Origin of the sequence: Hymenobacter metallicola, assembly GCF_004745645.1 — a bacterium.
In the GTDB taxonomy this organism is placed as follows: domain Bacteria; phylum Bacteroidota; class Bacteroidia; order Cytophagales; family Hymenobacteraceae; genus Hymenobacter; species Hymenobacter metallicola.
On sequence record NZ_SRMB01000008.1, the window covers coordinates 1 to 97350 of the forward strand.

The following is a 97350-nucleotide window of genomic DNA, read 5'->3' on the forward strand; positions in this document are numbered from 1 at the left end:
CGATTTTAGCTTGCCCGAACACATTGCTGCCGGCGAAATGCACCCCTTGCGCAACCCCGCCAGCTGGGAAGAACGGCTGGCCGAATTTCCTTAGCGTTGTTTTCCGTTCCTACTCTAGTGGAACCCCGAGTACGAGTCACCAGCTGCTGCGCAGGACGCCGTATGCCAAACAGGATGAAGTACAAGTAGCTGGAACGTATACCAAAAGAAGAGAACAAAGAGGTAAAAGAGCACAGAATCGGAGCAGCTTAAATAAGCACAAATTGGTATAAAAAGGCCCCTTCCAGATATGGTTTTGTACTAATTTATACTTTTTAGAACAGCCCATTATAACTTCTTCCTCTATATACCAATCACCTTTCCTGAGCCTACCCGTCAGGGGGCGGTGAGAGGGGCTTGGGAAAGGCCTTTTTAGTCGCTCCAAGCCATTTTCCGGTAGGTGCTGAAACCCCAAAAGCATTTGAATGCCGGGTCTGGCAGAGGCCTGCTTTGGGCCTGTAGCGGGGCCTGCGGCGTCAGATGCCGTCACCGGATAATACAAGTCCCGCCGCGACCTGCGGTATACTCCCCTCCCCTGCCCTACGGCCCGGTGGCTGCCGGCTTACTTAAGAACCGGATACAGGCCCGGAAACTCCGTTTTGAGCAGGTTCACGGTGGCTCCACCCAGGTTATCGAAGACCTTGTTGCCGGCCTCAAAGTCGCGCAGCAGCGGGTGGGTGGCTTTCATCAGGCGGGCAATTTTGACTTCGTCATCGCCCACAAAATCGAGCACGTGCTGAATCTGGGCGGCCGTGATGCGCAGCTTCTGCAGCCGGGTGACGATGCGCTGCTGCAGCGTGGGCAGCTCGGCCTGCAGGGGCAGGGCCATCTGCTGCTCCGCGCCCGCGCGGGCGGCCCGGGGGGCTTTGCGCGCGGCGGCCACGGGCGCATCCTGCTCCCCATCCAGCTGGGCCAGGGGCTTGGGAATCACGAAGCGGACGCTCTTGACCTTTTTGCCCTCCTTGATGGGCTCGTAGGACACGACCCAGCCCAGGGAGTGCAGCTCGCGCAGGGCCGGTTCGAGCACGTAGCGCTTAAAGTCGTAAAACAGGGTGTAGGTCACGTCGTTGTCGTCGCCGAGCACCTGCTTGCGCAGCATGTCGAAGTCGACTTCCCACAGGCCTACGTCGTCCCAGGACTTGAGCAGCCAGTAAAGCCGGTGGGCATGGGCGGACTTGAGCGTGAGCAGGGTCTCAATCTCGACGTGGGTGTACTGCTCGGCCAGCTGCAGCAGAAACGGCTTGATCTCGGGGGCAAAGTTGCCGGTCAGGTACCCCGTGCCCTCGTTCAGGTCGATGTAGCTGATGATGGAGTAGGCCGTGAAGCGCTTCTTGTTGCCGTTCTGCGACTCGATGCTGACGACCTTGGACATAAGGCTCTTGCAGGCATCCCGAATGGTCTCGTAGACGCTGCCGCCCTTCTTCTGGGTCATGACCCGGCTCAGGGGAATGGAAATGCCGGGCAGCTCGGTCTGGTCCTGGTGAATGCAGCCCAGGGCCAGGGCGAAGATGCGGGCCTCCACATGGGTGAGCTTCAGCGGGGCCCGCACCAGGGCATTGGCCTGGTAGGCCCGGGGGTAGAGCGCGGGAACGACAGCAGCAGGCAGCATAGGCTACGGGGTCAGGCAAAGGGGACAAGGAACGAATATAGCCGCATCAGCGTGAAAACCTACGGCCTTCACGCAAAAGAATTCTCAGGGTGCCATTTTTCACGCAGATCGCCCGGGCAGAACCCGGTGCCGTTTTTCACGCAGGTACGGGCCCGCGGCGGGTGCTGCTTTTCACGCAGATAAGGCCCGGAGCCCACCCGGGCAGTGCCATTTTTCACGCAGATGTCCGCGGGCCTGTCCGTGCCTTCTTTCACGCAGATGGTGCCATTTTTCACGCAGGGGTGCCGTTTTTCACGCTGCAGAGTGCCATTTTTCACGCAGATGGTGCCGTTTTTCACGCTGCAGAGTGCCATTTTTCACGCAGCAGAGTGCCGTTTTTCACGCAGAAAACCCGTGCAAATAATTGACTTTCATAGCCTTACGCCTCCCTGAATATAGAATAGTAAAGAATAGCTTTAGAAGACAGAAGAAGTTCGGGCTTTTTTTGAAAAAAGAAGGTGCCCTGGTCTAGAGCTGCCCACCGGCAGCGGGCTTGGAAAAAGGCTTTTAAAGGGTTGTGCCATCAGCATTTACGGCGCGGACGAAGCGAAAGAAATATGCGGCGCGGACGATATAATCTCTCCGGGCATCTGCGTGAAAAATGGCACCGCCCGGGCAGGTCTCACCCCGGACCCTCTGCTTTTCATCTACGTGAAAAATGGCACTGTATGCTGCAGGTCATACAGCGCATACGCAGCTTTCGGCACCGGGAGGGTAGCAGCTTCGTAAGTCGCTTTCCCGACAGCTTGAAAGACTCATGCCTGCACTTCTTCCCGGCACGGTCTATCTTCCCTTGCTTTCAAGAGTCCACTCGTCCTAGCTCGCTGCATCCGCATTGAGAAGTGGGAAGTTCAGCCCTAGGCCTTCTCCGTGATCGTTTGCTACCGCAGCCATCCGAATGTACAGCAGCTGACAGGAAGTGCCGATACCGGGGAGTAGCTCACTGCCGGAGCCGCTGAGCTTCTGCCTTTACCTGGTACTACCTGGAGCACAATGGGCACCACACCCGTCAAGTCTTAGCCTTCCGTAGGCGTATCGGCCTACCGGTATGCGCTGAGCTTTGCCCTTTTACCCGGGGTGCTCACGGCCCTACTCGATTCAGCAAGTGCTGGTCTTCAATGCAGATCCGTTCCAGGCCACGGGCAAGCCGATGAACGCTACGAGGAACCTATACGCTATAGCTAGCCAGGACAAGGGCCCACCCGCCGGGTTGCGTCACGACACTTATACCTGTGTAGTTGCGCGATTCCGGGTGCTTATCTTGCCACCTTCTACTCCTACCAGATTATCTATCAGGTCCCTCTCCAAGATTCGGTTAGCCATCTACCGAATGGGGGCTTTTTGAGAGACTATATTTCCCGGGCCATGCACTTTCCCCGCTCCGGGGGATCTGCTGGCCTACCTACCCGGGGACGATTTGCGTGTTCTTGCCTGCCCGTAGAGCGGCCCTGCTACCCCCATTCGTGTATTACCGGGCTTAGCCTGGAAACGAGGCGGGCTGATGGCGGAGCTGCCCCTACGGGTGGGACCAGCCGCGGCCAAGCTGACGAAAGCGAAACGGCGGGAATTCGCTCCGTAACCGAATTTTCCCGGAGAGTGACACACTGGCGGGCGTAAACCCGTACCTGACGAGCCACCCCTTGCGGTGCTGTAGGAATCAAAATCGGGGAACATGGGAGGGGGCATTGCGCAGGATGCAGACGTCTTCCCAGCTCAATTCTCCCTCTACATAGCGCGCGTACAGTTGCCGGGCATAGCGGCTCCCGTGGCGATACAAACTGGGGTTGGCCACTTGCATCTGCTGCAAAATATAGGCCCGCTGTTGCGGCGTTTGCGCACTCGGCCCCGAGGGTTGTAGGAGTATACCATGAATACCAGGGATACAATACCGAAATAAGCCCTAGCCAAGGTCCGCATTCGGCCGCTATGCACGTAAACACGGCTGCGTAGTTGAACCACACTCGAGAAGCCTACAGCTGTATCGCCTCCCCTGTACGGGGACGTGCATCCAAGGGGCAGCAGGCCTAACAATTTCGGACGAAGGACGTCTTTGCTTCGAAATAGTATATATGGCCGGGACAAGTTAAGTGTGACCGAAGCCACGCAATGGGGTTGAAAGCCTGCCCAGGCGGCAAGAAGTGATTTTCCGATACTGATTTCGCCCTCATAGTGGCGGCTACGTCACTGGTCCCATTGCAACTAACAGAAGCAACGCTCGTCCACCCAGCGGATAGGCAGGGACTGAAAGACGCCTCTGTCAGTGAGCCCGGGCGCGATTTCCAGCCGTCAGCCGCACTCTTTTGGGGGCCGGTCCGCTGAGACATTCAAATGTCCTCGTAGGAGTAATTTGTAGGGCCCTTAGCACGCGTAGCAACAGATGAAGTGCATTGCTTTCAGGGCGCAGCGCTTGGGTCTGAAATCCATCGTGGTAGCTTACGCCGTTTGTTGTGCGATGCCCCGCTGGTTTGGGCGGCCCTGCCAGAAGGAGTAGATGTCCTTCTTCTGTCCGTCATTCCCAGCCACCCCAGTCAGCTACAGGCCACACTTGCTTTTCTCTAATACCACCCATACATGAGATTATCGCTACTCATTGCCTCTCTTTCTTTGTTATCCTCATCTGCCCTAGCTCAGAAACTCATCGGACAGGTTGTAGATAGTGCCTCGTCACAACCAATTCCGGGTGCCACCGTGCAGGTAAAACGCACGCAGGCGGGCACGCTCACGAATGCTGCGGGCACGTTCACGCTAACCAATCTGCAGCCAGGCGACACCCTGGTTTTTGCGAGCCTGGGCTACCAAGCGCAGAAAATCCAGTACACGGATCAACCCGGCCTGGCGGTGAAATTGGTGGCGGGCCTTGCCCTTAACGAGGTCGTCGTGACGGCCCTGGGCCTGGAGCGCAACGCCCAGAGCCTGGGCTACGCGGTGCAGAAGGTGGAGGGCCGCCTGGTCAGCGAGGTAAAGGCGCCCAACTTTCTCGACAATCTGGCGGGCAAAGTCGCGGGCGTTATGGTAACGGCCGGTTCAACGGGGGTGGGGGCGTCGTCGCGCATTACCATCCGGGGCGAATCGTCTTTTACCAACAACAACCCTCTGTTTGTGGTCGACGGCATTGTGATAAACAACGCCACGGTGGTCAACCGGGTCAACGACGACGCCAACGGGTTTCAGGAAATCGACTTCGGCAACGGGGCGATGGAAATCAACCCCGACGACGTGGCGTCGGTGTCGGTGCTGAAAGGGCCCAGCGCGGCGGCGCTCTACGGAACCCGGGCCTCCAATGGGGTCATCCTGATTACGACCAAAGACGGTTCGTCGGCGGGCAAGGGCATTGGCGTGAGCTTCAACAGCACCTTCTACGCCGAGCGGCCGTTTCAGCTGCCCCGCTTTCAGAACAGCTACGGGCAGGGCAACAGCGGAGCGTTCAAGTACGGCAACGGCCTGGGCGGGGGCATCAACGACAACATCTCGTACAGCTACGGCCCGAGGCTGGACGCAGGCCTGCTGATTCCGCAGTACGACAGCCCGGTGACCCTGCCCGACGGCCGGGTGGTGCGCGGCGCCGATACGGGGCTCTACAGCGGCCTGCCCATCACCCCGACGCCGTTTGTGGCGCACCCCGATAACCTGAAGGATTTTTACCGGACAGGGCGTACGGCCATCAACAACCTGGCGGTGGCGGGCGACTACGCGAAAGGCAGCTACCGCCTCTCGTTCACCGACCTCAACAGCCAGTCGATTATCCCGGGGGTGGACCTGCAGCGCAAAACGCTGGCCGCCCGGCTGCAGTTTGACCCGATCCGGCGGCTGAAGTTCAGCTCCTCGCTCAACTACATCAACAGCGGCAGCGCCAACCGCCCCGCGACCAAGTACGGTTCGGAAAACACCAACTACGCCCTGAGTGCCTGGCTGGGCCGGCAAACCGACATCAACCCCATGAAGCAGTACTGGCAGCCGGGGCTGGAGGGCATCCAGCAGTTTTCCTACAACTACACCTTCTTCGACAACCCGTATTTCACCCTCTACGAGAACCGCAATTCGTTTACCCGCGACCGGCTTATCGGCAACCTGGCCCTGACGGCCGAGCTGGCCAATAGCCTAACGCTGCTGGTGCGCAGCAGCATGGATTATTCCAACGAGAACCGCCAGTTTCGGCGGGCCTTCAGCAGCAACCGCTTCAAGAACGGCGCCTACGCCGAGAACGGCGTTTTTTTCCGGGAAATCAACACCGACTTCCTGCTGAACTACGCCCGCAGCCTGGGCCCGGTGTCGCTCGACGTGTCGGCCGGGGGCAACCGCATGGACCAGCTAGCCTCGTTCGACCAGTACCAGGCCCTGACGCTGGCGCAGCCGGGCGTGTTCAAGCTCACCAACGCCGCCTCCCCGGTAGAAGTCTACCAGCAGAGCGGCCGCAAGCGCATTAACAGCCTGTACGCCCTGGCCAAGCTGGGGTATAAAGACCTCGTGTTTGTCGACATCACCGGGCGCAACGACTGGTCGAGCGCCCTGGCGACGCCCACGTCGACGGCCAATACGTCCTTTTTCTACCCGTCGGTATCGGCCAGCTGGGTGCTGTCGAACCAGTTCCGGCTGCCCACGGTCGTGTCCTTTGCCAAAGTGCGGGCCAGCGCCGCCAACGTCGGCAACGACACCGGGCCGTACCAGACGGCGGGGGTATTTACCGCCCGCAACCCGGTGTTTTCGCAGCCGGCGTTCAGCGAGCAGAGCACCATTGCCAACACCAACCTGAAACCGGAGTCGAGCACCTCGCTGGAAGCCGGCGCGGACGTGCGCTTCCTCAACGACCGACTGGGTTTCGACCTGACCTACTACGACGCGCGCACCCGCAACCAGATTCTGTCGCTGCCCATTGCCGTTTCGACGGGCTACAGCGAGCGGGTCATCAACGGCGGGGAAGTACGCTCGCGGGGCATCGAGGCGGTGGTCAACGCCACGCCCGTGCTGACGAACCGCTTCCGCTGGAACGTGAGCCTGAACTTCAGCCGCAACCGGACCACCGTGGTGTCCTTGCCCGAAGAGGCCGGCACCCTGACGCTGGGCTACAACCGCATCTACGACAACGTGAACCAGACCGTGTGGTACCAGGTGCGGCAGGGCGACCGGATGGGCGACATGTGGGGCACAGGCTACCTGCGCAACGCGCAGGGTGAGTTCATCGTGGGCAGCAACGGGCAGTACATTGCCGACAACGCCCTCAAGAAGCTGGGCAACTACAACCCCGACTTCATGGTGGGGCTGTCCAACCAGTTCAGCTACCGGAACTGGAACGCGGGCTTCTTGCTCGACTGGCGGCAGGGCGGCATCCTGGTATCGCGCACGCTGGCCCTGGCCGGCGTGGCGGGGCAGCTGATTGAAACGGCCGATCGGCCCGACGCGGGCATCGTGGCCCCGGGCGTAGTGAATACCGGCACGGCCGATAACCCGAACTACCAGCCCAATACCCGCGCCATTCCGGCCGAAACCTACTACCGGATGTACTACGACCGCAACCACGAGGAGAATAACACCTACGATGCCTCGTACGTCAAGCTGCGGGAATTCACCATCGGCTACTCGGTGCCCGAAACGGCCTGGCTGGCCAAAAAGCTGCGGGCGCAGCGCCTGACCGTAGCCCTGATAGGCCGGAACCTGCTGGCCGTGTCGCACATCCCGCACTTCGACCCGGAACAGACCTCGTTCCAGCAAAATCAGCTGCAGACCGGCGTCGAGGACATGAGCTACCCCACCACCCGCAACGTGGGCGTGAAGCTCAGTGCGAACTTCTAAGCCCTACCACACCCGTACATGAAACGCAAATTATACAGCCTGCTGCTGCTGACCGCCCTGGCCGCCTTCCTGCCCGGCTGCACGGACAACTTCGAGGAACTCAACACGAACCCCAACGCGCCGGTCGACGTGCAACCCTCGCTGCTGCTGCGCAAAATCATCTTCGACTACGGCGAGCAGATGTCCTACGAAGGTTTCGTGGCCGGCAACCTGCTAGGGCAGTACTTCACGGCTGTCGACTTCAACCTCTTCGACCGGCACAGCCTAAGCGAGCCGCAGTACGGCGGCAACCCCTGGCCCTTCCTCTACAGCAACCTGCGCGACAACGAGATTCTGCTGCAAAAAGCCCGCTCGAATCCCGCTTTCGGGGTGTACGAAGGCCCGGCCCTGGTCCTGAAAGCTTACCTAGCCGCCGCGCTGACGGACCTGTACGGCGACGTGCCCTACAGCCAGGCGCTGCAAGGTAAAACGGGGGTAATTACGCCGGCCTACGACAGCCAGGAATCCATTTACACGGCGCCCGGCGGCATCCTCGACAACCTCGACAAGGGCATTGCCTCCATCAACAGCTACACCGGCACGACGGTACTCGACGGGGACGTGCTGTACGGGGGCAATCGTAGCAAGTGGGTGTTGTTTGCCAACTCGCTGAAAATAAAGTGCCTGATGCGCATTTCGCGCAAGGTAGACGTGCAAGCAGCCCTGCAACGCGTCGTCACCGAAGGCAACTACATTCGGGCGAATGCGGATAATGCTGCCTTCCGGTTCTCGCTGACGCAGCCCAATAACTTCCGGATGGCCACCGCCCGCGTCGGGGATTACAACCTGTTCATCATGTCCAAAACCAGCGAGGAGCTGCTCGTGGGCCTGAGCGACCCGCGGATGGCGACGTATTTCCGCCCGACGGCGGCCAATCCGGCTATCTACCGCGGCCTGCTGAACGGCCCGGATGCCTCCCGGCTCTCGATTTCGGTAGCCGATTACTCGCTGACGGGCACCATCTTCCGGGAAAACGCGGACCGGCTGTCCGCCAACTACATGACCGCGGCCGAAACCAGCTTCTGGCTGGCCGAAGCCGCCGAGCGGAACCTGCTATCCGCCTCGGCGCGCACCCTGTACGAGCAGGGCATCACCCAGTCGTTTGCCTACTGGGGCACGGCGTTGCCCGCCGGTTACCTCACCAGCAGCCGGGTGGCGTATGGGCAGAACGGCCAGAACCCCCTCGAGCAGATCCTGACGCAGAAATGGCTGCACAACCTCAACAACGGCTACGAAGGATGGACCGAGTACCGCCGGACGGGCTTCCCGCGCCTGAAACCGGTGTCGGCCAGCCTCAACAACGGGCTGATTCCCGTGCGCATGCCCTACCCCGCCACGGAAAGCGCGCTGAACGCGGTGCAATACCAGATAGCGGCCACTACCACCCAGAACAACAGCATCAACGCGCCCGTATGGTGGGCCCGCTGATACCCTCCCTATGAACACAACTCTGTTGCAGTGGGCGTTGGTGCTGGCCTCCAGCGTCACGCTGTTTTTCGTCTCGCCGCTGTCCCGCACTGCGTCCGAGTTTTTCCGAGGAGCCCGCAAAGAGCGTACGCCTAACACGGTTTTTCTGACGAGCAGCCTGGTCATCTCCTGGCTGTTTGCCAAGTCCATCACCAACGCCGCCAACCTGGGCCACAGCTTCGGGCTGGTGGGGGGCGTGGCCTACGCGGGGTACTACCTGTCGTTTCTGGTAGCCGGTTTCGTCATCGTCGCCATGCGCAACAAAGGCGGCTACCGCAGCATCCACCATTTCCTCGAATCGAAGTACGGCGCGGGGGCAGTGGTTGTGTTCACCCTGCTGATTATCATTCGGCTCTACAACGAAATCTGGTCCAATACCATCGTCATCGGCTCTTATTTTGGCGAGCAGGGCACCAGCCCTTACTACGTGGCCATTGTGGTGTTCAGCCTGCTGACGCTGGCTTACACGCTCAAGGGCGGCATGAGCAGCTCGATTATGACCGACGTGATGCAACTCTCGCTCTTTGTGGGCCTGCTTACGGTGATTCTGGGCTTCATTCTGCCGCAGTACGGGGGTAGCCTGCAGCCTTTTCTGCGCAGCGGGACATGGACCTTGGGCCAAGGCGTCGATTTGCTGCTGGTGGCCTTGGTGCAGTGTTTCAGCTACCCCTTTCACGACCCGGTGCTTACTGACCGGGGCTTCATCACCGATACGCGTACCACGCTCCGCTCCTACCTCTGGGCGGGGGCTATCGGCTCGGGCTGCATCATCTTTTTCAGCTTCGTGGGCATCTTCGCCAAGCTCAACGCCCTGGGCGGCGAAGCCCCGGTGGCCGTGGCGCGCTACTTCGGGGTGCCCATGCTGCTGCTGCTGAACCTGATCATGGTTACCTCCGCCTCGTCGACCCTGGATTCGGCCATGGCCTCGTTCTCCAAGCTCATCAGCATCGACCTGAGCAAAGCAGCCGAGCCCAGCGTATCGAGGGGCCGGTGGGCCATGGTGGTGTTGACGGTACTGGGTACCATCCCGGTATTTTTCAACCCGGCCATTCTCTCGGCCACCACCATCAGCGGCACGTTGGTGTTGGGGCTGGCCCCCGTATTTTTGTTCTGGAACGTACCCGTACCGCGCCGTGCCTTTCACCTGTCGGTAGTGGGCGGGTTGGGGCTGGGGGGCTTGCTGACGCTGTTTCCCCTGCCCGATACCCTGCACCTGGGTGATGGTAAATACGGGGCGCTGCTTAGCACGAACCTGATTACGTCGGCTTACTGTTTCGGCGTATTCGGACTCTGTACGCTTCGCCGCAAAAACCCTTCTAATGGATAACGTACTCTCCCAAGACCTCGGCACTCTGAGCGGCCGACTGCTCGTTTTTGGAGGACCCTACTCCAACCTGCAGGCCCTGGAGGCGTTCAAAAGCATTGCCGAGCAGCTGCAGATTCCCAGTGGCAACATCCTCTGCACCGGCGACATTGTGGGTTACTGCGCCCAACCCGAGGAGTCAGTGCAGCTGGTGAAAGATTGGGGAGTGCACGTCATTCAGGGCAATGTGGAGCAGAATATTATCCGGGGCGAAGACGACTGCGGCTGCAACTTTGCCGAGGGCAGCCGGTGTGACCTGTTCTCCCGCACCTGGTTTCCCTACGCGGTGCGCAACGTCTCGGCGGGCTCGGTCGCCTGGCTGCGTACTCTGCCGCTTCGGCTGTCTTTCCGCTACGCAGGCAAGGCGGTAGCCGTGTTGCACGGTGCGGCCACGGGCATTGCCGATTTTGTCTTCGCCTCTACCCCCTGGCCCGTGAAAGAAACCAGCTTTGCTGCTACCGGGGCCGAGGTGATCCTGGCCGGCCACGCCGGACTACCCTTCGCCGATGAGCGGGCCGGACTCTATTGGCTCAACGCGGGCGTAGTAGGGATGCCGGCCAATGACGGCACCCCACGGGTATGGTATCTGCTGCTCGATGACTCCGATGGCCGGTTTAGCTACACTTTTCACACCTTTACCTATGATAATGGTCAAGCGCATCAGTTGATGCGGGCTAACGGACTCCCTGAATCCTATGCCCGCACGCTCCTGACGGGCAGCTGGGATAACTGCGAAATTTTGCCAGCGGCCGAGAAGGCGTTGCAGGGCCAGCCCATCACGCTGCATGACGAAGCTAGGGAGCCAAACAGGCTCCCTACTTTACCCCCTGGCTGAGCTTTGTTATGTTCAACTAGTGTGAAGCGTTGCCGTCCCCGGTTCAGGCCGTGGTGCCGCCGCAGCTGGAGCCGCTGCCGGCCGTGCAGCCGTAGCAGTGCTGGTTGACGACAATAGCCCGCTGGCTGAGCGTGGCCGCGTCAAAGTCGCGGATGTGGCGCACGGGGCTGGCCACGTGCAGGTCCAGCATCTGGTTGAAGTCGCAGTCGTAAAGCCCCCCGTCCCAGCCCACCGAAATGGTGTTGCGGCACATCACGCCGGCCGCCGCCGTGGGGTTGAAGGCGTTAACCAGCTTTTCCATGTAGCCCGCGTAGTTGCCCGACTCGATGAGGTAGTCGAGGTAGCGGCTGACAGGAATATTGGTAATGGCAAACAGCTCGTTGAAGACAATGCCGTGGTCTTTGAGCAGCACGCGCTTAAACTGCTCCTGCAGGCCCTTTTGGCCCCCGGGCAAAAAGGCGCCGGCCGGGTTATACACCAGGTTGAGCACCAGCCCCGAGCCTTGCTGTCCGTAACCGACGGCGTTGAGCATCTTCAGGGCCCGGATGGAATCGGCGAATACCCCGTCGCCCCGCTGCCGGTCGGTTTTGTCGGCGCTGTAGAAGGGCAGGGAACTAACCACCTCCACGCCGTGGCGCTTGAAGAACTCGGGTAGGTCGTGGTACTTCTTGTTGGCCACGATGATGGTCAGGTTGCAGCGCACCAGCACCTTGCGGCCCAGCTTGCTGACTTCCTCCACAAACCAGCGGAAATCCGGGTTCATCTCGGGGGCGCCGCCGGTCAGGTCTACCGTCGAAATGTCAGTTTGGGCCAGGGCATCGAGGCAGTACTGCATGGTTTCCCGCGTCATGATTTCCTTGCGGTAACGAGGATAGAGATAACTGCTTTGGCCACTCATTCTGTTTTGTGGGGGCGGTTATACTGTGGGGCATCTACCACATAATCGACGAGGAGGCTATCGCCAACTCGCAGGGCCGGGTCTTGGGAATTGCCTTCAAACCACTTCCCCTGAAGCTGGAACCGATAGGAATAGGAGAACTGCCGCGAGACGGGGCTGTTGCCGGAGAAGTTTTTCTTATCAATTCCCACTGCTTTGATGGTGGCCGTTTTCCCGTCGAAAGCCTGGGTTATCTGGTGACCTTGCACACAGGTGCGAAGGACAGAGCCAAGCGTCAGCACGATAACGACCAAGCCAAACCAGCCCGAAAAGCCGATAGAGGTCTTGCGGGAATTCTTGTTGATTTTCGCCAAAGTCGTTTGATGTTGGGTTCGTTCAGCAAAACGGTCGTAGCTGTTGCAGAACTCGATGTGCACGGGTTAAATATTATTCCAGTAGCCAACACACGTAGAAAAGACCTATCAGCAACTGTCTGAAGTGCCAGCGGCTTGCCCGGCGACAGGCACAAATCGGTATTGGCAGCCGTGGTGTGAACAGCGGCTTGCTTGCTTGCTTGCCCGTTACGCTATAGACGGCTTTAGCAAGCACCGGTCGTGCTGGTTGGGCCTTGATAGCATGGCTAACGACGAACAGGACCACCAAAATAAACAGCTTGATTATCATCAATCCAAAGGAATTGGCACCTATGCTACGTTTGGGGTTTCACCGGCCAAAATCATCTTGCACGCGCACGATGTCGTTCTCATCGGAAGGCTGAAGGGCATTAGTGTGTTGCCAGATTTCGGCCACTACGCCCCAATCGTCAAGACCAATAAGGCGGTGCCGCTCGCCCTGCTGAAGCACGATTCGCTCACCCGGCGCGTAGGTTGTGCCAGGTGCTTCCGCGTCGGAAGCACTGGTAGCAACAGCTACAGGGCCTTTTACTACCTGCCAGATTTCGGCGCGCCGGTGGTGGTATTGCCAGGAAAGGCGCTGGTGCGGGGCCACCAGCAGAATCTTGGGGCTTAGCTTGCCAGCAATACGCAGTTCGTCTACAGAAAGCCCCCCAAAGTAGGTATCGGCAAACTGTTGGGCCTGATCTTCATCAATCACAAAAAATCCGCCCCATGGACGCGAATCGTCCCGCTGGCTGATGCGAAAGCCTTGAGCATGCAGCTGGTCGGCAATTTGCTGAAAGAGGCTTTCCGTTGGAGTAGTGAGAGTTTGCATAAAGGTTACTGCGTGTTTAAGTGGTTTAAAAATTCGTACCGCTCCCGGTGGGGCTCGGGCTCGGCTTGGGTAGGCAGGTCGAGGCGCAGGATTTGTCCGGTGGGTGAACCATTGACCGCAGGCCAGGCAGGCAAGCCCACGCCGTTGGGGCTGCCGGTTTTGATGAAATTGACGAAGTAGTCCTGCATGATTTTCGAGAGTTGATAGTCCGCCGCCGTCCAGGCGTACACCTTGTTGGTAGCCAAGTTGCCCAGCGCGTACTCAATCTCAGCAGAGTGCACCGCACCCGTGGCCAGCGGCGTCTTGGGAGCCGTGGCCGGCTGCTGAACAACCCCGCCTGCCAGACCCGCAGTAGCATTCCCCATCGCAGGCACCATTTGGGGGCGCGGGTGCGCGTAGAGGTAACGGTACACGGGCTGACCACTGGTCTGGCCGTGCAGGTCGGCCCATTTCCAGGTAGCGTAAGCCGTAAATCGGTCAGTGGCCAAATCGGTGGCGGCTTGTTCAGCATCGGCATCGGTCGTGGCAGGATACCGACGTAGGACTTCGTCAGCGTGGGGGCCGTAAAGCTTTTGCACGGCAGCGCGGAAATTTTCTCGCGTTGGTGTAGCAGAGCCCAGCAGCGAATGATAGTCTACTTCCTGAGAGTTCCAGCCCACTAATAGGGGCACGTGCGCCTGTTCACCGGCTTGGTAGGCTAACAGCGGCGCTTTCGTGAAGAAATAGCCGTCGACGGTGGGCCGGAAGCGCGGTGCCCCTGGCCTACCAGCTGCACCAAGTAGCTGCTGGGCTGGCAAGGCACGCAGCGCCTCGAGGGAAGCGGTGCCCAGCAGCGCAGCGAAAGCTACCCCAGCCTGTTCCGCCTCAACCAGCGGAATGGGGGCTCGGTCGGCGCTTAGCAGCGAACCACTTTCCCCAATAGCCTGCTGGAAGGTGTTACGGGATTTAGGCGCAGCTACTTGTGCGCTTACCGAAACCGACCCGGCCAACTCGCCGGCAATAGTAACGTGGTGCGGGTCACCGCCGAAGGCGGCAATGTTTTGTTGCACCCAGCGCAGCGCTGCCTGCTGATCGAGCAGGCCGTAATTGCCGGCAGCGTGATGCACTGATTCCTGCGTCAGGGCCGGTAGGGCCAGGAAGCCAAACGCACCCAGCCGGTAATTCACCGTGACGGTCACGATGCCTTGACGGGCCATGCTCTCGCCATCGTAGCGCGGCTCCGAGGCGTCGCCGGCGTTGAAGCCGCCACCGTAGAAGTATACCAACACGGGCCGCCGCTCCCGAGCCGATTTCGCCGGCGTCCAGACATTCAAATAGAGGCAGTCTTCGCTCATGCCTGCCGAGCGAAAATTCATATCCCCATACAACGGCAACTGCATAGCGCGGGGGCCGAAGGCTTTGGCCGAACGCACGCCGCCCCACTTCACCACCGGCTGCGGCGGCTGCCACCGCAGTTTACCCACCGGAGGGGCGGCAAAGGGCACGCCTTTGAACACGCGAATGCCGCTGGCCGCCGTGGTTCCTTCCAGTAGTCCGGCGGCCACTTGTACCTGATTGACGGGCAGCGCATTAACCACCGTCCTGGATTGAGCAGCGGCCACCCTTATTTGTAGCGCCAGCAGGAGCAAAAGCTGACAGGCTTTCATAGAAAACGAGTACATGGCATGAGGGTCGGAATGAGTAGTGGCCGTTGTAAGCTTCGGCCAGCAACCGCAAAGCGGCGGGCGAGGCCGTAGCCGGGTATTGCCCATTGATAATTCGATATTCACCCGGTAGCAGCGTGAAATAGCCATTTGAGAAATACGCTGGCAAAACCGGCTGCTGCTGGTCGTTAAGCAAGGTGAGGCGCACGGCTACGGCGGGCGTTGCACTGGCATTCACCAGCTCATAGGTGAGCGAATGTGTGGCCGCATCCTGCCGAACAAGGCGCGGTGCCAGCTGCACCGGCAACAGCATGTTGAAAGCCTGAACCCCCCCGTTGGCACAGATTTCTGCCAGTAATCAGTGGTAGAAACCACGCTGCCGGCCGCATCCGTCAGGACCAGGCGAAGCAGATACACAGCAGGTAGCGGCGTGGGCAACTGTGGGGCAAACACCGGAGTAGCCTGATTGGCCGGAGCCTGCACGGTGCGGGTTTCAGTGGCAATTTGCCGGCCGGCCACATCGTACAGCGTGTAGACTACTTTGCCATCCGTGAGCGGCCGAAGCGTGGTATTCACTACCACAGCGTGGTGGTCATCCAGGTTCCATTGCACGTGCAGGGGCTCACAGGCTTTTTGCGCGCCGAAGTAGGCTGCGTGGGTAGCGTAGTTCCAGGAATACAGCTGCCAAATCATGCTAGGCCAAGCCGGGTGACTCATCCAGAGCAGCACTCCACTGGTGTTATGCCAAAGGCGGCTGTTCCACGCCTCAAACATGGCCCGGTGGTGGTCGTAGTTCAGAAACTGCACCTTGCGGGCGAAGTCGTCCAGTTCCGTCGGGGCACCGTACAGGCGCTAGTGTCCGGGGAAGCGTGGCCTGGTCCTGCGGCCGGGCCAGGCCATAGTTAAGCTTGGGCTGCTGCCCGTGGGCGGCGGGTTGTTGCAGCAACAGGCCCGCCCCAATCCCCGCGAGCAGCCAACCCAAGCGAAGCCGGCGGCTCTCCAACGCCAGCTTACTATCGTAGAAAGAAATCGTCCATCTGTTCATGCCATTACTCACAAAGGCTGCGCTTTGCCTCCGGCCGTGATGATGAGCACCCGCTCCTGCTGCGGCCCCAGGGTGAGGGCGGGCAGGGTAACTCGTTGGTCGTTTCGCCCCAGGCCAGTCAGCTTCTGGTACTGCCGGGTGGCGGGGTCGAAGGACTGGGCAGCCAGCTTTTTGGTCCCGGCGGCAGGGAAAACGGCAGCCGTGGAAACCGGTGCGGCGGTGTTGTTAAGCAGGTACACGAAGTAGGTGTTGCCGCAGCGCAGGCCGAAGCTCTGCACCACGTCGCTGCTCACGTCGAACGGTTCAAATTCACCGTGGCCGGCGGCCAGCATCCGGGCGCTGATTTCGCGCACGCTCCGGAAGTAGGGCGTCATCTGCTGGTCGTCGAAGAGCTCCCACCACCACGTCATCGGCAGCACGGGCGTGGGGCTGAACAAGCCGTACCAGAGCCCGCGCCGGTAGTCGTAATTAAAGCCGTCCTTGTAGGCCGGGTTAGCATCTTCCCAGCGGTAGCCGAACTCGCCCACCACGTAGGGCTTGCCGAAAGTCTGGATGTAGTCTGGGTAGATGGCCGGGATTTTCTCGGTGTGCTTGTAGATGTGCTTCTGGTTAAAATCGAAGTAGGGCACCGAGTTCATGCCCACGATGTCGCGGTGCGAAATGCTGGTGGTGACGAGGTGCTGGTAGGGGTCAATGTCCTTGAGGTAGCGGCTCATCTCGGCGTGCCAGTGCGTCACGGCCGCGTGCGGAATCAGCAGGCTGTCCTGCTGGGTGTACACGGCATTATCGACCTCGTTGAAGAATTCCCAGGCGGCGATGTTGGGGCTGTAGCCCCAGCGGGCCACGATGTAGCGCAGCTTGTTCTTATACTTCTGCTGCGCGGCGGGCAGCGTAAAAAACTCGGTAGGCGTGCGGGCCGGGCCGCCGTTGGCCTGGTTGTAGGGGCTGTTGCGCCAGCCGCCTTTTTCCATCAGGTGGCCGTGCCAATCGAGGGTGAGCATGAAGTACAGGCCCAGCGAATCGGTGAGCTGCACCAACTCGTCCATGCGCTTAATGGCCCCTGGGTGGAAATAGTCGTTGGAATTGACGTAGCGCTTGGTGGAGCTGACCTTTTGCCATTCGAGCGGCAGGTTCCAGTAGCACATCCAGGTGCGGAAGAAGTTGGCTCCGTTCCTGGCCAGCGTGGGCAGCAGGTAGTCGTAGGTGAACTTCTGGTCCTCGAACGAGCGGGATTCCCAGGCCACGTTCTCCCCGATTCCGCGGAACAATTCGCCGTTGTCAAATCGAAAGGTGTACAGGTCGTTCTTGTGCAGAAAGCCCGGCTTCTTGCCCGCCACTACTGTGAAAGGGCTGGCCGCCGATTCCTCGGTGCCCGCCTTGCTGGTCAGCCGGAAAAAGCCGGTGTACGTCCCCAGCATCTGCGGGGCAAACCGCACCTTCCAGCGCGAGAGCGGCGCGGTGTTCTGCTCGCAGTAGCCGGGCACCACCACCGGCAGCCCGTTCGGCGCGGTCAGTACCAAGTCCAGGCTCACCTCTTCCTGTTTGTACGGGTTTTTGAATACCGAATTGAGCGTAATGTCCCACTCGGCCTTCTCGTACTCGCGCACCGGCGCGGTGGTCAACTTTGCCGAACTGATGATTTTTTGCGCGTAGCTCGCCGGGGCTGCCAGCCATGCCAGCATCCCAAGGAGGAGCCCTTTCCAGTTGTTCATAGCTATTGTGTAGCGGGTTAGGTATTCGTGCGCCGCTGGGTTACCTCACCCTGGCTACCACTTCGGCAGCTCATCCCGCGTCAGCACCTGCGGCGCGTTGTAAATGCGCTTGATTGCCTCAACGGAATTCTTTTCCTGCACCAGCTCGGCCCAGCTCATGAAAAACGTCCAGCGGGGCTGCGCGGCCAGGATTTCCGGCGTGGGCAGGGTGGCGCACTCGCCGATGGCCATGGGCTTCGAGCCCACGATGGGCCGGATGTAGTCGTACCACGATTTGTCGTAGCCCTGGTCGTACACGTCGAAGGCAAAAACGTCCCAGTAAGCTTCGCCGGGGTTGTACTGGGCGAAGTCGCGGCTCATGTCCTGCATGTCCCACACCCAGATGAGGTTGGTCAGGCCCTTGGTTTTCTGCAGGTAGTCGTGGGTGATTTGGTAGAGGCGGGCGGTGCCGTTCGGGCCGGGCCGGCCGCCCCACCAGAACTTGCCCTGGTTCATCTCGTGCAGGGGCCGGAACATCACCTCCACGTGCTTGTCTTTCAGATACTGCAGGTACACGGCGATGCCGTCCATGCGAGCTTTCCAAGCCTTGTTCAGCGGGGTGCCATCGGTGATGAGCTCCTGCCACTGCGCATCGGTGAGCAGCTGGTTGAGCAGGCCGGGGTCCCAGCCGCAGGGCTCGCCGGGGCCGGGCGGGCAGGCGTGCCACATGATGTTCACCACGGCGCCCTTGCGGTACTGCTTGCGCGCCTGCTTTATCATCTTCCAGCGGTTATCAATATTTTCCTGCTGAAACAGGAAGTCGCCGCTCCACAGCGCCGGGTACTTGCCGGTGGTTTTATAAATGAAATCTGTCCACTTCGTCGGCTCAGCGTTGGGCTCTTTGTTATGCTGACCGGCCAGGGTTTTGGTGCCCGAAATGCTGTTCAGAAAAGGCAGCACCTTGGTAGACTGGGCGGCGGCGCTGGTCGAGAAAAGTACCGCAGCCCCTAGGAAGTACGTAAGAAAGGAAGAAGCCATGCCAGTAAGAAAACAGGAGCGGCTCCCGAGATGCACCGGAGCCGCTCCTGGAAGATGAGGTAAGGAAAAAGCACCTATTTGCGCAGGGTATACCAGTAGGTTTTGGCACCGCCGAGCTCCTTTTTACCGCCGTCGCCATTCCAGTCGATGTCGTAAGGCTGCACGTTAAACGGCATTTTCAGCGAGCGTTTGTCGGCGCTGAATTCCAGCGCTACGGTTTTAGTCTGAGTCGTGCCAGGGTTGAAGGTGATGGTATTGTCGGCGAAGTTGCGCAGCCAAGTTCCCTGGTTGCGGGGGAGCCGGCGAAACTTATAGTTGTAGTCGGTCGTGTTGTACATGAAGTTGGCAAACTGTCCATCGGGGCCTGCCTGATGGTTATAGGTGCCGGTGAGCATTCCATCGGCTGTGACGCCAGTTACAGCGAAGGTCAAGGTATTATCCAGTTCCTTACTGGCATCGGGAATGTTGCTAGCCAACGCCTTGGTGCCATTCCAGCCCCAGCTTTCGCCTTCCCCGATGAAGTATTGAAATTGCAGATTGGTCACCGACCAGGTACCATCCAAATCCGACACGTAGTCCTTGATTTCCACCGTCCACTGCCGGGTTTCGCCCGATTGGGAGGTGACGTTGTAGGTGCGAGTCCGGTTGGTGCCCGAAAAATCGGTGGGTACGCCCGAGGCAGGGCTAACTTCAGCGTGGTATGAGGTTTCGATGCGGGGCGTTACCTTGGTCAGATCCGTATTGGGCACCACGTACACCACCACTTTACCCGTTTCAGCAGTGCGGGTAATTTCGGCTACGCCAATTTGACCCTGAGCTAGCGCGAAGCCGGTGATGGCGCGCTCATGGCTGACTATGTCCTCGAAAGGATCTTGTTGGCAGCTATTAAGGGAGCTGAGGCTGGTTAGTGCGCCCACGCTCAGGAGAAAGATTTTCTGAAATTTCATGAGAATTGGTGGGTTTTTAGGAGGGAGAAAGGCCATGCGGATCACTACCCGCGCGGCCGTCCTACAGAGGCAGGCGAAGCCACTTCTCCCCTGCCTCGTTGCAGCGATTGAATTTCTTCTGCGGAGGAAGAGCGGCTTCGCCTGTACTCAGCTGGACATTCCTGCCAAGTCATTTTCGTCCCGTTTTAGAGTAACGCATTCAGGTCAACCTCACGGGTCGGGATGGGGAAGTAGTAGGCGTCGCCGGTGATGGTTTTGCCGTACTGACGCACCAGAATTTCCTCCATCTTGTGGGTGCGGCGCAGGTCAAATAGCCGGTTGGCTTCAAAGCACAGCTCCCAGGACCGCTCTTGGATAACGGCGTCACGGAAGGCTGTAGCGCTCAGGCCCGGCGTGAGCGGTGCAATGCCCGCCCGCGAGCGGATGCGGTTGATTGCCGTGTAGCCATCGGCCGTAGGGCCACAGGCTTCGGCGTAGAGCAGCAACACGTCGGAGTAGCGCAGTACGGGCGTGTTAGCGCTGGTTTGCTCGCCTACTTGCTGGGGGTCGAGGTACTTGCGGGTGAAGGGGCGGCTGTAGTCAGTGATGCCCAATGTGCGCGTGGCGGTGCCCACTTTCACGGTGTTGGGAATAAGGTCGATTTTGCGCTTGTCGGCTGGGTCGAAGCTGTTGTAGAGCGCCCCTTCGGTGAGGAAGTGGTTGTAGCCCGATTTCACGCTGGTGCCGTCGCTGAGCGTGAATGTGGCCCCGTCGATGTAAGGTATAAACATCAGCGGCAGCTTCGAGTAGTTGCCCTCGGAGAGGCCGGTGCGGTCCACGGTCACGTCGAAGATGTGCTCGGGACCAGCCTTTTTGGTCACGTCGAAAATGTCCTTCAGGTTGGCGTCAAGACCGTAGCCGGTGGCGGTGAGGGCACTATTGGCCATGGTTTTGGCTTCGGCGTAGAGGCTGGCGGCGTCGGTCACGAAGTCGTAGCCGGGCGTGCCGGTCAGCTTGGCCGAGGCTAGGGTAGCATCTACCTTGGCCAGCAGGCCCCAGGCAGCTACGCGGTTGGCGCGGCCGTCGCGGCGGGTCAGGTCGGTGAGGGCGATGCTTTGCTTAAGGTCGCTGGTAATCAGGTTGTAGATGTCCTGAATGGACGCCTTGGCCGCGTCGGTCTGACCAAGCGAAGTGACGGGCGCGGTGCGCAGTGGTGCCGAGCCAAATAGCCGTACAATGTTGAAGTAGTGCAGCGCCCGCAGGAAATAAGCTTCGCCCACCAGCTGGTTGCGGTTGGTTTCGCTCATGTTACTGATACCGGGAACGTTGGCAATCACAGCATTGGCGCGGTTCACGCCGATGTAGGCGTAGCGCCACGTAGTAGTCAGGTCCACGTTATCGGCGCGCACAGCTAGCTTGTCGAACTCGAAGTTACCGGCCCCGGCGTCGGGCTTGAGAGTGATGTTCTCGGTGGGCAGCTCGGTGACGGTGATGAAGCCACGCGAGTAGTACTCAATCTCGGGCAGGATGGCGTAAGCGTAGATGAGCGCCGCGTTGGCATCGGCTTCGGTTTTGTAGAAGTTGCCCTGCGATACGAAGCCGTAGGGGTCTTCCTGGAGCGAGCAGCCGGCCGACAGTAACAGCGCCCCGGCCAGACCTAATTGTTGGAGAAGTTTCATGGTGGGAATGAGAATGCCGGTGATTAGATGCCAATGTTCAAGCCCAGCGAGAAGGCGCGGGGACGCGGGTACGAGCCGTACTGCTGGCCGTTGGCCGGCACCTCGGGGTCGAAGCCCTTGTGGAATTTGGTGAAGGTGTAGAGGTTGTTGCCGGAGAAGTAAATCCGCAGCGTCTCCACGTGCTTGATGAGGTTGGACTTGAAGTTGTAGCCCAGCGTCAGGTTCTGCACGCGCAGGAAAGAGCCATCGGTCACGAACCAGTCGGAGCCGTAGTAGGCGCGGTTTGAGTTCACGCTGGGAAAGTCGTTGGTGGGGTTGTCGGGCGTCCAGCGCTGGAGCTGGCGGCTGGGCGAGAACTTGCGGAAGTCAAACACGTCGTTGCCCTGCACCCCGTAGAGCTGGGCCGAGAGGTCGAAGCCCTTGGCGCGCAGCGTGGTGTTGAAGCTGTAGAGGAACTTGGGGTTGGGGTTGCCGATGATGGTGCGGTCGTTGTCGTCCACCTTGCCGTCGCCGTTCAGGTCCACGTACTTCAGCTCGCCGGGCTTGGCCATGTCGCCGGTCAGGCCGGTGGCCGCTCCCTCGGCGGTGCTCTGAATCACGCCGTTGGTTTTGTAGCCGTAGAACACGTTGATGGGCTGGCCCACGATGTAGGCGTTGAGCGGGGCGCGTAGCATTTCGATGTTGGCGCCGTTCCACACAAACTGGTCGGTACCCATGCTGATGAGCTTGTTGCGATTCACGGTCAGGTTGCCGCCCACCGTCCACTGCACCACCGGCGTGCGCAGCACTTCGGCGCTCATCCCCAGCTCGATGCCCTTGTTTTCAATCACGCCGTCGTTCACCCACACCCGGTCGTAGCCCGACGACGGCGTGATGTAGGTCTGGCGCAGCAAGTCGCGGGTGCGCTTGTAGTACACGTCCACGCTGGCCGTGAAGCGCTGGTCGAGGAAGCCCAAATCCAGGCCGGCGTCGAGCTGCGAGGTGGTTTCCCACTTCAAATCGGGGTTCGGCACGCCTTCCCAGATTTTGTTGTAGCCGTCGTAGCCGAAGGTGCCCGGCCCGAAGCCGGTCTGGAAGTCGCCGCCGGTGTAGTAGCGGGCCGAGCCCAGGCGGTCGAGTGTCTGGTAGGGGCTGATGCCTTGGTTGCCGGTCAGGCCGTAGCTCAGGCGCACTTTGGCTTCCGAGATGGTCGGAATATCTTTCATGAAGGCTTCTTCCTGCAGCTTCCAGGCCACGGCGGCCGAGGGGAAGAAGGCCCACTTGTTGTTCGCGCCGAACTTCGACGAGCCATCGGCCCGGCCGGTGAAGGTGAACAGGTAGCGTTCGAGCAGCGAGTAGTTCAGGCGGCCGATGTAGGAGTTGAGCAGCGACTTGCTTAGGCCGTTGGTAGTGTACTGCGTCTTGGCGGTGCCCAGGTTCTGATTGGCCAGCACGTCGTTGATGAAGCCGCGGCCTTCCAGGTAGGAAGTGCGCGAGTTGAACGTCTGGGTGGTGTAGCCAGCCACTGCGTTGAAGCTGTGAATACCCACCGACTTGTTGAACGTGAAGTAGTTCTCGTTCAGAATCTCGTTGCCGTTGTAGTTGTTGATGGTGCCGAAGCCGTTGTACAGGTAGCCGGTGTTGGTGATGTTACGCGGCTGGTAGTTGTCGTCCACCGCGTTGCCGAACTTGTCGCTGATTTGGGTGCGGAAATTCAGCCACTTCGTGAGGTCCCAGCTCACGTAGAGCGTGCCCAGCACGTCGAAGCCCTTGCTGGTATTGGTCACCTCCTTCTGGTAGGCAATGGGGTTGCCGAAGTCGCGTGGGCCAATCTGGAAGTAGGTCCCGTCGGGGTTGTACACCGGGAACACCGGGTTGCGGTCGGCCGAGAGGCCGCCGCCCACGCGCTGGGTGTGGGTCATAATCAGGTTCACGCCCGCGCTCAGATTATCGAACAGCTTCTGGTCGAGGTTCAGGCGGCCATTGTAGCGGTTGTACACGTTGCCGATGTTCAGCCCTTCTTCGCGGTAGTAGTTGCCCGACACCGAGAACTTGGTGCGCTCGTTGCCGCCGTTGGCCGTGAGCGTGTGGGTTTGGGAAAATGCGTTGCGGTACACCAAATCGGGCCAATAGGTGCGGTAGGGCCACTTCGGCTTGCTGGGGTCAGTGCCCTTCAGCTCGGCCACCGAGGGGTAGTAGGTGCCCAGGTAGGTCTGGCCGGTGTAGAGCAGCGGCAGGCCAGCGTTGCCGCGCGCCTCGTTGTCGATGATGGCCACGTCTACCGGGTCCGACCACACGTCGAGCTTACTGGGCAGGGTCGAAATCGTGTTCAGCGTGCTCAGCGTGATGCTGGTTTTGCCCGCTTTGCCCTTCTTGGTCGTCACCAGAATCACGCCGTTGGCCCCGCGCGAGCCGTAGATGGCCGCCGAAGAAGCATCCTTCAGCACCTCAATGCTGGCAATATCGTCGGGGTTAATCTGCTTAAGGTTGCCGGCGTCGCCCCACGGAAAGCCGTCCACCACCAGCAACGGGCTGTTCGAGCCGTTGATGGAGCTGGAGCCACGAATGCGGATAGTAGCGCCCGCGCCCGGCTCGCCGGAGGGCACAATCACCTGCACGCCGGCCACCTTGCCTTGCAGCAGCTGGTCGACCGACGAGGCGGGCGTCTTGTTCAGCTCGCTGCCTTTCAGCGTGCCCACCGAGCCGGTGAGGTCGCTCTTGGCCACCGAGCCGTAGCCCACCACCACCACTTCTTCCAGGCTCTTGCTGTCTACCTTGAGGTTGCCGTCGATGGTGGTTTTGCCGTTCACCGGCGTTTCCCAGCTCTGGTAGCCTATAAAGGAAAAAGTGAGCATCGCGTCGGGCGAGGGCACCGTGATGGAGTAGGAGCCATCGGCCTGTGAGGAAGTACCCGTGGTAGTACCCTTTACCAGCACCGTCACGCCCGGCAGACCATCGCCGGAGGCGCCGTCGCGCACCACACCGCGCACCGTCAGGGCCTGGGCCCAGCTCAGCGTCGGGGCAAGCACCGCACAGAGCCATAGCAGGAGTATTTTTTGTCTCATAAACGTGTGTTCAAAGAGTGGGTAAAAAGGTGGGAGTTTGAGCGAAGCACTCTGGCGGGCAGACGAAAAGCACGTCCCGAAAGAATGGTAGTAACACACTTGGTATAGCGCACATCCAGTGGCAGAACAGCAATCGTTTGCAGGAGCAAAAGGCCAGATTTTACGCAGTACCACTGCCCTAGCTGCTATTCTATTTGCGTACTACAAACTTAATCTACACAGCCCGTTAGCAATGATACTTTTTTAGCAAAGCATTATCCTATTCAGCACTTTATCAGGCGCACCAGGGCTTTTAGGCGATGGGTTGTCCGTTTCGGACTGCTACTTGAAACGAAATCAGCTAAGGGAAATGCACGAGCCAAATGGCCTTTTGTTTACCAGCAGACATATGTTCGTTAACCAAGCAGAGCATTTGAACTATTGAACAAGATGGTATCAGCCAACATTTTACCTATGTTGCTGCCCACTTTTACCAGTCTTACAGACGCAGCCTGGACGATATGCACGCCCTTACTGCTACCTCACGCCAGCAGCACTCTCCTACCTGAAGCTGACGGGTTAGAAGACCGGCTTTGACGGCGTAACGGAGAGTAATTGATTTTTACACCGACGGCTCACTTCCAGACAGGCGCGAGCATTGTGGTAGGGGCATTTCCAAAAGCCGACTTTGTCCTGGTCATGCATTGGCTGGTAGTCGTCATAGACGCCCCAGCGCCACTCGCCGGCTTCGAAATCCAGTAAGTGCTGTTGGGCAAATTGCCAAGCCTGGTAGGAGCGGTGTAGCATAGCGGTGTCATGCGTCTGCTCGTAGGCGTGCAGGAAGCCAACCATCGCCTCGGCGCTTACCCACCATTCGCGGTGAGTATCAATATGGGCGGTGGCTCGATTCAACTCGTGGGGCAGACTGCCATCGGGTAGCACGGCGGTAGCCGCCGCCTGGGCCAAGCGCTGGGCCGTGGCGTTTACCTGGGCCAGCAGCGCGGCATCATCTAGGGCAGCAGCGGCTTCGGGTAGCAGCCAGGCTGCCTCGATGTCATGGCCGTAGGAAACCAAGTCTGCCACCGGCGTCCAGTCGCGGGCAAAGAATAAGTGCAGGTGGCCCGTTTTTGCATCCACTATACGGGTTTCAAACACGAACAGCAGGTGGCGCAGCCGCTCGGCCAACCGTGCGTCGGGCCATCCGTGGTAGAGGTTGGCGTAAGCTTCCAGAATATGCAGGTGCGTATTCATGGTTTTGGGGGCATTCTGGTCCTTGTTGCTCAGGCGTAAGTCGTCGAGCAGCTCGCCCGTTTGCGTGAAAGCTTCGAAATAGCCGCCCAGCTCCACATCGTAGCTGTGCGCTTCGATCCACTCGAAAAGCTGCTGGCTAGCCTGCAGCGCCCGTGGCTCGCGCGTGGCATGGTAGTACTCGCTCAGCCCGTACATGGCAAAGGCCAAGGCGTACACCTGCTGGCGAGTATCACGGGGGCGCCCGTGCGCGTCCAGGAGCCAATACAGTCCACCATGCTCGGTATTCATAAAATGCGTGAGCAGATAGTCGTAGGCCCGGGTGGCGGCAGCCAGGTAATCGGGGCGCCCGGTGTGGCGATACAGGGCCGAGAACGTCCATAGGATGCGGGCATTCAGGATGCTCCCTTTGTCGGCGTTGCCATCCGGTTGACCCTGGCTGTTTATGCGGCCGATAAAGCCGCCCCGGCCTTCGTCTATGGCTTTGGTCAGCCAGAAGTTGGCAATGCGGGCCAGCTCGGTCTCCATATCCTGCTGGTAGGCTGCCAGCAGGTCCGTCAGGGGTGCAGTAGCGGGGGCACTCATGCGCCCACGCCGTTGTACGACAGCGCCTTATCAGATTGCATCTCCTGGGCAAAAGCCTGGTTGGCGTCAATCAGCGCGTTGATTTGCCGCACCGAGGCCGCGGAGGAATACTCGTCGGCGGGCGTGTGCAACACGTAATCCATCAGCTGGTCGACCGTGGATGTGGCTACGTGCATGCGCGTGTCCGACGAGGCGTAGTAGATGAAGACCGTGCCATCCTCGTCCAGGATCCAGCCGTTGCTGAAGGCCACGTTCGATACGTCGCCAACCCGCTCCTCCCCTTCTGGCGCGATGAAATAGCCCCCGGGCTTGTGCAGCAGCTTGTCTGGTTGGGTTAAGTCGGTCAGGAACAGATACAGCACGTAGCGCAGGCCGGCAGCGGTGTTGCGTACGCCGTGGGCCAGGTGCAGCCAGCCGTGGGCGGTTTTGATGGGCGCGGGCCCCTGCCCGTTTTTGGCCTCGTACACGGTGTGGTACTGCTTGCCATCGACAATCCACTCGCGGCTCACCACGGCATTTTCCATCGAATCCGTCAGGCCGAAACCGATGCCGCCGCCCGCGCCGGCTTCGATGAAGCTGTCCTGGGGCCGGGTGTAGAGGGCATATTTGCCCTGCACGAACTCGGGGTGCAACACCACGTTGCGCTGCTGGGCCGAGGGCGTTTTCAGATCCGGCAGCCGCTCCCAGGTAATCAGGTCGTGGGTGCGGGCGATGCCGCACTGCGCCACGGCCGACGACTCATCGCCGGGCCGGGCCGCAGGGTCCTTGCGCTCGGTGCAGAACAGGCCATAAATCCAGCCATCCTCATGCCGGGTCACGCGCATATCGTACACGTTCGTGTCGGGCTCCGCCGTTTCCGGCATCGTGATGGGCCGTTCCCAAAACACAAAGTTATCGACCCCGTTGGGGCTCTCGGCCACGGCGAAAAACGACTTGCGGTCAAGGCCTTCCACGCGGGCAACCAGTAGGTAGCGCCCATCGAGCTTAATAGCCCCGGCATTGAATACGGCGTTGATACCCAGGCGCTCCATCAGGTACGGATTGGTTGCCGGGTTCAGGTCGTAGCGCCAGGCGAGCGGGGCGTGCTGGGCCGTTAGGGCGGGGTATTGGTACCGGTCGTAGATACCATTGCCGAGTGCCTGTTTGGTATTAGATCGGGTAAGCAGCGCAGCATGTTGCGCCTGGAGGTCGTGCTGGCGGTGGCGAAAGTTGTTTCCCATCAGATAAGGTCAGACTAAGTAGTAGTGGCGAAAAGGTGGAAAGCGGCGCTTGGGCTACGCGCCGCCTGGGTGGCCTGCTTACAGCCCACGCTGCATTATTGCTTGATGAATTTGATGGTATGGGCCATGCCCCGGTATTGCGCCCGCAGTAGATACAAGCCGGCCGGTAAATCAGCCGTGGGCAGGGTTTGGGTAGCGCTGCGCACGGTGTAAGTACCAAGTTGCTGCCCCTGGCTGCTGAGTACCATGAGATGCGTGCCCACTGGCCAGTTGGGGCCCAGCGCTACGGTGAGGGTGCCGGCCGCCGGGTTGGGGTAGGCGTGCAGGCTGTGGGCAGCAGTGGCAGCAGTTGTAGACGTTACTAAACTACCGTAGGCTTCCAGCTCGCGGATGGAATAGCCGTAGCTGGTGCCCCGGGCCGTGCCCAGCACTTTCACGTAGCGTCCCGCCACGTTCAGATTGGGGTGGTCGTTGTGCAGGGCGGAGTTGGCGCTGACGGTCACGGCCGTGGTCCAGTTCACATTATCCGGCGACACCTGAATCTGATAATCGCGCCCGTAGGCATTTTCCCACACCACGTTGAAGCGGTTTAGGTTGTAGTTCGCTCCCAGGTCCACTACGAGCTGTTGCGGGTCGGCGTAGGCAGATGACCAGCGCGTGGTCCGGTCACCATCCACGGCCAGGCTGGCTACGTTGCCTTGCCCCTGCTCCGTGGATGATACCGTTACCGGCCGGTTCAACGCCAGGTTGCCGGCCGACGGATTGGGTAGGCCCCAGCCCGGCATCTCGTCGCGGGTTAGCACATTCGGCGCCGTGTAAAGCGCGAGCAGCTGGGCGGACGTGTTTTGCGAAAACACCAGTTCTGACCATCCCATGAAGTAGGTCCAGAGGGGCTGAGCCCGCAGAGCAGCGGGGGTAGGCAGCACGCCGGTTTCGCCGATGGCAATGGGCTTACCGGCCGCCACGCTCAACATAGCATTATACTTGGCTGGGGTCAGGCCGTCACCGTTGTAGAAGTCCAGCGAGGCCACATCGAAATAGCCGGCACCGGGACTATAGGAGTTCACGTCGCTGGGCAGCGTGGGAAAGTCCTGAATATTCCAGACCCAAATAATATTGGTCAGGCCACGCGTGCCTTGGAGGTAGTCGTGGGTAATCTGGTAGAGCTTGGCCGAGCCATTTGGCCCCGGCCGGCCGCCCCACCAGAAAACCGGTTGGTTGGTTTCGTGCAGGGGCCGAAACGCTACTTCCACGCCCCGGCTTTGCAAGTACTGGAAGTAGGGCACCAGCTCATCAAGCCAGGCTTTCCAGCGGTTGTTGAGCACGGTACCGTTGGTGGTTAAGCTGGTCCAGTCGGCGTCCGACATCGTGCTCTTGACGCCCGTGTCAAACGAGCATGGCGACACATTCTGGGCTGGGTTGCAGGCGTGCCAGGTCAGGGTGACGAACGCCCCGCGCTGCCACTGCTTTTCCGCCTCGTAAATCATCTGCCAGCGGTCGGGGTAGCTGTTGAACAGAAAGTCGCCGCCCCACAGCCCCGCGACCTTGCCCGTCACAAACTCCAGCTCGTCGGTATAGTACGTGGGCGAATTCAGCGGCTCCTTATTGTGCATACCGCCGATGGTCGAGGTACCCCGGATGGTGTAGAGGTAGTTGAGCGACCTAAAGGGCGTTTGGGCCGCGGCTGCGCCGGGCAGCAGCAAGGCTAGGCCCAATACGGGCTGCCGCAGGTGCTGCCCGCAAGCGGTCAGCAGGTTTCGGAACGAGAAGGACATCATGGGTGGGATTGGAAGAGGTGCGGCAAGCGGTAATCAAATTTCGCCGGTAGCGGATGGGGGCGGTAATGATTTTTTACCGTTGTGTGGTACTGATGTGGCACCGAAAGGCGGTCTGAAGGAGCCTACCAGCTACCGTCAGAGACGACTGTCTCCGGGCTTAATCATCCCCCAACCGCTCCCACCACGTCTTTTTCAGCACGGCTCCTACAGCCACCAGAATCACGACCGTCACAAGGAGCGGCACGTGCTGAGAGAGCAGCAAATACATCGGCAGAATCGTGAGGCAGAGCTGCGCGATGATACCCAGCACAATATTGAACATGTTGCGCCCGAAGTTGCGATTGGGCTGAAAGGCCGGGTCTTCGGCCTGCACGGCTGTCAGCACCGGGCCCCAGAAACCCCACGGCCGCACGGTTTTGTAGAAGGTGTGGAGCACTTTCGCTTCTGTAGGCGGGGCCAGGTACGTGCCCAGGACCGAGCCCGCCAACGAGATGCCGAACAGCAGCGGGAACCAGTACAGCAGGTTGCCAGCCGGAATCAGGACCCCAAAAATCATGGCGGCCACGATGCCGGTGAGCATGCCTACAGCGAAGCCTGTAGCATTGAAACGCCACCAGTGCCATTTCAGTACGTTGGAGGCCACGTAGCCCCCGTAGAGTGCCGACACGATGAACTGCAGTACCGTGTTTACGTCCTTGGCAATAAAGCCCAGGGCGACGCCCACCGCTACTACTACCACGCCCACCAGGTAGTTCATCGAGATGATGCGGCTGGTGCTGGCCTGCGGGTTAATGTACTTGAGGTAGATGTCGTTAACGACGTAGGCCTGCGCCGCATTCACCGTGCCGCTGAACGTGCCCATAAAGGCGCCGAGCAACCCGGTTAGTACTAGTCCCATCAGCCCGACCGGCAGGAAGTTATTGATGGTCAGTGGCAGAATACGCTCGAAGTCGATGGTGCCATCGGGCGCTTTTAAGTTCATCTGCTGGTAGTAGAGCAGGCCCAGCACGGTAAGGCCAATGATGAGCGAGTAGCGGATAGGCAGCAGGATGATGGATACGAAGCCGCTCATTTTGCTGGCATCCTCGGGCGAGCGGGTCGAGAGAATTTTCTGCATGTCGTAGTTCGGCGCGGGGCCCGCCAGCGAAGCAAACACGCCCTTAAAGGCCATCATCATAAAGAACACCCCGAACAGCGAGTAGCCGTCGCTGGAAATCTTGCTGTTCACTTCCGGGATGATGCGCTGCCAGTCGAGCCCCAGCCGCCAGCCGAAAAAGGGATTGAACCACCCCTCGGGCACGGCCAATTGCTTGCCCTGCAGGTTGAGGTAGGCAATGGTGGCAATGGCAAAGCAGGCCACCGTCATGATGGCGTATTTAATTAAGTCGCCGAGCACGATGCTGTGCATACCGCCCACGATGGAATAAAACATGGCAAAGAGCGTGAACACAACACCATACACGTGCGGCACATACTGCGGGGCCACGTCGAAGGGCACGTAGCCCTTCACCAATTCCCAGGGGATGAAAATCTCCATGAACTTGCCCAGCCCCACGAAACCGTAGGCCAGGAAGCCCAGGCAGCTGAGCAGCGCGAAGGCAATGACCACCTGGTGGGAGGCTCCTACGCCGGGCCCCTTCTGCCCGAAGCGGGTGGCCAGCCACTCAGCCCCGGTACTGGCGCCCGAACGGCGTAGCCAGCGCGAGAGGTACATCATCAGAAATACCTGGTTGAACACCGGCCACAGCCACGGAATCCAGATGCTTTTCATCCCATACACGAAGCACAGGCTCACCATCCACATTGTCCCGCTGATGTCGAACATATCGGAGGCGTCGCTCAGGCCTAGCTTGTACCAGGGCAGCGTGCGGCCGCCCAGCATGTAGCTATCCTTGTCGAGACTAGCCTTTTTGCGGTAATAGAGGCCGATGAACACCGTAGCCAGCAGGTAGGCCGCAATAATGAGAAGGTCGAGTAGATGAAGACGCATAAGCGCTGGATGGGAATGGCTACGGCAGCCCTAAGGCAAGGCCAAAGGCAGATAGCTGGCGGGAGAGATAAGTGCTAGCAAAAGTATTCTCGTCTTCGTTGCTTTTAGTAATGATATTTTATCGTTCTCTTGACAAAATGAAACAATAGGTTATTTCCTCTGTATCATTTTACTTCCTTTTATAGCCCTGTTGCATACTTTCGTTTTATCAAAGACTCCTAGGGCATAGATACTATCTTGTCACAAAGCTTACCTCTGCCGTCCACTCATGCAGCACACTATCATGCGGGAAATTACCCCGCTCACCCAAAACGATTGTTTTATGCTCTTCTCGCGGGTGAAGAAGGAATTCTCCTTTCCGCTGCATTGCCACGAAGAGTTTGAGTTGAACCTGATTTTGAATGCGCCTGGTGCCAAACGCATCGTGGGCGACCATGTCGAGGTAATTGAGGACCAGGAACTGGTACTTATCGGCTCAAACCTGAACCATGCTTGGTTTACGCATCAGTGCGTGAGCGAGGAAATTCAGGAGCTGACCATCCAGTTTCACAAAGACCTGCTCGACGAAAAGTTTCTGCGCCGTAATCAGCTTAGCTTTATTCAGAAGATGCTGGAAAATGCCCAGCGCGGCATCCTGTTTTCCCGCGAAGTCACCAGCCAGATTCGGGAGCGGATTCTGGGTCTGGAACACAAGGTCGGCTTCGATTCGGTGCTGGAGCTGCTTTCCATTTTGCATGACTTATCTACCTCGCGCAACATGCGCGTGCTATCTGATTCGTCCTTTACCGCCGAGCGTCCGCAGGCCAACAGCCGCCGTATCGAGAAGGTCTTCGAGTACCTGAACACCTATTACAGCCGCCCCATCACGCTGGCGGAAGTGGCTAAAATCGCCAACATGCCGGAGGTGTCGTTCAGCCGCTTTATCAAGAAGCGCACCGGCACTACCTTCATCGACAGCCTCAACGAAATTCGCCTCGGCCACGCCTCCCGCATGCTGATCGACACCACCCACAGCGTGGCCGAAATAGCCTATAAATGCGGCTTTAACAACATCTCTAACTTTAACCGCATTTTCAAAAAGCGGAAAAAGTGCACGCCCAAGGAATTTCGCCAGAGCTTCTCGGGTACGCGGCTGTTTATTTAAAGTCCGACCAGATTATACCTGGTGGGGAAACAACTATAAGGACTTGAATGGCAAGCCCGGAGGCCTAAAACCCGCGCTGTTGTTTTCCGATTTTATCCTTCTTTGATTCTATTTTATCCATCTGCTTGCCCGGCAGATTTTTCTGTTTTTCTTACCAGCACCACTTCCCGCTACCCTCCCGCTGCAACAGCTGTCAGCGAGTCAGCAACGGGGTAGTCGCTGAAATTCGGTAGCGGTTACGCTCCACTCGCAGGGCGCTGGCCCGCCGCTGCTTCGTGGCTTTTCGACAAGCCGCCGCTTTGCTTCTGAATGCTTTTCGCCCCACCCTCACCGGGGCCGAAACTCTCTGCTTTTCGCCGCCGGCTTCGCCTGGCTGAATGCTTCCGCACGTCCCCTATCCACTAAACCCCACCACCTCACCATGAAAATGACTACGCGTATTCTAGCCCTTTGCACGGGGCTGCTCTGCTCGTCGGCGGCTACGGCTCAAACCAGCTACAAGAGCCTCAACTACCTCTACGGTATCTCGGGCACCAAAACGGCCTCCGGCATGCACAACCGGGAGCCCAACTCGGCCCCAGCCACCTGGACCAATCAGATAAACGCCACGACCGGCAAATATCCCGCGCTCTGGAGCGGCGACTTTCTGTTTGCCAGCGCCGACGTAGCCAACCGCCAGACGATGATCAATGAAGCCAAAGCCCAATGGGCCTCGGGTGCGCTGATCAATATCATGTTCCATGCCTGCCCGCCCACCCAGGCCGAGCCCTGCGCCTGGGAAGGCGGGGTAAAAAGCACCCTGACCAACGCGCAGTGGACCGAACTGATCACCAATGGCACGACGCTCAACAACAACTGGAAAGCCCGCCTCGACGTCATTGCCGGCTACTTGCAGGACTTGAAAAACAACGGGGTGGAAGTCTATTTCCGGCCCCTGCACGAAATGAACCAGGGCATTTTCTGGTGGGCCGGGCGGCCCGGCCCCAATGGTACCGCCCGGCTCTTTCAGATTACGCGCGACTACCTGCGCAATACCAAGGGCCTGACGAACCTGATCTGGGTGTGGGACCTGCAGGATTTCAGCAGCCTCTCGTCGGACTTGGCCAACTACAATCCCGGCAGCAGCTACTGGGACGTACTGGCCATGGATATGTACTACAGCGACGGCCAGGGTTACACCACGGCCAAGTACAATGCCATGGTGAATGCGGCGGGCGGCAAGCCGATTGCCATTGGTGAATGCGAGGTGCTCCCGTCGCCGGCGTTGCTGACCGCTCAGCCGAAGTGGGGCTTCTTTATGGGCTGGTCAGAGCTGGTGTACAATTCCAATTCGACGGCCACTATTCAAAACACCTTCTGGGCCAGCAACGTGGTAGTCCGCGACGAGATGCCGGGCTGGAACGCGCCCAACATCGCCTACCAGCGTCCGGTCTCGGTCACGTCGGCCTACAACGGCACCAACACCGGCGCTATGGCCGTGGATGCCAATGGCACCACCCGCTGGGAAAGTGCCTACGCCAACAACCAATCCATTACCGTCGACCTGGGCGCTACTTACACTATTAACCGGGTGCGCCTGGCCTGGGAAGCGGCCTACGCCAAAGACTATCAGGTGCAGGTATCCACGAACGGCACCACCTGGACTACTATTAAGGACGTGTGGGGCAAAACTTCCGCCGCGGCCGACAACTATACCGGCCTGAATGCCAGTGCCCGCTACGTGAAGGTGTACTGCATCAACCGTGCTACCGCCTACGGCTTCTCACTGTATGAATTTGAGGTATACGGCACCGCCGCCGGGGCCCGCACTGCCCTGGCAGCTCAGCCGGATGCCCAAGCTGGCGAAGTAGCGGTGTTCCCCAATCCGGCCAACGACAACGTGACCGTGCGGCTGGCACAATACGGCGCGGGTGGCAGCCAGCTCACGCTCCGCAACGGGCAAGGAAAAGTTCTATTCAGCGTACCAGTACAGGGGGCTGAGCACACGCTGGAGTTAGCCCTCTATCCGGCCGGCATGTACCTGCTTACGCTTTCCAATGCGTCGGGCCAGGTAACGCGCAAAATCACGAAAGAGTAGCCGGCGCTGACATTCTGAGTATACACGCATGAAAAAACTTCTATTTCTCGCTCTGGGCTTGCTGCTGCTCGATAAGACGCAGGCCCAGACGGTGCGCTCCGTTCTGGCTGATTTTGGCCCGAATGACGGTACCAACGGCGCTATCACGCCCAGCCCTGACATCAATGGCAACTATTGGAATAACATCCTGAACCTGACGGGTGTGGTCGATACCTTCCGGCTGGTAGACAAGGCCAACCAGCCCACTGGCGTCAAGCTGAAGGTGGGGGCCAACTTCCAGACCAATGGCATTCTCAACGGGGGCTTGCTGGCTCCCAGCCCCGCGCTGTTGGGCGAATATGCCATTGCCACGGCCACGCAGGACTATTTCTTTCTGCAAAACGCCGCCACACTCCGCTTCAGCGGCCTCGACCGTAACAAGCGCTACGTGTTTCACCTTTTTGGCAGCCGCGAACTAGCCACCGAAGTGCGCACCACACAATACCGGTTCACGGCCAGCAATGTATCGAGCGTACGTCTGACCACCAGCGGCCCCAACGTGGGCGCCAACGGCTACGCGGGCAACAACAACACCCTGGCCCACTCCGATACTCTCACGGCCGACGCCAATGGCGTTATCAGCCTGGAAGTGAGTCGCACGGCCGGGACCTACGCTTTCCTTAACCTGCTGCGGCTCGACATCGTCACTGGCCGGAGCACGCCCACCGTCAACTACGTCTTTCAGAATCCCGGCTTCGAGCTGGGCAATCTAAATTTCTGGACGCCCATGGCCCAGGGCACCGGTGCTGCAGCCACTGTTACTACCATTACTCGGCACGCCGGCAGCTACGCAGCCCAGCTCACGGGCGGCAGCTTAGGGCTGGAGCAGCAAATCAGCTACCGCAATACAACGGGTGCTAACGCCTATAAGCTGAGCGGCTACTTCTACAACCCGAGCACCAGCGCGCTACGGGGCAGCCAGACCGCGCATCTGGAACTGCTCTACTACAACAGCGGCGGGGCACTGCTCGGCCGGTTCAATTCTGACTCCCTGGTGGCCACGTCGACTACCAACGTCTGGACGAAGTTGGAAGCCGCGGGCTCTATTCCGGCGGGCACTGCCTTCGTCAAGGGCAAGGCGGTCTGGCGCAACGCTACCGGGGCAGCGGGCAGCGTGTATTTCGACGACTTGCTGCTCGAAAACTACGTGCCGCAAAATCCGCTCAAGCTGGTGTATATGGGCTCGTCGGTGCCCTTCGGTCAGGGTGCCACCAGCAACTATGGCTACACCGCCATGTATTCGGCTCTGCTGGCGCAGCGGGCTGCGGCTGGCACCGGCCAGCCCTGGGTTACGGCCAACATCAGTGTCCCCGGCAACAACACAGTGGACGTGCTGAACCGCTTCGATGCCGATCTGCTGCCGCAGGGAAGCAAATACGTGGTATTTGCCCTTGCCTTGGGCAACGAAGGTATACTTACTGGTGGTCAACCCATTTTCAACCAGTTCCGCACCAACCTGCTCCAACTCATTCAGCGGGCGCGGGCCAACGGCTTGGTGCCGATTATCACCAACGGCTATACCCGCAACGACTATGGCCCCACCGAATATACCTTCACCCGCCAGATGAATGCCCTGATTCACGGCTGGAACGTGCCCAGCGTGAACCTGCTCGGGGCCGTGGACGACGGCGCCGGCCGTTGGGCTTCCGGGTACTGGACTGATGCGCTGCACCCCAACGACCGGGGCCATGCAGAAATGTCCCGTACCCTGGTGCCTTCGCTCTTTGATGCCCTGCATGCCAGCAAGCCCCAGCCTACCCGCCGCGTCAGCAGCGGCATTACCCTTACCACTACCGCCGTCGCGTCCGCTCAGCTTGTCCGATTGGTGCCCGAAGAAGTGGTGCATCCCTTTACTACGGCCATTCGGTTCAAGACCAGTACGACGGGCCAACTGGTTGCAATCCGCGACAGCGCGGGCTTAGCGGCTGGTACTTTGCGCGTGGGCACTGGTGGCATAGTCGTGTACCAATCAGCCAAAGGCCGCACCATCACGGGAACCGTGCCGGTAACCAATAACCGCTGGCACAAGCTGGTGCTCACGCACTATTACGCCCGTGGGGCCACCATGCTCTACGTGGATAGCGTACGTGAAGGCAGCGTGGCTGAACGCCTGCGTCCCACCCGGCTCGAAATCGGCGGCAACGCAGCCCCGGCCCGCGTGCAGTACCGCGACTGGCTGTTCTACCGCTCAGGTATGAACCAGGACGAAGTGCTGGCCTTGGCGGCCGATTCATTGCTGAAGTCAAGCCTTGAAATCTACGCGCCGCTCGACAGCCGCCGCATAGCCGCGCCCGACTCGCTTGCCAATCTGGCCCAGAGCCTAAACACGCTGGCACGAGTAGGCAGCCCGTTAGCCATTCGTGTGAGTAGCCTCACTAAGCAAGTGAACATCTACCCAACGGTTACCGCTGACAATGTGTACATCGACGCTCCCCTAGAGTTGGATAGGTCGGCTGTAATCGTGTATGATGTAACCGGTCGAGTGGTGTTGACTACACGCTTGAATCAGGGGCATTTCAGTGTGGCATCGTTGCCCGCCGGCCTGTACTTAGCAGCTTTCTCGCTTCAGGGCCAAGTCGTTTACAAACGCTTGATAAAGGCGGATTTATAAAGTAGTACTTCTAATAGTGTTGGTGATGTGCTGAAATTAAAAACGGTTTCAGCAGCCAATTGTGTGTTTATAAAAATGGTCGTTTAAGCAGGCCCTTGTGTTGCGCCGCAACTGCTCTTCCATGTCCAGTGCCGCCTTAACGCACCAGGCCTGCATCGTTTGGCCTTCGTTTTTTGCCCCGAGCCTTCCCAGCACGTATACCGGCTATGCTTCGCCGTTTTCTTCTCGACCCCGACCGCAGTGGCCTGTTCTATCTGCTGCTCTTTATCGCCCTGATCGCCGCAGCTCTCTTTGTCGATCATGCCTTTGACGCGCACTACTCCGTCATCGGCAGTGTGGCCTCCTTCCTGGGCCTGTTCACGGCCTTTCAGAGCTGGAAAGCGGCGCACGAGGCCTCACGCAATGCTGACCAGGCCCTGGCTCAGATGCAGCAGGTCACCCGCGACACCCAGGCCCTGGCCCAGTCCAACCATCTGATTGATCAACAAATCCGGCTGGCTGTCACCACCATCAGCGACGCGACCCGCGAGCTGCACAAGGGCTACCAGCCGGTGCTGGCTGAGGTGGCCGAGTTTCTGGAAAAGGCGGCCGGCAGTGAGTACTTGGCCATTATGACGGATACAGCCGCCATCGGCAAGTTTTTCCTCGGCTGCCAGCCCCACCAGCCTCACCGCGACCTGCATGCCCTCACTGACCGTATCCACGAGCTGCTGCTGGAGCGGGTGCGCGACGCTCGGGAGTTCTACTTGGCCTCCCTGGTGGCTGAAGCCCAGCCCAGCTGTTTTCCCCCGACTGGGGAGGCCAATAGTCTGTACACCCATTTTGCCTCCCCCATGTGGCAGCACCTCCGACCCGGCGAGCCCCTACCCGAGCAGGACTGGGACCGGCACCGGCGCGTGCACGGTGCCACGTTGCGCCAGGTGGAGGAAACCTTTGAGCTGTTTTCCGAGCATGCGGCGCAAAAAGCCGCCGGGCTCGGGCCGCACCTGCCCCTGTCGGTACTGCCGCTGCAGCTCTTTATCCGCGTGGATGTGGAAGCGCCCGAGCCGTTCCGCGCCCTGGTCATCTTTGTGGGACAGTATAACCTCAACCGCCTCTCGGAGGCCCGGGCCATGCACACGGCCGATCCGGAGCTGGTCCGTACCTTTCTGAGCATGTTTGAGTCAATCACCAGGCTTGATGGCCACGCCGGCTACCAGCAGCTGCGCCAACAGTGGCCCCTGTAAAAAAGGTGGCTAGTTCTTGGCAGGGGCCCTCTCCGCTGGTCTTGCGCGGCTTGCTGCTACCTAGGATCTGCGCTTGCCCGGCACTAGAGGCATCGTCGAAAACCACTTCCTCATTGAATGTTACCTTTCGTGCGGCCTTCCAGAAGCCTAGCCAACTATGTAGCTCCACTCTTATTCCACTTCCTCGGCGCCGTCGACAAGGTCCTGGGTGCGTTGGACCCGACCGTAGCGCCTGCGGGATAAAGGTAGACCCCTCCTCTAACCTAGTGGTTCAGCGAAAGGGTCAAAAAGGCAACTGAAGGTAGACGGGCAGACTAAGAGTTGCACTAGGTTAAACAGGGCATCTACAACCGATCCAAAACAGTCCCGGCACTGCATCATCCGGACCGTTCGGCTGCTCTCCTTTCAACCATGCCACCCTGGCTAGCCAACCTCGTCGGGTGGACTATTCAGGCTTGGTACGCCGCGCTGGAATCCTAGGAAGCGGCGGTACTCGTCTTTAGTCGGGTACACGAGCTGCACCATCGGCCCGACGCTGGCGTCGAGCAGCATGGTCTGAATCAGGTATCCAAAGGCTTGTAGCACGAAGCCGGCTTTTAGCTTGGGCACCAGCACGGCATTGTTGTCGGAATGGTGGATGCTGGTCAGATACTGAAATCCCAGGTCAGCAGCATGCTGGACAATAAATTTCAGAAAAGCTGAGTAGAGACCTCGGTTCTGATATTCAGGCAACACACCGGTGTTGGCCATAAAGTACTCCAGTTCACTGCGTTGAAAGCCATAGTGCCAGCCTACGGGCTCGTCTCCATCTAGCAGCAGGAAATATAGGTGCCGGGCTCCGTTCAGGTTCTGGCGCAGTTGGTCGAGGCGGGTGCTTTCCGGGACGCTGAGCAAATATGCCAGCGAGCTTCCTTCATGCTCGTGGGGAAACACGCGGGCCTGGTGAAGGGTGAATACGGCCTGCCACTGGTCGGCATCTACCTCTGCCACTGTATAGGAATCAAACAAAGAGGTTTTTAGCATGGGCGGCACCGGCGCAGGTGAGGTAAAGAGCTGAGAAGAAGCAGCAAGATAGGGGGCATCCTTCACCTAAACGGTCCGAAATTCTGACTACAGAACTTCTGCTAGATTCACTTATCTCGGTTGAGATACAGGAGTTGATCGGCGGGATACACGCGCAGCAGGGCAGTCATCCGGTCAAATACTACTTGGGCAAGCGAGTTGGAAATACCGCCGTTCTTCCCGACTATGCTCAGGTAACGGATCTTGTGCCCATGCCCGTTTGGGTGGGCACGGCTCACGCCGCTGAGTCGGTTGAGGCGGCGCAGGTTGGGCGTGCCTGTGCTGCGCACGAGCAGGATGGCCGGGAATGTTTGCATCGTGGTGGCGAGCAGGGCTATGTCGGCGCCGCCGTGGAAGCGCAGCGAATCCGGCAGCCGACACCCCTGGGTCTGCAAGTGGGTCGCCGTGACCTCTTGCAGGACGAACCCCTGTTTCGTCAAGTGAGCGGCTAAAGCCAACAGTGCCGTGCGGGCACTGTCGGCTCGGTACAGCAGCACACGGTCACTACCGGGTTGAGGGGTAGTGGTCGGGGCGGGCCAGGGTTCCGGCAACCACGCCTCCCGGCTTTGGCTCCATGCCTGGGAAGCAGACAGCATGCCAAGCACAAGCATCAGCAGACCAGTTTTTAAGCGATGCATCATCAGGGAAGCTGCGTTAGGGCGGCATCTGCGCTGTACCAGTACTCAGGGAGTACTCGCTCGAAGGAAGTTCCAGCAGAGGAAGAGCTGGCAGGTGCACGTGCACGAAGCTAACTGTTGGCAGTGGTTCACGAAAACGGTCGATCTAGCGAAACGAGGGAGTGAACTGATACGAGGCTACTATAGCCTCTCTACAACAAGACGTGTCCCGTTACAAGAACTGCTTTTTCTACCTTTGCGGCAGGGCAACGAAGATCTACCCAAAGGATCCGCTTGGTTGCTTAACCACTCCCGTGTACGATGGCCTCTACCCCGCAATTTGTCGAATTCGTTGTCGAGCAGCTCAACGCCGCCGGGCAGGTGAGCACAAAGAAAATGTTCGGGGAGTACGGTCTGTACTGGGGCGACAAGCTCTTTGCCCTGGTCTGCGACAATCGCTTATACGTGAAGCCCACCGCGGCCGGCCGCGCCTTCTGGCCCGCAGCAGTCGAGGCGGCGCCGTACCCGGGCGCCAAACCCAGCTTTCTGATCGAAGAGCAGCTAGAAGATCGGCAGTGGTTGGCCACCTTGGTTCGCCGCACGGTCGAGGACTTGCCGGAACCCAAGCCAAAGTCTCCCAAACGGCGTACCAGCCCCTAAGCAGGCGCTTGATTGACGAGAGGGGCCGACCACGCAGTAGCGTGCAAAGCCAGTGAAAAATTTGACATTCTGCCCATACGTTTGCTGTAGGCTTGTACTCATCGCTGATTCACGCATGCCTTTTGTCGATCTTGAGTACCGGGCCGTTAAACCGGCGCTGATGCTGGCCCCCTTCGTGGAAAGTTTCTGGATGCTGGTCAACCCAACGGACGTAGCAGTACCCGTTGTGCTCGTGCCCGATGGCCGCGTGGATGTGTTGTTTTGCTTTTCCGCTGAGGCCCCTTACCGCGTTCTGCTGTTGGGGCTACAGAACCGACCCGAGGACCAGGTGATTTCACCCTACTCCACGATGTTTGCCATCAGCTGCACCCTGCTGGCCGTCGAATACCTATTGCCTGCGCAAGGAGGCTCCCTGCTGCACGACGGCCGGGAATTGCCCGACGACTACTTGGGGATGAGCGCGGAGGACCTACGGAATTTTGATAGGTTCTGCGCAAACGCCTCGGCGCGCCTGACGCATGCCCTGCCGAACGCCATCGACCCGCGTAAACGCACGCTCTTTGCCCTGCTGTATGCCTCTGGGGGCAGCCGGTCAGTTCAGGCGTTGGCCGAGGCCGCCGGGTGGAGCCCCCGGGAAATTAACCGGTATTTCACCCGGCTTTTTGGCCTGTCGCTGAAAGCGTATAGTTCCATCCTGCGATTCCGAGCTACGTGGCCCCAGCTCAAAGCCGGACACCTGTACGCCGACGGGGACTTTGCCGACCAGGCGCATTTCATCCGCGAGGTGCGGAAATACACGGGCGCCGCGCCCAAGCAGGTGGCGCGGAATTATGATGACCGATTTATTCAATTTTCCACCTTGCCGGAAAAATAAGTTTGCATCGAATCAACTCATTCGATGCATTCATGGTACTTCAAAACCAACACATTGCCATTGTGGGCGGCGGCCCCGGCGGCCTGACCCTCGCCCGCTTATTACAAGTACAGGGCGCTACCGTCCACGTCTACGAACGCGACCAAAGCCGCGACGTCCGGGTCCAAGGCGCCACATTGGACCTGCACGAGGACTCGGGCTTGGCGGCACTGCGCCAGGCACAACTGCTGGACGAATTCAAGGCCCACTACCGCCCGGGCGCGGATCGGTTGCGGTTGCTGGACCAGCACGCCTCCATCGTCTACGACCAGCATGCGGAAGCCCAATCTACCACCTTCGGGGACACCCATTTCCGGCCGGAGATTGACCGGGGACCCTTGCGCACGCTCTTGCTGGACTCGCTGCGGCCCGGCACCGTGGTGTGGGACCACCGGCTGGCGGGCATCACGGCCCACGGCACCGGGTGGCGCCTCGCGTTCGAGAACGGCACCACGGCCACGGCCGACCTTGTGATTGGCGCCGACGGGGCAAACTCGATCCTGCGGCCCCTGCTTACGCCCATCCGGCCGTTCTATTCCGGCGTGACGGTCGTGGAAGGCACCGTCTATGACGCGGCCCGGAATGCGCCGCGCCTGCACGCGCTGACGCAGGGAGGCAAGCTGTTTGCCCTGGGCGCCTCCCGTTCGCTCATCACCAGCGCCAAAGGCGACGGCAGCCTCTGCTTTTACACGGGGTGCCACGCTCCCGAGGGCTGGGTGCGCGCGAGCGGCATCGACTTTTCGGACGAGCGGCAGGTGCTGGCCTGGTTCCGGCAGGAGTTTGCGGGGTGGGATGAGGTCTGGGAAGAATTGTTCACCACCGGTGCTACCCAGTTTGTGCCCCGGCCGCAGTACTGCATGCCCCTGGACCAGACCTGGGCGGCCCAGCCGAACCTGACGCTGCTCGGCGACGCGGCGCACCTGATGCCGCCCTACGCGGGCGAGGGCGTCAACATGGCCATGCTCGATGCGCTGGAATTGAGTTACTGCCTGACCGGTGGGCAGTTCAGCGAGCTGCGCGCCGCCATCGAGCATTACGAAGTCCACATGCGCCAGCGCGCTTCGCAGGCGGCCCAGGAAACGCTGGTCCAGACGGAAGCGTTGCACTCCCCCCACGCGCTGGCGCACCTGCTGAACCTGTTTGATGTGAGGCAGGAACAGGACAGATCTTGCTAGCCTCCCAAGACCGATGGCAGTTGACAAAAACGGTCATGGCTGTTGTAGAACCCTGCCCAGGGTCTGAACTGACTAGAAAGCGCGTGTTTTGAGGCACTTCTGCGCCGCAGCTGTGGCCAACGGATGTTTTTATCTCTTAAATCGGCAACATGAAAAAGCCCCTATGTATCGGCGCCCTGGCGCTGCCCGTAATCACCACCTTCCTGGCGGCTGCTCCGGTCCAGGCCCAAACCCAGCCGCTGCCAACCGGCATTCAGCGCACTGCGCTTCAGCGCCACGACCTGACCGCGCCCGGCCGGGAGACTGTGCAAACCCGCATTGACTTTGAGCCCGGCGCGGCGTTTGGGCGGCACCAGCACCCCGGCGAAGAACTCATCTACGTCCTGGAAGGCGCGCTGCAGTACCAGGTCGATGGCCAACCGCCGGTGACCCTGCACGCCGGAGAGGTGCTATTCATTCCGGCCGGTACGATGCACGCGGCCAAAAACATCGGCAAGACCAAGGCCTCGGAACTGGCCACCTACATCGTGGAGAAGGGCAAGCCCATTCTGACGCTGGCCCAAGAATAAGGCCCCTGCCGCAGCCCGGCCGAATGCCGGATCATTGCTCAGATGAGGCCCTGGCCCACGCGGCAGCCTTTCGCGTCCCGCGTGAAGCGGCTACGCGAAGCAAGCGTAGGCAAGAGATTTTAACTGCTATACCATTCCATTTTTTCCTTACAGCCTTCCTCTCATGAACCAGACCCTTCGCGAGACCCCGCAATCTGTTTGTTCTGCTACCGCTACCCAACGCCCCGCCGCCAGCTTGGGGCGGGCCGAATACATCGAAGTGGAGCCCCACGTGCGGCTGCACGTCACCGACCTGGGCGAAGGCCGTCCGGTGGTGCTTATCCACGGCTGGCCCCTGAGCGCCGCCATGTACGAGTACCAGTACGCCCACTTACTAGAGAACGGCTTCCGGGTGATTGGCATCACCCTGCGCGGCTTTGGCCACTCCGATAAACCCGGCGGCCGGTATACCTACGACGTCTTTGCCGACGACATCAAGGTGGTGCTTGAGAAGCTCCGGGTGGAAGGCGCCACTATCGGCGGCTTCTCCATGGGCGGGGCCACCGTAATACGTTACGTGGCCAAGTACGAGGGTGCCCACGTGAGCCGTATGGCCCTGTTCGGGGCCGCGGCGCCGGTGTGGACCCAACGGCCGGACTTTGGCTACGGGGTCTGGACCAAAGCCGATGTTGACGGGCTTCTAACGCTGAACTACACCGATCGTCCGCAGCTGTTTGAAAACTTCGCCCAGCTATTTCCGGCTTCGCCCACCAGCGTTTCGCCCGGGCACGGCGCCTGGCTGGGCACTATTCAGGCGCAGGCCTCCCCCTACGCCATGGGGGAATGCTTGAAAACCTTACGTGACTCCGACTTGCGCGCCGACCTCCGGCAGATCAGCTTGCCCACACTGATTTTGCACGGCAGGCTCGACAAAATCTGCTCCTATGACCTAGCGGAGCAGATGCAGGCCCTGCTACCTACGTCGCAGTTGGTGGTATTCGAGAAGAGCGGTCACGCCCTCTTCCTTGAAGAAATGGATCAATTCAACAGTGAACTAGTGACCTTCGCGACTAAGGCATCCTAGCCGTAATCTCAAGTAGCCATAAACGTTGTTATCTCAGAGAGGAGGTCATCTCCAAGAGGTGACTTCTTCTTTTTAATCCGGTTCAGTGAAACGGTCATTATGAATTAATACATACTGAAGTGCAGGTCGTTACTTCGGTGGAACGTATGCGTTTAGTGCGACAAGGAAGTCTTGCAGCGTCATCGTATACGGCTCCTGTTTTTCGTCATAGTATATGGCATCCCAGAGTTCGACTTGCCCCTCCTCAAAGCGGATAATCAACTGATACACGTTGTATTCAGTATCAAACAGGTGTTGTTTTTCTTCTTGGGCTACGGCAATCGCCCGAAGCACATGCTCTTTCATCCAGGCACTACTCACTTCTAGGTCACAGAAAGAGGGAAAAGAGGCGTAGATCATGGCTAAGGGAAATGCTGTTCACACAAACGGTCCGAATAGCGAAAGGCAGGACAACCGAGTTCAGCAAGGGGATGCCCTAAGCAGTTGAGGCAAGTGATGGCCCACATGGTCCCCCAACACCTTATGGGAAGGTAGGTGTTTATACCTTCAGCCAGCAGGTGTCAGGCTGAACAGCGTGATGCTTTCGTCGACAGTGCGTTCTTTCTGAAAATGCAATTTCTCTAAAACGCTTGTAGAACGGTGGTTTTCGGAATGGGTATAGGCCTCTATTGCTTGGAGGCCGACCTGTTGAAACCCAAAGTGGATCACAGTTGAAATCGCTTCGTGCATGAACCCTTTTCCCTGAAAGTCCGGGAGTAGCTCATACCCAATTTCTGCCTTCGAAGCGTCTTCCGACCAGTTATACAAGCAGACCGTTCCGATCACGTGGTCTGCCTCACGCAACGTAATGGCCCAATAAATGGACTCCTCGCGTTGAACGCTTTCGGTTATGGCGTGGATGAAGTTCCGGGCGTCATCAAGTGAGGTGCTGGGTCGCCTGTCCAGATACTGGTTCACGTGCTCGTTCGACCGCAGCGCCCATATTTCCTGGTCATCGCTGCCTCTGAGCTGCCTCAAGGTCAGCCGTTGGGTTTGCAAAACCGGAAACGGTGTAAACTTTGTAGTTGTCATTTTTTCTTCCTGCGAATGTGTTGGGGAGGCCGCTTTGCTGACACCCCGCGCCCACGAACGTTCCCGCACCCAAAAGCAACTAGCAGGCGAGTGGTCGGATCAGTAGCATGAGGCGGGGCTTGTGAACGGAAGGTACACCCGTTAACGCGCAATGAGGCCACAGTGACAGGACTGGAAGTTCAGGAAAAGGGTCTGAATAGCGAAAGGAGGGATAAATTAATAGTTGTTGCAACGTAAGTTTACTTGTTATCTCCCTCCCCTCTTATGTCTAAGCTTGCCCCCGCCCCCCTTCACGTACTACAAAACGCGGTGGAGGACTTGTATCGGGCGTTCGGTGGGTATCCGCTCTCCTCACTCGAGGGGTGCCCCTGCTGCGTGTCGGCGGCCGATAAGGGAAAGGTCACGCACCGCGCCCTGCGGGAGTTAACCGAGGACGACTTGGGCCGGTATGCGGGCAAGGCCATGACCACGTGGGGTACCGTCGAGGATTTCAAGCACTTTTTACCCCGGCTCTTTGAACTGACGGCGGAGTTTCGGGCCCCGTACGACGAATACCTCATCTTCGGCAAGCTGGAGTACGGCCGCTGGCGCACGTGGCCGACGGCAGAAATCGAGGCCGTCGAGCGGTACTTCCTCGCGTTGTGGGATGTTGTATTGGTCAGCGAGAGCGAAGCGTGGCAGTTCCAGGACTACTTCGTGGCCCTGGCCGGCAGCTACCCGCACTTTGACGAGTTGCTGCAGCGGTGGGAAGCCAGCACGGACCCCACGGCGTGGGTGCTGTTGGGCGATGAAGTCTGCGAACACCGTCACGCCATTTTTCAGAACAAGTACTTCAACGGCCCCTTCCTGGCATCTGTCCCGCTGAGTCAACGCTTTCGGGCGTGGGTAACGTCCCAAGCAGTCCGGGACAAACTACTTGCTGCCTTTAGCCAGTGCTCTGATGAAACCACCGCCGAGAAATTGGGCGTAGCCTATGACCTGATTGAGTACGAGCTTAAGTACCCTGGCTAACTTCAGTGAAAGGGTGATTCTAGCAAAAGCAGGGATTGTTTTTTATAGACCTTTGCCGGCCTGCTCCGCTTCACTATAGTAGATCATCTTATGCCTACTCGTTTCTGCTTACGCATACTTCTGCACCTCATTCTGATTGTCATGTGCACGAATTGTGGTCCAACCAGCAGCGAAGAACAACGGCAAGCTGCTGAGCAGTTGCATGACGATACCGTTGAAGTCACGTCATTTGACATCAAGTACGAAAATAGCCCAGCGTTGGCAAAATGGGAAGTATGGGAAGCTGGGCGGGAAATTATATGTACCCCACCTGGTTGGAAGTCTCACTTGGAAGATGATGGTGCAACGCTCGTCCTCCTTCTTGCTGATAACACTGATAGTCCGGAGCGGATCACTTTCACTCGCTTAGAGAAAGATACTTCCTCCTTGGATTACCCAGCCCTGGCTCAGCAACTGATTAATGCACCCTTTCCCGGCTTTCAACTGGCAGAAGGGGACACCGTCAAGAAGCTTATGTTTCAGCATGATTTCGCCGTTGAACGAGATGTAAACTTACGTGCGACGGGCAGGGCCTTTCACGCTTATGGCTTAGTGTATGTGAATGATCGTAACCTGTACCACTTCCGCATCATCTTAGATAAGAGACGACTAAAAGCGTATCAAGGCGACCTCATCGACGACATTGTCGGAAATCTACAGATTGATAGAAAATATCTGATGAGGAATGACAACCCCTTACAACAGGTCATCTATCTTACCGCTCACCTTAACTAAGTCAAAAACACATTGATGGCGTATTGACTGCTTGGCCATACGGCTCTTAGCGGCAATGCTTGTAGAGGATAAGACTTGTTCAGCCAAATGGTCGAATTAGTAGAAGGAGCCAGCTTTTGGCTAGAGACTAGGGCGCTGTCAGTTCGTCTCCTTCACCTACGTCAATTTCCTCTACTTGCTGAAAGACCCCGTTGAACAAGGGTAGTCCCACGAGTTGGAGGATCTGCTGTCGAATGGTGGTTGGCATGATACCTTTCGGCTGTTTCATTTTTCGATATGGTCCCGCATGGGGCAGCCAATCGTAGACCTATAGCCCCTGTTTGGCAAAGTCCTTCCACACGTCGGGTGACCCCAAATGGGGCAAAGCGATGCTGCGCGCGATATCATCATGGCGCTGAAAATGCCCCTGGGCATCAATGGGGACTGGCCCGAGGCCACTGGTTGAAAACAGAGCGATGTTGCCTTCAGCATCCCGCGCAAACCAATCAGATTCGTCGCCGGGAAAACGTTCACTGAAAGTTTGAAGGGTAGCCGGCAAGGACACTACACATTGGTTTAGCCCCAACGAATATACTACTGAGCAAACTCACTTGGCTGTTGGGCCAAACGGTGGTTCTGGTAAGAGGAGGGTAATCAACCCTTTCTACGTCAACCATAGTGCCTTTCTAACGACTTAACTCATATCCGAGAGCTGGATAAAGGCGGCATACTCCGCTAGCAGCCGACCGCTGGTAAAGGCGCGTAGCCGTACAATCGCCTTGGCCTGCGTATCGTAGAACAGCTCGACAAACACGCCCTTCTGCTGGCCGGCCAGGTAGTAGAGGTTCACCGCCTCCTGGTTTTGCCAGCGGGTGGCCAGGAAGGTAGCCGAAGCAAAGACGAGACTTACCTGGCGCTCGTAAGAAAGAAGATTAAACGTGTCAAGGGTCATAGACTACCTAACACCGAATAAACTGGTTAAATCCCAATATGTACCAGAGCAGCGCCTTTTCGTCAGCGTAGCGGGCGATGCGCTAGGCTGCCCAAGCGGCTGCATTCGCTGCATAGGCAGCGGCATGCGGCGCGTGGGTATCCCTATGCACCACGGCCGCCGCCTGACCGGCAGCGGCTTTTGCTCCTGCACGTTCACCGCTTCGGCTTCTACACCCTTGCTCACCGCAGCACTTCCTCCACCCGCGGCCGAAACAGCCGCCCGATAGGTAGCTCCTCATGGGCAATTTCGATGTGGCGGGCACTGAACGTCTGCACCTTGTCCAGGGCCACGATAAAGGAGCGGTGAATGCGCAGAAAATTGCTTTCCGATAGTTTTTCCTCCATACCGTTTACGGTTTGCTTCACCACCAGTGGCGGCCCGACTACCGTGTGGATCTTGACGTAATCTTTCAGCCCTTCAATGTAGAGGATGTCGCGCAGCATTACTTTCACCATCTTGCGGTCAATGCGGAAGTAAAGAAAGGCATCGGGGTTGGCCGCCGGAGCCGGCTCCGCGGGCGCGGCCTCGGCCAGGCTGGCTTTGGCCACGGCCTTAAGAAACCGGTCTAGGGCAATGGGCTTCAGCAGATAGTCCACCGCATCCAGCTCAAAGCCCTCGTAGGCATACTCCCGGTACGCGGTGGTGAAGATAACCTGGGGCGGGTGGCACAGGCTACGCAGAAAATCGGTGCCGAGCATTTTGGGCATTTTAATGTCGAGAAACAGCAGGTCGACGGGCCGCTGCTGCAGCACGCCGAAGGCTTGCAGGGCGTTGCCGCAGGTGGCTACCAGCTCCAGGTGATCCACCTCGCGCACGTAGGACTCAAGCACTTCCAGGGCCGGGGGCTCATCGTCGACCAATAAGCATTGTAGTTTCATGGCAGAATTCTAAAAAGTAACGGCAGCACGCTCGGACAGCAAGACGGGGGCAGGCGGCGTAGTAACGGCCTCCGCGGGCGCGCGCCGCAGGTGCACTACCACCAAGAAGGTGTCGGGCTCGGTCACCATTTTCAGTTCGTGTTGGCCGGGATAGAGGCGGGCCAGCCGCTCCCGCACGTTGCGCAGCTCGGGTTCGGCCGCGGGGTCAGGCCCGGCTTCGGGGCGGCTATGGATGACTTTGCAGGTAAGGGAATGTTTTTTGGCTACCAAGTCTATGCTTATCCAGGGGCAGTCCTGCGAGGCCGCCGTACCGTGGCGAATGGCGTTTTCCACGAACGGCAACAGGAGCAGCGGCGCAATGGTGTGGGCCGCCAGGTTACCGCTGAAGCTAAGTGAGACCTCCACCCGGGGGCCCAGCCGGAGCTGCTCCAGGGCCAGGTAGTGCTGGAGCAGCTCGGCTTCGTCGACCAGGGGCACGGCCGGCAGCTGACTTTCGTAGAGCAGGTAGCGCAGCAGCGCCGAGAAGTGCAGCACTGCTGCCGGCGAGGCCGGCGCGCGCGCCGTGGTCAGCGCGTGCAGCGTGGCCAGCGTGTTAAACAGAAAAGCGGGCTGGAGCTGGGCCTTAAGCAGCTCGAGTTCCGTGTGCAGCTTGCGCTGGAGCAGCTGCTGGCGCACGATGCGCTGCTGGTGCCAATGCCGCAGTACCTTATGGGCCACCAACATGCCGGCCACGCCCAGCAGTACCATGTAGCTCACCCGCACGTGCAGCAGGGCCTGAGGCCATTCAAGGGGCTTGAGCGGGGTACCCGGCCAGGCCAGCCCCAGCACGTAGTCCTGTACGAGATGCAGCCCGGTGACCACCAGATGGCTACCCACCAGCCACAGCAGCAACCACCCCCACGCCCGCGGCTGGCGCTGCAGCAAGCGCGGCAGCAGCCCGTACACCAGGGGGTATATACACAGCAGGCATGCCGGCAGCTGCACCAGCACCAGCCCCCACAGGTACAGGGGCATGCCGTGCACGAAGTGAGCGGGCAGCTGCACAAGGATATCGACCACTTCCACCGTTAGCCAAAACAGCACGTGCCGGGTTGTCCGGTGCTTAAGCAGCGCTTTCATGGACGGGCTGAAGCTGGGGGGACAGAGCGGGCAGCAAGGCCGGGCGCGCCTGCGCTTCCGGTAGTGGCGGGGCCGTCGCAGCGGCCTGGGGTGCCTCGGCCAGGGGCAGCAGCAGGCGGACGGTGAACGTGTCGGGGCGCGCTTCGACTTGCAGACGGTGGCGCTGCGGGTAGAGCAGCTGCAGGCGCTCGCGCACGTTGCGCAGACCGATACCCGTTGAACTGGTGGCCGTTGGGGCGTCCTCGATGTTCTTACTGTTGGTGATGCAGCAGAAAAGCGTCGTTGCCTGCCTGGCCAGCACCACGTGAACGTGCGCCTGCCCGAGCTGCTCGGCTGCCCCGTGCTTAAAGGCGTTTTCCACCAGGGGCAGCAGCAGCAGGGGAGCGACGTAGCCCGTGGGCGGCACGGCCCCAGTTTCGAAGGCGATGGTGAGCCGGTTTCCATAGCGCAGCCGCTCCAGGGCGATGAAATTGCGTAACAGCGTTATTTCGTCGGCCAGGGGCACCAGCGGGGCCCGGCTCTGGGTAAGCACGGCGTGCAGCAGGCTGGTGAGGCGCTCCACCACGGCCGGCGCCTGGTCGGACTGCTTGAGCGTGAGGGCGTAGAGGCTGTTGAGGGTATTGAAGAGAAAGTGCGGGTGAATCTGGGCCTTGAGCAGTTGCAGCTCGGCCCGGTAATTTTCCTGCGTGAGACGCAGGTTGGTCAGCTCCTCTTTCCACCAGTGGCGGTACATGCGCAGGCTCACAGCTACTCCCACCACGGCCAGCTGGCAAAAAAAGTTACCGGGGGAAAAGACCAGCTGGTACTCGCGAGGGGTATTGGGCTCGCCGGCGTGCAGGGGCACCACCATCAGGTACCGGAAGACGAAGGTAAGGCCCAGGCTTAGCCAAAACCAGCCCACCAGCCACCACCCGATGTGCAGCCGCGGCTGCTGGCGCTGCCACAGCCGGGGCAGCACTCCGTAAAGCAGCAGGTACACGTTCAGCATATGCACGGGCGTCACCAGCAGCGCATCGCGCAGTGCCAGGCGCAGCGTAGGCACCATGTGCACGCAGTAGCGCAGCATAATGGTGCACAGCATTAGATACACCACCCAGAAAAGGCCGTGCCGCAGCCAGCGCCGTGCGTCGATTACCCGGAGGAGCCGGGACAGCCCCCGATGTTCTGCCTGTGCCATGCCGCTGTGCTGGTGTAAGCCTTGGTAAATATATCAACAAATGAATGGGGTAACTCACTGAAAATACGCTTTATAGACCAATTGCCAGTCAGTGTCGACCAACAACCAGTCCGGCGGTTGGTCGACGCTCCGGCGCCGTATTGCCCGCCGCGCACGCCGCCGGGCGAATAGCCTGGCAAGGCCTCTGGGAGCAAGCAATCTTTGCGTAGTTCTTTCTTGTACCATCTCCCTTACCTGCCCTCCTGCTATGAAAACTTCCCCCCTGCTGCCCCTTGGTACCCTGTTGGTATTTCTCACTCTGGCTCCGCTAGCCCAGGCGCAAACTCAGCCCACCGGCCTCGGGTATTGGAACGTGGAAACTAATCTTACCACCCGCGACTATACGATCGTACGCTTTTACAACGACCAGGATCAACTCGTCTACGAAGAAACGCTGCTCAACGTGTACCTGGACCTGGGCCGGCGCCCTGGCCGGTGCCGCCGTATCCAAAGCCGGCTTGATCTGGCTCTCCAACAGGTGCTGCAGAATCCCGCAGCGGGCCAAAACCCCACACTGCTGGCCCAGCAGTTCAGCCCGAACAGTCGCCCACCCCGGCCGTACGCGGCCCGCTGAAACGGGAGATTGTCACCTGCTACCCTTGAAAAAAAGGTGGTTCTGGCAAAACGAGCGTCTGCTGACTGCTTTCAGGAGCTGGATCTGCTTTTGGGGGTCGGCCGACTTTTCCTGGGCAACCCTACCCAGAAGCTGATCCGGCCTAACTCTACTTCTCGACCATTCATCATGGGCGCTCGGCGTTCCGGCATGCTATCTTCCTCGTCCGCATCCATCACAGTCGTTGGCAAGACGTTCCGCACGCTCGTCATGGTGAGGCCCACGAGCCCGGGTTTGCGCGACAGACGACAGACAACGGGCAACCACGGTACCCCTCCCAATTGCTCTGGCCGGCACATAAAGACCCCGATAGAATCCTTATAGCGCGCTGAATAGTAGCGGTGGTCCCGGCAAATTCTGGCCAGGGACATCTCCTCCGGCAGCCGAAACAGCCAGGAACCGGGACGGGTAACCTCGAATAACACCTGTCCTTCCTTTTCTAACAGGGTGGGCGTCCTGGCAACCAAGGCGCTACTTTCTACCGAATGCAACCAAAGAGGCTTAGCAAATGTACATACATTGTACGTACATTTGCTTCTATGAACACGCGCCTGATCCGGGTCGGCAATTCCCAGGGGATTGTGTTACCCAAGAAGTTACTGCAGCAGTATCACCTCGCCGGTGAAGTGGACCTGCAGCCTACGCCCGAGGGCCTGCTCATCAAACCAGTCAGTAAAACCCGCCGCCAAGGCTGGGATGAGCAGTTTCAGCGCGCCCTGGCCCAGGGGCAGGCCCCGGAGGGCGAGTTGCTGGAGGGCTTCTCGGATGAAGCCTTTGAGGAAACGGAATGGCAGTGGTAGCCGTGCAGCGCTTCGAGGTGTGGCTTGTTAACCTCGACCCGACCCAGGGCAGTGAAATCAACAAGACCCGGCCTTGCGTGGTGCTCTCCCCCGACGAGATGAACCGCTACCTGCGTACGGTGACCATTGCCGCGCTGACCAGCACCCAGCGCGAGTATCCTTCCCGGGTGGACTGCTCCTTCCAGGGTAAGCAGGGGCAAGTAGCGCTCGACCATATCCGCTCCGTGGACAAAACCCGCTTGGTGCGCCGCTTAGGGATATTGCCCCAAGCCACTGCTGAGCAGGTTTGCGACCGGTTGCTGGAGATTTTCCAGTACTGATACCGGCTGTACTTCTTATGGCTGGCCTGATGCTTACCATGCCGTAGTGAGACGGGTTACGGTTTGTATCCTGAGCTCGGCATATTCCTGCAAATGCTCCGGAAGATAGGCAAAGCTATACTGCCTGTCTTCCTAAGCAGTAGCAAATGTGCCAGGACGCTCTAGGCCAGGCCCTGCTGCACCAGGCTGGTTACGGAAGCGGAGAGGGTCGGCACGCGCAGGGTATCGACCATAAACAGGTCACTGCTCGAGAAGTAGGGCTTGGGGGAGCGGGCTGGCAGGGCTTGCATGTTGCAAGCCGTAAATACGGTGGCGAAAACCCCTCCTCGTGGTCAAAGGTGGTGTTGAGGTCTGCATTGTAGTCGAATACATCCTCGACCTAGTAGCCGGTAGGGTAACGGACTTTAACTAGTGGGGCATACGAGCGAGCCCTACAGCCGAATCTCACAAAGCTAACTGGACAATATAGGGCAGGCCCGTACTCACATAGTTCAGCAACAGGAGGGTTATTTTCACCGCTTATCTAATAAGTAGAACGCCACACTTATGCAGAGCCTCTTTTCTTGTGTAAGTAAGTACCCCAGCATCCGGCGGGAGGCGTGCGGGTGGATGTGCCTACTATTGGTTAGCGGTTCCAACGCGTGGAGCCAGCGGTACCCCACAGCGCAAGTGCGGGCCACTGCTGACAGTGTGCTGCGGCAGCGATTGGGCGCGACGCTATATGCTCAAACCCGCTACGCGACAAATACATATTACCACTACCGCAATTGGTTGGGCCGGGAAAAGTCTCGGGTACTCACAGCACACCGCAATACGAAAGGGCACTTTCTGGCGGTAGATGTACGCTACACGGCGCACCTCTATGCCTTGGGTTGTCCGGCGATGGACTCAATACGGGGCACAGCTTTTGTCACGCTAGATGGGCAACTCCGCTTACGAGAAGCTCCCTATGTGGCCTTTATTCCCGATTTCATCTGGCGGCAGGAGCCCTGCGCACTGCTCACGCGGGAGCAGGCGCTGGCCATTAGCCGTAGTGCCCCCCTCAAGCCAGGGCTTGAGGACCCAACGACGTCGCTCTCCTACGACACGGCCACGAAGACATTTACTTGGTCAATACACAATTATCTCACCCGTGAATTAGATTATGCCAGGACGCCTACCGGCAAGGTTGAAGTGGTGGAAGTGGATGCCGCTACGGGCCGCATACTTCAACACGAGACTAGGTGGTATGGAACCGTGCGATAGGCGACAGGCAAGCCTTCAAGGAAAGCTTATCGTTCAGCCAAACGGTCGAAATTGTAAAAGATTTACTGGATAATGACCTGCTTGGCAATGCTGTATGTCCCAATCTGCACACGTAGCAGGTATACTCCCCCCGGCAGGCTCTGCACGTCCACACTTGTTTGGGCGCCGGGCGTAACGGTCATCTGCCGAACCGGCTGGCCCAGCACGTTATAGAGCACCGCCTGCACTTGCTTGACGCCTGCTATTGGGGGCAGCAGCAGCATAAACTGCTGACGAGTCGGGTTGGGGTACACGCTGATCTGAGCAGCCGTCAGACCACTGGCCGTAGCCGTGGGACGAGCGGGCGTGAAGCTGAGGGAGAAGCGCGAGGCCAGTGGTACGCTGCTGGTGCTATTGAACGAGTAGCTGGGCTGTAGCCTTAAGTTGATCTGCTGACCCGTCGCCGCGTCAAGTAGGTACACGTCCATCGTTGTCATGCTGCTGAGGGCCGGAGCGTTCAGCGTGTAGATGCCCGCCGTCGGGACGGCTACCACGAGGGGAACCACCATGGGTACCGTAACCGGGGGCATGCCATTGATGGCTAGGTGGGTATTTGTGGCCAGGGACGACAGGTTCAGGCCGTTGGAGTTGGGCAGCTTAACTGCGTCGTACTCGGGGTCTACGCCTTCGGTGGCGCCTTGTTCGAAGTACACATAGGTCAGATCCGGGCGGGCCGTGGTGCCGTCGCTGAGCTGCAGTTGCAACTGGGGGCGTGTGTCGGTCGTGCCCCGGCGAAACGTAGTCCCGTCCGCAATTTTCAGGCGCTGACCGTTGCGCAGCAGAAGCGAGCCAGTGGTCTGGTCCTCGGTGACGCGCACGAAGAAGCCCTGGCCTACGGCGGCTACCGAATCGGCGCCGATACCGTTGAGGTAGGCTCGGTAGGAGCCGCCATACGTGTCCGAGCTTTCAAACACGTACATAGCCCGGTCCACGTTCACCCGGTCTGAATTTTTAATACGGGCGAAAGAGAGGCCCGATGGGTAAGGGTTGCCGACCAACTGCCAGCCGGCACTGGCGGCTGTAGGGCCGCTGTTGCGGCCGAAGCTGAGCGCAATGTCACCGTTGTTAAGCGTACCGTTGAAGTCTACGAGCTGGCTGGCGCCGATGTTCACGGTGTAGCCGCGGCCCACTTCCAGAGGAGCGGTTAACGTGGTGGGCGAGAACCAGCCCTTATCGAAGTCCGATAAGTTGTTGGTTAGCGTCAGGCGACTCTGATCGTAGCCAAATACGGTGGGAAAGGGCGACTCGCTTGTGGGCGTGGCCGAGGTGTTATAGTTTGGGTTCACTACGGCCGTGAAGCCGGTAGTGGTCAGGTCGGCCACGGTGGTATTGCTCACCGGGCTGCTGAAGTGGCGGTAACCCAGGCCCGGGTTCGGGCCAGCCGTGATGGCGCGCTGCACAATAGCCGGGCCGGTTACCACCCCCGGGCTGTTTACCACGATAGCCGTACCAACGGGGCTCGAGAGCATCGTTAGCGGGTGGCCATTGGTGGCCAGGTTGCCGTTCAGGGTCAGCACCTGCTCCAACTCTACCGGGCCAGCCAGCCGGGCTCCGGCGGCGCCTATCGTTAGGTTGAAGAAGTGCGTCGTGCTGGCTCCGCCTACTGGTCCCGTCAACGTGACCAAGCTGTTGCTTCCCACAAACTGGCCGTCGTTGAGAAAGCTGCCGTTTGCGCTTAGCGTGCCCCCACTTTGCGTGACGCGGGCACCGTTGCTGATGCTCAGGCTGCGGACCATAGCCGCGCCGGTGGTGATGACGGGATAGGTACCGCTGCCTACCACGGAAACGACGGCATCAACCGATGCGCTCGGCACGCCATTGGTCCAGTTTGCTGCTGTAAACCAGTTCGTGGAGCTGGCCCCGGTCCATACCGTAGTCGTTGTGGGCTGGCGCACTAACACCTGTACCTCCGCCTGGGTAGTGCAGCTACCAAACACGGCCGTCATTACGTAGCGGGCCGAGGAGCTGGTGCCGGGAGGAGTAGCCGTTACGGTTGACCCGGTAGTGGGTTGCAGGCCGGGCCCGGTCCACGTGTAGGTCGCTCCGGCAAGGGGACTGGGTACGCTCAGCGTAACACTTTGACCGGCATCGACAATGGAGGGCGAAGCCACTGGCGCGTTGGGCGCCGGGTTGGGCGACACGGTTATGACTACTTGGCTGGTAGGCATACACTGGCTGTTGCCGTTGATGGCGGCTGTCAGGGAGAACGTGTATGCCGTGGTGCTTGTCACAACCGGCAGTACAACGTTCGGATTGCCACTCGTGCTGCTGAAGCCGGGAATAGCCGGACTCACCGTCCAGTTGTAGGTGAAGCCGGCGCCGGGATTAGTACTGTTGCCCAGGCGCACGGTAGCGCCGCTGCAACTACCTCTGTTCGGACCCGCGTCAATCTGGGTACAGGTTGGGTTGGGCATGAAGCGCTCCAACAGAAAACCCTCGGAGTTGCCCCCGGCCGCCACCATTTTGCCGTCGGGTTGCAGCAGCAGGTCACCGGCCGAAGTCGAGTACAGATCTACCCGGCCGTTAATTCCAAAAGCGAGGTCCTGCTGCCCGTTGGCCAGCAGGCGGAGCAGCTTGCCGCCGCTCAGCAGCAGCAGCTTCTCGTCGGGTTGCAGCACCATCCGGGTAGGATAGTAGCCACCCAGGTTCAGTTGACTGACGATGCCACTCGTGCCAAAGTCTGGGTCCAGGGTGCCATCGGCCAGCAGTTGGGCAACGAAGCCACCCGAAGCGCCGCCATTGGAGCCGGCAATCAGCAGCTTCCCCGTGGGCAGCGGCACCAGCACTGAGCCCATCGTGTAGTTGCTGCCAAAGCTAAAGCTTACTTCCCCGTTGGTGCCAAAGGTCGGATCGGGCTGTCCGTTCGCCAGGAAGCGGTGCAGGAGCGTGGTATAGCCAGCTACTACCCGCACCGACGAGTTGCAGAACTCCCGATGCCCGATCGTGGTAATCCGATCCAGGGCATCGACGTAGGCATCTTTGATCTGCAGGCGGGATGTGCCACCGATTATGCTGCTGGTGAAGGTCGCATCCTGGGTGCCATTCGTTTGTAGCCGCAGGATCCGCGGGGTCTGGGCAGAGCCGCCTTCGCAGCCGCCGACCCCCGAGTTATAGCCGATAACAACCAGCTTGCCCGTGCTTTGGCGCAGCACTTTCACGGTCGAGCCGCCGATGGTGCCCCCACAACTGGCAAAGGGCGTGAAGCTGGTGTCGAAAGTGCCGTCGGCCAGGTAGCGGCAGACGTACCAGTTGAACCGGCCACCGGGAAAGGAGGGGTTATTCGAGCCGATGTCCCCGGCCACCACAATCCTGCCATCAGGCTGCAGCAGGGCGGTTCGACTATAGACTTTGGTCGTGGAGCTCCAACCATTTGAGCAGCCGCTACTGGCCGGGAGTGTGTAGGTGGAAACCTTACCGCCGGTGCCGAAGCCGGGGTCGAGGGCGCCGTTGCTGCTGTAGCGGGCCAGTTCCAGCCCGTTGCTACCATTGCCGACGGCTACCAGCTTCCCGTCGGGCTGCAACAGCACCGCTTCGGCGTTGTCGTTAGGGGGGGCGCTGAAGGCAGTGGTTACGCGCCCGTTGGTGCCGAAGCCTGGGTCGTGCAGCACCGACTGCGCTTGGCTATTATAGCAGTTCCAGCAAGTGAGCAGCAAGCCGGCCAACCAATGCAAGGGTAAGGTTTTTTGCATACTAGGATTAATGCAGTTAAAGTGTCTGGCGTAAGAGCCATTTCACACTACTGCTGCTAATATAGCAATATACTTGTACTGAGTAGAACGGTAGACAGCCGGCTCGTAGCTGCACAGATCCTAGGCTATCAGTAATCCAATCAGTAGCTCTTATCGCAACCTGATGGCCAGCTAGGCGACGGGCTACTTCCACATGTACGATGTCACCCGAGGCGTAGTACTCAACGACTCGATGGTCCGGACCAAGAGGGTACGCTCCTCGTATGTCTTGCCCAACACCCACTAGGTATCGTACACGGATTCCATCTCCCTCCTGTACCGCATCAACCACCGCGCTTCCCGCTTCGGTGCTACTTAGGCTGCTACAGCGTCCGCACCTACCTGCCAGGTGAATACTGGCCCGAATAGCATCTCGCACCTCACATTTCTTCGATACGCGGGAGAAGACACGAAAGCAGTTCAGGAAAACAGTCCAAAATCTACACGAGCGTTACAATTCGTCTACCTTTCGGCTGAACTACTATTTGAATGTCTTTTATGCAGTGGGAAGCCATCACACTCGAAGCCCTCTACGATAAGATTCTGGCGGCAGAAGAACAGATGCAGGGCGAGCTATGGCGGTTCTGGCAACTGATTCAAATCTTTCCCGAAAAGTGGCAGCAAACGCCGTATGGCAAGCACGGAGGGGGCTTCTGGGTTGTGGCCGTGGTAGGCAAGAACATTATCTGGTACAACGACATCGAAGAAGGATTCAATCTTTCCTCCTACGAGCAGTACGGCTCCTTCCGCGACTATTGGTGCAACCAAGACGAGTTGGCCGAGCCGGTGCAAGCCCTGCTCACCGAAATCAAAATGGGGGGAGGTGGCTTTGGGCAAGCGGGTCCACCGCAAAACATGTACGCGTAAATCCAGTGGGATAAAAAACCTGCCGAGGAGTTCACTTGAACGGTGGTTTAGGAAAAGGAGCCTATTTTGTGGCCACTCACATCCCTTACATGAACGACCTGCGCCCTTTACTCTTACCGTTACCGCTACCACATCAAGCGGTATTTGCTGCGTTAATCTGCGTGCGCCTGCTTCCATCGGTGGAGCGCTTCGACCAGACCGAAACGAAACAAGGAGCGCTGCTCTTTCGCACGGCCATCGCCGCCCTCTGCGGGTTTGGGGCGCAGCAACCTGTCACTCCACACCAGTGGGGTGTCTTGCAGGAGAAGTTAGAACACTTCTGGCCAGATTTAGACGAAAGCGCCAACCCCTTTGCCTCTTATGCTTTTGACGCCTGTGTGGCCTTGAGTGAAGCCCTGGCGCTGGTGCAGGATGGGCAAGCAGAACATGCCCTGCAGTGTGCTATGGCGGCCCGGGACACGGTCGATATGTACGTGCAAGAGGTGACGGGTGTGGAACTGCCTCTGCAAGAAGTGGATGCCTTCGTTGCCGCCAGGCCAGAGATGCAACGCGAAGTCGCGTGGCAGCACGCCCTAGTCCAAGCGCTGGCCGCAGAACACCAGCTCACAGCCGCTGCGGTTGAGCAACTGCGTGACCACAGCGGAAATGAGCCGCTTGTAGACTTGACTGTACTATAGCCTAATTGTTCAAATAATCAGTCTAATTCGCGAAAGGGGGGCTTCTTATACAAATGCGTAGCTGGCTACATCACCCCCTTTGTGATAATGTATTGCCCCCGATAATCGTCGAAGCCAACATCATAGTTTCCAAGAAACAGGTAATACAAAGCGGTCTCCACATCCGGCGTACTAGCAACTTCTGGTTTGAGAGTCCACCGTTGTGAGCTCATCGGTCGGTATAAAGTGGCCACCCGTGCTTCCGGCGTAAGACGCGCATAGTGCAGGGCCGCCACCGTGTCAAGCGGAAACAAGTGGGCATTGGGCAGATGCAGTAGCCGGCTGCTGGCAACGGCAAGGCGCTGATTGAGCGCGTCTGCTAAAAAAGCGGGAAAGGTAGCGTACTGATAGGTATATCCGGCTTGATAAACGCGATACAGTGAGCCGACAGTCGTCCGGCAGATGCCCCTCATGTCCGTGCGCACATACAAGGGGGTAACATTGTCAACATGAACATGTACTGCCCCCGCGTTGTGGGCGAGTTTTTCAATCAGTTGCGGCGCAAAGTAGGTCGGCTCTGCAGAGCAGCAAGAGAGCGTGACCAGGAGCAGAAATAGAAGAAGCCGCATACAAAGCCAAGATAGAGGTTTGTTCCTATCTCCTTTACCTTGGCTGCCACTATCGCGAAACGTTGTTGAAAATTGCCGCAATTGACGTGCAAGGCAAGGGGCCTAAAGTTAAACGAGGGTATGTTTGTCGAGAAACTGCTTTCTTATTCATGAACGCCTATCAGCAGGCCCTGCTGGCCCACTACGCTCACCAGTGGGGAATCCAGCCGACGGCGCTGGCCACCCAGCGGCCCTCTGCTCACCCCGTGCCGGCCACGTTTCAGGTGCTGGAATTCGCGCCCACGCCTGCGCGGACGATGTGGACCTACGCCACGTGCGGCATGTCCTTGCCGAACATGCCCCAGCAGCTCGAACTGCACCTCTTTTCGTCGCAGCAAAGCCCGGAACTGGTGGACTTGCTGACGGCCGTGGCCCATTACCATCAAACAGCGCACGCCCTGGGCGTAGACCATACGGTGAATTTTGGCGTGCCTTGGCTGCCGGACTCGGCCTGTTCCTGCGGCCTAGTGTCGCTCCCCTACCTAGACGGCCCCTCGCTGGAGCAGATGCCTTACCAAGCGCAGCAAGTGCAGTGTTTGTGGCTTATTCCCATTACCCCAACCGAGCGGGACTTCAAGGTAGCCCACGGCGTAGAAGCCCTCGAAGAGCTGTTTGAGCAAACAGGCATTGATTACGTGAACCCAACCCGGCCAAGCGTGGTGTAGCTCCCATCCCTGACAGCAAGTGTTCAAAAAAACGGTCCGAACCCTTAATGTAGGGTTTAAGAGACGAAGCGTACCTTGCGTTCATTCGAAGAACGATGATTACCCATATGGATGCTACTCTGAGGAACCAGCATCGGCGGGACGACCTGCTAAGAAGAGCTATCTTTCTCCTTGGCGCTGTGTTTTTTGCCTTTTGGTTTAAAGGCGAGTACCTGCTGTTTGCGCAGCCGGTCCACGCGCCTGCTCGTATCTTGAAGGTATCTGAATACGCCGTGGACTATGCGTTCTATGATGCGTTGGCCGACCAAACGCTCACGTTTCGGCACGAGCTATCCCCGGAACAGGCGCGCCGCTTGCGCGCCCACCCCGCGCTGGACGTGGTATACGCTGCTTCTGATTCCGACATTGTGGCCGTTCCATCTCTGAAACGGCCCTTGCCGGTATGGGTGTTTGCTTCCATCCATCTCGCGTGCATTGCGGCCTTGCTTCTGAGCATCCGGGATTGGTGGCGGCTACGCAGTACCCAGTAATCAGAGACAGTTCAGCGAAACGGTGGTCTTAGTCGCCTCCAACCTCAACTTGTGGTACTTTTAAACGGTTTCTGACAGTTCCTGTTATATCATTTATACATGGGCCAATCTAAGAGGGCCGTATTGAAAAACGCGCTTTATCAAGAGCTAGAGAGCGCACTGGCTCCCTTAGGGTTTCAGTTGAATAAAGCCCTCGGTTTGCTCCGTAAGTCACCTACTGGTTTCCAAAGTGTCCGCGTCTTCGTGGAAGATTGCGGGATTGACTCCCCCTGCTTTGCAATCACCCTGCACTTTAGTATCCGAATCCACGCCGTGCAGGCCTTAACGCAACAGTACTTTCCTATTCATCCGCGATATGCGCACCAGGCTCCTACGCATACCGCGTCCTTAGGCCAAGTAGTAGGCGATCCACAGTTTCGAGTGACGATAGCCCGACAGGAAGAGATTGACCAGGTGTTTGACCAAGTTAGCCAGTATGTGAGCACCCTGGGTGTGCCCTACCTAGAGCACTACCAGCCAGTAGCTATGCTGGATCAACTTTACAACGACTCGTGGCAAGAACTAGCCGTGCAGATGAAGGCGCTACCTGTTCGAGCCATTGTGAGCATGGTACTAGCAAAACTAACGAGCAGGCCCGATTGGCAAGCGATTGCACACCGTCTCAGCCAAGAGTTCGACCACTTCGAGGCCAGTTCACGGGATGTAGGCAAACAACCATTTCAGCGCTTACTGGATGAATTATTCGACTATAGAATCCCGTCGTAAAGCCACGACTGGTCTATTGGCCGACTGGGCGTTGTGTTGCTGGGCCACCTGGTGCTACACTTTCTGAGCCAGCTGCGGGCTGGGTATGTTGAGGTGTTGGTGGGGCGTTCAGCGGAACGGTGGTTCTAGCAAAAGGAGGAGGATATCAAAGAGGTACCATACCATTTCGGGGATACCCCTTCCTGTCATACCGTTTTTGCCCCCAGGAGCGTGGCTTGCCTTGTGTGTAGTGGACTCGCGCACGGGGCAACCCATTCGCCCAAAAACGCAGCACACTTTGCAGCTCTCCTGCCTGGTATTCCTCGACTTTGGTGATGGTGCCGAAAACGTTCTGATGAAACCAGAGGCCTTCTCGTACCCCGTTGCGGTAGCCATTGAACAAGCCGTCTGGCAAGAGGGTGGCGCACTGCACAGTGAAGGCCTCCCCGTTGGAATGCTCGTTACCAAACCCAATGAAGACCACGTCGTTTCCAAGTGAGCACACCCGGCTGATAATCACCCGCCCTCGATACAGCACCGCATCTGGGCCGAGTGTCCGCCCGCCCTTTCCCCAAAACTGATTCAGCGTCAGCTGCCGGCATCCTAGTGAGTCGGCAACGCCACTGCTGCAGTGCGCCAACCGTTGCCCGGAGCAGTGGCCCGTAATTAACGTGAGTGCGAGAAAAGTTACCCCAAGTGCTGCTCTAATCATGTGGCTCAGCTAAGTAAGGTTCGTTCACAAAAATGGTCGTCCTAGTAAAAGGAGCGTTTTTTCAGTTGCGAGGCTTCTTCACCAAGAAGGAATGCGTAACTGTTTGTTGGTCGACAGTTAAGGAGTCACGGATTGTCGCATTCCACGGACTCTGGGGCTGTATAAACTTGTACTGAAATGAATTGGGTCCTGGCTGCTTCGGGTAGTAGGAGAAGTAAAAGCGTCCATCCTGACTTTGCGCTACTACTTGAAAGGTGTCTACTACCGACCAGCGGTCAACTGCCTTTCGGTCTTCTCGCAGGACGCCTACGATCATTGTCACGTTGCCCTTCAGCGGATAGCCAAAACGAACAGAGCCAGCATATTTTTCTCCCCACCAGATTGTATCCTTAGCTTCTGTGATAGGAACCGGGCTGCCAAGCGGAGATTCCCCAGGTGGACTATAGAAAATGTCGTAAATCCCGTTTCCATCCCGGTCATAGGTGGACTGCTGTTTCCTTTTCCCCAGAGAATCAAACGTTACGGCTGTGCCTGTCCGAACCCCATGGGTATACCGTTCTACCTGTTGCAGCACCCCATTTCGGTAGTAGCTCAAGGAAAGTCCATGCAGCGTATCATTCAAGAACGCAAGACTGTCTTTCAAGGCACCGCTAGGGTAATAGTACGATGTTACGCCTGTTCGCTTTCCCTCTACCCAGTGGGACGTATTATCGATAGTGCCAGTAGGGCTATACTCGATTGCCCGGCCGTGCAGACGTTTCCCTCGTAGGGTAGCTAGCACATGCAGACGCCCATCCGGATAAGTCACCTGTACACGGCGTTCCTGTTGTTTATCACGGCAACTAATACTGCCTACACCTAAGCTGAGTAGGAACACACTGGCAATACATCCTCTCCCTATTCTCATTGGATTCTTAGTATGGAGGCAACAGCTCCATCAGGGCAATACCTCTAACTCTTGCCAGAGGCAAAATAAGTCGTAAGCACTGCTCTAGTCAGTTGACTTGGCCAATATAAGGCCCGTTCATCCAAACGGTCGGAAAGCTAAAGGAGAGAATAAACTAGTTACTTTGGTCCTGGTCGCCACCTATTAAGATACCACTGCGATGTGCTTATCCTTTCTCTTGTTTCGCAATGGCATACTGGGTGGTGTCTTGCTGTGGCTGCTGGGTCAGGCGCTCAGTCCGGTGCTGTATTACCTAACTGGCTACCCTATGCTGCTGGTAATCATTGGAGTGGTAGCCTGCACTGCCCGCGCCGCCAGAAAGCACCATCTAGCCCCTACCCCAGGGCAATTAGTGCTCCTTTGCTGGGCGGCATACGTTCTTGCCCTAGTGACCAACTACCTCCTGCAAGGTGCCTTTCAACTGCTGAAAGGGACTGGTTTTACGCACGCATTCAAGGTCGCCGACTTGCTCCTGATCCTGTTGATGGGGAGCGTACCTAGCGTGCTCGTCGTTTCGAGTATGCTGCTAACCAAACGCCTTTTTAGAAAGGGGCGCCCGGTCTAGCAATGAATAACTCCGTTCAGGGAAACGGTCGTTCTAGCGAAAAGAGGCTTTGCATTAGATATCCAGATATGTGCGAAATAGCGATCAACACCAGCGTGTGTCAAGGGGAGTACGAAATTGATATTTCGGGTACCAGCGCTGAGTTTGCCGACGTCACAAAACAGTTAAAAGCTCTTTCAAGGGGGGTATTCCCTCTAAAACACCAGCCGAATACGTATCATCCCGTGGCCATGCGGCAAGTGGTCATTGAACCTGTGGGTCATTCAAATGGTGTTGTCACTGCCCAGATAGAGGGTGCCGAGTTCACACTTTCGGGGGATGCTGAAGCGTTCCGAAAATTGAGTGCGTTTCTGACAAGCCTGTCCAACTTATCGGCTGGGGAGCATTGGCATCTGGATTGGTTTGCGAACGACGACTTGCTCGCACCAGCGACCGCTCATATGGCCTTTGTCTTCTCCATCGAAGGGTGAGACTGGCAAGGTAATTTGCTGAGGAGTCCCAGGGCTTTTTGCGAGTTCACTCTAATAGTCGGAATCGTGGACCGAACCTTATCACTATGACTTACTCTGCCCATTGCTTAAGCAGATAGGTTTGTTTGCGACGCAGCCAGCGTTGAAACCAGGTGGGCGGCACGGGGTTCTCCGTCGCTTCCATGGGCCAACAGGAAACCATTTCCTGCCCCTTGTACCACACCAGGAGCACCAGTTCACCGGCCCGCAGCAACCGGATGTACTCGGCCGCGGCCGTTGCGTCGTCGCTGGGGTCGCCTTCGTGCCAGCCAAAGTGCCGGTGGTGGTCGGCAAAGTACACGGTGAGTTCGTCCTCGGCGGAAGACACGATCAATTCCCACCCGGCCGGCGCTACCTGCGTCAGTTCAAAATGGTCCTGCTCGAGGGTAACTAAAGGAGCCAAGTCCGGTAACAACGCCAACAGCACAGACAAGGCTTGCGAGGAATAGGGCGTCAGCATGGGCTAAAGATAGCTCAGCCAAACGGTAGCATTGGCCTACTGGGCGGGGTATTGCTGATGTATTGTGTTAGCTGGGCTAGCGCTTCACCTATGGTTTCATTATTCCATAAGGTTAAGGAAGGCGGCATGTTTTTTCCTTAGAAGCGGATAACTCGGAAAGCTCTCATCCACAAGCACGGTGCACATTCCATCATAAGAGGCAACGATTTCAGTGCCTTCGTGCAAGAGGAAGAAATGCACAAACTTGCTTTGCAGGTTATCGGCCTGGGCTTGCTGTACTAGAAAGTCCTTGTTTTCCTGCCTTAGTGGCACGATCCACTCCCCGTCGCGCTCCATCATTCGGGTGCCTAACAGGGACGGCAGTCCATCCCAAGAGTCACTCGTTATGTGCAACTGTGCCGCTTTGGGCGCAAGACCAATCATATCAATAAAGAATTCTCGCTGCAACTGATACTCTTCAAATTCACCAGGAAGCATAAGTAAATCAACGGTAGAGTTCACGCCAACTAGTCATTGGCTGAGGTGGTTCAGCTATGTTTGCAACAAGCGTCTTGACCAGAAAATAGCGGTTGACTTCATGGTGTCCCACCCACTCACTAAGCACCCACCAGCGCGCATTGATTAGCCCTTTTACTGTCACTACCTGACCCGGCTGGTAGACCAGCGGCGTACCCAGAGCAGTATCGGCTAAGCTGGTATAAGCCGGGAGCGGCAACACCAGCCGGTAGCGTTGTGCATGGCCCAGGAGCTCATATTGGGCTGCTGCTGCTAGCGGCACCACACAAACCCAACCGACCAGCAGGCATTTCATCAGCTGCGTGACCATTTCTAGGGAAATTAAGTAGAAAGCAAGTTACTCCCACTGCACGGCTTAAAGGTGTTCAGGTTGGGTAGCATGAAGGAGTGCAGCGAAACGGTCCAATTAATTGCCTCACCATTAGCATGCTTGCCGGTCAAAAATTGAAGTAGAGGTACTTATTCGTGCGCAGAGCGATATCGGCCAAGCGGAGCACATCGTGAGTAAGCTCCTGCACCCGGCCGGGCTCTACGCCCTGGGCGTAATGCGTTAGCCGGTGCTGAATACGTGCTAACCTATCGCGCTCAATCACCCAGTCATCTTCTCCCCAGTGCAGCATGCTGTCGTTTTCCTCGTTAACGATGGTGAGCACCTGGCTGTGGGAATCTAGCAGATAGACCTCTTCTTGGGTCAACGTCACGACGTTGGGGTGATCAAAATGAGTTACGGCCCAGTCCACGACAGTCGCGTGCTCCAGCACGCGTTCATCGAGGTGTTCAGCAGGTACGAAAATGAATAAGGGTCGTTCCATGAGCAGCAGCTACGGTTATTCACAAACAAGGCGGGGGCAAAACTAAGGATGAGTCCTAACCAAAGTCCAGGGAAACGGTCAATTTAGCATAACGAGCGTAATTTCTGCCTCTGGTTTCACTACTTGCCTTTCCCCTGAACCTACTTACGGTACTCCTTTTCTTAGCCGGGCTACTAGCTACCCTGGCCCAATCTCCTCCAGCCAAGGTGACACTGTTGCGAGTGGAGGGGTCAGCTTTTGGCGAAGAAGAGGTTTTCACGATCACAGCGGATTCGGTGCTGGTTGACAAAGTATTTCTTCTGGAAGGTGGTGGCCAACGGAGGCATTATAGCCGGGCACTAACGCCCCAATAACACGACGACCTACTTTCCTCTTTTAATAACATCTACCTGTCCCGGCTCAAGTCTACCTATGAAAGGCGCGGGGCACAATCCCATATGATGTCGTATGCCCTTTTCATTCACAAAGGGGAAGCCGTTAAACACGTGTCGATCTACGGTTACAAGCTTGCTCCCTTTTATGTCTTCAGCCAGAAACTGAATCGATTACTACCGCATGCTTTCCAACTTGACTCCTATAACGGAAGCTACTTCAATGATTAATCCGGGGTTCAGGAAAAGGGTCGGAAAGATAAACTAGGCATTAATCTTTCAGCAATTGCGCTTAATTAGTGGCCATGAGCAGTAAAATAGACTTGACGGAGTGGTCATTGTCGGAAGAGGATCTGGTGTTGCAGGAAAATATTGCTCAGGTGCGAATTCACCTAGCATACCCCGGTCATCGGCCTTACCTACACCTGGCCCCCGCCGAGCGTCGCCAAGCCATTTCTGCCCACTACCGGCAGGACTATCGGCAGCTCCGTTCTTTACTCAACGGCCACACCTATCAGCGCATCGGGTCGAGCGTGCGGCCCACCGGCGTGGTCCTGCAGCTGCCCTTGAATCAGCTCCCCGCTTTACTGGGCCAATCAGTCGTTGAGAGCGTGTCAGTCGACGCCATCGAGGGTCTCAAAGCCCGAGAGCTTGCGCCGGAACCCTCTTTCTGGTGCCTGCTGGCGCGATTCGCTATCCAGATTGAACACGAAACGAGCGGGCTGCAGAAATATGAAATGCGCCATCTACTGGTGCGGGCCTTCACGCTGGCGGAAGCAGAAGCGAAACTGGTTCGCTCCTTTGCCCGCTACGAAGAGCCCTACTTGAACAGTGCCGGTTACTTGGTCCGTTGGCACTTCGAAGCATTTGTGGACAGCTATCAACTGGACGTAAGTGCAGCAGATACTTTTTTGAGCGAAGAGGGCGTGGAGGTATTTTCCAGCCTGCATCAGCGGCGCTTACAGCCGGCTATGGAATGGCACCCAGACACCCCGTCTGAAGATAGCAAAAGGTACTAAAATGGTTCAGAAAAAGGGTCGTTCGGAAAAAGGAGCGATTTACTGTTTGTCCTCTACTACCCGAAAAGTATGTTCAAGAGGATAGCAATTGGTCCAAATGGTGTCACTCCCTCGACGGGCCCATTCCTCGCAGATTTGTCCCTGTACGACATGCACGCCGGGAGTGGGACGACGGATAAGATAGCGGGTACGGGCTACGCGGCCCGGCATACTGTCTAGGCCAATGGGAACGGGCCGCAACGACACTGTCACCACGTTCGAGTGGCGATTTCCCAATCGAATTTCAAAGGTGTAATCCTCCCCGGCCCGTACGCGCGTGGTGTCACTAAGGACCAGTGGGCGGGTATAGCGCGTGTCGACATGCCCTTGAGGAGTATACACAGCATAGTCAATTTTACGTCCCTGCTTGTCATACACGATGCCTTGGTAGAGCTTACCGTTGGGATAGTAATAATAGGCTGTGTCCACGCGACGTGTACCTCGCATGGTGACTTCATATTCTAATTTGCCAGTGGGATAATACTCCTTCCGCGCCCCGTCAACTTTACCGTCTTTGTACGTTTGGGTGTGGGAGAGCACACCGGATGAGTCATACCATCGGACTACGCCATTGATATGATGGTGGCGAAAAGGGAGTACACGTTGTACCTTTCCGTTTCGAAAGTAAGACGTTACGTCTCCATCATACACCCCTTCAGCATCCAGTAGTGCCCGCCTTTCGACTTCTCCTGTGGGGTAGTAGGTAACCTCTTGCTGAGGGCTACATGCTGCTATGCCGAACATACAGAGATATGGCAAAGATCGGACAGGGAGCATGGGGCGAGGGTACGCAGACGGGAGCATAGCAGGTAAAGGTACTTATGCAGGGATAGAGTGTCCGATGAATGTTAGTTCACGCAAACGGTCGTTCTAGCGAAAGGAGCGTTTGAAACTTATAGCGCTATTCTGATGAGTCCCTCGACCATCTGCATAGTAACGCCTTCACTTTGCAGTTGCTGATAAATAGCGGGGGTATGGTCAATGTGCTTGGGCGCTACTAGACGTCCAATATGCCATATTTCTACGGGGTCGAGTTCGATCCATTCAATCTCCCGCTTGGGGACAGGCCCATAAGTAGAGGCCTCGATATACCCAGGAACAGGCAGGGTAAACCACCGGGACCAGGCTGAAGGCGTATGCTGGTCTCGTAGCTTGGCCCGCGTGGCAATGGGAAAGGTGGCGGTCAGCTTATCAATTACTTCTTCGACTTGCATACTATTTCAACCCCGAGGTGCCGTTGTTGTAGACAACCTGCAGCGGTGCCTGAAAGATACCTCGTCTGGTTCACCCAAACGGTCGTGCCCTAAACTTACCCTGTTTAAAATTAGGAGCCCTTATCTTGCTCCATGACTTTTATCATTATACCACACATTGGTGCGGGGGGCTTCCATTTCGGTATGAGCCGCACTGCCATACGGACGCAGGTGAACGAGGTGCCCCAGCAGTTTTTACGCGGTGGGGTTGAGGACACCGATTACTACCCGTCATTGGGCCTATTAGTCCTCTACAACGACGCCGAAACGTGTGAAGCCTTGGAGTTCACCCGCCCGGCCCGTGTGCTCCTGGGAGCAGTCTCATTGCTACCCTTATCGAAGAAGAAGGCGCTGACACTCTTTGCCGCTGACCCGGCATTGGAACAGGATGAGGCCGGCTATACCTGCTACCAGCAGGGCATCGGGGCCTATTACGAAGTAAGCCAACGTGCGGAAAGCATCATTGCTTTTCGGCCAGGTTATTATGACAAGAACAAGGAGCCGTTACGGGAACTAGCGGCGTTAGACGTGACGACAATGTCCGTTGATGAGATAATGGCCTTCTTTGAAAAGGCCAACCCATCCAAAAGGAGTTGAGCAATAAATAAGTAGCTCACAGTTCACTGAAAGGGTGATTCTAGCGAAACGAGCGTCTTAGTTTATGTAAACGCCCCTACGTTTGGGGGGCATTTCTAGTGCTACCTTTCCATGATGACCCTTCAACAAGCCCGCCACCTAGTGGCGCTCTTAACGACCCAAGGCGTGCGCTTCGAAGCCGGGCTAACCGAAAGCGAATTCGCGCAGTTGGCGCACCAGTTCGGCGCGGTCTTTCCACCAGACCTGCACCTGTTTTTGCAGGTCGCCCTGCCCGTATCGCCGAAGTTTGCGCCCTGGCGCCAGGCGTTAACCTCCACCGCGGTGGCCGACGAGCTGCAACGCATGTTGTCCTGGCCCTTGGAAGGACTGCTGTTTGACGCTAGGAACAACGGGTTTTGGTGCCCGGAATGGGGAGCCCCTCCCGCCGACGCAGGCAAAGAGCAGCTCATTCGGCAGCACTACCCGCGCTATCCCACCTTGCTCCCCATTTATTCCCACCGCTACTTGCCGGCCCTACCGGCGGTGGCGGGCAACCCGGTGTTCTCGGTATACCAAGCAGATGTCATCCATTACGGCAACGATTTGGCATCCTACTTCGCCCACGAGTTCCGCTTCACACTGCCAAGCACTTTTGAAAACCCGCAGCAACCCCAAAACCGCATTGAGTTTTGGGACTCTCTCGTTGAGTAGACGCGTTCAGCCAAAGGGGCGGAACACAAGAACGAGGGCGAGCCGTCGGTTGGCTTGCTCAGCGAAGCATCAATTTTTTGACGATCCAGTCTTCCGCTTTCTGGACGGGGAGGATCACCCCCACATAACACAGCAACAGGGGAATCCCCCCACCGGTTAACAGGATCTCGAGCCGTTCTGCTAGTACCGGTGCTCGGTGTATGCCATTGATTGTCCAGTCATCTGAAAACAACGCCGACGGGATGAAAATCAGGGGGAACAGCAGCAAGAACGCAATCAAGAAATAGTTCGGCGTAATCTTTAAGCGAATAGTGACCGGGTGGGATTGCGTAATCTCTGCTCTAATTGTGGGCATTGCCGGCAGGTTCTGCCGCGGGTAGGCATTGCGCAGAACAAAGCCCGAGCGAATCAGGTCGGCCGAGTAGTTATCGACCTGATAGAACTGCGAGTGCTGGCGCGTTGGGTGTAACCGGCTGAGCAAGGTTACGAGCTGGTCGTGGGTAAGGGCGGTGGTGTAAACCTTCGTATGGGTGAAGGGAAAAGTCATCGGTGGTGCGGGTTGGAAGGAGAGCCCTAATTAAGGCAGTTGTTTTGTGAACCACGCACGAAGACTCTTCACTAAAGGAGCTCGAAGCTTAACCAGTTGTTCACTGAAACGGTCCAATAAGGAAAACGCACAGTTGCCGTTATGGGCACTTTACCAGCCTGTGTCTGTCACCGCATTGGTACCATCCTGCACCATGGCAATGGGCTCATCAATGGCGCACGGGAACTGGGGTGCTACGCAGAGAAGCCGTGCAAGCAGCTTGGGCTACCGATTACAGAACCGGTTCTATAAGCCAGTGGCCGCGCGCTGTTGCTGCGCAAAGGCCCGGTCTTCCGGGGCCAGGATGGCCTACGTAAAAGTGGAGTAGCCTACCTCGCGCCGCTAACGCGCTTCACAGCTCTGCTGGTTGTCGACTCCATGCGCAGACAGGGGATTAAGAAGACCGGAGATTTAAGGGGAAGCACTGGTTCTATAAGGGGCTGCTATTCCGGGGAGAATCGTAGCGGAAAAACAGAGGCAGCGTTGCAAAATCCGTAGCTCAACAAGGAAGAAATTATGGCTTTAATGTACAACAGGGGCATGTTTTAAGGCTTTTCGCTAGCTTTGCCCCTCACCCTGATTGCCGAGTATGCTGGCCTTGAACTCCTCCGCTTTGCATAAATTCCCCTCGTCAGCAGACCTCGCTGCGGACTGGCTGCGCGGGGCTCACCGGCAGCCGCTGCCCATCCAGCAGCGGCCCGCCCTCTTCGTGGGCTCTCTGGCATAACGCTCCTTTCTGGCTGTAATCCGCCGGTCACGGCCCCACTCGCCATGCGTGAGGGGCTGCGCCGCTGATTGCCTGTTTCTTCTCCTGCCCGGCCCCATTCAGATGGCCGCAGGCGGGGCGTTTTCAACCCTTTCCGTCGAAGTCTTACCGTATGTCCGCGAGTCCCTCTTGCCGGTTCTCCCGCCTCTGCCCTACCGCGCAGGAGCTGATGATTCGGCTCATTCGAGAACAATTTATTTCCTGCCTATCCCTTTCCACCGAAGCTCCCGAATCGGCCTGGTCCCGGGCCATTGCCCTGGCTGACCCCACGTTTGTGTACTGCACCACCCCGGAGCCCACCATCCGGATTTGCCCGGACTCCTACCCGCAGCTGCGCGAGTGCCTGCGGCAGGAATTGACCAAACCAGCGTAGCTGAACTCCCTACCCTTCATCTGAAAGGCCGCCCAGACTTCTGGGCGGCCTTATTACTATGCCTGCGGGCAAAGAATCCCTAAGGACTGGTCAGCAGGACCAGCTCATCGCAGGTGCGCAGCTCCTGGCAAAAGAGGGCATGCGGCTCAGGCGTTGCAAACCAATAAAGTTAGCGGAAGTCACCCGCAAGGCCGAGGGCCACCAAGTGTATTTGAACACCGGGGACGACCGCGACGCGGTCTCCATCATCGCCTTTGCCAAAACCCGGGGCGGCGACGGCCATGGCCTGAACCTGGGCCAGGTGTGCCAGTAGCTGCGCGAGCACCTCGACGGCGCGCCGGCCCCGGCCCGGGTGTACGCCACCCCGCCCGATACCGCGCGGCTGAGCGGCCTATCCGTGGGCGACCCGGAGTCGGAGGCCCGGCAGGCGGAGGAAGAGCGCCGCACCCGGCTGATTTCCGAAGTGCTGGGCGTCAAGAAGGAGCTCACCGACCGCCGCTACCTGCACGGGCGCGGCATCACGGATGCCACGCTCGACAGCCCGGCATTTCAGGGGCGCATCTTCACCGCGCAGCAGAACGAACACTACAAAAGCCTGCTGCCGCTGCCTAAAAATGGCATCTGGGTGTCCCACCCCACCGACGACAAGGACACGCGTGTTCCCTGGCAGCGTCCGGCTAGCGGCGCCAGACGATTGCGGACTGGTCCGACTCAGGTGCGCTGGAAGGACTGCCGGAATGCCAGCGGCGAAAGGGCCGTCTTGGTTTTGAAAAACCGGCTGAAGGACTGCGGGTGCTCGAAGCCCAGGGCATAAGCCACCTCGCTTACCGACAAGGCCGTGGCAGCCAGCTTTTCTTTCGCCTGCTCGATGAGTTTGTCGTGGATGTGCTGCTGGGCGCTTTGGCCAGTGAGCGCGCGCAGCATATCGCTCAGGTAGCTCGGCGATACGTGCAGGCGCTGGGCCAGGTACTGCACCGTGGGGATGCCCCGGCCGGACAGGTCCTCGCTGCGGAAGCAGTCCTCCAAGGCGGCTTCCAGCCGTTGCAGCAGGTCGCTGTGTACCGCTTTGCGGGTCAGAAACTGGCGCTTGTAGAAGCGGTTCGCGTACGTGAGCAGCAGCTCAAGCTGGGCAATAACGACGTCCTGGCTGAATTCGTCCAGGCGGCTGGTCAGCTCTGCTTCCATCGTTTTGAAGAGGGAAAGCAGCAGCTCCTTCTCCTGTTCCGACACGTGCAGCGCCTCGTTGGTGGCGTAGGTGAAAAAGCCGTAGTGCCGCATCTTTTTGGCCAGAGGGTAGCTGGCCAGAAAATCCGGGTGAATCAACAGGGTGTACTGGCCGCAGGCCCCCACCTCCTGCTCCTCGGTGCTGCCGATAATCTGGCTGGGAGCGGCAAACAGCAAGCCGCCTTCGTCAAAGTCATAATACCCCTGCCCGTAGGTGAGCTTGCTGCTGAGCCTGGGCCGGTAGGATATCTTATAGAAGCTCAGCACATGCGACTGGTGCGCATCGCCGCTCTCCGCGGGCGTGTGGACGCCGTGAATGAGGCTAATCAGCGGATGTAGCGGAGCCGGCAAGCCAAAGTGTCGGTGCGCGTCGGACAAAGAAGCAAACCGCAGGGGCGCGTTTTCGGGCTTTTTCATGTTTTCCAATCAGTATGCCGGGCACCCGGTAGCTGCGCTAAACCACCCGGTGCCCGGGGTGGTTTAACCAACCGGGCTTTGGGCCGCGTTGGCCACGGCTGCCCAGGCTTCCCAGGTCGCCAGCCGCTCGGCGTAGGCCGTGCGCACCCAGGGCAGGTTGTGGCTGCCCAGGAACAGGCGCAGGGGCGGCTGCTCGGCATCGACCACGGCGAAGAGGGCCGGCGGGGTGGCGGCCGGGTCGCCTCGTTCCAGATTCCGCAAGTCCGCGAAAAACGCGTTCTTGAAGTCGGTGTACACGTCCAGGCCCGCGGCAAAGCGCAACGACTCGGGGCTGCCAAACTCGGTGGCGTAGGCCCCGGGCTCGATGATGGTGACCTTGATGCCAAAGGGGGCCACTTCAGCGGCCAGGCTCTCGTGAATGGCTTCGAAGGCCCACTTCGAGGAGCAGTAGGTGCCGATGACCGGCAGCGTGACGTGGCCCAGGTTGCTGGAAGTGCCCAGGATGTGGCCATGGCCCTGCGCCCGCAGCAGGGGCAAGGCAGCTTGAATGACGGAAACGGCCCCCAGCACGTTCGTTTCGTACAGGGCCCGGATGTCCGCCAGGCCCGCCTCCTCGATGGTGCCCACCAGGGAGTAGCCGGCATTGTTGAGCACGACGTCGAGCCGCCCGAAGTGCGCATGCGCCCGGGCCACGGCCGTTTTTACCTGCTCGGGGTTGGTCACGTCGAGCTCCAGCGTCAGTACATTGGCTCCGTATTTGTCGACAAAGTCGGCGATGCTGGCCCGTTGCCGCGCCGTGGCGGCCACCTTGTCGCCGCGCTGCAGGGCAGCCTCCGTCCAGACGCGGCCAAAGCCGCGGGAAGCGCCCGTAATAAACCAGATTTTGGGGACAGGGCCCGCAGCGGGGGCGGGGCCGGCTTGTCCGGCGGGATGCGGATGATGGTTCATAAAGGAGATGCGTTAGTGAACAGGACAAAGGTCTTGTCCTGCGGCCAGCGCCCCGTAGCCGGATTGCGGAAGTTTGTAGCGTAACTGAAGCGCGGGCCGCAGAAGGCCCCGGCGCCCGCCCTCCTGCCGCCCCGGCACGCTTACGCCCTTCTGGCTACCGCTCGGGCGGCGCGTCTACGCCAGGCCACTGCCAGGGGCAGCAAGAATTTTCCCGTCAATGCTGCGCTCCGCTTTCACGATACTGCGTAAATGAGGTACCTTATGCGCTCCAGGCTGTGCCTTTTTTAGCTTTCTGCCAATGTCCAAAGCTGCTGCCCCCACCGTTGCCTTCACTGAGCCCCTGACCAACCCCGCGCGCGTGCACCGGGTCAGTACCCTGGCCCAGCTGCTGGAAGTGGCCGGCACGCGCAAGCGCATCGTTGCAGCCTGGGGCGTGTCGGCCCGTACCTACGACACGCGCAAGCGCAGCCCGGGCACCTGCACCGTGGGCGAGCTGCAGCAGCTGGCGCGCGTACTACAGGTAGCAGAGGAAGAGCTGTTTGCCGTGGTGCGGGCCGAGGCAACCCAAACGGTGGACCAGGCAGCCCCAACGGCCTGACCGGCCCGGCAGCGTTTTTGCTCCTACGCCAGATCCAGCTGCGCGAACCGCTGCGCCAGCAGCGCGTGCAATGACTCCTGCAGGTCCGGGAGCAGAAAGCTTTAGGCAGTCAAAGACTCTCAGGCCGCCCTGGCCTAGCCCGGGCCGGGCGGGTGAGCGTGCCCGTAACCACCTTGTCGTCAATGCCGGCCAGCTGCCCGTGTCGATATACTTCGGCTTTTCTCATGACTGCTGGCTCAGCAGGTGCGCGCGGTCCAGCGGGGCCGGCGCCAGCTCGTGGCCAAACAGACGCAGCACCAGGTTGACCTTGTTCAGGCGCAGCGTGGCCTTGCCCTGCTCCAGCTCGCGCACGAAGCGCAGCCCCACCCCGGCTTTGGCGGCCAGATCGGGCTGGGACAGCTGCAGCAGCTTGCGGTGCTGCTTGACAAAGACGGCGAGTGAAGTGGACATACCTATACCCGCTCGGGGAAAATTCAACGAGTGGGCGTGTTTTAATACCTGAGCAGGTATAAAGTAGCATAATCAAATGATAATTATACCTGATCAGGTATAATCTACTCACAGCAAACACTTCACTTATTGGCTTGGACTGCGCGCCCACCAGTGGCAAAGCCAGCGCCAACAACACGGCCGCGTAGGTAAAAAATGCCACCAGCCAGAGCGGGCCGACCTGAGCCGGTGCCTGCTGCTGGGGGCGGATGATCAGCAGGCTGGTTTAACCGTTATACCAAACCTTTACCCAAGGCCAGGCTTGGGATGTGGCCCCTCCCCTCCCCTCCCCTCCCCTCCCCTCCCCTCCCCTCCCCTCCCCTCCCCTCCCCTACCGCCCCAAAACAAAAAGCAGCCCCGCAAGGGGCTGCCTTTTGCTCGATACCGTCCCGAAAGCCCCTGCCCTACTTGGCGGGCGGCAGCTTGCCGGTTTTGCGCAGGTGCGCGTCGTAGTGCCGGTGGGCGGCTTCCAGGTAGTTCTTGATGGTCGTGGGCGTGTCCGGCCCCGGTGTGGCCAGCAGCAGGCTCATCTTAATCTCCTGCACCACGGATTTAGCGATTTGGACCGTGTGCAGCGGCACGTCCGCTTCCGGCGCAGGTGCAGCAACCGCAGCCGGCTTCCGGCCCCGGGTAGCGGCGCGTATGGGCGCGGCAGCTGACGCTACCGGAGCCGCCGCGGCCGGCGCGGGGGCTGGTTCGGCCACAGGAGCTGGTGCCGGGGCAGCGGGAGCTACTACCGCGGCGGGGGCCGCGATGGGCTCTACCGGGGCGGGGGGCGTAGTCGCCGTGCGGGTGGCCTCCCCTCCCATCCCGGCCCGGGCCTGCTGGCGGGCTTCTTCGGGTACTTCAATGCGGCGGCGCGGGGTGATCTGTGGTTTCTCGAAGCCCATTACGATGCGGAGGTTGAGGCGGTAGATACGGAAGCCGCGGCCGTGGCGCGGCGGTCGGGCAGGCCCAGGCGCTCGATGAGCTCCTCGCATACGCGGCGGATTTCGTCGCTGGTATCCTTGGTGCCGCCGGCGTAGCGCGCCCAGGCCGGGTTGAGCAGGCTGTAGAGCGTGGAAGCCCGGGTGTAGGCCTTGCGGTGGCCCAGGTAGGAGTTGAAGCGCGAAAGGCCCAGCCCGTCGATGTAATCATCCATCTCCTTTTCCTCCCGCTGCCCGGCCACGCGCTTGGTGGGCAGGCCGTAGTACTGGAAGTCAATCTGCGCGTCGTCGGCCGCTTTCTTGATGGCCTCCAGGATGGTCATGAACTCGGCCGTGGAGGCCCGGTCCAGGTAATCCGATACCAGGGGCACAATTACCGCGTCGCAGGCAGTCAGGGCGTTGAACACGTCGTCCCCATCGGCCCGGCCCGGCACGTCGATGATAATCAGGTCGTAGGTGTGCTCGGGATTGTCGATGAAGTCAAAAATCCGACTTAGCTGCCAGGGGTACACGTCATACGGGTACTGGGCGTCGGGGTTGGTTTCGCGCAGCTTGGCGAAGTTGGCCGCGTCGACCTGCTCGCGGGTCTTGACAATGCTCTGCTGGTAGTCGCAGTCGAGCACGGCGATACGCAGCCCGTACTCGGTCGCCAGCGGGGCGGCGAGCACAAGGGCCAGGGTAGACTTACCGGAGCCCCCCTTCTGGGTGGCAAAGCTGATAACCTTGGACATACGTGGTGTGGGGTTGAGGGTGTCAGGAGTTACCGGTCACCAGAACCAGCGGGACCGTGAGCCAAATGTAGTAGAAAAGCAGAAATGCAGAACCCTATTATTATAGAAAAGCAGAAGTATTGTTACGCAAGAGAACAGAAGTGCTGTTATATAGGGATACAGAAGTGCAAGAAAATAGAATTGTTGTTGTGCAAGAATACAGGAATGCGTTTATGCTGAAAAACATAAATGTTATTATGCAGTACAGCAAAACTACTTTTCTGTTATTATATATAAATGCATAGTAACAGAAAAACATAAATATTAAATAATAGAAAAACATATTTGTAAAAATAATTTTCTGTAGATCTGTATTCCTGTATAATGGTTAATCTACAGGCGTACCTAGCGTAAGCTACAGTCAAACAACAGAAATGCATAAAAGCAGAATGTGCTGGCGCTGCGAGACTAGCCAGATGGACAGCAGTGCTACGAAAACAGAGCTGTAGAAACCCATAACAACAGAAAAGCATAACTACAGGAAAACAGAATCTTACGGCTGCCAAGCGGAGAGGTGAACCAGTGGGCTGCTTGTAACAACAGAAATATAGAATAGCAGAATTTTGCCGGCCTGCAAAGCTCGCAGATCATCCCGGGATGCCACCTACAGTGGTAGAAAAGCTGCAGGCATGGCGCCCAGGCAGAACGCTTGTCCAGCTGCCAAGGCTGTACCCGGCCATCGCTACGCAGCGCACGCTTACACAAAGCCATCAGGAAAAAAAGCACTAACGGCTAACACAACAACCCTCGGCTCCGTACTAGCTTTTTACTAACTTTTTGCTAACTGTTGTATAGCTTCAGCAAGAAGAATACCGCACTCCTATAGCTAACGCCCTGGCAGTGAGGCATATACCAATCAGCAGTGCTGATTGACTGACCAAAAGGGTAGTAAGTAGCTGAATAACAACAGAAAACATGGTCCGCAAGGCAACTAAACTGGAAGAGATACGATGAGCACGGAGCTACGCAAGCGGGTTACCCTTGACCGCAATGCCCACCGAAAAGCCGAAGCCGCCGCGGCCGCAGTCGGCGCCAGCCTGGGTGAGTACGCCAGCGCGGCCGTGGAATACTTTGCCACCCGGGGCCTGGATCCGCGCGAGACGGAGGCCCGCGAGGGGCAGCTCATCATGCAGCAGATAAAGAAGCTGGGGGACCGGGTCTTTGGGTTTATGCAGGAGCAGGAGCGCACGCTGCTCACGGCCATGCTGGAGGAGATGCTGCGCACCCGCATCACGCTGGAGCGGGTGCTGCGCCTGAATGAAATCCTGGTGGGCAACCTCAACACGCAGCTGGAAACGCTCAGCCAGGCACAGCTGCAACGCCAGCTGCAGGCCCTGCAGATGCTGCGTCCGCGCAACGAGGAGGCCGTGGATAAGCAGGTGAAAGAAGCCCTGAAAACGGCCCAGAACGCGGGGCTGGGTAAGCGCAGCAAGCCGGATGAAGCGGCGACCGGGCAGGGGCAATAGGCAAGAAAGAGCACACACTATGTGCAAGTAAAAACCTTTTACTTCCGGATGTACGTCAAATTAATCAACCCCAAAACACACGGCAAAGCAGCTTATACCAACACCGGCAGTAGTGCCCAGACGCTGCAATACCTGCAGCACGAAGCGGTAGGGGAGGGGCAGGAAGCTACGTTTTTCAGCGCGGAATCCAACGAGCTGAGCGCCGCGCAGCTGCGGCAATTTATCGACTCCAACGTAAAGGGGCTGCGAGCCACAAAGGCCAAATTCTACTCGCTGGTGCTGAGTCCAAGCGAGCAGGAGCTAGGCCATATCGGCAGCGATCCGGAAAAGCTCCGGGCCTATACCCGGGAAGTTCTGCGCATAAAAGCGCAGAACTTCCCGGGTATAGGCCCGGCGGCGGCCAGCTAGGCAGCCAGGATACCAAATGGGCCGCTATCCTGCACCAGGACCGCACCCACCGCGGCACCGACCCCGAGGTTAAAACTGGTATGGCGAAGGCGGGACAGAAGCGGGCGGGCTTGCAGGCCCACGTGCACGTGCTCGTCAGTGCCCGCGACGCAGGACAGAAAGTGACCCTTAATCCCGGCGGGCGCCGGCAGCGGTTTGATTTGATGCGCTGGCAGGCGGCCGCGGGCCGGCAGTTTGAGCAGCAGTTTGGCTACGTGGCCCAGGCCCACGAGAAGCTGCGGCCCAACATCCGGGAAAGAAGCCCCGCCCGCGACGCCGGCCGCCTGGTTAAGCTGGCCGAGCGCGTAGCCCGCATTAATCTGCTGGTACCCCGGGAGCAGCGCCTAGCGGCCGGGCGGGTGCAGGACATTGCGGTAGGCCGGCAGTTTGACAAGACCTTTTACCGCCTGCTGAGCCGGATCGAGGAGCGGGCCCGCGACGGACGTCCTATCGACAACGCCCTGCAGCTGCTCACGACCGGCCGGGAGCAGGCGGCCACTCCCCAGCGCCAGGCTGTCACTGCCCTGCACGCCCTGCAGCACCTGGTGCGCCGCAGCCAGGCTACCGAGCAGGAGCGCACCGAGCACGTGGCCCAGAAACCAGGGCGTCATAGCGCCGAGCTGGACCTTGAGATGTAGATCCGGTTCCCTCTGTTCCCTTTCCTTATCACTTGTATGCATCGTCAACCACCCCGGCCCGGAGCCAATATTCACCCCATACTGCTGCTGCTGGGACTGCTGCTGCTGGGACTGCTGGCTGGCGACTGGTACATATTACAGCACCCAGCCGAGTTGGCGGTTGCCCGCGCAGCGCAGCGTCAGGCGAACAGGGAGCCCGTCTTGACGCCCAGGCAGCGGCTGGCGGCGCGAATGGTCATGGTCCACCAGCAGCGGGCCGACGCCCGGCGCCGGCAGCAGAGCGCCCCGGCTGCAGGACAGTCGGCTGCTGAACCGGCTTGCGCTCAGGCCGGCGACCGGGTGGTCAGCAGGGGAGGGGCCGGCGGGGGCATAGGCTCCGCCGGGCAGGGGTTTACAGGCAAGCTGTTGGTAAAAGCGGGCCGGTTCTATGAGACAGCAGGTATCTACCTGCGGGGACTGCTGCTGCTGCTGGCCATCGGGCTGGTGTTTGGGCAGCCGGCGCCCCAGCGCAAACCCGGGGGGCGGGCGTGGCGCAAGTCCCTGCGGCCCCAGGCCGTGCGCATTGTGGCAGCCAGCTGCGCCGGGCTGTCGGTGCTCAGTACCTACGTACTGCTGAGCATGCCCATGTATGGGCCCGGCTTCATCCGGACGGGCTACCCGGTGGCAGCTGCGCTGGTGCTGGCCAGTGGCTTCGTAGTAGGACTGCTACGGGCGCTGACCAAAGACCCGGACTTCGGACTGAGCGTGGAGCGCAGGAAAATAGCAACCCCGGATGGGTTTAACCTGCCTACGGAAGGGGGGGGATGGGTGAACGTACCCAATCCCTACCGGGGCGTGCTCGTACTCGGTGGGGCCGGGGCGGGCAAGACCTACTCCATCGGTGAACCGGTGATTGAGCAGCTGGCGGCCAAGAACTTTGCCGGGCTCATCTATGACTTTAAGTTTCCAGTGCTGGCCGAAGCAGCGCAGAAGGCCCTGGAGCTGGCCGGGCGCCGGGCGGGTCCGCCGCGGCTATTGCCCAGCGGGGAGCCTGAGCCGGCGGTAGTATTGCACGTGATCAACTTCCGCGACCTGACCCGCAGTGAGCGGGTGAACCCGCTGCGGGCCCAGGACCTGCCGGTGGTGGCTTTCGCCGAGGAATATGCGCGGGCCATTATCAACAACCTCAACCCGGCCAGCATTCGCAAGATGGAGTTCTTCGACATCAGCGCCGTGGCTTACCTGACGGGCATCATCTGGTTTTATAAAAAGCACTTCCCCCGCTACTGCACCATTCCCCACGTGGTAGCCACAGCCATCCACAAGGACTTCAAGCACGTGCTCTCCATGCTGGAAACCGACCCCGAGTGCGCGGGCATGGTGCGCAGCATCGTGACAGCCGTCGAGCAGCGGGCCGAGAAGCAGGTGGCCGCCGTGGTGGGCACGCTGCAGGTAATTCTGAACCGCATCCATTCCCCGGAAATCGTGTGGGTCCTCACGCCCGACGAGGAGAAAGGGGAGGGGTTCTCGCTTAACCTGAACGACCCGAAGCAGCCCGCGCTACTCTGCATCGGCAACGACCCCACGCTGAAGGAAACCTTTTCGCCGGTGGTCAGCTGTATCATCACCGTGGCCATTAAGCTCATGAATCAGCAGCACAAGCACCGCAGCTACGTGCTGCTCGACGAGGCCGCCACGGTGTACGTGCCGGGGCTGGAGCTGCTGCCGGCCACGGCCCGCAGCAACAAGGTGGCCACCATCTACATGACCCAGGATTTGGCGCAAATGAGCGATGCCTATGGGCCTGACAAGATGAAGGTTATGGTCTCCAACCTCAACAACCAGTTTTTCGGCAAGGTCAACTCGCTCGATACGGCCAAGTTCATCTCCGAGCTCGTAGGCCGCGAGGACAAGCCGATGCACAGCACCAGTACCGGCAAAAGCCAGGGCGGGGCCGGCAGCCACGGCAGTCACAGCGCCAGCCTAAGCACCAGCTACCAGGAGCGCAACCTGGTGCGGGTGCAAGACGTCATCGGCCTACAGCAGGGCGAGTTTATCGGGCAGACGGTGGAAACCGGGCGCACCTTCTTCCAGGGCGTCATCTCCCGGGCCGATGCCACCCCGGAGCGGTTTCCGCTGCACCCGGTGGCAACCTTTGGAACCGCCGAAGAGGATAGTGTTGCTGTCCTGTCGCAGGTGGTGTGGGAGAACTACCGGCGGGTTCATCAGCAGGTACAAGAAACCCTGGCCCTGCATGTCAATACCTTAAATGGGGGCACAGGCAATGAAGGCCACCTGCCTTAAAAGATACGTACATGTCCACTTGCGTTAAGTCGAGCCGCTAGAGAATAGCTGTCCTACCGTTTGGCTGAACTGCATTCGTTTCTTCTTATACGCACTGAAGCACCTTGAGAACAAGAACTATTCGGGCCAGAAGTTACCCGGCAGGTTCGTGCGAATGCTGTCAAGGTGCAGAAGCACGAAGCGGGAGGCCCGGTGGTCAATACGATAGAGTCGGGAAATAGAATCAGTGTAGGAAACCTGGTTCGTGCCCCGATAGGCGTAAGAGGAGCGTTCCGTTTTCGTCAGCACTGTTGAGTCGTTGAGCACGAACCCTCGGGTAACGTCATACATATGGAAGTATCCCCCCTCCGTATAGGAGGAGCCCACACTCCCAGATAGGTACAGGTTAGCCGGCCGGTCGGGGTAGCCAATGACCAGGAACAGGCCGTTAAACTCGTCCGCGCCGGCATACACTACGTGATGGCAACTGGCCCGGGAACTGTGCAGCAACGAACGAACCTGACCACAGTAGAACGCGCCCCCGCCGTAGGTATTCCTGGCAGCGCTGTCCTCCAGCATGCTGCCAATGAAGTAGGCCCCCCGCAGTAGGCGCTGCTGGTGGGCAAAGGGAAGACGCAGGCTGTCCACCTCAAACGAAAACCCTGTGCGGTCTGTCAATTCACCGATGTCGAAGGTATCACGGGGTGTAAACAGCGACCCGTGTGACGGACAGCGTTGCGCGACGGGGGGAGCGGCTTGGCAGCCGCTTAGCAGGACCAGTGCGCCCCCCCAGTACGGGAAGGTTCGAGCGGAAATAAACGAAAGGGAACACATACTTCGGGCTATGAACGCAACTAGGGGTGGGCTAGCTGGGCAATAATAAGCTGGTTTCGCTAGAATCACCGTTTAATTGAACGCCAGGCTAGGCATTTGTGGGTGGAGCCGGGCGGTGTGTGCGCAAAGTGGGTAGCAGCACAAACATGGCCACGATCCGGGAGCCATAAAACGCTACATAGGCCAGTGCCGTCCATAGCGGGGTGTGCAGCAACGGCAGTAGGGTCGTGCGATAGTTCGCCAAGGCGTAAAGCACCGTGGCACCTTGACCGAGTACAAACAACCATTTAACCAGCGTCACACCGCGGCGAATAGCGTAAGCAAACCCGGCAAACAGCAACAAGCCCAATAGAAGCGTACCCAGCGTTGCAGGCTGGTGAAGCGATGCACGCATCCTCCATGCGCTATCGACCACGGCTACCGCGAGGCCAAAGAACAGAATATTCGAAGCCAGCAGTTCATGGCGGCGTGGCGTATGGGCGTCCATAAAGGTAAATTCAGGGGTTATCCAAAGATAAGTCACAGGTTTGCAGCACCACCGGTTAGGTGAACGCTCTTACCTTAGAGTGATGGAAGAAACTGTCCTCCGCTTCACCGGTGCGCCCACTTGGAAACAGTCGTACTGGGCCGACATGCTGGTCGAATGCCCAAAGTGTGCACACGCCGCATTGATTACGGCCAATGTTAGGGCCCGTGACTTCCGGTATCTTCCCAACAGCACGTTGGCGTGTTCCCACTGTGCCTACACCGAAAGGGCCGCAGACGCGGTGGCCTACCGCGTGTCTATTAAAAGGAATTGCGACACCTGCGGCAAGGAAGTCGCCACGGTGATTCCCCGGTCGAGGCAGAAAGTGGATACTCTCGCCGTTGTGTGCCCCCACTGCGGCGTCACGCGCACGTACCAGCCCCGAAACGAAGCCCACCGGCTGACGTACCAAGCGTCCGGCCCTGGGGTAGACCCGATTTTCAACTTGCCGTTGTGGTTGCAGGCGGACGTCAAAGGCCAGGTGTTGTGGGCCTATAACCGGTCCCATCTGAACGACATCAAGCGGTACGTTGCCTCGCACTTGCGAGAGAGAAACATCGCGGGCCATAATACCATGGTAGAGCGGTTGCCCCAATTTATCAAAGCGGCAAAAAACCGAGAAGCGGTACTCAAGGCTATCGAGAAACTAGAGCGCCGGTAGCTGCTAGAACCACCATTTTCGTGAACGCAGTTTACCACTTGAACAGGCTCCAGAACCCCCGTTTCTGTGGGCTCTCGCGGTTGGCCTCTCCTGCATAGGTGGAATCATTTGCAGGTACACATCGCCCTCATACAGCACCATTTCTAGGCTTGGATCGGCCAAGTGCAACTTCCAAGCGAACTCTTCGGCATCCGCGAAGGAGTCAAAGTAGCGATAAGGCGTAGGCGTTTCTACCTCCTCCGATGATGGCCGCGTGAAAACTGTTTTGGCATCGGTATTCATCACGTGCCCCGTGGCGCGTAGACAAATCAGTACTTTGTATGCGGAACTCATGGTACTAAAGTAACACCTATATGAACCCTGGTCTACCTTGTAGCCCCTATGCGTAAACAGCCCTCTAGTCCTGAAGTGGCTCGTTTATTAAATTGATTAAGGGTTCCAGCCACATGCCATAGGCATTGATTTCGCCGTTGGTGATACCTTTGATGCACAACAGGTCCTCCAAGGCATCTAGGATGGCCTCGGCTTGGTGCCGCGACAGGAGAAGCTCCTTCTGGTGGTGCGGAAGGTCGCTAGGTTGCTGAAGGAAAGTGGCCGAGGCATCCTCGCTTAAGGCGAGCACCAGTTGCTTGTAGGAACTGGCATCTAGAACGAGGCGAAACGGTGCGGACATCATTCGAGCTTTTTGGAAGGCAAAAATTACGCTCCTTTCGCTAGAACCACCCTTTCGCTGAATGCAGCATAGCGTTACCTTTCACTTCTTATGCATGATTTGCAGCGAGTACGTAGCTGGGTTGAAGCGGGCAAACAAGTGGGAAAGTGCTTCACTTTCGTCCGGAATGGCGTGACCTATCGGTCCTCTGTGGCGGTTCAGAAATGGAAGGATGGATATAAGCTGTATGTAGACGAGATTGAGGAGGAGTACATACAAAGTGAAGCCTATGAGCGAGAGCAGGTCATTTTCAAATGCAGCCTTTCTGAGTTAGAAGTCTTAATAAAAGACACGACCTCCCTGACGATTGAACAGTTGGCCCCGCTTAAAGGACAAAAGCTATTCAATCCTGCGTTTGACTAACCCTCGTTGAGATTTCGGACCGTTTGAGTGAACAATAGGTCGATGTGCTCTTGCATAGCCCTCCTTGGCGTTACTGCGATGGCGGATTTGAAAGGCCCTCGTTTAAGAGCGCTCCTTCAGGAAGCTGTTGCGTTTAACGCATCAAGCAATTCCGTCATCTTGTCAAATCCTTTGGCGCTCAGGCTTCGTTGGGCAACTGACGCATTCTTAGGCGCAAAAAGCCACTGGTTGTACCCACACCCCACGTTTATGGTCCCGACGAGTTGGCGTTTCTCTTCAATGAGGAAGCCGGCATCCAGTTGAAAAGTGCCGTACTCTCCCCCCGCTGAAAAATGGGCCGTATCGGTGACCAATTGGCAGAGCAAGCGCGCCTGTTGGTTGGACAACTGTACCTTTCTGACCCCAACTAGGTATCGTCAGCGAGCAGTGGTACGCCCACCGAATGGCCTTTCGTTCAACTTTTGCTCAAACTACGACAGCCACAGCCTCCTGTTGGAGCACAGCTACTTCTTGGCGCCTGTTCATCTTCAGCAGCACTACGGCACTAATGATGGACAAGCCCAAGAAGAGCATATCTACGAACAGGATGTCAAATTGCCCCTTCGCGAAGGTGTTCCAGAACCAGTTGTCACGCACTACGCCGTCTAGCACCGGCACCAGGAAACACAGCCCCGCCGACAGCACAAGGCTCTGCCGGTTCGTTGAAGCAATATCGTGGCGGGCAATGAAGTAGATGCCCAATGCCAGCCAGGAGTAGAAATACCAGTGGTAGATATCCGCCTGCGTGGGCTGCTTGAGGAACAGCAAGCTGATCATCGTCAGCGCCGTGACGGGCAGCATACTCAGGCAAACGGCCAGGAAGATATTAGCCGTCCAAAAGTTGAACTTCCGTTCCCGCATCGGAGTGCTGTTTTTGTCGCGGGCCACCAGCCAGATCAGGATGCCGGAAAGGATAACTACGCAGCCCAGCAGGCCCAACACAAAGTACATGACGCGCAACGGCCGGCCGCCAAAATCCCCGAAGTGCAAGTGATATACCAAGCTGCGCACCTTGCTCACGTACGTCGAGGGCGCTGCTGGCGCCGTCTCGGACAGCACTTGCTGGTCGCGCACCCGATATACCAGCTTGCCCAGCCCCGAGAAGCTGGCCTCGGCGTGCGGGGCTCCCAGCACCACGACATGCATGTTGGCATCCTGGTAATTGCGGATAAGTACTCGGGTAATTTCGCTGTCTGCCCATTTCTGCTCCACCTGCGCTACCACTTGATTGAGGTTGAAGGGGGCGGCCAGTGGGGTGTAGGTGTACGCGTACTTGGTGTTGTCTGCGGTCTGCAAATCACTGTACAGCTGCTCACTGTCGCCGTTGTAGGCAAACTTGGTGAACGGCGCCAGCAGCACCGAATTTACAATGAGCACCATGCCGGTAACGGCAAACAAGAACTGAAACGGAAACTGGATCATGCCTAGCCCGGTGTGCAGGTCTGTCCACACGGTTTTCCACTTTGCCCAGGGCCGGAACGTGAAGAAGTTGGAGACGATTTTGTTCCAGTGCAGCAGCAGGCCGGTAATGAGCGCAAACAGGAACATGAACGAGACGATGCCCGCCAGCAGGTAGCCGAACGGGGCCCCCAGATTGATGGGCAGCCGGATGGCGTTCAGCGGCGCCAGAAAGTGCAGCCGGTACAGGAATTCGCCCATATCGTAGTCCTTCTCATAGTCCACTTCCTGCCGGTGGGCAAAGTCGTAGGTGAAACTAGCCACGTCTTCGTCGCCGCCCCGGCCGCGCCCTCGGCCGCGCTTTTTAGGCTCGCCGGCGGGGTTAGCTTTGGCTCTGGCCAGCGCCCGGGCTTTTCCTTCTTTGTTGACGATGCTGTCGTTGGAAGCCAGCATAGAGACGTACGCCCCGGTACCGTGCCGCTGCAGGAAAAACTCGATGTTCCGGCCTTTCAGCTGGTGGTGGCGCCCCAACGAGTCCAGAATGCCAGTGAAGTCGCGCGGCGTGGTTTTACGGTTGACGACGTACGAGCTGTTTTTCTGCCAGGCCGCAATGTCATCCTTGAAAAAGGCAAACGAGCCGGCAAAGAAAACGACGTAGAGCAGCACGCAGACAATGATTCCGCTGACCGTGTGGGTATGAAAGTAGATGTTGTACTTCCGGTTGTCCATGAGGCTAGGGAATCAGATAAGGAAGAGAAAATAGCAGGGTCAGGCCGATGTAGGTCGCCCACACTTTCCAGACGTTCCTGGCAATGAAAGCCCACAGCAGCAGGAAAGCCCACAGGATATAACCCGTGAAAAAGGCGGTGACTACCACGTTTTCGCGCGGGAAAATCGTTGTCAGCAGCAGGTGCAGGCTCAGCATCACCGCATAGCCCCCGACGGTACCCGCCATAATCTTGGAAAAGCGCAGCCAGGGCGACTTGGTGAGGTATTTGGTATTGGCGGGCATCTTCAGAAAATCAATTCCAGGCCAAGAAAAACGGCGTACAGCAGCAGCGAATACCCGGTCAGGTAGCGAAAAGGCGTCAGGGTTACCACCAGGCTCCCCACCCCCATCAGCCCGACAAGCCAGGCGCTCAGGCCCGTCATCCAGCCCAGCTGCCGCCCGAACAGCAGCGCGGCAACGGCCAGCAGTGCCGCCCCGATAAGGCGGGCCGTCCGGGGGCGGCGGGCCACGTAAGCCGGGTAGCCAGCCAGCGGCAGCTTCACTTGGGGCGAAGCCAGGTACCACAACTGAAACGCCAGCAGCAGCAGCAAGAATAAGGTGCTGAACATGGGGCCTAGTTGATTAGAATGCGGGTGGTGGAGCCGTGCCAGGAGTGCGTGTACTTCTGCTGGTTCCACTCCCCGGCTTCCGGCTGGTAGTCGGAGGCTTCCAGCACATAGCTGCCTTTCAGGCGCGGCGTGAAGGTCACTTTGCCGTTAACGTCGGTCTTCATGGTCTTCACCCAGCCTTCCGGCGACATCAGCTCCACTTTGCCCTCCTGAAAGGCTTTGCCGTCTTTCCACACCTGCACTTCCACCGGGTCGTTGGCCTTGTAGGCTTTGGGTTGCACAAGCACGAAAAGCGCCGCCGCAGGAGCCGCTACTACCGCCGCTTTGCCCACCAACACCGGCGCAACGGAGGAAAACGCGTATTTGGTGGTGCCCCCCAGGTCCTTGGTCGTATGCGTGGTGGTGAGGTAGTACACGCCGTCCTGGCTGGGCGTGAACGAGCCGACTAGGTGGGTAGTGGCATCGGTCAGCGTCAGCTTGGTGCGCTGCTGCCCCGGGCCACTCACCCACACGTCCAGCGTCTTCAGGTCGGAGTACCATTTTGCGGTCGGCTCCAGTTCGCCTTCCGGGTATTCGCCGTAGAAAATCTTTACTTCGTGCGCTTTGTTTTTGGCTGCCTGCGCGCTGGTTTCAAGCCAGATAGCATGCGCATCGGCAGTGTGCGGGCCTGCCAGGCCCACCGCTACTACTGCCAGAAAAAGGAGGATCGTTTTCACCCGTTGAAAGCTACTGTTACTCGTTGTCAGAACGTTTTCCAGGCTGAATCCCGACCCCAGACCAGCCTACAGCCGGAGGGTGCCGGACCATGGGCTGGGCTGGGCTGGGCTGGGCTGGGGCCGGGCTCGGCGGGAAGGTGCTTATTCGCTGGCCAGGTACTGCACGGCCGTGATGGTGCCCCCTTCTACTTTCAGACCCTGGGTAGCCGTCTTGGCAGTAGCGTCAATCTTGTAAACGTAGCCAGTGCCGTCCTTCAGGTTCACGCCGAGGTAGGCAGTTTTGCCGTCCTGCGGGGAGTAGTTATTGGTGGTCAGGCTCTTGATGTCCGCCTTGGTTGGTAGGCCGGTGACGGGCGCATATGTTTTATCCACCACGTTCAGGATGCCCACGTTCAGGCCAGCGGCGTAAGCTCCTTTCTCAGCGCGGGTGGTGGCACCCACCAGGTAGTTGTTGTTGCCCAAGTACAGCCAGTTGGTGATGTTCATCCCGCCGCTGGCTGCTTCGAAGTCCAGCAGGTAAGTACGGTCAAACTCCGTGGTGCCGGCCTTAATGCGCGTAACGGCCGAGGGCCGGGTGGACGTCAGCGTGGTAGCGGTACCGGTGGTCTGGGTGGCTACCGAGGAGGAAAAGGCGTACACGTCGCCGTTTTCCGCCACGTTTAGCCCGTCCGTGAAGTAGCGGCCGATGAAGCTGGTGCGGTTGTCACGGATAATTTTTTCCAGCCGCATGTCGGCGTAGTTGAACACGGCAATCCACGCGCTGTCGGGGCGGGTCGTGCTGAAGTTCGAGCCACCGATGCAGAAATACGGCGCGTATACCTTGTCGCCGACCTGCTTGAGCCAGCTGAAGTGGGCCAGCTCGTTGTTGCGCGCTATGTTCAGCGTGTTGGTCGTGCCCTCCGCCGAAATCTGCAGGCTATTGGTGCTGACCTTATACCAGTTGGCTATTTGCGTAGTAGCCGGGTTGCGAGGAATCTTGAAGAGCAGGATGTCGTCCTTTACCGGGGCAAATGCCTGCACGGTTTCAGTCTGGAAATTCGTCAGCTTGGCCAGCTTGCCGCTTTTGTTGTTGTAGGCCGTCACGGCGCCGGGGTTGCCCTGGCCGTAGAGCATGCTGAAAAATTTGCCCTTGTGCGTGACGTAGTAGCGGTAGGTCCCATCCTGCTCCACGCCGTTGCCCGCCGTCGAGATGACGCCCGACTCCAGGGTGCGCGCATTCAGCAGGTAATCGGCCACCCCCGTGGAGGCTGCTGGGGTGACGGTCAGGATGTAGTCCCCGACATTATCCGGAGTAGGTTGTTTTTCATCTTTGCCGCAGGAAGCAAGCGTGGCCGCTACGAACAGCGTGGCGAGGGTAGTTTTGATGTGCATGGCAGGCGTTACCAGTTATTTGATTGGGAGAAGAAGCAGCGTAAGTTGACGTAGAAAGCCCGGCCCGGCTTCTGCAGGCTGAAGTTGTCGTAGAGCAGGGCGTTGGCGATGTTGCGGCCTTCCACGCCGAGATTATAGCGGCCGTTTTTCAGGCTGTACACCACATTGATGTCGTGGCTGATCTGCTGCGGAATGTTGAGCTTGTCGCCGCCGCGGCTGGGCCAGTAGAGGTAGAATTCGTGCACGTAGAGCAGGTTGTAGCCGAGGGTGAGGCTGTTGCCTTTGCCTCCCAGGTCGGGCAGCAGCAGCGAGGCGTCGGCATTCCCGAACAGGTAGGGAATATTCGGCATCTGGTCCTGGTACACCGGGCTCACGCCCGTGAAGCCCGGCTCGTACTGCTGCATGTTCTGCAGGTACTGATAGGTCAGCGTCGCGCCGGCCGAGAAGCGGTTTTTGTGCGAGTAGCGCACTTCCCCGTCGGCTCCTACCGTCCGCACCCCGTCGCGGTTATCAGCCACCAGCCGCGACTGGTTGTTGTTCAGGCGGTTGTAGATGAAGTTGGTGGAGTGCCGGTACACCGCGTTGGCCGTCACCAGAAACCGGTCGTCCTCCGTGAGTGGGAAATTATAGCTCAGGCCCAGGTTGACGTTGTTGCTTTGCTCCGGGCGCAGGCTGGGGTTGCCTTCCTGATTTTCTACGTCCCCGAAAATCTCCGTGGCCTCCGGCATCCGGTTGGTGAGTTCGTAGGAAGCCTTAAGCTGCAGGTCTTTCGTGAAGAAGTACGTACCGGCCACACCGTAGCCCAGCTTGCTGGTCGTCGCCTTCGCCTCTGCCGCCGATACCACATTGCCTTGGGTGATGTACTTACCAAAAACCGATGCGCTCCACAGCTCGCTCACATTGTAGGAGTAGCCCAGGCCAAGCACGTTTTTCTGCGTTTTCTGAGGCCGGTCAACTGACGTCGGATTCAGGGCGTCGGAACCTTCCCGGTCAAAGGTGTTGAACACGTTGCTCACGGCAATGGCCTGTTGCTCGTTGAGGCGGTAGTTGACCATGGCGGTGGCCAGGCCGTTGTGGTTGCGGTACTTGTAAAGGCTGCGCGCCCGTTCTCCGCTCGTGCCGTTGCGCTTGTAGTTGCCCAGCCAGTCGTAGCGCACGTTCATCGTGTCGATGTTCTGCTCGCGGCCCAGGTTGTAGTTGGCATTGAGCGTCACATCCAGCCCCTTGAGGAGGTCGTCCTTCTTGTACTTCAGCGTAGGCATCAGGATAGTGCCCCGGCGGTGCCAGCCCCCAAACACCGATACCATGCGGGCCCCGGTCTGGATTTCCTTGTAGTTTTTGCCGGCGGTTATGCCCAGCAGCAGCTTGTCCGCGTAGCGCTTGTCCACGACGCCGACACTGGCAATCAGGGTTTCGTTGTGGTACGTATCATGAAAGCGGCGCACCACTTTGCCCGGCTCATACGCTCCGGTGTTGATGTCAGCGGCGTCTACGGTTACTTTATAGTTGTTGTCGGAGTAGTTTTGGAAGGCGCTGATCTGCGCCGTCAGGCCCCCTTTCGACGTCACGGCCGCGTTAACGACGCTGCGGTGCGTATTAAACGAGCCGTAGGAGTACGAGGCGTCGATATAGTTGCGCTGCCGGTTGCCGGTTACGATGTTGATAGCTCCGCCCAGGGCATCCGACCCCAGCCAGATGGGTACCACGCCCTTGTACACCTCAATGCGCTCCGCCGCGTTGATGGGAATGTTGTTGATCTGTAACGAGGAGCCGAACCCATCCATCGGGATGCCGTCGATGAAGTACCGGACGTGGTTGCCCGAGAAGCCGTTGAGCGACAGGTTAAAGTTGGACCCAACGCCCCCCGACTCCCGCACCCGGATGCCGGCCACGCGGTCTAGCGCCCCGGCCAGGTCCAGGGTGGTATTGTAGAGCTGCTTGGCATCCACCGCTGTGACGTTGAACGCCTGGCGGTTGGTTTCCTGCACGGCGGACCGACCGACCACAGTAACCCCCGTCATAGCTACGGAAGCCTCCTCAACGGGTATGGTAAGTGCCGTCTCCTGGCCTGCCGAAACCGAAATGGAGCGCTGAACGGGCTTGTAGCCAATTCCGGTAACCAGCAGGATGTAAGAGCCCGGTGGAACGTGCAGGATGGTAAACTCCCCGGCCTGATCCGACACCGTCCCCAGCGACGTATCGACCAGCCGTATAGTAAGAGCTGGGCTGACCTCACCGGAGCTGAAATGAATATTTCCTCGAACTGACCCTAGAGTCTGGGCCCGAGACACAATACTGTAGGCACATAGTAGTACCAGCAGCAATATTTTCTCAATTTGCATTGCTTTTCGACGTCCCTGTTTGAAAGCACCCGGTTCTCTGGGTTGAGCCTCATAGTTGGCGCTATGAGGCTCTTTTTTTTGCAAACATACCCTTACTTAGATTGATTACAAATAACTGAAGGGGTTTATTTAGAATTGCTACAAATACCCACGGTGCTCAGTTGGTATGGCGCGCTGACTTAGTTAGGGCGCAACAGCATCCAGATCATACAAGTAAGTGCATATCGTATGCCCGGCAGTTCTGCTTTATTGTCCTGGACTTGGGCATTGACATGACAACACGAGCCGGGTGGCTTGCTGGACATTCTTACCACGTTGGCTGAGTACTGCAAAGGGCTCGTTTTGCTTTCCGACCGTTTTAATGAACACAATGCGGATTTATGCGACAGGGTAATCCTAGCGAATTTTTCGGGGGCGTACCCATAGTTGGGTAATGGAATCCCCTCGGATGAGATAATAATTTTCGTTTGTCCCGAAGCGCGGAATGGCTAACGCTTCTATACCCATAGAATCCTGCCGCAGGATGCAGATAGCGTTCGCGAAAAAAGGCTCTCGTGCGAAAAGGGAGTCCAGACGAGGCTCTTGCCGCAGCTTATGGCGAAAGATGACTGCATTGGTATAGGTGGCCTCATACTCTACGCTGCCCCTTTCAGGGATTTCTCTTCCGGTGCCGGTAGGTGCTCCTTGCCGGTAGGTCGCTAGGCCAAATCCTGCTACTAGGCCTAGCAGGAGAGCCCCAATAATCCGCCAGGCAGTTGCTGAAATAGTCATTTTTCACGGTAAGTCCTTAGCAGGCAAAGCTAGTGTGAAGCCTAAGCCTAAATAACGCTCGTTTGCCTAAACTGCGAAACGAGATGCTGGCCAGCGGTTGCTAAGCCTCCAGTGGGCTGTCCGCTGCGGTGCGTGAGTTTACGAAACCCGTTCACCTTTCAAAGTTCACGAAATGCTACTTTTTAACGAGTTTCCTAAACTCCATTTTCATGAAGATTGGCTACGCCCGCGTCTCGACCCGCGACCAGAACCTCGAACTGCAACTCGATGCCCTGACCCAGGCGGGGTGCACCCTTATTTACCAGGAGAAAGCCTCCGGGGCCTTGGCCGCCCGCGTTGAGCTCGACAAGCTGCTGGCCCAGTTGCGCCCGGGCGACACGGTGTACATCTACAAGCTTGACCGGCTGGGACGCTCGCTCAAACATCTGCTCGACCTCGTGGCCGACCTGCAGCGGCGCGAGGTGGGCCTGGTCTCGCTGACGGACGCCATTAACACGAACTCAGCCCAGGGCCGATTGGTGCTGAACCTGTTTGCCTCGCTGGCCGAATTTGAGCGTGAACTTACTCGCGAACGTACCTTCGCCGGGCTAGCCGCCGCCCGGGCACGAGGTCGGGTAGGCGGGCGCAAGCCGGGCTTGTCGGAAGAAGCTCAGCGCACGGCCTTGGCCGCCGAAACCCTCTACCGGGCCCAGCAGCTGAGCACCGACGACATGGCCCGCAGCCTGCGCATTTCCAAGGCTACCTTTTACAAGTACCTGCGCCATCGCGGCGTCCCCCTCACGCCCCACCGCAAGGCCGAGGAGCAAGTGGCACCAACCACCATTTAAAATAACGAGCGTATTTTTAGCCCCCACCCTGACCCCGCGCACCTGCTGTATGCCCGCCCGCAAGCCTACTATCCTGCAAGAACTGCGCACCGCCCTAAACCGGGCCGCATCGGAGGGGAACGACGCCCTGGCGGCTGAACTCTCTTCGATTCGGCATGCAGTTCAGGGTAAGAGAAGCGCGCTCTCCTTAGTGCCGTTGCTGGAGACAGCCACGAGCCGTATTACCCAAGCCTTCGTCGCTGAAGTCCTGGGCGCGGCCGGCGACAAGCGCGTGCTCAAGCCGTTGATGCGGGCCGTGGCCCATCCTGCGAATGTGCGCTACACCTCACAGTTGCTGTGGGCCTGCTCCCGCTACGATTGCTCGGCCCACCTAGCCTTTTTCGTTCGGTTCCTATTGACCCGCGCGGAGGCCGACGAAGGCATGATGTGGGCCATGGCCGTCATCGAAAACATGAAAGGCCCCTTTGCGCCGGCGGCCGTCAAACGGGCCATTGCCCAGTTGCTTCGTCCCAAGCAACAGCTCCTGTCAGCAGACACGCAAGCAGAACTCTTCCGCGTGCAGGCCGCCTACGCCTTGCTCGACAGGTATTTTGGCCAAGTCGACCAAGACTGGAAAAAAGAATTGTAGCGTCTTCTAACAATTCAGCCAAACGGTCGTTTGAGCAGCTGTTCTCAAGCTACTCGACTTAACGTAAGGTGACTTCTCGGACACATCTCCCCCTAGTACTAGTCCCGGCGGTTGGGCAAAATTGCATTTGCGCTGAGCAGCAGTGGCTGAACGGCTCGCCTCCCCGGTTGGTGCGGCGAGCAGCAGGTGGCGGGTGGTGCTACTCACAAGCGGAGATAGCCACAGCGGTGGGTTTCGGGCAGCAAGCGGTTGAGCTCCTGAACCAGCGCGTTGAACCACGGGACCTGACAGCCGCTGATCTCGGTGCGCTTGCGCCGGGTGCCTTTCTGAATGATCACGGTGTAGCGCGCTTCATCGGAGTTGGTCGTCGCGCACTGGTACTCCGCACGAATGGTCGACAAATAGGTGTGGTTCACGGCGGCCAAGAGCTGGTTGCGCTCGCGCGGCGTGAGCGCCCGCCGGTACACCGAGTCCGGGCATGGGTTCAAATTGAGCCACTGCACCATCAGCGAATCGGCCGTCACGGTGTACTGGTAAAAGCCCAGGAAGTAGCTGTTCTGCAGCTGCAGCCAGGTCACGCGCTGCGGAGCTGACTGAGCAGCCAGCGGTGCGACCCGGAAAAGTGCCCACAGGCAGAACAAGACACGCCACATACGCCGAGGTTTTAGGCAAACATAACGTTTACCACTCCTTTCGCTACCTAATTGTGTCTGAAGATTTGGTATTCAGAGAAGGCTAGCTCGGTTTTATTTTTGCATCAACTAGTGGAAGAGTCTCTAAGTAGGAGTGCTGCAGTAACGCCAGCGCCAGCGGAGCAGAACAGCCTATGACACTCCAGCTTACCCATTCTGCTTGATAGAGACACCACGCATGATCTGCGGCAAACATATAAGTAGGTAAGGCGTTGTCCCGTTGGTACACCGACAGCAGATCCGCACATATGCCCCGCTCTAGCCAGTCCACTGGCATATCTTCCGCGTCCCAGCGATAGTTGCCTTCCTCAACTGAGCCATGAAAAAATGTATCAGTCGTAGCCCCCAGCACCTGCACCAGGTGCTCGATGAAAGCTTCTTCCAGGGTCGGGCTGCTGCCTAAATTAGGTGGCCGTTCGCCGTGAAAATCACAGATGGCCTCCCAACTAACAGGCACCTGGGCTGGCATACCAGCTAGTGCGGCTGCCTCCCGATAGGTGATGCGCTCTACCCGTTCAGCAGGCGGCCCCCCTTGGTGAATTCCATACGTGTTCCAGAAGGCTACCCGGGCATTTAGATCCGCTACGGAGGTACAGGCGAACGAGTAGGACGCCAGCGGAATGCTACGGTCAATGCCTAGCACCGGGAAAAGCTTGACATACGCATCATAGCCTTGTGGTACTCCCAAGGAACCAGGAGCAGCCTCGGATACGGTAGGGGGTAGCCAACCAAGTTGGTCTGTTATTGGAACGAGAGTGAGGCTCATAGTAAAGGGCGTAAGTCAACAGTCTGCAATCTACGAGCAGGAGCTGATGTGACACTCTCGCAAAAGACTTATTGATAGGTCCTAATAAGCCGGCACTTATCAGGCCTTATAATTCTGGCTTAGCTGTATGCTGCGAATGGTCCAAAAAGAGAAAGGAGCGTTTAGATAAGACGTACTTTTGTCGAGTGACTAAACTCTATGTAGACATTGATGGCGTGTTGCTCACAGCCAAGCATACCCGCCCGGCCCCAGGCGTTGAAGAATTTGTAGTGTTCGTTACGCAGCATTTCGAATGCTATTGGCTCACGACACATTGCAAAGGCGACGGAACCGCGGCCCTTCGCTACCTCTCCACGTATTTGCCGGCAAGCAGTTTGACCCAACTAGGCGCAGTGCAGTCTACGAACTGGGATGCACTGAAAACTGAGGCGATTGACCTGGGTGCCGACTTCTATTGGTTAGAAGACCAACCTTTTCAGGCCGAAATAGCGTGCCTGGAAGCAGCAGGTGTAGCCGACCGCTTGCTCGTGGTGGACCTGAGCACCCCTGAAGCGTTGCGCCAGCTGCAGGAAACCTTGCGCCAAGCCTTGCAGAAGCAACAGCCCTAAGTTCAGGAAAACGGTGGTTCTAGCGAAAGGAGGATAGAGTAGTACCTGTAGTGGACACCCAAGATGAACTCTGCTAGGCAGCGTTGGCGAGCGGCCGCACGCTTACTTGATTTTCAATTCTGGAATCAGCGGGTC

At 58.5% G+C, this 97350-nt stretch carries 92 protein-coding genes; 39 read left to right on the plus strand and 53 right to left on the minus strand.

Going from position 1 to position 97350, the window contains the following annotated elements; translation table 11 throughout:
- Positions 1-601 precede the first annotated feature (601 nt).
- Together E5K02_RS24500 and E5K02_RS24505 are read right to left on the minus strand one after the other, a co-directional pair.
- Positions 602-1648 (minus strand): replication initiation protein, encoded by a 1047-nt coding sequence (locus E5K02_RS24500; protein ID WP_135399047.1) that lies wholly within the window; start codon positions 1646-1648, stop codon positions 602-604.
- 68 nt (positions 1649-1716) lie between these two features.
- A complete protein-coding gene (locus tag E5K02_RS24505) occupies positions 1717-1986 on the minus strand; it encodes a hypothetical protein (protein WP_135399049.1) in 270 nt (89 codons plus the stop codon).
- Positions 1987-4258: 2272 nt separating this feature from the next.
- Between E5K02_RS24505 and E5K02_RS24510 the strand changes: the two genes are divergently transcribed.
- Genes E5K02_RS24510 through E5K02_RS24525 form a run of 4 tightly spaced genes read left to right on the plus strand, consistent with a single transcriptional unit; the run spans position 4259 to position 11178 of the window.
- Positions 4259-7474: a SusC/RagA family TonB-linked outer membrane protein gene (locus tag E5K02_RS24510; RefSeq protein WP_135399051.1), complete on the plus strand. Its 3216-nt coding sequence runs from the start codon at positions 4259-4261 to the stop codon at positions 7472-7474.
- Positions 7475-7492: 18 nt separating this feature from the next.
- Positions 7493-8941, plus strand: a complete 1449-nt coding sequence (locus E5K02_RS24515) for a SusD/RagB family nutrient-binding outer membrane lipoprotein (RefSeq protein WP_135399053.1) — start codon at positions 7493-7495, stop codon at positions 8939-8941.
- Positions 8942-8951: 10 nt separating this feature from the next.
- Positions 8952-10307: a sodium:solute symporter family transporter gene (locus E5K02_RS24520; protein WP_135399055.1), complete on the plus strand. Its 1356-nt coding sequence runs from the start codon at positions 8952-8954 to the stop codon at positions 10305-10307.
- Positions 10300-11178, plus strand: coding sequence for a metallophosphoesterase family protein (locus E5K02_RS24525; RefSeq protein ID WP_135399057.1), 879 nt, complete (start codon positions 10300-10302; stop codon positions 11176-11178). The genes E5K02_RS24520 and E5K02_RS24525 overlap by 8 nt, the downstream gene beginning before the upstream one ends.
- Positions 11179-11221: 43 nt before the next feature.
- Here E5K02_RS24525 and arsS read toward each other — a convergent pair whose 3' ends face one another.
- The 15 genes from arsS to E5K02_RS24595 form a co-directional block, all read right to left on the minus strand.
- The gene (gene arsS, locus E5K02_RS24530) at positions 11222-12076 is read right to left on the minus strand and encodes an arsenosugar biosynthesis radical SAM (seleno)protein ArsS (RefSeq protein WP_240737440.1); all 855 of its coding nucleotides are present in this window, start codon (positions 12074-12076) and stop codon (positions 11222-11224) included.
- Complete coding sequence (locus tag E5K02_RS24535; protein ID WP_135399059.1) at positions 12073-12492, minus strand: hypothetical protein; 420 nt, start codon at positions 12490-12492, stop codon at positions 12073-12075. The genes arsS and E5K02_RS24535 overlap by 4 nt, the downstream gene beginning before the upstream one ends.
- Positions 12493-12778: 286 nt before the next feature.
- Positions 12779-13285 carry a cupin domain-containing protein gene (locus E5K02_RS24540; protein ID WP_135399061.1) on the minus strand — a complete coding sequence of 169 codons (507 nt, stop codon included), beginning with the start codon at positions 13283-13285 and terminating at the stop codon, positions 12779-12781.
- Between the two features lie 5 nt (positions 13286-13290).
- Positions 13291-14931 carry a carboxylesterase/lipase family protein gene (locus E5K02_RS24545; protein WP_240737441.1) on the minus strand — a complete coding sequence of 547 codons (1641 nt, stop codon included), beginning with the start codon at positions 14929-14931 and terminating at the stop codon, positions 13291-13293.
- On the minus strand, positions 14855-15241 hold the full coding sequence (locus E5K02_RS26285; protein ID WP_394346430.1) for a hypothetical protein: 387 nt from the start codon (positions 15239-15241) through the stop codon (positions 14855-14857). Before E5K02_RS26285 ends, E5K02_RS24545 begins: the two co-directional genes overlap by 77 nt.
- Complete coding sequence (locus E5K02_RS24550; protein ID WP_135399065.1) at positions 15163-15735, minus strand: hypothetical protein; 573 nt, start codon at positions 15733-15735, stop codon at positions 15163-15165. The genes E5K02_RS26285 and E5K02_RS24550 overlap by 79 nt, the downstream gene beginning before the upstream one ends.
- A 246-nt stretch (positions 15736-15981) precedes the next feature.
- Complete coding sequence (locus E5K02_RS24555) at positions 15982-17685, minus strand: DUF5060 domain-containing protein (RefSeq protein WP_135399067.1); 1704 nt, start codon at positions 17683-17685, stop codon at positions 15982-15984.
- Positions 17686-17739: 54 nt separating this feature from the next.
- Complete coding sequence (locus E5K02_RS24560) at positions 17740-18702, minus strand: glycoside hydrolase family 26 protein (RefSeq protein WP_135399069.1); 963 nt, start codon at positions 18700-18702, stop codon at positions 17740-17742.
- Positions 18703-18776: 74 nt separating this feature from the next.
- Entirely contained in the window at positions 18777-19649 is an 873-nt protein-coding gene (locus E5K02_RS24565; protein WP_135399071.1) for a hypothetical protein, read from the minus strand.
- Between the two features lie 185 nt (positions 19650-19834).
- A complete protein-coding gene (locus tag E5K02_RS24570) occupies positions 19835-21307 on the minus strand; it encodes a RagB/SusD family nutrient uptake outer membrane protein (RefSeq protein ID WP_135399073.1) in 1473 nt (490 codons plus the stop codon).
- A gap of 23 nt (positions 21308-21330) precedes the next feature.
- Positions 21331-24351: a SusC/RagA family TonB-linked outer membrane protein gene (locus tag E5K02_RS24575; RefSeq protein WP_135399075.1), complete on the minus strand. Its 3021-nt coding sequence runs from the start codon at positions 24349-24351 to the stop codon at positions 21331-21333.
- A 558-nt stretch (positions 24352-24909) separates the two neighbouring features.
- On the minus strand, positions 24910-26163 hold the full coding sequence (locus E5K02_RS24580; RefSeq protein ID WP_135399077.1) for an AGE family epimerase/isomerase: 1254 nt from the start codon (positions 26161-26163) through the stop codon (positions 24910-24912).
- Positions 26160-27383, minus strand: coding sequence for a glycoside hydrolase family 130 protein (locus E5K02_RS24585; RefSeq protein ID WP_135399079.1), 1224 nt, complete (start codon positions 27381-27383; stop codon positions 26160-26162). The genes E5K02_RS24580 and E5K02_RS24585 overlap by 4 nt, the downstream gene beginning before the upstream one ends.
- 95 nt (positions 27384-27478) lie before the next feature.
- The gene (locus E5K02_RS24590; protein WP_135399081.1) at positions 27479-29161 is read right to left on the minus strand and encodes a glycosyl hydrolase; all 1683 of its coding nucleotides are present in this window, start codon (positions 29159-29161) and stop codon (positions 27479-27481) included.
- Between the two features lie 157 nt (positions 29162-29318).
- Positions 29319-31151 (minus strand): sodium:solute symporter family protein, encoded by a 1833-nt coding sequence (locus E5K02_RS24595; protein WP_135399083.1) that lies wholly within the window; start codon positions 31149-31151, stop codon positions 29319-29321.
- Between the two features lie 268 nt (positions 31152-31419).
- Between E5K02_RS24595 and E5K02_RS24600 the strand changes: the two genes are divergently transcribed.
- The 4 genes from E5K02_RS24600 (at position 31420) to E5K02_RS24615 (ending at position 38248) form a co-directional block, all read left to right on the plus strand.
- Positions 31420-32295 (plus strand): helix-turn-helix domain-containing protein, encoded by an 876-nt coding sequence (locus E5K02_RS24600; protein ID WP_135399085.1) that lies wholly within the window; start codon positions 31420-31422, stop codon positions 32293-32295.
- Positions 32296-32722: 427 nt separating this feature from the next.
- Positions 32723-34372 (plus strand): glycosyl hydrolase, encoded by a 1650-nt coding sequence (locus E5K02_RS24605; protein ID WP_135399087.1) that lies wholly within the window; start codon positions 32723-32725, stop codon positions 34370-34372.
- Between the two features lie 28 nt (positions 34373-34400).
- Positions 34401-37022 (plus strand): SGNH/GDSL hydrolase family protein, encoded by a 2622-nt coding sequence (locus E5K02_RS24610; protein WP_135399089.1) that lies wholly within the window; start codon positions 34401-34403, stop codon positions 37020-37022.
- Positions 37023-37228: 206 nt separating this feature from the next.
- Positions 37229-38248 carry a hypothetical protein gene (locus E5K02_RS24615; RefSeq protein WP_135399091.1) on the plus strand — a complete coding sequence of 340 codons (1020 nt, stop codon included), beginning with the start codon at positions 37229-37231 and terminating at the stop codon, positions 38246-38248.
- Between the two features lie 423 nt (positions 38249-38671).
- Here the strand turns inward: E5K02_RS24615 and E5K02_RS24620 are convergent, their stop codons facing one another.
- Both E5K02_RS24620 and E5K02_RS24625 read right to left on the minus strand, forming a co-directional pair.
- Positions 38672-39271: a GNAT family N-acetyltransferase gene (locus E5K02_RS24620; RefSeq protein ID WP_135399093.1), complete on the minus strand. Its 600-nt coding sequence runs from the start codon at positions 39269-39271 to the stop codon at positions 38672-38674.
- 107 nt (positions 39272-39378) lie between these two features.
- Positions 39379-39750 carry a hypothetical protein gene (locus E5K02_RS24625; RefSeq protein ID WP_135399095.1) on the minus strand — a complete coding sequence of 124 codons (372 nt, stop codon included), beginning with the start codon at positions 39748-39750 and terminating at the stop codon, positions 39379-39381.
- A gap of 498 nt (positions 39751-40248) precedes the next feature.
- Here E5K02_RS24625 and E5K02_RS24630 point away from each other — a divergent pair, with 498 nt between their 5' ends.
- From E5K02_RS24630 to E5K02_RS24650, 5 genes are all read left to right on the plus strand, one after another.
- Positions 40249-40587, plus strand: coding sequence for a TfoX/Sxy family protein (locus E5K02_RS24630; protein WP_135399097.1), 339 nt, complete (start codon positions 40249-40251; stop codon positions 40585-40587).
- Positions 40588-40702: 115 nt separating this feature from the next.
- Positions 40703-41461, plus strand: coding sequence for a helix-turn-helix domain-containing protein (locus tag E5K02_RS24635; RefSeq protein WP_135399099.1), 759 nt, complete (start codon positions 40703-40705; stop codon positions 41459-41461).
- 32 nt (positions 41462-41493) lie between these two features.
- Positions 41494-42675, plus strand: coding sequence for an FAD-dependent oxidoreductase (locus E5K02_RS24640; RefSeq protein ID WP_135399101.1), 1182 nt, complete (start codon positions 41494-41496; stop codon positions 42673-42675).
- Positions 42676-42824: 149 nt separating this feature from the next.
- Positions 42825-43244: a cupin domain-containing protein gene (locus E5K02_RS24645; RefSeq protein ID WP_135399103.1), complete on the plus strand. Its 420-nt coding sequence runs from the start codon at positions 42825-42827 to the stop codon at positions 43242-43244.
- A 163-nt stretch (positions 43245-43407) separates the two neighbouring features.
- Entirely contained in the window at positions 43408-44307 is a 900-nt protein-coding gene (locus E5K02_RS24650) for an alpha/beta fold hydrolase (protein ID WP_135399105.1), read from the plus strand.
- Between the two features lie 129 nt (positions 44308-44436).
- Here E5K02_RS24650 and E5K02_RS24655 read toward each other — a convergent pair whose 3' ends face one another.
- Together E5K02_RS24655 and E5K02_RS24660 are read right to left on the minus strand one after the other, a co-directional pair.
- Complete coding sequence (locus tag E5K02_RS24655; protein WP_135399106.1) at positions 44437-44706, minus strand: hypothetical protein; 270 nt, start codon at positions 44704-44706, stop codon at positions 44437-44439.
- A gap of 147 nt (positions 44707-44853) precedes the next feature.
- Positions 44854-45378, minus strand: coding sequence for a GNAT family N-acetyltransferase (locus tag E5K02_RS24660; RefSeq protein ID WP_135399107.1), 525 nt, complete (start codon positions 45376-45378; stop codon positions 44854-44856).
- Between the two features lie 264 nt (positions 45379-45642).
- Here E5K02_RS24660 and E5K02_RS24665 point away from each other — a divergent pair, with 264 nt between their 5' ends.
- Together E5K02_RS24665 and E5K02_RS24670 are read left to right on the plus strand one after the other, a co-directional pair.
- On the plus strand, positions 45643-46389 hold the full coding sequence (locus E5K02_RS24665) for a hypothetical protein (RefSeq protein WP_135399108.1): 747 nt from the start codon (positions 45643-45645) through the stop codon (positions 46387-46389).
- Positions 46390-46479: 90 nt separating this feature from the next.
- The gene (locus E5K02_RS24670; RefSeq protein WP_135399110.1) at positions 46480-47163 is read left to right on the plus strand and encodes a hypothetical protein; all 684 of its coding nucleotides are present in this window, start codon (positions 46480-46482) and stop codon (positions 47161-47163) included.
- Positions 47164-47290: 127 nt separating this feature from the next.
- Here E5K02_RS24670 and E5K02_RS25740 read toward each other — a convergent pair whose 3' ends face one another.
- The 5 genes from E5K02_RS25740 to E5K02_RS24690 all read right to left on the minus strand — a co-directional run bounded on the left by E5K02_RS25740 (position 47291) and on the right by E5K02_RS24690 (position 51310).
- Positions 47291-47431 carry a hypothetical protein gene (locus tag E5K02_RS25740; protein ID WP_167856581.1) on the minus strand — a complete coding sequence of 47 codons (141 nt, stop codon included), beginning with the start codon at positions 47429-47431 and terminating at the stop codon, positions 47291-47293.
- Positions 47432-47836: 405 nt separating this feature from the next.
- Complete coding sequence (locus E5K02_RS24675) at positions 47837-48094, minus strand: hypothetical protein (protein WP_135399111.1); 258 nt, start codon at positions 48092-48094, stop codon at positions 47837-47839.
- 221 nt (positions 48095-48315) lie between these two features.
- Positions 48316-49014 (minus strand): LytR/AlgR family response regulator transcription factor, encoded by a 699-nt coding sequence (locus E5K02_RS24680; RefSeq protein ID WP_135399113.1) that lies wholly within the window; start codon positions 49012-49014, stop codon positions 48316-48318.
- Positions 49015-49023: 9 nt separating this feature from the next.
- Positions 49024-50133, minus strand: coding sequence for a sensor histidine kinase (locus E5K02_RS24685; protein WP_167856582.1), 1110 nt, complete (start codon positions 50131-50133; stop codon positions 49024-49026).
- Positions 50117-51310 carry a sensor histidine kinase gene (locus E5K02_RS24690; RefSeq protein WP_135399117.1) on the minus strand — a complete coding sequence of 398 codons (1194 nt, stop codon included), beginning with the start codon at positions 51308-51310 and terminating at the stop codon, positions 50117-50119. The genes E5K02_RS24685 and E5K02_RS24690 overlap by 17 nt, the downstream gene beginning before the upstream one ends.
- A gap of 247 nt (positions 51311-51557) precedes the next feature.
- Here E5K02_RS24690 and E5K02_RS24695 point away from each other — a divergent pair, with 247 nt between their 5' ends.
- The 3 genes from E5K02_RS24695 (at position 51558) to E5K02_RS24705 (ending at position 53082) form a co-directional block, all read left to right on the plus strand.
- Positions 51558-51923 carry a hypothetical protein gene (locus tag E5K02_RS24695; RefSeq protein ID WP_135399119.1) on the plus strand — a complete coding sequence of 122 codons (366 nt, stop codon included), beginning with the start codon at positions 51558-51560 and terminating at the stop codon, positions 51921-51923.
- A gap of 578 nt (positions 51924-52501) precedes the next feature.
- Positions 52502-52762 carry an AbrB/MazE/SpoVT family DNA-binding domain-containing protein gene (locus E5K02_RS24700; protein WP_135399121.1) on the plus strand — a complete coding sequence of 87 codons (261 nt, stop codon included), beginning with the start codon at positions 52502-52504 and terminating at the stop codon, positions 52760-52762.
- Complete coding sequence (locus E5K02_RS24705) at positions 52750-53082, plus strand: type II toxin-antitoxin system PemK/MazF family toxin (RefSeq protein WP_135399123.1); 333 nt, start codon at positions 52750-52752, stop codon at positions 53080-53082. Before E5K02_RS24700 ends, E5K02_RS24705 begins: the two co-directional genes overlap by 13 nt.
- Before the next feature lie 161 nt (positions 53083-53243).
- Here E5K02_RS24705 and E5K02_RS26110 read toward each other — a convergent pair whose 3' ends face one another.
- Together E5K02_RS26110 and E5K02_RS24710 are read right to left on the minus strand one after the other, a co-directional pair.
- Positions 53244-53372 (minus strand): hypothetical protein, encoded by a 129-nt coding sequence (locus E5K02_RS26110; RefSeq protein ID WP_262709887.1) that lies wholly within the window; start codon positions 53370-53372, stop codon positions 53244-53246.
- A gap of 1017 nt (positions 53373-54389) precedes the next feature.
- Entirely contained in the window at positions 54390-58055 is a 3666-nt protein-coding gene (locus tag E5K02_RS24710; RefSeq protein WP_135399125.1) for a T9SS type A sorting domain-containing protein, read from the minus strand.
- 528 nt (positions 58056-58583) lie between these two features.
- Between E5K02_RS24710 and E5K02_RS24715 the strand changes: the two genes are divergently transcribed.
- Positions 58584-58961, plus strand: coding sequence for a hypothetical protein (locus tag E5K02_RS24715; RefSeq protein WP_206026017.1), 378 nt, complete (start codon positions 58584-58586; stop codon positions 58959-58961).
- An 89-nt stretch (positions 58962-59050) separates the two neighbouring features.
- Entirely contained in the window at positions 59051-59638 is a 588-nt protein-coding gene (locus E5K02_RS24720) for a DUF416 family protein (RefSeq protein ID WP_135399127.1), read from the plus strand.
- A 65-nt stretch (positions 59639-59703) separates the two neighbouring features.
- Here E5K02_RS24720 and E5K02_RS24725 read toward each other — a convergent pair whose 3' ends face one another.
- Complete coding sequence (locus E5K02_RS24725) at positions 59704-60246, minus strand: hypothetical protein (protein ID WP_135399129.1); 543 nt, start codon at positions 60244-60246, stop codon at positions 59704-59706.
- 149 nt (positions 60247-60395) lie between these two features.
- Here E5K02_RS24725 and E5K02_RS24730 point away from each other — a divergent pair, with 149 nt between their 5' ends.
- The 3 genes from E5K02_RS24730 (at position 60396) to E5K02_RS24740 (ending at position 62245) form a co-directional block, all read left to right on the plus strand.
- Positions 60396-60950: a suppressor of fused domain protein gene (locus E5K02_RS24730; RefSeq protein WP_135399131.1), complete on the plus strand. Its 555-nt coding sequence runs from the start codon at positions 60396-60398 to the stop codon at positions 60948-60950.
- 179 nt (positions 60951-61129) lie between these two features.
- Positions 61130-61480: a hypothetical protein gene (locus E5K02_RS24735; protein ID WP_135399133.1), complete on the plus strand. Its 351-nt coding sequence runs from the start codon at positions 61130-61132 to the stop codon at positions 61478-61480.
- 123 nt (positions 61481-61603) lie between these two features.
- The gene (locus E5K02_RS24740) at positions 61604-62245 is read left to right on the plus strand and encodes a hypothetical protein (RefSeq protein WP_135399135.1); all 642 of its coding nucleotides are present in this window, start codon (positions 61604-61606) and stop codon (positions 62243-62245) included.
- Between the two features lie 752 nt (positions 62246-62997).
- Here the strand turns inward: E5K02_RS24740 and E5K02_RS24745 are convergent.
- Positions 62998-63579 carry a toxin-antitoxin system YwqK family antitoxin gene (locus E5K02_RS24745; protein ID WP_167856583.1) on the minus strand — a complete coding sequence of 194 codons (582 nt, stop codon included), beginning with the start codon at positions 63577-63579 and terminating at the stop codon, positions 62998-63000.
- Positions 63580-64449: 870 nt separating this feature from the next.
- Here E5K02_RS24745 and E5K02_RS24750 point away from each other — a divergent pair.
- Entirely contained in the window at positions 64450-64917 is a 468-nt protein-coding gene (locus E5K02_RS24750; RefSeq protein WP_135399139.1) for an Imm32 family immunity protein, read from the plus strand.
- A 91-nt stretch (positions 64918-65008) separates the two neighbouring features.
- Here E5K02_RS24750 and E5K02_RS24755 read toward each other — a convergent pair whose 3' ends face one another.
- From E5K02_RS24755 to E5K02_RS24770, 4 genes are all read right to left on the minus strand, one after another.
- Positions 65009-65416, minus strand: a complete 408-nt coding sequence (locus tag E5K02_RS24755; RefSeq protein WP_135399141.1) for a hypothetical protein — start codon at positions 65414-65416, stop codon at positions 65009-65011.
- 99 nt (positions 65417-65515) lie between these two features.
- Positions 65516-65917: a hypothetical protein gene (locus E5K02_RS24760; protein ID WP_135399143.1), complete on the minus strand. Its 402-nt coding sequence runs from the start codon at positions 65915-65917 to the stop codon at positions 65516-65518.
- Positions 65901-66242 carry a hypothetical protein gene (locus tag E5K02_RS24765; RefSeq protein WP_135399145.1) on the minus strand — a complete coding sequence of 114 codons (342 nt, stop codon included), beginning with the start codon at positions 66240-66242 and terminating at the stop codon, positions 65901-65903. Before E5K02_RS24765 ends, E5K02_RS24760 begins: the two co-directional genes overlap by 17 nt.
- A 127-nt stretch (positions 66243-66369) precedes the next feature.
- Positions 66370-66633, minus strand: a complete 264-nt coding sequence (locus E5K02_RS24770) for a hypothetical protein (protein WP_135399147.1) — start codon at positions 66631-66633, stop codon at positions 66370-66372.
- A 787-nt stretch (positions 66634-67420) separates the two neighbouring features.
- Between E5K02_RS24770 and E5K02_RS24775 the strand changes: the two genes are divergently transcribed.
- Positions 67421-68134 (plus strand): DUF4288 domain-containing protein, encoded by a 714-nt coding sequence (locus E5K02_RS24775; protein ID WP_135399149.1) that lies wholly within the window; start codon positions 67421-67423, stop codon positions 68132-68134.
- 39 nt (positions 68135-68173) lie between these two features.
- Here the strand turns inward: E5K02_RS24775 and E5K02_RS26295 are convergent, their stop codons facing one another.
- Positions 68174-68977 (minus strand): toxin-antitoxin system YwqK family antitoxin, encoded by an 804-nt coding sequence (locus tag E5K02_RS26295; protein WP_135399151.1) that lies wholly within the window; start codon positions 68975-68977, stop codon positions 68174-68176.
- An 89-nt stretch (positions 68978-69066) separates the two neighbouring features.
- Positions 69067-69387 (minus strand): DUF6678 family protein, encoded by a 321-nt coding sequence (locus E5K02_RS25745; RefSeq protein ID WP_167856585.1) that lies wholly within the window; start codon positions 69385-69387, stop codon positions 69067-69069.
- Between the two features lie 132 nt (positions 69388-69519).
- Here E5K02_RS25745 and E5K02_RS24785 point away from each other — a divergent pair, with 132 nt between their 5' ends.
- A complete protein-coding gene (locus E5K02_RS24785) occupies positions 69520-70023 on the plus strand; it encodes a hypothetical protein (RefSeq protein WP_135399153.1) in 504 nt (167 codons plus the stop codon).
- A 111-nt stretch (positions 70024-70134) separates the two neighbouring features.
- Entirely contained in the window at positions 70135-70713 is a 579-nt protein-coding gene (locus E5K02_RS24790; protein ID WP_135399155.1) for a hypothetical protein, read from the plus strand.
- A 58-nt stretch (positions 70714-70771) separates the two neighbouring features.
- Here E5K02_RS24790 and E5K02_RS24795 read toward each other — a convergent pair whose 3' ends face one another.
- Entirely contained in the window at positions 70772-71260 is a 489-nt protein-coding gene (locus E5K02_RS24795; RefSeq protein ID WP_135399157.1) for a hypothetical protein, read from the minus strand.
- Positions 71261-72177: 917 nt separating this feature from the next.
- On the opposite strand from E5K02_RS24795, the gene E5K02_RS24800 reads away from it, so the two are divergent.
- Both E5K02_RS24800 and E5K02_RS24805 read left to right on the plus strand, forming a co-directional pair.
- Positions 72178-72438: a hypothetical protein gene (locus E5K02_RS24800; RefSeq protein ID WP_135399159.1), complete on the plus strand. Its 261-nt coding sequence runs from the start codon at positions 72178-72180 to the stop codon at positions 72436-72438.
- Positions 72439-72790: 352 nt separating this feature from the next.
- Positions 72791-73252, plus strand: a complete 462-nt coding sequence (locus E5K02_RS24805; RefSeq protein WP_135399161.1) for a hypothetical protein — start codon at positions 72791-72793, stop codon at positions 73250-73252.
- Here E5K02_RS24805 and E5K02_RS24810 read toward each other — a convergent pair.
- Complete coding sequence (locus tag E5K02_RS24810) at positions 73150-74079, minus strand: helix-turn-helix domain-containing protein (protein ID WP_135399163.1); 930 nt, start codon at positions 74077-74079, stop codon at positions 73150-73152. The genes E5K02_RS24805 and E5K02_RS24810 overlap by 103 nt on opposite strands.
- Before the next feature lie 63 nt (positions 74080-74142).
- Positions 74143-75027 carry an SDR family NAD(P)-dependent oxidoreductase gene (locus tag E5K02_RS24815; RefSeq protein WP_135399165.1) on the minus strand — a complete coding sequence of 295 codons (885 nt, stop codon included), beginning with the start codon at positions 75025-75027 and terminating at the stop codon, positions 74143-74145.
- Between the two features lie 298 nt (positions 75028-75325).
- Between E5K02_RS24815 and E5K02_RS24820 the strand changes: the two genes are divergently transcribed.
- Positions 75326-75625: a hypothetical protein gene (locus tag E5K02_RS24820; protein ID WP_135399167.1), complete on the plus strand. Its 300-nt coding sequence runs from the start codon at positions 75326-75328 to the stop codon at positions 75623-75625.
- Positions 75626-75847: 222 nt separating this feature from the next.
- On the opposite strand, the gene E5K02_RS24825 is transcribed toward E5K02_RS24820, so the two are convergent.
- From E5K02_RS24825 to E5K02_RS24835, 3 genes are all read right to left on the minus strand, one after another.
- Positions 75848-76075: a type II toxin-antitoxin system Y4mF family antitoxin gene (locus E5K02_RS24825; RefSeq protein ID WP_135399169.1), complete on the minus strand. Its 228-nt coding sequence runs from the start codon at positions 76073-76075 to the stop codon at positions 75848-75850.
- Positions 76076-76518: 443 nt separating this feature from the next.
- Positions 76519-77004 (minus strand): hypothetical protein, encoded by a 486-nt coding sequence (locus E5K02_RS25825; protein WP_206026018.1) that lies wholly within the window; start codon positions 77002-77004, stop codon positions 76519-76521.
- Positions 77004-77771, minus strand: a complete 768-nt coding sequence (locus E5K02_RS24835) for a ParA family protein (RefSeq protein ID WP_135399171.1) — start codon at positions 77769-77771, stop codon at positions 77004-77006. The genes E5K02_RS25825 and E5K02_RS24835 overlap by 1 nt, the downstream gene beginning before the upstream one ends.
- A 989-nt stretch (positions 77772-78760) precedes the next feature.
- Between E5K02_RS24835 and E5K02_RS24840 the strand changes: the two genes are divergently transcribed.
- From E5K02_RS24840 to E5K02_RS24855, 4 genes are read left to right on the plus strand one after another with little or no spacing between them, the layout of a single operon-like run.
- Positions 78761-79276 carry a BfmA/BtgA family mobilization protein gene (locus tag E5K02_RS24840; protein ID WP_135399173.1) on the plus strand — a complete coding sequence of 172 codons (516 nt, stop codon included), beginning with the start codon at positions 78761-78763 and terminating at the stop codon, positions 79274-79276.
- A gap of 48 nt (positions 79277-79324) precedes the next feature.
- The gene (locus tag E5K02_RS26115) at positions 79325-79684 is read left to right on the plus strand and encodes a DUF5712 family protein (protein WP_206026019.1); all 360 of its coding nucleotides are present in this window, start codon (positions 79325-79327) and stop codon (positions 79682-79684) included.
- A 29-nt stretch (positions 79685-79713) separates the two neighbouring features.
- The gene (locus E5K02_RS26120) at positions 79714-80361 is read left to right on the plus strand and encodes a DUF5712 family protein (protein WP_262709888.1); all 648 of its coding nucleotides are present in this window, start codon (positions 79714-79716) and stop codon (positions 80359-80361) included.
- Between the two features lie 36 nt (positions 80362-80397).
- Complete coding sequence (locus E5K02_RS24855; RefSeq protein WP_135399177.1) at positions 80398-82644, plus strand: type IV secretory system conjugative DNA transfer family protein; 2247 nt, start codon at positions 80398-80400, stop codon at positions 82642-82644.
- A 117-nt stretch (positions 82645-82761) separates the two neighbouring features.
- On the opposite strand, the gene E5K02_RS24860 is transcribed toward E5K02_RS24855, so the two are convergent.
- Entirely contained in the window at positions 82762-83301 is a 540-nt protein-coding gene (locus E5K02_RS24860; RefSeq protein ID WP_135399179.1) for a hypothetical protein, read from the minus strand.
- A 244-nt stretch (positions 83302-83545) separates the two neighbouring features.
- The gene (locus E5K02_RS24865) at positions 83546-83944 is read right to left on the minus strand and encodes a hypothetical protein (protein WP_135399181.1); all 399 of its coding nucleotides are present in this window, start codon (positions 83942-83944) and stop codon (positions 83546-83548) included.
- Positions 83945-84026: 82 nt separating this feature from the next.
- Between E5K02_RS24865 and E5K02_RS24870 the strand changes: the two genes are divergently transcribed.
- Positions 84027-84644, plus strand: a complete 618-nt coding sequence (locus E5K02_RS24870; RefSeq protein ID WP_135399183.1) for a hypothetical protein — start codon at positions 84027-84029, stop codon at positions 84642-84644.
- Positions 84645-85041: 397 nt separating this feature from the next.
- On the opposite strand, the gene E5K02_RS24875 is transcribed toward E5K02_RS24870, so the two are convergent.
- A complete protein-coding gene (locus E5K02_RS24875; RefSeq protein WP_135399184.1) occupies positions 85042-85320 on the minus strand; it encodes a hypothetical protein in 279 nt (92 codons plus the stop codon).
- An 87-nt stretch (positions 85321-85407) separates the two neighbouring features.
- Between E5K02_RS24875 and E5K02_RS24880 the strand changes: the two genes are divergently transcribed.
- Positions 85408-85719: a hypothetical protein gene (locus E5K02_RS24880; protein WP_135399186.1), complete on the plus strand. Its 312-nt coding sequence runs from the start codon at positions 85408-85410 to the stop codon at positions 85717-85719.
- A gap of 465 nt (positions 85720-86184) precedes the next feature.
- On the opposite strand, the gene E5K02_RS24890 is transcribed toward E5K02_RS24880, so the two are convergent.
- The 6 genes from E5K02_RS24890 to E5K02_RS24915 form a co-directional block, all read right to left on the minus strand.
- Positions 86185-87885, minus strand: a complete 1701-nt coding sequence (locus E5K02_RS24890; protein ID WP_135399190.1) for a PepSY-associated TM helix domain-containing protein — start codon at positions 87883-87885, stop codon at positions 86185-86187.
- A 4-nt stretch (positions 87886-87889) separates the two neighbouring features.
- Positions 87890-88168, minus strand: coding sequence for a hypothetical protein (locus E5K02_RS24895; RefSeq protein WP_135399192.1), 279 nt, complete (start codon positions 88166-88168; stop codon positions 87890-87892).
- 2 nt (positions 88169-88170) lie between these two features.
- Positions 88171-88494: a hypothetical protein gene (locus E5K02_RS24900; protein WP_135399194.1), complete on the minus strand. Its 324-nt coding sequence runs from the start codon at positions 88492-88494 to the stop codon at positions 88171-88173.
- A gap of 5 nt (positions 88495-88499) precedes the next feature.
- A complete protein-coding gene (locus E5K02_RS24905; RefSeq protein ID WP_135399196.1) occupies positions 88500-89210 on the minus strand; it encodes a DUF4198 domain-containing protein in 711 nt (236 codons plus the stop codon).
- A 141-nt stretch (positions 89211-89351) separates the two neighbouring features.
- A complete protein-coding gene (locus E5K02_RS24910; RefSeq protein WP_135399198.1) occupies positions 89352-90581 on the minus strand; it encodes a DUF4374 domain-containing protein in 1230 nt (409 codons plus the stop codon).
- An 8-nt stretch (positions 90582-90589) separates the two neighbouring features.
- Positions 90590-92923: a TonB-dependent receptor gene (locus E5K02_RS24915; protein WP_135399200.1), complete on the minus strand. Its 2334-nt coding sequence runs from the start codon at positions 92921-92923 to the stop codon at positions 90590-90592.
- 980 nt (positions 92924-93903) lie between these two features.
- On the opposite strand from E5K02_RS24915, the gene E5K02_RS24920 reads away from it, so the two are divergent.
- Both E5K02_RS24920 and E5K02_RS24925 read left to right on the plus strand, forming a co-directional pair.
- The gene (locus E5K02_RS24920; RefSeq protein WP_135399202.1) at positions 93904-94521 is read left to right on the plus strand and encodes a recombinase family protein; all 618 of its coding nucleotides are present in this window, start codon (positions 93904-93906) and stop codon (positions 94519-94521) included.
- A gap of 196 nt (positions 94522-94717) precedes the next feature.
- On the plus strand, positions 94718-95149 hold the full coding sequence (locus E5K02_RS24925) for a hypothetical protein (protein WP_135399204.1): 432 nt from the start codon (positions 94718-94720) through the stop codon (positions 95147-95149).
- Between the two features lie 203 nt (positions 95150-95352).
- On the opposite strand, the gene E5K02_RS24930 is transcribed toward E5K02_RS24925, so the two are convergent.
- Positions 95353-95802 (minus strand): hypothetical protein, encoded by a 450-nt coding sequence (locus E5K02_RS24930; RefSeq protein ID WP_135399206.1) that lies wholly within the window; start codon positions 95800-95802, stop codon positions 95353-95355.
- A gap of 82 nt (positions 95803-95884) precedes the next feature.
- Positions 95885-96607, minus strand: coding sequence for a hypothetical protein (locus tag E5K02_RS24935; RefSeq protein ID WP_135399208.1), 723 nt, complete (start codon positions 96605-96607; stop codon positions 95885-95887).
- Positions 96608-96792: 185 nt separating this feature from the next.
- On the opposite strand from E5K02_RS24935, the gene E5K02_RS24940 reads away from it, so the two are divergent.
- The gene (locus tag E5K02_RS24940; RefSeq protein ID WP_135399210.1) at positions 96793-97215 is read left to right on the plus strand and encodes a hypothetical protein; all 423 of its coding nucleotides are present in this window, start codon (positions 96793-96795) and stop codon (positions 97213-97215) included.
- The last annotated feature ends 135 nt before the right edge of the window (positions 97216-97350 follow it).

Excerpts from the sequence above, each read along its gene's own strand:
- E5K02_RS24680 (WP_135399113.1), bottom strand. The coding sequence starts at position 49,014 with ATGAAACTACAATGCTTATTGGTCGACGATGAGCCCCCGGCCCTGGAA.
- E5K02_RS24875 (WP_135399184.1), bottom strand. The coding sequence starts at position 85,320 with ATGATGTCCGCACCGTTTCGCCTCGTTCTAGATGCCAGTTCCTACAAG.
- E5K02_RS24715 (WP_206026017.1), top strand. The coding sequence starts at position 58,584 with ATGTCTTTTATGCAGTGGGAAGCCATCACACTCGAAGCCCTCTACGAT.
- E5K02_RS24605 (WP_135399087.1), top strand. The coding sequence starts at position 32,723 with ATGACTACGCGTATTCTAGCCCTTTGCACGGGGCTGCTCTGCTCGTCG.
- E5K02_RS24660 (WP_135399107.1), bottom strand. The coding sequence starts at position 45,378 with ATGACAACTACAAAGTTTACACCGTTTCCGGTTTTGCAAACCCAACGG.
- E5K02_RS24515 (WP_135399053.1), top strand. The coding sequence starts at position 7,493 with ATGAAACGCAAATTATACAGCCTGCTGCTGCTGACCGCCCTGGCCGCC.
- E5K02_RS24705 (WP_135399123.1), top strand. The coding sequence starts at position 52,750 with ATGGCAGTGGTAGCCGTGCAGCGCTTCGAGGTGTGGCTTGTTAACCTC.
- E5K02_RS24615 (WP_135399091.1), top strand. The coding sequence starts at position 37,229 with ATGCTTCGCCGTTTTCTTCTCGACCCCGACCGCAGTGGCCTGTTCTAT.
- E5K02_RS24690 (WP_135399117.1), bottom strand. The coding sequence starts at position 51,310 with ATGGCACAGGCAGAACATCGGGGGCTGTCCCGGCTCCTCCGGGTAATC.
- E5K02_RS24650 (WP_135399105.1), top strand. The coding sequence starts at position 43,408 with ATGAACCAGACCCTTCGCGAGACCCCGCAATCTGTTTGTTCTGCTACC.
- E5K02_RS24755 (WP_135399141.1), bottom strand. The coding sequence starts at position 65,416 with ATGCTGACGCCCTATTCCTCGCAAGCCTTGTCTGTGCTGTTGGCGTTG.
- E5K02_RS26115 (WP_206026019.1), top strand. The coding sequence starts at position 79,325 with ATGTACGTCAAATTAATCAACCCCAAAACACACGGCAAAGCAGCTTAT.
- E5K02_RS26285 (WP_394346430.1), bottom strand. The coding sequence starts at position 15,241 with ATGCTGTTGCCGGTGCAGCTGGCACCGCGCCTTGTTCGGCAGGATGCG.
- E5K02_RS24730 (WP_135399131.1), top strand. The coding sequence starts at position 60,396 with ATGAACGCCTATCAGCAGGCCCTGCTGGCCCACTACGCTCACCAGTGG.
- E5K02_RS24630 (WP_135399097.1), top strand. The coding sequence starts at position 40,249 with ATGGCCTCTACCCCGCAATTTGTCGAATTCGTTGTCGAGCAGCTCAAC.
- E5K02_RS24600 (WP_135399085.1), top strand. The coding sequence starts at position 31,420 with ATGCAGCACACTATCATGCGGGAAATTACCCCGCTCACCCAAAACGAT.
- E5K02_RS24520 (WP_135399055.1), top strand. The coding sequence starts at position 8,952 with ATGAACACAACTCTGTTGCAGTGGGCGTTGGTGCTGGCCTCCAGCGTC.
- E5K02_RS24525 (WP_135399057.1), top strand. The coding sequence starts at position 10,300 with ATGGATAACGTACTCTCCCAAGACCTCGGCACTCTGAGCGGCCGACTG.
- E5K02_RS24655 (WP_135399106.1), bottom strand. The coding sequence starts at position 44,706 with ATGATCTACGCCTCTTTTCCCTCTTTCTGTGACCTAGAAGTGAGTAGT.
- E5K02_RS24595 (WP_135399083.1), bottom strand. The coding sequence starts at position 31,151 with ATGCGTCTTCATCTACTCGACCTTCTCATTATTGCGGCCTACCTGCTG.
- E5K02_RS24765 (WP_135399145.1), bottom strand. The coding sequence starts at position 66,242 with ATGGTCACGCAGCTGATGAAATGCCTGCTGGTCGGTTGGGTTTGTGTG.
- E5K02_RS24695 (WP_135399119.1), top strand. The coding sequence starts at position 51,558 with ATGAAAACTTCCCCCCTGCTGCCCCTTGGTACCCTGTTGGTATTTCTC.
- E5K02_RS24575 (WP_135399075.1), bottom strand. The coding sequence starts at position 24,351 with ATGAGACAAAAAATACTCCTGCTATGGCTCTGTGCGGTGCTTGCCCCG.
- E5K02_RS24665 (WP_135399108.1), top strand. The coding sequence starts at position 45,643 with ATGTCTAAGCTTGCCCCCGCCCCCCTTCACGTACTACAAAACGCGGTG.
- E5K02_RS24565 (WP_135399071.1), bottom strand. The coding sequence starts at position 19,649 with ATGAAATTTCAGAAAATCTTTCTCCTGAGCGTGGGCGCACTAACCAGC.
- E5K02_RS24700 (WP_135399121.1), top strand. The coding sequence starts at position 52,502 with ATGAACACGCGCCTGATCCGGGTCGGCAATTCCCAGGGGATTGTGTTA.
- E5K02_RS24930 (WP_135399206.1), bottom strand. The coding sequence starts at position 95,802 with ATGTGGCGTGTCTTGTTCTGCCTGTGGGCACTTTTCCGGGTCGCACCG.
- E5K02_RS24775 (WP_135399149.1), top strand. The coding sequence starts at position 67,421 with ATGAGCAGTAAAATAGACTTGACGGAGTGGTCATTGTCGGAAGAGGAT.
- E5K02_RS24560 (WP_135399069.1), bottom strand. The coding sequence starts at position 18,702 with ATGGCTTCTTCCTTTCTTACGTACTTCCTAGGGGCTGCGGTACTTTTC.
- E5K02_RS24590 (WP_135399081.1), bottom strand. The coding sequence starts at position 29,161 with ATGATGTCCTTCTCGTTCCGAAACCTGCTGACCGCTTGCGGGCAGCAC.
- E5K02_RS26110 (WP_262709887.1), bottom strand. The coding sequence starts at position 53,372 with ATGCAAGCCCTGCCAGCCCGCTCCCCCAAGCCCTACTTCTCGAGCAGT.
- E5K02_RS25825 (WP_206026018.1), bottom strand. The coding sequence starts at position 77,004 with ATGGGCTTCGAGAAACCACAGATCACCCCGCGCCGCCGCATTGAAGTA.
- E5K02_RS24825 (WP_135399169.1), bottom strand. The coding sequence starts at position 76,075 with ATGTCCACTTCACTCGCCGTCTTTGTCAAGCAGCACCGCAAGCTGCTG.
- E5K02_RS24500 (WP_135399047.1), bottom strand. The coding sequence starts at position 1,648 with ATGCTGCCTGCTGCTGTCGTTCCCGCGCTCTACCCCCGGGCCTACCAG.
- E5K02_RS24790 (WP_135399155.1), top strand. The coding sequence starts at position 70,135 with ATGATGACCCTTCAACAAGCCCGCCACCTAGTGGCGCTCTTAACGACC.
- E5K02_RS24585 (WP_135399079.1), bottom strand. The coding sequence starts at position 27,383 with ATGGGAAACAACTTTCGCCACCGCCAGCACGACCTCCAGGCGCAACAT.
- E5K02_RS24675 (WP_135399111.1), bottom strand. The coding sequence starts at position 48,094 with ATGACCCTTGACACGTTTAATCTTCTTTCTTACGAGCGCCAGGTAAGT.
- E5K02_RS24785 (WP_135399153.1), top strand. The coding sequence starts at position 69,520 with ATGACTTTTATCATTATACCACACATTGGTGCGGGGGGCTTCCATTTC.
- E5K02_RS24635 (WP_135399099.1), top strand. The coding sequence starts at position 40,703 with ATGCCTTTTGTCGATCTTGAGTACCGGGCCGTTAAACCGGCGCTGATG.
- E5K02_RS24835 (WP_135399171.1), bottom strand. The coding sequence starts at position 77,771 with ATGTCCAAGGTTATCAGCTTTGCCACCCAGAAGGGGGGCTCCGGTAAG.
- E5K02_RS24710 (WP_135399125.1), bottom strand. The coding sequence starts at position 58,055 with ATGCAAAAAACCTTACCCTTGCATTGGTTGGCCGGCTTGCTGCTCACT.
- E5K02_RS24840 (WP_135399173.1), top strand. The coding sequence starts at position 78,761 with ATGAGCACGGAGCTACGCAAGCGGGTTACCCTTGACCGCAATGCCCAC.
- E5K02_RS24610 (WP_135399089.1), top strand. The coding sequence starts at position 34,401 with ATGAAAAAACTTCTATTTCTCGCTCTGGGCTTGCTGCTGCTCGATAAG.
- E5K02_RS24620 (WP_135399093.1), bottom strand. The coding sequence starts at position 39,271 with ATGCTAAAAACCTCTTTGTTTGATTCCTATACAGTGGCAGAGGTAGAT.
- E5K02_RS24880 (WP_135399186.1), top strand. The coding sequence starts at position 85,408 with ATGCATGATTTGCAGCGAGTACGTAGCTGGGTTGAAGCGGGCAAACAA.
- E5K02_RS24545 (WP_240737441.1), bottom strand. The coding sequence starts at position 14,931 with ATGAAAGCCTGTCAGCTTTTGCTCCTGCTGGCGCTACAAATAAGGGTG.
- E5K02_RS24645 (WP_135399103.1), top strand. The coding sequence starts at position 42,825 with ATGAAAAAGCCCCTATGTATCGGCGCCCTGGCGCTGCCCGTAATCACC.
- E5K02_RS24555 (WP_135399067.1), bottom strand. The coding sequence starts at position 17,685 with ATGAACAACTGGAAAGGGCTCCTCCTTGGGATGCTGGCATGGCTGGCA.
- E5K02_RS24920 (WP_135399202.1), top strand. The coding sequence starts at position 93,904 with ATGAAGATTGGCTACGCCCGCGTCTCGACCCGCGACCAGAACCTCGAA.
- E5K02_RS24640 (WP_135399101.1), top strand. The coding sequence starts at position 41,494 with ATGGTACTTCAAAACCAACACATTGCCATTGTGGGCGGCGGCCCCGGC.
- E5K02_RS24720 (WP_135399127.1), top strand. The coding sequence starts at position 59,051 with ATGAACGACCTGCGCCCTTTACTCTTACCGTTACCGCTACCACATCAA.
- E5K02_RS24890 (WP_135399190.1), bottom strand. The coding sequence starts at position 87,885 with ATGGACAACCGGAAGTACAACATCTACTTTCATACCCACACGGTCAGC.
- E5K02_RS24815 (WP_135399165.1), bottom strand. The coding sequence starts at position 75,027 with ATGAACCATCATCCGCATCCCGCCGGACAAGCCGGCCCCGCCCCCGCT.
- E5K02_RS25740 (WP_167856581.1), bottom strand. The coding sequence starts at position 47,431 with ATGAAACAGCCGAAAGGTATCATGCCAACCACCATTCGACAGCAGATC.
- E5K02_RS24910 (WP_135399198.1), bottom strand. The coding sequence starts at position 90,581 with ATGCACATCAAAACTACCCTCGCCACGCTGTTCGTAGCGGCCACGCTT.
- E5K02_RS24540 (WP_135399061.1), bottom strand. The coding sequence starts at position 13,285 with ATGCAAACTCTCACTACTCCAACGGAAAGCCTCTTTCAGCAAATTGCC.
- E5K02_RS26295 (WP_135399151.1), bottom strand. The coding sequence starts at position 68,977 with ATGCTCCCGTCTGCGTACCCTCGCCCCATGCTCCCTGTCCGATCTTTG.
- arsS (WP_240737440.1), bottom strand. The coding sequence starts at position 12,076 with ATGAGTGGCCAAAGCAGTTATCTCTATCCTCGTTACCGCAAGGAAATC.
- E5K02_RS24915 (WP_135399200.1), bottom strand. The coding sequence starts at position 92,923 with ATGCAAATTGAGAAAATATTGCTGCTGGTACTACTATGTGCCTACAGT.
- E5K02_RS24800 (WP_135399159.1), top strand. The coding sequence starts at position 72,178 with ATGTCCGCGAGTCCCTCTTGCCGGTTCTCCCGCCTCTGCCCTACCGCG.
- E5K02_RS24870 (WP_135399183.1), top strand. The coding sequence starts at position 84,027 with ATGGAAGAAACTGTCCTCCGCTTCACCGGTGCGCCCACTTGGAAACAG.
- E5K02_RS24900 (WP_135399194.1), bottom strand. The coding sequence starts at position 88,494 with ATGTTCAGCACCTTATTCTTGCTGCTGCTGCTGGCGTTTCAGTTGTGG.
- E5K02_RS24795 (WP_135399157.1), bottom strand. The coding sequence starts at position 71,260 with ATGACTTTTCCCTTCACCCATACGAAGGTTTACACCACCGCCCTTACC.
- E5K02_RS24510 (WP_135399051.1), top strand. The coding sequence starts at position 4,259 with ATGAGATTATCGCTACTCATTGCCTCTCTTTCTTTGTTATCCTCATCT.
- E5K02_RS24670 (WP_135399110.1), top strand. The coding sequence starts at position 46,480 with ATGCCTACTCGTTTCTGCTTACGCATACTTCTGCACCTCATTCTGATT.
- E5K02_RS24865 (WP_135399181.1), bottom strand. The coding sequence starts at position 83,944 with ATGGACGCCCATACGCCACGCCGCCATGAACTGCTGGCTTCGAATATT.
- E5K02_RS25745 (WP_167856585.1), bottom strand. The coding sequence starts at position 69,387 with ATGCAAGTCGAAGAAGTAATTGATAAGCTGACCGCCACCTTTCCCATT.
- E5K02_RS24750 (WP_135399139.1), top strand. The coding sequence starts at position 64,450 with ATGAATAACTCCGTTCAGGGAAACGGTCGTTCTAGCGAAAAGAGGCTT.
- E5K02_RS24895 (WP_135399192.1), bottom strand. The coding sequence starts at position 88,168 with ATGCCCGCCAATACCAAATACCTCACCAAGTCGCCCTGGCTGCGCTTT.
- E5K02_RS24685 (WP_167856582.1), bottom strand. The coding sequence starts at position 50,133 with ATGAAAGCGCTGCTTAAGCACCGGACAACCCGGCACGTGCTGTTTTGG.
- E5K02_RS24725 (WP_135399129.1), bottom strand. The coding sequence starts at position 60,246 with ATGCGGCTTCTTCTATTTCTGCTCCTGGTCACGCTCTCTTGCTGCTCT.
- E5K02_RS24855 (WP_135399177.1), top strand. The coding sequence starts at position 80,398 with ATGCATCGTCAACCACCCCGGCCCGGAGCCAATATTCACCCCATACTG.
- E5K02_RS24570 (WP_135399073.1), bottom strand. The coding sequence starts at position 21,307 with ATGAAACTTCTCCAACAATTAGGTCTGGCCGGGGCGCTGTTACTGTCG.
- E5K02_RS24935 (WP_135399208.1), bottom strand. The coding sequence starts at position 96,607 with ATGAGCCTCACTCTCGTTCCAATAACAGACCAACTTGGTTGGCTACCC.
- E5K02_RS24810 (WP_135399163.1), bottom strand. The coding sequence starts at position 74,079 with ATGAAAAAGCCCGAAAACGCGCCCCTGCGGTTTGCTTCTTTGTCCGAC.
- E5K02_RS24580 (WP_135399077.1), bottom strand. The coding sequence starts at position 26,163 with ATGAGTGCCCCCGCTACTGCACCCCTGACGGACCTGCTGGCAGCCTAC.
- E5K02_RS24820 (WP_135399167.1), top strand. The coding sequence starts at position 75,326 with ATGTCCAAAGCTGCTGCCCCCACCGTTGCCTTCACTGAGCCCCTGACC.